Raw genomic sequence first — 115,343 nt, forward strand, 5'->3', positions numbered from 1 at the left:
GGTAATATTTCTAAAATAAGAGCAGAAGATGTTAAGGATATTCCGGTCAATAGTGTTGAACAATTATTACAAGGTACTGCTGCTGGTGTTCAAGTAAATGCAGGTACAGGAAAATTAGGACAGGCTATGCAAGTTAGAATTCGAGGTAATTCTTCTGTTTCTGCTTCAAACCAACCATTATATGTAGTTGATGGAATTCCCATTACCACAGCAAATTTATCGGATATAAGTGTCGGTGCGACGAACTCAATAGTAGATATAAATCCTGAAGATATTGAATCCATTGAAATATTAAAAGATGCTTCAGCTGCAGCAATTTATGGTTCGCGAGGCTCAAATGGTGTTATTTTAATAAGCACTAAAAGAGGAAAGGAAGGAAAAACTAATATAAATTTTGGAATTCAGTTTGGAAGCGGGAAAGCTGCAAAGAAAGTAGATTTTTTAAATTCTGCTCAATACATTGATTATTACACAAAAGCAGCTAATAATTCTGATCGCATTGATGGATTGGATCCTCAAAGTCCCGATTCTTATACTGGGTATATTTTATCTTTCTTTGATGCTATAAGTGTAGGCACCTATGGTACTGTAGACCAAGCAGATACACCTTGGGATGAACTTGCTTTTCAAACAGCACCTCAAAAACAAATTGACTTAAGTTTAGATGGTGGAAGTGAGAAAACTAAATTTTTTGTATCAGGTCAAGTGTTAGATCAGACGGGTATTTTGGTAGGCAATAAACTTAAAAGAATTTCAGGACGTATGAATCTAGATCACCAGGCTAATAAGTATTTAAATTTTGGATTTAGTATGGGTTTGGCAAGAACCTTAAATAATCGAATTAATAATGATAATAATTTTGATAATCCATTACAAATTATTGCAGCCACTCCGCTTTCTCCAAAAATTGATCCAACTACAGGACTTCTGATTGGTTCGCCTCCAGGAGATATTAATTTACCCCTTTATTATAATCCCTTGTTAAATCTAAATAATGGATCATTAAATACAACGATTCATCGGAATTTAACAACCGTGTATGGATCCTTAAATATTTTTACAGGTTTTACATTCAGATCAGAACTTGGTATTGATTTATTGAATCAACAAGAAGAAGCCTACTTTAACAGTATTACGCAACGCAACAATGGATTCCCATTAGGCTATGGTTTTAATCGATTTAACCGTGTAGAAAATTATAATACAAATAATTTTTTCAATTATGAAAAAGGATTTGGAAATCATGATTTTAATATTACAGCAGGATTTTCATATCAACAATCTCAAAATCAATTTAATTCAGTGACTGGAACAGATTTTCCATCTGATGCATATAAGAAAATTGCAAGTGCTGCAAAAATAAGTAGAGGGAGTTCTACAGAAAGTAATTTTCGGTTTGTATCTTATTTTGCAAGAGCCAATTATAAATTATTAAATCGATATTTGGCGAGTATAAGTGGAAGGATTGATGGATCTTCAAGATTTGGAAAAGATAGCCGTTACGGATTTTTTCCAGCTGTTTCATTTGGCTGGATATTAACGGATGAAGGATTTATGTCGGATAATAGTCAAATCAGTTTTTTAAAATTAAGAACTAGTTATGGTCGTACAGGAAATGCTGAAATTGGAGATTTACCTCAATTAGCTTTATATTCGGGAGATGCAGGTTATGGTGGTTTTCCAGGACAACGACCTTCTCAATTAGGCAATCCAGACCTGCAGTGGGAAAACACTAATCAATTTGATTTGGGGATAGATTTTGGATTTTTAAATGATCGCATTACAGGGGAACTGGATTTATATACAAAAAAAACCACAGGACTTTTATTAAATGTTAATGTTCCAGCAACTACCGGTTTTTCTACTCAAATTCAAAATGTTGGGAAACTTGAAAATAAAGGCATTGAATTGGTTTTGAATGGAAATGTATTGAATCGAAATAATTTGAAATGGTCAACAGGTATTACTCTTGGCATTAACCGAAATAAAATTATTGACATTCAAGGTCAAATTATTGAGAATGGTTTTGCGAATATGAGTCGAGCTATAGAAGGGCAATCAATTGGTGTATTTTTTACACCTGAATATGCAGGTGTCGATCCAAATACTGGTGACGCACTTTGGTATAAAAATATTGAAGGACCCAATGGTGAAATTGATAGAACAACGACTGCAGATTATTCAGAAGCAGAACGCGTAATAATTGGAGATGCTCAGCCGAAATGGATTGGTGGATTGACAAGTACCATTAAATATAAACGTTTTGAATTCTTTATGCTTTGGAATGTTGTTCAAGGAAATTTAATCAATTTTTATGGAATCGGACAGTTCGCTTCTGCAAATGGCCGCTATGAAGATAATCAAACGACAGATCAATTAAATTCCTGGACTTCTGAAAATCCGAATACAAATATTCCGGAAGCTCGTTTGTATTATGACAATGGTGCACAACCTTCAAGTCGTTATATTCGGGATGGATCCTTTGTGAGATTGCGAAGTGCAAGTTTATCTTATAACTTGCCTTTACAGTGTATTAAAAAAGCAGGAATGACCCAAGCTAGAATTTTTATTACCGGTTTAAATCTACTGACAATTACAAAATATCCATATTGGGACCCAGAAGTAAATACAGATGCTTTAGAAAATAATGTAGCACAAGGCTATGATTTTTATACGGCACCTGTCCCAAGAACCATAATGGGAGGTATAAATATTCGTTTTTAATTTAAATCATAAAAACAAAAAGAATCATATGAAACAAATTAATTTAATACTATTCATCTGTTTAATTCTTGTTGCTTGCGATCATAAATTAGATGTCAATCCAACACAAGAAATTGATGAAACCACAGCGCTTAAAACGGCACAAGATGTTAAAGTGACATTAATTGGGGCATACGATGGAATTTCAAGTGAAAATGTTTTTGGAGGGGGATTTCAATTTATACCTGAACTTCTGGGAGATGACAGAGAAGTGATATTTGGAGGCACATTTACAGAACTTAGTGAGGTTTGGCGTAAGACTATAACAACCGGAAATATCATAGTATGGAGAAGTTGGCAAGAATCATATACTGCTATAAACAGAGCAAATAATGTACTTTCAGCAATAGACAAACTTGATGAATCCGACAAAAATAAAGTAGAAGGAGAAGCCCGTTTTATTCGAGCGATCGTATATTTTGGACTTGTGAATCTGTTTGCAAAAACATGGGGAGATGGTGATAATAATATAAATCCTGGTGTTCCATTGGTTCTTACTCCAACGAAGGTAGTTACACAGAATGATTTTCGCCCCAGGGCCTCTGTGGCAGCCGTGTACACACAAATCATTGAAGATTTAAAAATTGCTGAACAAAAATTGCCTGAACAACAAGCTGTAGAGAATTCTGGATTTGCTTTGTCGACTGCCGCAACTGCATTTTTATCAAAAGTGTATTTAATTCAAGGAAATTATACAGCAGCTTTGGAATCATCAAATGCTGTAATTGCATCTGGCAAACATTCACTATCAACAAATTTTGAAGCACTGTTTGTAGATGAAAGTGTAGGGCAAATTAATGAAAGTATTTTTAAAATAATTGTAACGCAACAAGATGGTTTAAATGCAATGAATACTTATTATGCACCTGCTGATTTTCAAGGACGTGGGGATATAAGAATTCAAAATAAGCATTTAGAGCTCTATGAAACAGATGATCCACGGGGTACATTTTTTTCAGAAGCAAGTATGCGTCATTTTACAAATAAGTTTAATGAAGCAATAGGTGACGTAGTTGTTATCAGGTTAGCAGAAATGTATTTTATCCGAGCTGAGTGCAATTTTAGATTAGGTTTAACAACAGGTGCAAGTCCTTTGGAGGATTTAAACTTAATCCGGGATCGTGCAGGCGCAAAACCATTATTGGATACAGATATAAATCTTGATCGAATCTTGTTTGATCGTAAGCTTGAGTTGGCATTTGAAGGTAATTTATTACAGGATCTTAAACGTACACAGCGTAAAATTGGAGATTTGCCTTATAATGATCCAAGTTTGATATTGCCAATTCCACAGCGAGAAATGGATACAAATAAAGCATTGACTCAAAATGATGGATATTAATTAATGCCCAGGTCTATTATTATTCAAAAATTGAAATTAGCAAAAACGACATTATAATTATTCAGACAATTTTTTTAAGTATTTAATGGATACCATCAAAGTTAATTTTTTTGCTGAAAAGTGCTATTCTAAGGATCTAAAATGGAGCCCTTAATTTTGGTTTAAGCTTGCGTTCATTTTATTATTTTATAAGTTTGAACGTGGATCGTTTTATTTTAATTTATCAATGAATCTGTAGAAGAATTAGCATTGTAAATTATTAGCTAACCATTTTATTCTGTGCAAACAGTAAAGGAAAGTTGCCATTGATAGATGCATGAAGTAAATATTAAACTTAAATAATTTGGATTGAATCGAAAAGAGTGCTTGTTGAATAAATATCTTGGGGCATTTAATAAATACTAGACGAACGTAAGTTTAATTGCAATAACTTAGTAACCTATTTATATTGTACACTATAGACACAATGCAATTACTTCATAATTTTATTACTTTTAAAATGAACGGAGAACTATTAAGGTTTGTAAACTTTGAGTGGAATAAACTATTTAAAGGAGTTTGGAAAATTCAAAAAAAACCGCCTCGATTGCTGTCAACAGAGGCGGTTCATAATCCCTGTAAATAAATATCTCATGAAACGTTTGCCAAAAAAATGAAATTGGCCGAATATGAATATGAAAACGTTTTATAATTTAAAAACGATAAATGGTGAAACAATGTTACAGAAAACATCAACAATTTCAAAATATTATTAAAAAATCAGGGTTTACCCTGATACAGCACTCAGGGTAAACCCTGATTTTTTTAAACGTATTTGAAAATAATTCACAAATGGAATGAATTGAATTTATTTTGATACAAGGCAGATTCGATCCTAAGAAATTATATTTTAAAGATCGAACCATTAAATATATATTACTTTTGCATCTATATAACAAATTATCATATGTCTAAAGAAAGAGAAGAAAAACTAAAAGCCCTGCAACTCACGGTTGACAGGTTGGAGAAAACCTATGGAAAGGGAAGTATCATGAAATTAGGAGACAAGCCAGTACTAGATGAGGTAGATTCAATTTCCACCGGGTCACTCGGTTTGGATATTGCATTGGGAATTGGCGGTTTACCGAGAGGTCGTGTGGTCGAAATTTATGGTCCAGAAAGCTCTGGTAAAACAACGCTGGCTATCCATGCTATTGCAGAATGTCAAAAGAAAGGTGGTATTGCCGCATTTATTGATGCTGAACATGCATTTGATAGGGCTTATGCCGAAGCCTTAGGAGTTAATACAGAGGATTTATTAATTTCTCAACCAGATAATGGTGAACAAGCATTAGAAATTACTGAAAACTTGATTCGCTCTGGTGCAATTGATATTATAGTTATCGATTCCGTTGCGGCATTGGTTCCAAAAGCAGAAATTGAAGGTGAAATGGGAGAGTCTAAAATGGGTCTACAAGCTCGTTTAATGTCCCAGGCACTCCGGAAATTAACGGGTACTATTGGTAAAACTGGCTGTTGTTGTATTTTTATAAATCAGCTTCGTGAAAAAATTGGAGTTATGTTTGGCAATCCTGAGACTACAACAGGAGGAAATGCTTTAAAATTTTATGCCTCTATCCGATTAGATATTCGCAGAACTAGTAATGCTATTAAAGATAAAGATGGCAATATTATGGGTAACAGAGTGAAAGTTAAAGTGGTTAAGAATAAACTGTCTCCACCATTCAGAACTGCTGAGTTTGATGTAATGTATGGCCAGGGAATTTCTAAAGCAGGAGAAATAGTAGATCTTGGTGCAGATTTAAGTGTGATTCAAAAAAGTGGTTCCTGGTTTAGTTATGAAGGAACAAAAATTGCTCAAGGCAGGGATTCTGCAAAACAATTTATAGAAGACAATCCTGAATTAGCAAAAGAATTAGAGGAGAAAATTAAAGCCAAACTTGCAAGTGGCAAACTAGTTAAAGCAGTAGCTGGAGAAGAAGCAGAAGAAAGTTAATTTTTTCTTTACAAAAATTAGGATTCAAAAAGATAAATGTTATTTTTGTTGCATTATTACGGAATCCAAATAAGTAGCAATTTTTGCTTTTTTTCTAATTCCCATATATATATCCGAAATAGCGAGATGATAATGTAGTCTCGCTATTATTATTTAATAGCAAGGGGTTTACTATCAACCTTACACGAACACATCTTGGAACCGCCATTTAAACGGATTCATGCTTCTGTTAATCCAGATTTATTCTTATTAATGAATGCCCTTTGTATGTTTCTAAGGTTGAAAAAAAGAAAGAAAAAAACAAATTGGGAAATGGAAGGTTAATACAAAGAGATATACAATCTTTAATTTTAAATAAATTAGCCATTTCTAAACGTGTCTGAAATAATAATACCGCTACAAGGAATACAAAAGACTCAGGACGTTCAATTAATTGAATCCCTGTTATTAAAAACTAGAGGGATTCTATCTTATCGAGTAGAACAAAATAATCAGAGGATTTTTTTAGAACAAGGCAAGGAAGTAATTAATTTTTCTGCACTTTTAAGTTCGATTCAGAAGTTAGGCTATAAAATTATTTCTGTAACAAAAGAAATACCAGTCCTTCAAATGTCATGTGCATCTTGTGCACTTTCTATAGAATCCCTTTTGAGTTCGCAAGTAGGAATTTTAAATGCACATATTAATTATGCTACAGCCAAGCTGAGTGTTGAGTATATACCTGGAATTTTTGATACCCGTAAATTGAAAGCAGCGGTCCAATCTATTGGATATGATTTGTTTCTTGAAGAAGGTGTAAAGGCGCAAGAAAATCTTGAAGAAATACAAAGAAAGGATATACAAACATTAAAATTTAAAGCTATTTCAGCTATCGTGTTATCGATACCCATTGTAATTATTGGAATGTTCTTTATGGATTTAAGATTCTCCAATCTTTTCATGTGGATATTATCCACTCCAGTAATTTTATGGTTTGGCAGAGATTATTTTATCAATGCATTTAAGCAAGCAAAGCACTTTAGCGTTTCCATGGATACCCTTGTTGCCATGAGTTCTGGAGTTGCTTATTTGACAAGTGTGTTTTCTGTTTTATTTCCGAAAATTATTTCGGAAAGCGGGATCCATGCAACTGTTTATTTTGAAGCTGCTTCCGTAGTCATTGCTTTTTTATTATTAGGTAAGTGGCTAGAAGAAAAAGCAAAAAGCAAAACTAATTTAGCGATTAAAAAATTGATAGGTTTGCAAGTTCAAACGGTTTCTAAAGAGTCCACAAAAGGTGGTTTTGAGAAGATTTCAATAGAACAGGTTAAGGAAGGCGATATCTTAATTGCAAAACCGGGTGAAAATATTGCGGTGGATGGAGAAGTTGTATTTGGGGAATCCTATGTAGATGAAAGTTTGTTAAGTGGAGAGCCTGTTTCCGTTTTGAAAAAACCTGGAATCAAAGTGTATGCTGGAACCGTAAATCAGAAAGGGCATTTAAAATATATAGCCAAGCAAGTAGGACAGGAAACCTTACTTTCTCAAATAATTCATTTGGTACAACAAGCACAAGGAAGTAAAGCACCTGTACAGAAATTGGTTGATAAAATTGCGCGGGTGTTTGTGCCAATTGTTATAGGAATTGCATTCTTAGCACTTTTATTATGGATATTTTTAGATCCAATTCAAGGTATTCAAAAGGGATTATTGGCATTTGTTACAGTATTAATTATTGCTTGCCCTTGTGCATTAGGCCTTGCTACACCAACAGCAATTATGGTCGGAACTGGTAAAGCTGCGGAGCTAGGGATTCTTATTAAAAACGCAGAAAGTCTGGAGCTTGCTAATAAAATTCAGGTTTTGGTATTCGATAAAACGGGCACAATTACACAAGGTAAGCCTATAGTAACGGAAGTGCATTGGTTTAAAAAGAACCATTTTTGGAATCCATTTTAGCAAGTATTGTACAATTATCGGAGCATCCATTATCAAATTCTGTAGCTGTTTATTTAAAAGAAACCAAACACATTGCCTTAGATCATTTTGAAAACCTAAGTGGATTTGGTATAAAAGCAAGCAGTAAAGAAGAACAGTACTTTGTTGGAAGTGCAAGTTTAATTAGAAACAACAGCATCCATAATATTGAAAGTGCGAATCATATTGCGAATCGATTTACAAATGAATTAAAGAGTTTAGTATGGTTTTCAAATAGCACAGAAGTTCTTGCTTTATTTGCGATAGAGGATCAGATAAAGCCAAACTCAAAGGAAGCAATTGAGCAACTCAAAGTATTAGGAATTTCAACATGGATGTTGACAGGGGATCATGAAAAAATTGCGGAGCATGTTTCCCAAAAAGTTGGAATTCAAAATTTTAAATCAGGTTTAAGTCCGCAAGAAAAAATCGATTTTGTAAAATCCTTACAAGCACAATTTAAAATTGTAGGTATGGTTGGTGATGGTATCAATGATAGTGCAGCTTTAGCACAATCAGATGTAAGTATTGCAATGGGAAGCGGTTCAGACATTGCCAAGGAATCTTCAAATATGATAATTTTAGCTTCCGATTTATTAAAAGTGCCACAAGCTATCAGACTATCGAAAGAAACATTACGTACCATAAAACAAAATTTATTTTGGGCATTTATTTATAATGTGATTGGAATACCAATAGCAGCAGGGATCTTAGATCCTTTGATCGGGTATACCATGAATCCAATGTTGGCAGGTGCTGCAATGGCATTAAGTAGTGTTAGTGTAGTAAGTAATAGTTTGCGTTTAAAATTTCAACGAATCTAAAATGAGTCAAATTATACAAACTTTAATTTCTACTCTATATTGCCGACAGCGTAATTGAAAAATAGTTGAAACATTGGAAACCCTTTATTTATATTTAAGATTTGCAATTATTTGATTTCTATAAATTCCAACAAGCTTAATTCTGGTGGAGGGAATATCTTGGAGTGATACTTTATAAATTCTAATTTCATTTTAAGAATTGATCTATTTTCTTAGAATCCTATCATTTACACATTTTTTAATTTTCAATATATTTTAATGCAATTCAAGTTGTTAAATATTAACATAAGTTTTAAAAATTTATAGTATCTGGTTATCTAACTTTGTATAAATTGTTGATATATGAAGTATACCCTAAGTTTACTATTATTTTGTTGTTTGAATTCGGATATTATTTCTCAGGATTTTAATGACAGTATAAAAAATATTAATCTGAAAGTAATTGAGATCGGAGGAAATCGAAATAGTCCGGATATTAATCGATTGGATGCGATTCAGAATAATTTTATTTATTCAGGTAAGAAAAATGAAATTATTGAACTCACTAATAAGGATGTAGCATTATCCGAAAAATATGGCCGTCAAATATTTTCTAAAGTTCCAGGTGTATTTGTTTATGATATGGATGGCACCGGAAATCAAATGAATATTTCAACACGAGGATTAGATCCACATCGCGGCTGGGAATTTAATATTCGCAAAGATGGTGTAATAACGAATTCAGATATGTACGGGTATCCAGCGAGTCACTATAATATACCCATGGAAGCAGTAGAGCGAATTGAATTAGTTCGCGGTACGGGATCCTTACAATATGGTGCTCAGTTTGGTGGATTAATAAATTACGTGGACAAGAAACCAACAGATAAAAAGCTTGGATTTGAAACAATCAATACGATAGGTTCTTATGGCTTGCTAAGTACTTATAATGCACTTTCAGGAACCCTTGGTAAATTTCGCTACAATGCCTGGTTGGCAAAAAAATCGAATACAGGATATCGGCATTTTGGTGATTCTAAATATAATGCAGAAAATATTTCCTTATATTATGATATTTCAGATGCAGTTCATTTAAAATTTGAATGGACGCATTCAAATTATCTTATTCATTTGGCAGGTGCATTAACAGATGCCGAATTTGAAAAAGATCCAAGGGCAGCAACCCGTACCCGAAATTATTATAACCCAGATATTCATGTTCCATCCATTAAACTGAATTGGAAAATTGGGCAAAATACAAAACTCAGTTTAACAACATCAGCAGTTCACGGGTATCGAAATAGTGTTTTATTTGATAAACCAACAAATATTAAGGATACCATTGTAGCTGCAACATTACAATATAATAACCGACAAGTAGATATTGATGAATTTAATAGTTTTACCAGCGAATTAAAAATATTACAATCCTATAAACTTCTGAAGCAGACAAGTACCCTGGTTGCAGGAATGCAGTATATGAATAATGATTTAAATAGAATGCAGCTTGGAAAAGGAACTACTGGAACTGATTTTGATTTGTCGCTTGTTAGTCCAGGATTTGGCAGGGATTTACATTTTAAAACAAAAAACATAGCTGTTTTTGCTGAAAATCGATTGGTAGCTTTTGAAAAATTTTCATTGAATGTAGGTATGCGTGTTGAAATTGGTGAAAGTAATTTATCAGGTAAAATTAATTATTATCCGGATGATAAATTGCCAAATACGATTAAGCATTCTTTTCCTCTTTTTGGTGTGAATGCTGAATATGCATTCAATTCAAAAAATAATATTTATGGAGGATGGTCTCAAGCATATCGACCTGTAATCTTAAAAGACATTATACCGGGTTCTATTTTCGAAAAATCAAATTCAAATCTTCAAGATGCTGAAGGTTCAAATCTGGAATTAGGATTTCGAGGATCCTGGAAGTTTTTTAAATGGGATGTAACCGGATTTATGGTTGATTATAATAATCGTTTAGGCACCATTGCACAAAAAGACAGTGCAGGAAATTTAATTATTTATCGAACGAATATTGGAAATTCACAAACAAAAGGTGTGGAATGCTTTATGCAAGTAGATATTTCTCTTGGTAAAAAATCCAGTCTAAACTTTTTTACATCCACTTCATATATGGATGCTAAATACAAAGATGCAGTCATTCGATCTGGGAATGATAATATTAGTGTAGATGGAAATAAAGTGGAAAGTGTACCTGAATGGATCTCTAGAAATGGATTCACTTTTAAATATTCAAAGCTTAGTTTAACTGCTTTAAGTAGCTTTACTTCAGAGTCCTTTGCAGATGCATTAAATACGGTGCAGCCTACATTAAATGGTGCTTCCGGATTAGTGCCATCCTACCATATTTTGGATTTAAATCTTACTATGGTTTTTACAGAAAATCTTAAAGTACAACTTAATGGGAATAATATATTAGATGCCCATTATTTCACTAAAAGACCACAGTTTTATCCAGGTCCAGGAATCTGGCCTTCGGATGGCAGAACGTTTTCATTAACGGTTGGCTATTCTTTAAATGTACAAGCAAATAATGTAGCAGGGAAGCCAATAAGTAATTATTGATGAATGCTTTTAAGGGAACGAATGTGAGTAGCTATTAAATATTTACTCTTAATTTTTGTTGGTTTTTAATCTATTCATATAATGGAGCATTGCACAACGTAGGCTCCATGTGAATCAAAATCAATAAAAGCCGCTGCAAGTAATTATTAAATAAGAGTATCGTTAAGTTTGCAGTATTAAATATTTATATGAAAGGAATTCCTTAAATTCATATAAATTTGTTTTAAAGTTTAATTTTAAATCCAATTAATCATTTTACGATGCATTTATCAACCAGTTCTGCGATAGAACAATTAGAATTATCCAAGAAGTTGTTTCTAGAATTATTCCGACATGGTAGTCTCAATCTTGAAATATATAAACCCATAAAAATTGATTATCAGTCGCCACACGATAGGGATGAAGTATATATTATTATTTCTGGGTCAGGGGACTTTGTATTATCAAAGGAAAAAATGAAATTTCAGCCAGGAGATTTTTTATTTGTACCAGCGGGCACTGAACATCATTTTGAAAATTTTTCAGATGATTTTGCAACTTGGGTAATGTTTTATGGAAAGTTAGGAGGAGAACTAAATCCTGATGTTTAAAGAATATTAATATTTTTGTTTGGAAGACGGACTATTTTACTGAAACTATATTTAATACAATTTTAGTTTGGTTCAGATTCAAAAATTTCATTTGAAAAATGGGATTTAATTTACCTTATTGGAATTAAGTCAGGACAAGCCTATTATAGCGCAAACATAATAGCATTTATCTTTGCGTTATGCGTCATGCTTGCCAACAGTGCTAACATCAAATTATCTGGAACAAACAACAAAACTGGAAGTTAAAAACAATAATTATTAAACAAAGAATTAAATTATAGCAATATGAAATCTATAACAGAAAAATCAACTGGTGAAACAATTACCTTTGTAAAGACAGGGAAAGACACTCAAGGTGCTTTTACAGAGATTATCTGCACTATTCCAGCTAGAAAAGATGGTCCACCGTCACATATTCATCCATTGCAAGACGAAATTTTTGAAGTTATTGAAGGCAAACTTGAACTTTCAGCTAAAGGCAAGAAAATTGTTCTTGAAGAAGGACAAAGTTTTAATGTTACAGCAAACACGGCACACACCTTTTCAAATCCACTTGACAGAGAGACAAAGTTCAGAGCGACATATAAACCTGCACTTGACATTGAATATGTCTTGGTGCAGGGGTTTGAAATAATAAACAGTCAATCTAATCCCAATAAACCGAGTTTTCAGATGATAGTTGATTTTGACTATTTGCTCAAAGAAATTCAAGGACAATACAAGTTTGCTGGTGCACCAGCCATTATATTCAAGGTTTTTGCAGCTATCGGAAGATTATTTTTCAAACCTAAGGTAAAATCGCTTAAAGACCACAATGCTTCGTTCTAAATTAGTTAATCAATTATTCAAGCAACTTTATAAAGAACCGATTAAGTCGGACTTCATTGACAGAGTAGCACGAACTCATAACAGCACATTTGCAATAGGCGGGTTTAAGTGCTCGACAGACAATTTAGTGGTAGCTGAAAGTTTTGTGCTCCGTATAAAGTTCAGTGGTAAAAATCCCGCCCATCGCAAATCTGCAAAACATTTTAATCCATTTTAGAACTGGAAGCTAATTGAACATGAAGTCAAAATCTTATTAGGTTCTAACATCATTTATGGTGCTATTCATGATTCCGCTATTAGTTTCAGCATTTCCTCTATTTTTACTCAAATTTTAACACATTGCAATTATTTACAAGCCTTAACAATCTTCAAATTTTTCTTAATCAGGAGAAATCCTTAGGCAAAACGATTTCTTTTGTCCCAACCATGGGGGCACTTCATTCAGGTCATATTTCTCTTATTGAGTTAGCACAAAAACATGCAGATGTATCTGTTTGTAGCATTTTTGTGAATCCTACGCAGTTTAATAATCCTGAAGATCTAATCAAATATCCACGGATGTTAGAACGAGATGCTTATTTATTAGAAAAAGAAGACTGTGATGTACTATTTGTTCCTAGAATCGATGAAATTTACCCTCCAGACCTTGATACTTCTGTAAATATTGAATTGGGAGGCTTGGATCTTGTAATGGAAGGAGAATTTCGGCCAGGCCATTTTAAAGGTATGTTGCAGGTCGTAAACCGTTTATTGGATATTGTAAAAGCGGATTTTTTGGTCATGGGGCAAAAGGATTTTCAACAATTTACCCTGGTTCAACATATGATCCAGCAACTTTCATTACCCGTTAAATTAATAATTGGAGAAACCTTGAGGGAAACCGATGGGTTGGCTATGAGTTCCCGAAATCTTAGGTTAACGCCAGAAATGAGGGAAAAGGCTCCAATCATCTTTGAATGTCTTATGCAACTTAAAAGGGATATTGGGCAGAAACCAATTGCAGAAATGTGTAGCAAAGTATGGCAGCTTATAACTGAAAAAGGCTTGAAAATGGAGTATTTACAAGTTGTAGATGGCATTCGTTTAGAGCTGTTGGAAAATCCTGAAAACCACCCTTTTATTGTCGCTTGTATCGCTGTTTGGGCTGGAGATGTGAGATTAATCGATAATTTGATACTAAAAGGGAGTTTAAATTGAACTAAACGCAGCTAAAAACCCTTTAAAGATTAGTATTGGTATTTTGCTAATTTTGCGCCCATGTTTTTACAATTCTTTAAATCTAAAATCCACCGAGCTACCGTTACGGAAGCAAATCTCAACTACGTTGGAAGTATTACCATCGATGAAGAATTGATGAAAGCAGCTAATATCTTTGAGGGAGAAAAGGTTCAGATCGTTAATAATAATAACGGAGAACGATTTGAAACCTATGTAATCAAAGGAGAACCGAACTCTGGAATGATTTGTTTAAACGGCGCTGCAGCTCGAAAAGTTGAAGTTGGGGATATTATTATCGTGATATCCTATGCCTTTATGACTCCTGAGGAAGCACAACATTTTCACCCGGTTTCTATCCATGTGGATGCAAACAATCGGATTAAATAATATCCTTTGTCATCACTTCTGAAAAAACTTTTGCAGTTTATACTTTTCTTAAGTATTGGCTTAAGTATTATGTATTATTTATTTCATAAAAATCAGATTGCTTATTTAGATTATTGTCAATTGCAACAAATTCCTGTTGAAAATTGCAGCTTACTCAATAAGTTAAAACAGGATTTTAGTACGCTGCATTATTTTTGGATATTCATGATTTTTGTTGGATTTGCAATGACCAATTATTCACGTACTGTGCGGTGGCAAATTATTCTGAAAACGATGAATTATAATACTCGTTTTGCAAATGCTTATTGTGCAATTAATGTGGGATACCTCGCAAATCTAGGGTTTCCCAGGATCGGTGAATTTGTGAGAGCAATGATATTTTCAAAATATGAAAAACTTCCTTTCGATAAAGTATTTGGATCTGTAGTTTTAGATCGAATAGCAGATATGCTTTCTTTTTTATTATTAATTTTATTAGCTGTTGCGCTAGATTTTCCTTTGTTTCAAACTTTTTTTACAAAGTATGCACATATTCCAACGTTTAATTTAAATTATTATATTGTAGGATTATTGATTGTTGTGGCAGCCTTGTTATTTTTTTTTCGAGCTATAATTTTGGAATTATCACTTGTGAAGAAATTTGCAAGTTTAATTTCAGGAGTTTGGGAAGGCATCCGATCTATTCGAAATTTAAAAGAGCGAAATCAATTTATTATACACACGATACTTATTTGGGTTTGGTTCTTTCTCATGTTCGTTTTTGCTTGTAAATCCTTTGAACCAACAGCAAATCTTCCAATAGTTCCAATGCTGGTTGTTTATGTATTTGGAAGCTTTGGAGTATTTATACCATCACCAGGCGGTATGGGTACATATCATTTTATGGTAATTCTAGGTTTAGGTTTATACGGTTTACAACAGGCAGATGCCTTTTCTTTTGCTAATATAGCGTTTACATTCGGACAATTTTTCGCACTTATAATATTTGGAGTTGGTTCTTTAATTGCATTACCCTGGTTTAATAAATCCCGTTAATTAATTTTGTAAAAGAAATGAAGTATTCTTTGGAATCGAAAATTTATACACAGGAATCGTTACAAGAAAAATGTAAAGAATGGAAAAACGATCAGAATGTTTTAGTATTTACAAATGGTTGCTTTGATATTTTACATGAAGGGCATGTTCGTTATTTATCAGAAGCTAAAACACTGGGTAATAAATTAATTGTTGCTTTAAATGCAGATGCATCGGTTCGCAAATTAAAAGGAGCCGGTCGTCCAATAAATTTACAAAATAGCAGAGCGATTGTGTTGGCTGGTTTGGAAAGTGTGGATGCAATTGTTGTTTTTTATGAAGAAACACCTTTTGAATTGATATCAAAAATTTTACCAAATGTACTTGTCAAAGGAGGGGATTGGAAAGTCGAACAAATCATAGGATCTGATGTTGTATTAAACACTGGTGGCAAGGTCTATTCATTGACATTTCATGCAGGATATTCAACGAGTTTAGTGGAACAAAAGATTAAAAATAAATCTTGATGAAAGTTAACGATCTGGCAAACTATCTGGAATCCATAGCACCCTTAAATTTACAAGAACCCTATGATAATTCAGGATTAATTGTAGGTCATCCGGAAATGGAAATTAAAGGTGTTATGTGTTCCCTGGATTGCACATTAGCCATATTAGAGGAAGCTAAAATTTTAGGATGTAACGTGGTTGTAAGTCATCATCCAATTATTTTTAAGGGATTAAAAAAGATTCATGGGATTCATTATGTAGATCAGGCAGTAATGTTTGCAATTAAAAATGACATGGCGATTTATGCTATTCATACGAACCTGGATTCCGTGTTTCGCCATGGTGTAAATGAAAAGATTGCTAAGAAATTAGAGCTTAAAAATTTACAAATCCTGTCACCCAAAATGGGTAATCCAGAAATTGGTATAGGAATGTTTGGTAATTTGGAGCAGGAGATGCAAACGCAGGATTTCTTAAAGTTTGTAAAGGATAGAATGCAAACAAAACTAATTCGCCATACTTCATTTTTGAAACCAACAATTAAAAACGTAGCTGTTACGGGTGGTGCTGGTGCATTTTTAATACAGGAAGCCATTCAGTCAGGAGCGGATATATTTATCACAGGCGATGTTAAATATCATGAATTTTTTGAGGCAAATTCACAAATAGTTCTTCTTGACATTGGACATTTTGAAAGTGAACAATTTACAATTGAACTATTATTTGGCTTGATTTCTGAGAAATTTCGTAATTTTGCAACCCATTGCACGAAAATTAGTACTAACCCGGTTCAATATTTTTGATTATGTCAAAAGCAACAGTTAACACAGATCTTCCTATAGCTTTGAAGCTCAAGCAATTATATGAATTACAGATCATAGATTCTGAGATTGATCAGGTTCATATCGTAAAAGGTGAATTGCCTGTAGCTGTTAGCGACCTTGAAGATGAAATAGCAGGTTTAATTACCAGGATCACTAAATTAGAATCTTCCATAGTTGATATGGAGAAGGATCAATCGAATCATAAAGTGAATATTAAAACTTCTGAAGAGAATATTAAGAAGTATGAAAAGCAGTTAAACGGTGTTAAGAATAACCGGGAATATGATGCTTTAAATAAAGAAATCAATTTGCAGCGTTTGGAAATTCAGCTTTCAGAAAAGAAAATGAAGGAAATGTTGGAACAAATAAAATTGAAAAAAACGGCATTAGATGGCGTAAAGGAACGTCAGGATTTAAAGCAAAAGGAAGTTCAAGAAAAGAAAGAAGAGCTTAGTAAAATTATTGAAAAAACAGAAAAGGAAGAAGCAACGCTTACCAAAAAATCTGAAAAATATAGAAAAGTTATTGAATCCCGATTATTATTAGCTTACCATAATATACGTTTAAGATATCGCAATGGACTTGCGGTTGTAACGGTAAAAAGGAATGCCTGCGGTGGTTGTTTTAATCAAATACCGCCTCAAGTTCAATTAGAAATTGGATTGCGTAAAAAAATCATTGCTTGTGAACACTGCGGTCGTGTCTTGGTAGACGATCAGATAATGGAAGTGGAAGGATAATATTATATCCAAACTTCAAAATGTTTAGACTATCCAAAGTCATTTCATTTAGTATTTCTTTTCTTTGTTTTAGTGCTTCCTATTCGCAGCAGAGTTTTTGCAAATTCACTCCTGAAATAAAAGCAATATATAATACGATCCTGCAATTGGATTTGGAACAGGCTAAAGTTGAATTAGGAAACAAGCCAATTAAAGATCCAAACAAAGCCTATTTATTACTTGAAAACTCAATCGATTTTTATAAATACTTTATCCTAGAAGAAACACCTGATTTAGAAGCATCTAAGAAACAAAAAGAACTTCGTCTCCGCACCATTGAAATAGCGGCTTTACCAATTGAATGGAGTCGTTTTTTGAAAGCAGAGTTACTTCTTCAATGGGCAATGATTCATGTTAAACAAGGTGATTTTCTAATTGGTTTTCAAAATTTTCGGGAAGCTGTTAGTTTATTGGAAGCGAATGTTGAGCAGTATCCAGATTTTAAGTATAGTTATAAATCCTTGGGTATTTTACATGCTTTACTTGCTGGAATTCCGGAATCATTTAAATGGGCGGCACAACTTATTGGTTTAAAAGGACATTTGGTTACTGGAAAAGAGGAATTACAAGGTTTTATAATGTTTGCAGAAACCAATCAAGATTTGTTTTTAGAAGAGGCATATGGAGCCATGAGTTTTTTAATTTCATATCTTGAAAACAAACCTGAGCAAGGCTATAATTATTGGATTAAAAAATGGGATTAAAGGAACCCAATCCTTTATATGCATTTGTACAAAGCAGGTTAGCAATTCGAGCAAACTATAATGATGCGGCTATAAATATTTTGCAATCACTGCCTATCGAAGAGCGAAATAAATTACCTTATTTACATTTTCTATTGGGTCTTGTAAAATTACAAAAATTGGATGTTAATGCAGAACCAAGTTTTAAATTTTATTTGCAGCAATATAAAGGTCAATCACATCTTAAAGAATGTTACCAAAAATTAGCGTGGAGTTCTTTAATTCATGGGAATCGAGCTTTGTATCATTTATATATTTCAAAATGTTTGACTCAAGGAATTCAAGTAAGCGATGAAGATAAACAAGCCTATTTAGAAGCATCTCGAAAGCAAAAGCCGGATTCTATTTTATTGCGGGCGCGTTTATTATGTGATGGGGCATATGTTGGGAAAGCATGGGAAACACTTTTAAAAGTGAAAGATGATTATTATAAAAACCCTGTATTTCAACTGGAGTGCGCATATCGTTTAGGTAGAATTTTCCAGTTGAAAAAGGAATACGCGCAGGCATTGATTCATTTTGAAGATGCGGTTCATTTTGATCTTGAGGAACGGACTTATATGTCGTGCAATGCTTTATTACAAATGGGATTAATTAAAGAAGCCTTGAATCAAAAGAATGAAGCACGCACGTACTTTAAATCTGTATTAGACAGGAAACCGGACCAATATCAGCGATCGATGCAACAGAAAGCTAAATCTGGTCTTTCGAGGTTAAATTGAACGTCAAATTAAAATCTAAAAGCAATTCTTTAAATAAAGCCTACATTATTAAGAAAAATCCTATTTTTGCGACCCGAATTATTTAAAATTTACCACTTTTTGCACACACACTCACATATATTTAGGATTTGGCGTGGTAGCTCAGCTGGTTAGAGCGTGCGATTCATAATCGCAAGGTCGGGAGTTCAACCCTCCCTCACGCTACAAAAGAGAGATAAAAAGAAGGAGTCGATTAAGGAATTGGCTCCTTTTTTTATGTAAATGAAAGTGAAAAGCTGGTTACCTACCTGACCTTCGTCAAGTAGGCAGGGATCGTGCGATTCATAATCGCAAGGTCGGGAGTTCAATCCTCCCTCACGCTACAAAAGAGAGATAAAAAGAAGGAGTCGATTAAGGAATTGACTTCTTTTTAATCTAGGAAAGAAAAATATATCGCTAATAAATTTCCAATTAAATTCTATCAGCAATTATTATTCATTGAAAAGAATCGAAATTCTGGAATTATTGCAAGGAATAAAGCACATTTTAAGAAGCCAGCCCCAAATGCTTACAAATTAGATATTATTTCAATTTTACATAATGGGTTTAGTTTTGACGACCAAAGCATGATATTATGGAACGCGATCATTCAGCAAAAACGAATATCCTTTAGTATTTTTATGGGTCAGGTTAAAAAACTGGGAAGCAAGAAATATCTTTTCTTTTAATAATCGGGTATCCGTTCGAAATACAGCGCGTGGCGAGTATTTTTCGCCCTTGCTTTAAGGAATTTCTTTTATTCAATGAATCTGAGTTTCACTATCGTGTTGAGCAAAAAACTTTGGTAGAAAATTAGAAGCTGATGCCTGGTGAGTAAGCAAAAGCGCCTTATTTCGAACAAGCTTTTTGGTTCTTTTGAGCGATTGCAAAAGAACGAAAGATTTTTGATCACGCTACACTCTATAGATATAAGTAAATTATTTTGAAAATTCAGAATCGAATTCTATAAGATTTAATATTGAAGACATTTTATTTTAGTCCCCAAATTTAAATGTGTTCCATTTTTATTTACTGGATAGTTTGTGTTTGAATGGGATTCTTAAATAGGTAGGTTTTTAAAATGAACACTATTTTTTTAGTGGATAGGAATTCATCAGATTAGGGATAAAATGCAATTGAAAAAATTCTCTTTTGATGTATTGGTAGCATCCTATTTTAGTGAATTTAAACACGCGAATTATATGATATTATCGAGTGCTTAATTAGATTCATACATTGTAAAATAATTATTTGCTTTGATTCTTTTGTGCAATGAACTCGCGGACATTTATGAATCGGAAAACAAAAGCTAAAAACAGAACAATTAGGCCTGATAAAATTGCTTTAACCGACCAGTTTAATTCAAATAATTTAATGCCATAGACAAGTAGTGTTGATAAAATTATAAAACTAATTATTTTTAACCAAAACTTTGACTCAAGTCTAATATTGGTATTTCGTTCAATGTACCAAACTTGAGCTAAAAACAAACAAGAGTGCGTTACTATGGTAATAAATGCAGCACCCAGTACTCCCCAATGTGATATCATAAATAAATTAGCGCCAATACTTATCAGGAATGCAATAAAATAATAAAATAGTAATTTATTTTCTTTATGAATCGCCTGGAATAATGCACCGTAAATATAATTTAAACTGGCAGGAATAAATGCAAGCATGCAGAGCGAGAATGTAGTGGACCAATATAAATCTGATTGATGATATAATAAATTCATGATTTCACTTGAATAAAAACAACTTACAAGCACAATCGAAAGCGTTAGGCTAACTAATAAATTCATGGACATCTTAAACAAATCTGATAATTTGTTTTGATCATTATAGAGTACTGAAAACATGGCAAGTAATAAACTTCCAAATGCTAAAGAAATCATACTCGAGGCTTCAAATAATCGCATGGAGGCTGCATAAATTCCGGATTCATGCTCCCCTTTTTCCATTATTCTGCCTATAAGAAATACATCAATTTTATTATATAATGAACTAAATAAATAAATACCTGCAAAGGGAAGACAAGCAAGTAGAATTTTTTTTACTTCTGAATATTTTAACCATTTTATTGAAATATTCAGCTGTTTTTTTGCAACAAATAAAACAGCAGTTACTAAAGTTAATGAAAGGGAAATCGTTTGAATCCAAATAAAGGATTGAATTCCTATATAATTTGAGAACGCCGTATGCCAAAGCAAAAAGCTACCCAAGGCAATCAGTAAAATGCGATCTAAAATAGAGATAAAACTATCTGTTTTATAAAAACCTAATCCAGATATGCTGGATCTAAAAAAGAAAATGCCACTAACCAATACCTGATTAAATGCCAAATGCATCAGAATTGGAACTCTTTCAGCTTCTAATGGTAACACAAAAGCAAATAATAAAATGCAAAGACCATAAATTATGGAAAGTATAATTTTAACACCAGCAAAATCTTTATATTCAAGGTGTATTGTTTTCCGATTTTGGCTTACATATCGATTCGTATAATTTTGGATGCCAAAATCATTAATAAATTGAAAAAGTAAAGTAAAATTAAGTAATTGAAAATAGATTCCATAAGATTCTGTCCCCAATTTCAATTGCATTTGTCGGTCTATTCCTAATAAATAAAAGGCTTTTATCAATAGACCTAGTACCAATAGGATTAAAATATTAATTGCAAATTCTCTTTTCATTGTAATCGCACAAGATACAAACTGAAAAGACTTGAAAAAGAGCTAATCCTATATTTATATCTAAGGCGCATGTTTTTATAGACCTCAGATAAGCAGCCTCTTAAAAATGTTAGTTATAAATAGGTATTGATTCTTTATTATTTGATGATATTTTGATTTGATATGTTTAAATGAATTATTTTGGAGCTCTAATTCAAGTTCATGAGTCGTTCTGCTTTTCAAAATAGACAGATTTTATTATTTGTTTTTATATTATCTACTGCTTCTCAAAGTTTTGCACAAAGTATTCGCTTTCAAAAGACCTATGCGCCTGAAGCTTTCAAAGCAGGTGTCAAAAATAAAGATGCAAGTTTTTACGATGTTGAAACACTTTCAGATGATGGATTTGCTACCCTTGGCTTTTTAACAGATAGTTTAAATCGTTCTGAAGGATTTATAGCTCGATATGACTGTACTGGAAAGACCCTGTGGACAAAAGTATTAGGTGCTTCTGGGGCACCAACGAATACCAATGCCGGTATTGTAGAAACTGATCAAGGAGATCTTGTTTTCAGTTTTAATTTAGGTACTGGCTTTTTTAGAGCATCTATTTTGTGTGGTAAAATAGCGAAGGATGGACAGATAATCTGGATGAAGCGTATCGGAAATAATACTGAATTTGGCCGGGATATTGTAAAGACCCCAGATGGTGGTTTTGTGATTGTAGGGAGTACTGGATTTTATGGAACCGATTTTCAAGCAGACGATATTTATATGCTAAAATTAGATGCAAATGGTAACATCCTTTGGACTAAAACATTTGGAAATCCAGCAGGAACTTATGACGAAGCATTTGCTGTAAAATTAGACTCTAAAAATAATTTAATTGTAACTGGCAGATGTATTGCAGACACTACATTTCAAGCATTTATTTTAAAAACAGATCCTTCTGGAATTCCAATCCAATTTAAAACCTATGGTTACCATAATCAACGAACAAATGCCTTTGATATATTGGTAGACAAAGAAGATAATTATCTCATAACCGGATTTACAACAATCCTTGAAACAGATCATACTTCGGCTGAAAGTGATCCTTATTTGATTAAAGTGGATAGTGCTTTAAACCTCATATTTGCAAATGTATATGAAGTAAATGTTGGTAGAGATTTTAGTACTATTGGGGAAGGTCTTTGTTTATTGGATGATGGTGGTTATGCAATTGGTGTGAGTACTTCTTCATTCTCTAATCATGACATATCTGGTCCAAGTGCGCCAAATAAAAATGCCTTGTATATAATCCGTAAAGATGGTTCCATTCGGAAGGCATTCCTTTATAATATGCATGGTTCTCAGTACACCCGGGTGAGAAAAAGTAGTATGGGTTCTGTATTGTTAGGTGGATTTTCAAGAGCCTATACTGATAAAAATGTAAGCCAGGGATTAATTATTAAAACAGATAATTTCTTTTTTTCAGGATGTAATGACATTGATGTTACACCAGAATTAACACTTTATAAGCCAAGCTGGCAAATCGCTGATTTTAAATATCAAACGAAATCTGGAAACAAAGTACTAGACTACATTAATGTTAAAGATTCATTGATAAAAGATTTTGTTGTTTGCGAAGAAATACCATTACTAACACCAGATTTTGAAGGGCCTCAAAGTATTTGTCCGGGGCAAGCTCGTTTTATAGACCAATCCGGTGGACCTGGTATAAAATATTGGATCGTAGATCAGGATACAATACATAAGGATGGAAATTTAGATTATTTTTTTAACACACCAGGTATCCATACAGTTACACTCGTATTACAATTTAGTTGTGTAATAAAAACACTATCAAAAACAATTGAAGTATTGCCAGCGTTTCAAGATACAATTAAAGAAACAATATGTCCGGGCGTAACTTATAATTTTAAAGGTAATAATTACACTAGTGAAGGTATTTATACTGTAAGTTTACCAGGGACAAATGGACAATGTGATTCTATTTTTGTACTTGATTTAAAATTTTTGCAGCGATTACAATGGAGTGAGAATCATGAATTTTGTGGATCAGAATTTAAAATTTATGATAAAACATTTACCCAATCAAATTCAAATGCGAATGTGATTCTAAAAAATCAGCAAGGCTGTGATAGTTTAGAAATTAAATTAAACGTGACGAAAATATTTTTAGATTCAATAGTAGATTTGGATCCAAAGAATCCAATAGATACACTTTATTTTTGCGATACTATACGGATTGGAAGTAAATTATTTACTACAGCTGGAAGTTATACCAATGAAATCGTAGACACACTAAATGATTGTGTTCTTTTGAAAATTAATGTGACCTTAATTAATAATTGTTTTTGCCTTGAGTTTCCAAATTTATTTACACCTGAAAATGGGGACGATCTCAATGATGAATTCAAGCCCTATAATCATTGTGGTGAAATTATTGAAGCCTTTAAATTAAATGTATTTAATCGATGGGGTCAAAAAGTTTTTGAATCGAATGATTATAAACTAGGCTGGGATGGTCGCTTTAAGTCTGTACAAGCACCACCCGAAACCTATATGTATCATGCTGAATATAAAATTCGATTTACTGATCGTACACCGATTCAAAAAAGTCAAAAAGGTGCTGTCTCATTAATTCGGTAATTAAAGGTTTTTCAAAAGCAAGGATAGCGCATTGCAATACGATATTAACGGCAGGTATTCGCTTAAATTATATTGATATTCAAACTATTGTTAAGATATTTCGATTTAAATCCGAGTTTTAAATCTGTATTAAAACTTAATTACCAGCCAATGTAAGAATAGAATAAGGTTGATGATGATACCAATTCTTTGATTCTTCACTTCAGCATCAAAAAGAGAAGGATAGAATACCTGATAATAATTTAGTATTTATTCCTTTTTCCTATCCGGTTTTCTCTTCTTTCTTTCAATTTGCGAATTACTTCTTGGTTAAATTCCATTTCAGCAGGTTCTAATTTTGCAAGTTTTTTTGATGGTAAAATGGCTTTAAATTTTTCGTAATAATTCTTTTTAAGCGAAAGTTCTTTTTCCTGAATATTAAATTGATCTTCTAAAGCTTTTTTAGATTCTTCATCTGTCATTTCGTTTTTGCGTGCATCCCTTTTATGAAAGATCAGATCCTTACGCAATTCCATTCTCTTTTTTGAGAATTCATTATAGACTGGCCAAAAATGAGTTGATTCTTCTGTAGTCAGATCTAGTTTATTTGTTAAAAATGCAACCCGCATGGCTTCCATTTTTTCCATCATTCGTTGTTTACCTTCAGGACGCATCTCTGGATCGTCTTGAGCAGTTCCAATGATAAGCTTGCTTATCAGGAAAAGGGTGATAAAAAATATTCGTTTCATAGATTTCGATTTAAAATTTCTTAATTATTATTATTCAAATAGCTCAATGATAAAATCGGATGTTTCATCATCCATAGTCTCCATGATTTCAAGAGAATTGAGTTCATCTTCATTTAAAATACTTGCCAAACTTTGATGTTCAAATTCATTCGAGTAGGTAGAAACATACTCTAATAATTCTTCTTCCGAGCTCGCTGCCAAATAATCAACATGGGTGGATGTGTTATATAAATTCATAACAAACCAGGAAATGACTATAACGAAACTTGCAGCAGCACTAAAGACCCAAAGCTTTTTAAAAGAGCCTGGTATTATTTTTGAATTTTGTTTTAATTTTATTTTTGATAATACTTTATCTGAAAAATTTTCAAAATATCCATTGGGAACTTTAAAGACGTTTTGATTCAATTCTTGAGGGATCGCTTCTTTTTCAATGCGATCCATAATTCTATTTGTTAAATTCTCAAAATAGTTGACTGGTAATTGAAAAACATTAGAATTGTACTGTTCTATTTTGTTTTCTTTGTGAATCCGATCTAGAATATGATCTGGAAATTTTGTAAAATAGTCTGCAGGTAATTTAAATATAGTTGGATTGATTTTATTTAAAAATTCATCTTGTTTGGCACGAACTATAATACCATCTGTTAAATCTGTAAAATAAGCATTCGGCACTATAAACGGATTAGAATGTTTTAATATTTCCTCGTGTGGTAATTTGGGATCTTCATGTATATTTAAAGAATCGTTCATTTTTAAATTAGTTCTTTTATTTTAAAATAGTCTTCAATTTTTTTAATTGCATGATGATACGAAGCTTTCAAAGCACCTTCTGAAGTTTGTAATACTTCAGACATTTCTTTGTAAGACATTTCATCGTGATAGCGCAATAAAAATACCTGTTTTTGTTTCTCTGGCAGTCTTGTTAAAGCTTCTTGCAAATGAAGTTGAATTTGATCACCATCAAAATATGGATCCGCTTTTAATTGACTAATTGCAGGATGCTCCTCCTGGTTTTCTACAAAATCATATTGGAATTTTTTATTCCGTTCGATAAAAGTCAAACTTTCATTCGTAGCGATTCGGTATAGCCAGGTAAACAGACTGCTTTTTTGTTCGAATTGTTCGATGCTTCTATATACTTTTATAAAGGTATTTTGGAGGACATCATCGGCATCATCATGCGATAAAACCATTCTCCGAATATGCCAATACAGCTTTTGTTGAAATTTTTCAACTAAGGCCCTGAATCCTTTTTCTAAAGATTCCGGTTTACTGATCCATTCAAGGATAATTTGGTCTTCCAGTATTGTATTTCCTGCCATCTGTATGTAAGACTTTAATTATTAGATTTCGTTTAATTCAGTTGATTAAAATCATCCAATTTATCAAGGTAAAGAATGGTTTTGCCATCTATATATTCAAACATAGGCTGAAACTTGGCATTATATATAATACTTTCATAATGGTAAGACTGCATAGAATGAACCATTTGATTGTAGGTTTCGTCAAACCCTTTTATCATTACCAAAACCTCCATATGATATTTTGAAACTTCATTAAGTTGAAGTTCATAAAGAGGACTTTTTTCATCAATGGCATGATTCAAAGTCCAATTCAGCGGAAAAAGTGCAATTTTATTGATTTCCAAAGGTAAATTTCTTAAAATCCTGTTATTTGAATCTTCTGGTGTAAAGGATATAATTAAGTTGGCTTCCATATCAATTAAAGTATTCGTAAGTGCATTTGCAATTCTAAGTTGAAGGCCATATCCTTCTTTGAAAGGAGCAATCAATACATTTTTAGAATACAATATTTTGGCTTGTGGTTTACTAAATTTTGCATAAACAAGACCCGTTATAATCGCAAAAGTCAATAATCCGGCTAAGGCCTCCATTCCAGCAATACCTGAGATTAGAAAGCCTTTTGGGTGCAAGCCTCCATAGCCTACTGTGGTAAATGTTTGCACACTAAAAAAGAAACATTGATAAAATTCAGTCCATTTTGAACCCATCTCAACACCCATAATCTGTTCAGAACCAATAAGATAATAGATAGAGCCAAAAATCAGGTTGATGACAATATAATAGAGGACAATGAGGAGTAAAAATTGAATCCAGGACATTTCAATTAATTCATGAAACTGACTTCTACCAGGTACACCAATTCTAAGAATATTAAATTTGCCATCATCCGTAATCATACGATTTTGAGTTTGGTTATAGGATTTTCCAAAACCAAAGTCTTCTTTAGTAGGGTCTATTCTTTCTGCTGGATTTATTTGTTCTTTCATTAACTTTGAATTGTTTGTGAAATATATTGCCAATTGTAATATTGCAATGATAAAGAATAATCAATAAATCATGGGATGGTTTGCTAGGACGATATTGAAACTAATTGGGTGGAAGGCAACGGGGCATGAAAAATTGTTTAATCTTCCAAAATACATCATCGCAATAGGTCCACATACTTCAAATTGGGATTTTCCATTGGGAATTTTGATACGGGCTGCATATGGGCTTTACAAAGTACGATTTTTAGGTAAAGAAAGTCTTTTTAAGCCACCTTTTGGATTCATTTTCAGAGCATTAGGCGGGTATCCTGTAGTTAGAAGTAAGCATATAAACCAAGTGGATTCTTATATTCAAGTATTTAATGAGAACCCAGAGTTTGCAATTGTGGTTGCCCCAGAAGGTACTAGAAAAAAGGTCGACCGCTTAAAAACGGGTTTCTATTATATTGCGAAAGGTGCAAACATCCCAATTATACCAACGATTATGAATTATGAAACGAAGTCAGTAGACTTCAGCAATGCCTTTTATGCTGGCAACAGCGACCAAGAGGATATCCGCAGTTTAGAAGATTTTTTCAGAAACCGACCGGGTAAATACCCCGAATTAAGTTTTTAAATAAATAGTTTTTCAAGAATTTAACCTTTCTTTAAAATGCTAGTCCAATGACTAATAATATCTTTATACCAGAATTGACAAGATGAAAAAATACATTTACTTTCTTTTTTTAATGACCGCTATCTCTATCCTAACAATGTCAAATAGGAAAGGTCGAGCCACAACTGTAGGTTTAGGTAGCACGGGTGCACCCGGAGATGATAATACGGTATGTCAGTCTTGTCATAATGGTCCAACAGACATCGAAGTTAAAATTTTTGTTTTAGATCAGGCTGATACAATTACTAAATATGAAGCTAATAAGACCTATCAAATTCATGTTAGAGTAAATCATGCTGGAGGAAATGTCCCGAAAGCACATGGATTTCAAATGACCTTATTAAAAGCGATAAAAGGTCAGAATGGAGAAAATTTGAAAGATATCACTCCGATCAGTCAAAATGTAAAATTAGTAACCATTAGAAATGGTCGACTTTATGCAGAGCAAACCGATAGAAGTGCAACCAATTTATTTGAAGTACAATGGAAAGCACCACTTCCTGGTTCAGGACCTATAACGATTTATGCTGGGGGCACTGGAGTAAATTCCAATGATTCTGATAGTGGAGATGGGGGTTCTAGAACGTCCTTACAAGTGGACGAGGCATTGCCTTCTTCTGCAGATAATACTGGAATTAACAAAGTGTCTATTTTTCCAAATCCTTTTGTTGATAAATTTTATATCCAGGGAAATTTAGAGGATGTAAAAGAATTAGAAATTATGAATTTGTTTGGTTCTTCCGTTGGTTATTTTAAGTTATATGAATCCAATAGAACCATTGATTTAAGCAATTTAAATGATGGTATTTATTTTGCAAAATTTATAAATCATCAAAATAAGATTCTTAAAACGCAGAAATTAATTAAGAAAACACAACGTCCATAGTGACCTCTATTTATGGGTGATGAATTGCTACCGGAATATTCTGAACAATTTCTTGAAAATCAGGATTTGGAGAATCAATGGATTCAATCTATAAAACTTCGGGTAGAAGAATTATTAGAAAAAGATCCTGGATTATTATTTAGTCATTTGTATCGATTGGATGTTGATGAAGGAATCCTTAAAAACATTCTTAGTTCAGAAAGCTCTGTTAATTTATCAGAAGCCATTTCACGTGAAATCTGGAAAAGACAAAAATCCAGAATTATAAGTCGCAAAAACAATCCGCAAAATATTATGCTGGATCCTGATTATTTCTAGCAGAATTTTAATACGCTATAAAATTCAATAAATTTTTTAATATGGAGCTAATTTAGAGATTCCAATTATATTAATTTAAATAATTTATTGGAACATATGCACTGCAAGATTTTTTATTTTGCCAATCGAATGGTATTTTCTAAATATCCTGGTCGCCTGCTACTTGCTTCAAGTTGAATTCTTTTAGTAGCGATAAGGCGTTCTTTCGGACTGAATAGAAAAATTTGTGGTTGTTGAATATATAAAATTTCTTGAAACTGTAAATAAGCAAGATTGCGTTCTTCTTCATTCTTGGTTGTACGAATAATTTGAATTAATGAATCTGTTTCAGAAGTCGCAAAACCACATCGATTAGAACCACCTGGTTTAGCATTGCTACTATGCCAACTTTGATAAGGATCAAATAAGGAAGGGGATTGTTTGCCGGTTAATACGGCAATTTCAAAATTTCGTTCATTTAAATCTTTTAGAATTAATGCAAACTCCTTCGTTTCAGGTTTTATTTCTATTCCAACTTTTTTAGCTTCCTCTTGAAGCAAAAGGGCTAATTTTTTTCCGGTTTCACTTGAAACTAAGAGTTTGAATGATAGTGTGATTAGCTTATTATTTATTTTTTTATCAAGTATACCATCTTTATTACTATCTGACCAACCGGCATTTTGTAAAATCGCTTTAGCGGAATCAGAATTTAATGAAATTGGTTTAAGACGCTGATTATAATAAATCCGGGATGGATGTATGGGTCCAACAATAGGATCTGCAAGACCATGCATTATGTTTTTTATAAATCCAGGAATGTCAATTAATCGTGCAAGTGCATTTCGAATGGCAGGTTCCGAAAGGGAAGTTTTTGATGTATTCAGTTCAAGATAAGTATATTGAAAAACGCCGGGAGTAAAAAATTGTAATTTATTTTGATTTGTATTATCAGATTGAAGTGCATTAAATTGTTTTGGTGATATTTCAGTAGCTAAATCTATACTACCCTCTTTTAATGCAAGAATAGTAGCTGTTTCATCGGGCATGATTAAATATTCAATTCGGTCAGGGTAAGATTGTAACATTGAAATGCTTTCTGCAATTTTTGTTCCCCACCAGTTTGATTTTTTTTGCAACACAATTTTTGAGCTTGCATCCCAGCTTTCCAATCGATAGGGTCCTGAACCGGCAATTTTGCTTTTACACATTTCTGCAGTTTGAAAAGCATCAGCAAATTTTTGTAATTCCAGAAGTTCTTGTGGTGACCAGGAACTGCTATCTTTTGTAATGAGATCGGCTACTTGATATTTGTTCATAATTTTTTCAGGATCATAAACAGCTTCAGGATAAAGATTTATATTGCCAGCTATTTCTGCACCTAAAATATAATTTTTTTTGATTTGGATGATTAAGTGTTTTGGTTGTGATGGATTTAATTTTATAGCTACTATATTTTTTAGAAAACCTTTCCATGTAGGATTTTTAATAAATGGATTCAAAGCGGCTTTCACAGTGAATGCATAATCGCTCGCAGTAATTGGGCTTCCATCATCCCAAACTGCTTCCGGACGAATATCACTTTCGAATGTAGTCATGGTGTCATTCGTTTCAGTAACTCTTGGAATATCTAATACTAATAATGGAGTTAATTCGATTTTATCCATGCTATATTCAATCATGGGTAACATGATCAAGGGTTCAATTTGAGTTGCAGAACTCGATTGAGATACTATTGGATGTAAACAATCCACATCTTCCTTTAAGCGAATTCTCAATGTAAATCCTGAATCTTTTTTATCAGGATTGCACGAGGAATAAAATAAACTAAAAATTAAACTAAATACAATAAGAATAAAATTGAATTTCGAAAACCAATATCTTAGGCAATCTGTTAGCTTATTCATATAACGGTATTTAATCGTGTACTTAAACTAATATTAAAGTCGGTAAAGATACAAAATTGCAATGAAAAAAATACTCATAGCAGGTGGATCCGGTTTGGTTGGTCAAAGTTTATCAAAGGCCTTTTTGCAACAAGGAGATGATGTAAACTGGCTAAGTCGCAATCAGCAAGAGACCCGATATAAAAGTTATTATTGGAATCCTGAAACCAATGAAATCGATAAGAATTCTTTTCATTCACAAGATGTGCTTATCCAATTGGCTGGGTGTTCAATTGGTGACAAACCATGGTCGAATCAAAGAAAAAAGGAAATTGTAAATTCTAGAATTCAAGCTATTCAAACCATATACAATCATTTAAAAACTGAGCATATTAGAATTCCTCAAATTATACAAGTCTCTGCAATTGGATATTATGGAGATCGCGAGGATGAAAATTTAAGCGAAAACGCCTCCCCCGGAAAGCATGGATTTTTAGCAGAAGTCTGCAAAGAATGGGAGCAAGAAGCAATGCGCCTTCAAGAATTTACAGATCATTTTTGCATTATAAGAATAGGGCTTTATTTGAGTACTAAAGGCGGCATTTGGCCTAAAATGATTCAGACTACACCTTTTCATTTATTAAATTATTTTGGTTCTGGTAAGCAATATTATTCCTGGATACATTTTGAAGATTTTAATCGCGCGGTTTCCTTTTTAATAGATAAACAGCTTGATGGAATATTTAACATGACCGCACCCAATCCAATTGCGAACAAAGCGTTTATGAATCAAATTAAAAATCAATTTACAAAATGGATGCTGCTCATAGGAATTCCGCAATTTGTATTGAAGTTAATTTTGGGAGAACAAATCGAATTGCTAATGACATCGGCTTATGTTTTACCAACTGGATTGCAGGCTCAGGGATTTCAATTTAAATTCGAATCTAGTGAAAAGGCTATCAAGAATTTATTAAAAGAAGGTTAGTGCAGCCAAAAAATTTACAATTCTAATTTTAGGGGATATCATTTTTTAATTTGATTCATATGCTGAATGATATCTTTAAATAGCAATTCAACTATCCATACAATTCAAAACGGATTTGTTCTCTGGAATAATTTAATTCAGAAAACAAAGTCACCACAGCCTGATCGATCATAGCAGACCAACCACAAATCATAAATTGCATAGATTCGGTAGGATATGATTTTTCTTTTAGAATTTGTTTGTAAACTTCATGCACATAACCGGAGTGAAAATTTAATTTATCGTGTTTGATTTTAGTGGGATCCAATTCCCGGGAAAGACAAATATGACAATAGAATTCAGGAATATTTTCCAACCAATTTATTAAATCATCCGTATAAATTAGGTCTTTAATATTGCGGGTGCCATAAATAATATGGACAGAGCGAAAATAATTTTTTGCAAATTCAATTTCTTGCAACATAGATCGGAAGGGTGCTAAGCCCGTCCCGGTACAAATTAAAAAGAGATTCAAATCCTTATTTTCCGGTAGTATAAAATTCCCTTCCGGACCTTTTACTTTAAAAGTATCAGCAATTTTAATTTTATTAAAAAAATAATCAGATGCTAGACCACCTTCTTTATAGGAGATGCAAAATTCAATTTCATTTTGATGGGTATTGCGATTTGCTATACTATAGCTTCTCCAGCGTTGTGCTCTTTTTTCACCAATCGGCAAATCACAGGTTAGGAATTGGCCAGCCTGAAAATCAAATATATCTGGAGTTTCAATTTTAAATAAAAAGCGTTTTGTATTTGCGCTTTCATCTATTATTTGATGAAGTTGTATTGGATACCAAATTGCCGGAGGCATAAATATTAGGAATAAGAATTAAGATAAGAACAAGAAGGAAGTTAAAAAGATCAAAGAATCAGCTCAGCGTAGGGTATAATTTTATCAAATCCTTTAGATTTGAAATAATTTTCTGTTTCAGCAAGCCCTTTTGGAGCAGTTACCAGCACCAAATCTCCACCCCAGGCACCTAAAGATTTAATTTCACCAAAATAATCTGAAAAGAGTTGATCTTTTATGCGTTGTTTCCCAGTATAATTTTGAATTAGCTTTTCATGATCTTTAATCCAGGATTCAAAACTATCTAATGAATTAATACCTAATAATTTTTCAGTTAAATGGTTTGCTTCTTCAATTAATTTTTTATCAGGTTTCTGATTTTTTAATTTTTGAACTTCATCTTTACTGCTTACCTTTTGTTTGAGTGGAACAAAATAAAGTTTGTCTTTGAAAGAAGGTTTAAATTCAATTTCTTCAAGATCAATAGAGCCATCTCCAAGCGTATATAAGATAGGACCTTCAGCACCGGCACAAGCAACATCATACCCGGAACCTTCTGCCACATCAAAATAAAGGTGATATGGATTTACATCCGCCCAGCCTGCCATGTTATGGATCAAGGTAGAACTCGAACCAAGTCCCCATTCCAAAGGAAATTCAAGGTAGTGATCTACTTTATATTTTTTCCAATGGGAGAGGAATTCAGAATTATTTTGACAACAAGCTTTTAATAATTTTCTAAGGAATTTGGAAATGGATTCATCGGTACTTTCAGTAACATCGAAGCCCATGAGGTCGATTTCTGCAGAAAACCACTTTTTTCCATCCGGACCAAAGGAATTCCAAAGAATTTCAGACCCATTGAGCTCCTGAACTTTCATTTTTTGACCTAATTTACAAGGAAGTGCCAGTGCAGTTGCACCAAACATGACGAGATACTCTGAGCTCATCAAAACTTTGCCCCTTGCGTAAAATTCAGCTTTGATAAAAAAATGGTTTAACGAAATCCGTGCGAAGATACTAAAAGAGTTTATATATGTGTATTTTTAATATGATTTTACTAATTATAGCGCTTTGGAATGCCATTCAAGATAAAGCCTCCACCAGGATCCTTTTTCGAATAGGCAGGGTATGAATAAGATTTTAAATTAATTTTGGTTTGAAATGAAATTCAGGAAAACCGTTTTGTACATTTCCTTCTGAACCGGAACCAATATTATCCAGGTTCAAGTTTTCTAATTTAATGAAACGGTCATAATGAAATATTAAAGGGGAGTAGTTTGACTTGCTTAATGATGCGTTTGTAAAAAATGCTAATTATTTAGTTTAAAAACTTTGAAATACTTTTAATTTTATTGGAAGAAACCAGGGAGTTGTTTTTTAGCAATTCAAATTTTGATTTAGCCTCATTCAATTTATGATTCATGAGATCTAACATGCATAAGTAATACAATGCTTCTGTTTTATAAGGATCCTGAGAATCAACATAAAGTATATTCAATAAGCTATCGGCTAATCCATAATTTCCGATTTGTAAATGTATATGCGCGATGTAACGTTTGGCAATTAAGTTTGATGAATCCTTTTCTAAAATTAGGGAAAATTGTTTTTGACTGATTTGTAAATTGCCTTGATCAAATGCATATATGGCAGAATCTAAGGCCGTATTTAATGCTGATTCTGATCGTTGAGATTGTGTAGCTGGTTTCTCATAAAGCGTAGCATAGACTTGATTAGAATCAATCGATTTAGACAACAATTCAGGGTAAAGAAAATAAATACTAAGCACACCAATTATAAGGGTAGCTGCAACAGAAAATATCCATTTTAAGTTGGAATTGTTATTTTTTAAAGAGTTTAGTTGTTGTCTGGTTTCAAATTCAATAAAGGTTTTTGCCAGTTTTTTGGCATTTGAAAAATTGGTAACTGCAGCACGAAGTTCCAAATCCGATTCTAAAGAAGATTCAAAAGCAATTTTCTCCTCTGAGGATAGTTTGTCATTTAAATAATCTTCTATTTGATCGTAGAACTTGCTCATTGCGTTAATGCGAGTTTAATATCCGGGTTATGTTGTACTAATTGTATAAGTTCTTTTAGGCAAATACTTTTCTTTTTACGCACCATTCCTTCTGATTTATAATCGAGTTTAGAAGCGATTTCATCCATTGAAAATCCGTTAGCCCAATACATCAGAACTTCCTTACAGTTTTTTCCAATTTTGTCTAAAACACTTTGTAAAATAGTTCTTTTTTCTGAACCTAGAATTTCGTCCAAACTATTTTCATCCGGATTGATAAAATCAAGATTATCAATAGCAACCATGTGTTTTAACTTCATCCGTTTTTTAGATTCAGCAAACCATAAATGTTTTGCAATTCCCATGAGGTAAGCAGAAAGATCGCCTTCGATTTTAAATTCCCGATTCGAAAATACAGATTTAATAAATTGCACAATCATGTCATCAAATAAAATGTCGGCATCTTCCGCATTGCCAAAATGATTCAAAACGTACTGCTTAATGGATTGTTTCAAACGGGAATCCTTATATATCTGGTGTACGACAGCCGCACGGTTTTTTTCGGTTCCACGGATTCCTTGAATTATTTCCTGAATGCCCAAGCGGATACTTAATTGGATTGTGAGCTCAAAGTTAAAATAAGTTACCGCTCGTTGGAAATATTTTAAGAATAAATTTAATTATAGGAAAATATGCAATTACATAAAAAGAGCTATATTTGTTTAAGTACTAACCAACGTATGTTCCAATTTTCAAGATTTCTGCTTATTCTTGGCATTTATTTTTTTTGTTTTAACGATGGCTTTACCCAAATAACACAATCGGATCGAGATTCTCTTGAATTGTTAGCAGGCCAAAAAAACTGGGAGGAGTTTAATAAAAAACTTCGTCGAGTTGGATTCAGTATTCCAAAAGAAAAATTTGCTGGTAAAGAGAAGGCAGAGTTGCTTTCATGGATAGCGTATCTACATAAGCAAAAACCTGAACGAAAGTATTTTCGAGATGCATATATGCATTTTGCTGGAATTATAACTAAAATGGAAGGCCATGAATCCGCAAATCAATATTTATTATTGGCGAATTCGTATGTAGAAGATCCATTTTGTTTGGATAAAAAAGCCAGGTTTATTGAAAACAAGTTAGCAAGTAATTATAATCGGTTGGATGACCTTGAAAAATCAGAATATTTTCATGGTTTGGTCGAAAATGCATTAGTTTATTGGGGGGACTCTTCCAATCTTTCAAGAACTTATACTAATTTAGGTATTCTCAAATTTACAAGCAATAGATTTAAAGATGCCGAGCAAGATTTTATAGCCGGTTTACGAATTGCAAGCCATGTTAATTTTGCCCAAGGGATGTTTGCGAACGCGACAGGACTTGGGAGTTTATACCTTGAATTGGATTCTTTTAAACTTGCAAAGCGATTTCAAAATTTGGCTTTTGAATATTTATATAATACTCCGAAGCAAAATTTTGAACTGAATAAGTTAAACTGGAATTGGACACAAGCTAAATTATTAGCAAAGTTAGGGAATGAGAATGATGCCAGGTGTTATTTTAACACTGCTCTTGAATATTATAAAAGCAATCCTTACGACAGAGAGTATGCTAAAATTTGTAAGGATATTGCAAGCATGTATTTAGATAGAGAAGACTTAAAGCAAAGTAATGAATTTTTAGTAAAAGGGATTCGATGCTTTCTCCCAAATTTTAATATTTTGGATAGCATTCCTACACGAAACCAATTGTTTCAAGAAAATACATTTGCAGAATTATTTTTAGTGGCTTCAGAATGGTATGATCTTCGATACCGATTTGAACAAGAATTTGGTCTTCTAAAGAAATCGGTTGCGTATCTTGAACTAGGATTATTTGGATATGAAATAATTCAAGGCTCAATTTTATTGGATCCTTCAAAGCTTAAGATCATAGGATCGAATAGAGCACTAGTGGATCGGGGTATAGAACGACTTTTTCAGCTATGCAGAACGGAAGGAAATAGTCCAGATTTAATTTTAAAAGTGCGCCAATTTTTTAGTTACTCAAAAGCCTTGTTACTAGAAACTAAGAATGAAGAAATTTTGGCAATCCGTAAATTTTCCAAAAAAGATAAAGAAATCTTTAAGGATTTGGAAAAGCAAGAATACAAATTAATTCACTTAAAGCCTTCTGATCGTTTTGAGAAAAATTTCGTTTTAGGTGAGCGTTTAAAAATTCGGCAAAAGAAAAGTGACTTAATTCAAAAATATCCAATCAAGGCACAAATACTTCAATATCCTGATAATTATATAGAATACCAGATCATTCAGGATACGGTTTATATTTTGGCTATGCTAAATGGCGAAAGCTATTTTGAGCAAATTGGTACGAATGAAGAATTGCAAAAAATTATAAAAGGGATCAATGCAAATTTTAATAATCGGGAATTGGTCCTGGATGAAAATCTTTTAAAGCAAGCTTACAATTTCTTTTTTGGTTTTGTGAAAAAGCCATTGCCAAATCGATTTTGTGTTATTCCGGATGGACAAATTCAATTTGTTCCTTTTGATGCTTTAATTCATCCTGATGGTCAATTTATGTTAAATCATTGCAGTGTTTATTTTGCGCAACGTTACGGCGAACCAGAATTTGAGCCTGATTTTTCGGAGAAGCCGAAATTTATTTTGGCGATTCGTCCGGAGTATCCTGAAACTGGCCAACAAAATTTAATTGCCAGTCGGGGTAACGTTTCTGCCTTATTGTATACACAAGAAGAAGTAGAAGGTATTCATAAACTTTTTGGTAGTCGGGTTGACATTCAAAAGAAAATTACAGTTGATGAATTACCGGAATATATGCAGTCTGCAGAAATCGTTCATTTTGCAGGGCATGCTAAAGCGGAAAAAGATGTTGCTTATTTAATTTTTCCAGGAGAACGGTCGCATTTTGGACTATCTCAATTAGCAAGTTTGCACAGTCCGTGGCGCATGGTGGTTTTGAGTGCTTGTGAAACTGGACTCGGAGAATGGGAATATGGAGAAGGCATTCGAAGTCTGGGAAAAAGTTTTCAGGAAGCAGGCGCGCAATCCGTGATTATGTCACTTTGGTCGGTCAATGATGAATTCAGTGCAAAGATTATGATCGGATTTTACAAGGAACTCAAAGAAGGTAAATCAAAAGACCAGGCCCTTCGGAATGCTAAGTTAGAATATTTAAATCAGGCAGGATTTGAAAAAAAACATCCGTATTATTGGGCTGGATTTGTGGGGTATGGGGATATGGAGGGGATTGTAAAAAGTTCAAGTGTTCTGAAATATTTATTAGTAGGATTCTTAATTTGTATTTTATTTTATTTTTTTAAAAAATATCGATATGTATTTTAAATCATTTCTTGTTTTTACTGCAATCATTTTTTGGGATAATTTACTTAATTCGCAAATAACAAAAGTGGATCAGCAATGGTATGTATTGAATAAAAATGGAAGATCAATGGGTTCGGTAAGTTTGACAGGAGAATATCCATTTGGCAATTCATTGAATAATAATCCTTTTACAATACATTCTATAAGTGTTCCTTCAACAATTAATCCTGATGGAAGTGTCAGAAATCCAATTCCAAGAAATGACCTATTTATTATTTTTGACAACGGATCGTATTTCAATTCAAGAAACCCATATCCACCCATACCATTTAATACTATTGGCTCAACAAGTTTTGAAACGCCATTAATAATGGGTCAGCATTGCGTTCCACAATATATTTACTTTAGCAATATTTATGAAGATGATGATCCTCCGCAATCTATTTCAGTTAATAATATCCCCATTTCACCAATTTACCAATTACCAACTACAAATAGTATTAGTCTTAGTACAAACCATGATATTGTTAGAGGAAAAGATTTAACATTGATTATTCCTGATCATGTCTATCCAAATACTTGTACTGCAATAAACTTGCATATAAGCAATGCTCTAAATGATGATGACTCTCCCGTTTTGATTAGTGGAAGCCAAGTACCCATCTTAAAATTAAATAAAGTTTTTGACAACAATTGGTCATATCATCTTAATGCAGGCACTCCGATAAATAATTTAAACAATTATGTAAGTGAAATTAATAATATTCCACCTCCGCCAACAGGGAAAAAATTTCATTTTTTTAATTTTAATGCCGATTTCGAAAATGATCCAAATTTAATTGGAAAAAAAGTTAAGTTTCAAGCATATTGTAGTAATAATTCCTCAATAGTAATCCCAGCATTAACTCAAGAAATTTCTGATATACATGACCCGAATTATATCGAAGTTAGATGTATCTATAAAAAGAAAAAACCCTGGTATTGTCCCTTTAGTCAAGATCGGTATTTCGTTAAATATTTTGTGCAGTTTATGAATGATGGGGATATGCCAGTGAATTCAGTAATTGTTAATTTTAATTTGCCGGATATTGCAATCCCATCTACTTTTAGAGTGGGAAACTGGAAATATGGCTCTGAACAAAAATGTGGTTTAATAACTAATTCATGTTTTTATCCAACTCCTACAGATCCCAATGTCTCAATACAATTTAGCAATTCCAGTCTTTCTTACTTAGCGGCTCAGGATCCGACTAATTTGGGATTAACTATTCCTACACAATTTGGTTCATTTGAATTTTGTGTTGAGATAAATCGGGATCCTACATTATTTAATTACGAAAGTCTGCAACCAGAAAGTCCAACTACAAACTTTGACGGAGTTGTTTATCCTATTCAGAATTTTAAAGATCCTTATTACACGGATAAGGTCTTGGTCGAAGGAGTCAATGTAACTTTAAAGAAACGAAAAATTACCACCGATTGTAAAATTTGCAATTGCAAATGCCCTCCACAATCATAATTAATATTACCGAGTGATATTTTTAGGATCTTTCGAGATGTCTTAAAAATTGTGAGTTCTTTAGTATTAATTAATTTATTATCTTATTTCTATTAAGTCAGCTTAAGCACATATTCTATTATATGAAAATTATTGATGCACATATCAGGCAATTAGCCGATAACAATAATCAGATCCTCATCCTTCCAAATAAAGATGGCTTTGACCTAATTAGAAGTTATGACATCAGCTATATAGAAGCTGCCAGAGCATATTGTACTTTACATTTTTATAACGGCAATTCATTGTTGGTAAGTAAGCCACTTAAAGAAATTGAAAGCCAGCTACTTAAAAAGCGTTTTTTCAGAGTTCATAATTCCTATCTGGTCAATATTTGCTCAATTCACAAAGTCATTAAAAATGATGGTGAAATGCTTGAACTTTATGATGGAAAACATATACCCTTAGCACAAAGAAGACGAGAAGCATTTTTTCGCTTTGTTGCAACACGCAAATGACTAAATATGTCGTGTCTTGTATTCTGAAGGGATTTATTCATCCTATCTAATTTCTAGTTTCATCAGACACTATTAGATTTAATTCATAAATCTCTTCTATAAATGGAATGTACTTCTATTAAAAAAGGGGTAAGTCATATTTTATAAGAACATTTCTAATTTATTTTTTGAAGTTAAGGGTAACAATCTAGCTATAGATACTCACAATCCAATTGAAAATGTATGATTCGTTATTCTTAAATAGGATTTTAAAATGAGCTATTTTATTCAAAATTTCACTTTATATGAATGTTTATACATATATCTCAGTGAAAGAATGCATTGGGAAAGCGGTATAACACTTCCGGAAACTCAGGTGCGTTTTCTGAATTCAAACAAAATACTTTCACCTTACAAAACCAATCTCTTATGAAAACCTTTGTCCTTCTTTTTTCCATATTATTTGGAAATATTAATTCATTGTTTACTTCCTCGCCAATGGATTATAATTTGAATTGCTCAAAATCTAAGCATTCCGTTTTAGGCAATAATCCTACGGCAGCAAGTTTTCAATTACTTGCTGGAAATACTCAATTAAATATTTTTAAGAAAGTCTTGTTCCACCAAAATTATTACTATGTGATTGGAAGCAATGGGATCAAAGCAACTTTACATAAATTTGATGATCTCGGAACCATGATCTGGACGGCTGAAGTAAATGACACTTCCTCCTGGAATGATTTTGTTATTAATACTTCTGGCAATTTACTCGTGGTCGGTTCTAAAGATATCAATGGCGGACTACCAAAAGATGTTCTTGTTGGTGTTTTTGATCAAAATGGAAATGCTTTACGTTTGTTTTCATATAATTATGGAATTAATGAATCGTTTAATAGCATTGTTGAGAATCCAATAAAGATAAATGCAGCCGTTCGTTATGTAGTTTTAGGGTCCATTAATCCTACAAACAATAGAAATGACGATGATGTTATCCTTACTGCAATGGACGAATGGGGTGCATACAGTTGGAGACGAAAATATGGAGCCCTAAATTTTGATGATGAATTTCATTCAAAGTTATCTGTATATAATCCAATTGCCGGGCAGCTTGCGCTTTCTGGTCATTCGTCAAATTCTGGTTGTTATGTGGTAGTCAACTTAAATACAAATGGTGCGGTTACTAATTTAGGACGGGTATTTAGTGCCAACTCAAGAGTGCATGATTTGCAAAGAACAGCAAATGGTGAATTTTTAATTGCCAGTAGTATAGTCGCTCCAACAGCACAAGCACAAATCATAAAAGTATCTTCAACAAATGCAAATAATTTTATTTATAGAAATAGCTCCTATGCTGGAATACATCAAATTATTCCTTTTAGTGCAAACAATTTTTATGTATTAGGTGAATCCGTCTTAAGTGGAGTTTTGCGTCCAATGATTTTTAATTTTATTGATAATGGAAGTACACTTGATTTAAATTTAATTCGGTATTTTAATAATGGGGAAACGGATTTTTATCGAGGATCCATGACACTCACCAGTCCTACTGATTTAAGCTATGTCGATGGAAGATCAAAACCATCGGATGGCTTTGGATCTTTAGATGGCTATTTAGCAGTTCACAAAGGAAGTTTGGATGAATGTGGCTTAAGGGAGTTAGATAATTCATTTACAAAGTTGAGTTTTACCCCAATCGTTGTACAACCCAATTCTATTTTAGAGACATTTAAAGAACCAACGTCAGTTACAAGTGGTCGTATAATTTATGCTACTAAAAAATTATGTGCAAGCAATTGTTTTGTTGAGTATAGTTATTCTCAATTAGATAGTTGTGGTAATATAAAATTTAATGCCTCTACAAATTTAACTGGAACTGTAAATTATTGTTGGGATTTTGGAGATGCTCCTCCTTGTGGAAGTACGCAGCAAAATCCCATACACCAATATTCTAGTACGGGACTTTATACTGTATGCCTTACCGTTTCAAATGGCATTGCAACTTGTCAAAACTGTAGGACAGTCAATGTTCCCTTTGCAGATAAAATTCCACCAAATATTAAATGCCCAAGTAATATCACAGTGGATTGTAGTCAAATGACAACGCCTCCTATTACAGGGAGTCCTATCGTAACAGATAATCAGGATCCAAACCCAGTCATCAGTTATAATGATTTTCCAATTCAGATATCACATTGTTATAAAGAAATCATACGCGATTGGTTTGCAACGGATGATTGCGGAAATACCATCCATTGTCAACAACGAATTGTGCAACAAGATCTCTTTAGACCTGAAATTATTTGTCCACCAAATCTAACCATTGCATGCAATGTTTCTACTGATCCGGAACAAACTGGGTATCCAAGTATTAATGATAATTGTCAGGAAACATTTTATCCAACTTATAAAGATAGTATTTTACAAGATTCATGTCCATTCGTAATTCTTAGGGAATGGAATGTTAAAGATTCCTGTGGGAATTCAAGTAATTGTTTCCAAATTATTGAAAGAAATGACAATATTGCGCCGACAATTTCTGGTTGCAATCGAAAATTTATTGTTCAAGGAATAAGACAATCAAATGGCACTTGTTCGACTTTTGTAGAAATTGTTTCACCGGTTATAATTGATGCATGTGATCCGAATCCTGTCATCATAAACGATTACAATAATAGTTCAGATGCAAGTGATACGTATCCTGAAGGAACCACCATAATTAATTGGTTTGCTACTGATAATTGTGGGAATCAATCTCAATGTATAGATTCTATTTGTGTTTTGCCTTGTGGTTGTCCGGATACTTGTGTGACGAATACACTTTATATCAGCACCGGTTACGATCCAATAAATGATGTGTTCTTGCCTCCGGGATCTGCAACAAGTCAATGGACTTTAGTGGAATCGCCCTTGTGGGGAGGTTCAGGATCTGCTCCAGCTTATGTAATTTCACCCATCTCAGGTTGGGCTTCAACAACGGGTTCATCAAACTGGATATCTGCCCATCCTTTTGCAGATTGGATACAAAATAATCCGGCACCTGGGATTCCATATACTTTCCAAAACTGTTTTTGTGTTTGCGAAGATTCATCTCTAGTGGGAATTAAGATGCAAGCATATGCAGATGATGCTGTTGAGATCTGTTTGACAGACGCTTCTGGTAATTTAATTAGTACTTTATTAAGTATTACTTCTTCAGGGAATACAGATCATACACCTTTTGATGGTTCAGTAGATCATGTCAGTTCCAATTTTTTCATTTTGGATGCAGGAGAATATTGTATTCGTGCAAAACTGAGAAACTTGCATGGTGTTGCTATGGGATTAAATATTCAAGGGCTAGTCTATGGTGCAGGTTTATTAGAATCCGTTTGTTGTAATCAAAATAATTTTGTCACGGGTTATAAATTTTTAGATAAAAAATGCGATGGAGAAAGAAGCCTTGGCGACCTACCTGGTGCAGGTTGGGAAATTCTACTAAAAGACGCTGCAGGAAATACAATTGATAATACGTTTACTCTTGGAGATGGTTTTTATTCTTTTCAAAATGTTCCTATTGGTCATTACACAGTTTGTGAGGTTCAGCAATCCGGATATATTCAAAGTTATCCTTCAACTGGTAGTTATGAAATTGATGTATTGGATGCACATTCTGTAATTTCAGGATTGAATTTTGGGAATTGTCCTTTGGATAGTTGTTGTATTAATGAAGAAGCTTTTCTTGCTGTTGCCACAACACCTGTTGATGTAATCAGAGACTCTTGTATGATTTGCATTTACCATCCATGTATAGGTTGGTGTCAGCGGATGACAATTGATTGGGGAGATGGTACGACCAGTGGAAATTTTGAAGGCATTGGACCTGTTGACGCATCACATACGTATCTACAGTCTGGAGAATACACGATTTGTTTGAAATATGAAGAAACAGGAAATGACGGTGCTGTTTGTTTTCAGAAAGACAGTTGTTTTACGGTATGCGTGCAGTGTGGAATTTGTGATAAGACGGAAATTGCTCTTAATTGTTTTAACATGTTTGGTGAATCTAAAGTTCCGATTGGTTTAGATGGCTTACCAAATCATTCAGATTTTTATATAGATTCAGACCAAAATGGAAATTATTATTGTACTGGACATTACAATGATGGTCCGGTTTCAGGTCATTTGAATTTCGCAGCTGTAAACAATGATTGTTTTGTTTCTAAATATGATGAAAACTGCGGACTGTGTTGGAATTTTTCAATAAGTGGCGAAGCAGATGACCAGGGACTTGTAATAAAACATTTCAGTGGTGGATTCTATGTAGCCGGTGTTTCAAATAGTAAAACAATCACCATTCCAGGGGGTGGTGGTACAAGTAATGTTCATACAAATAATTACAATGGTCAAGTTATATTTTTAGCAAAATACAGTGTAACGAATACTTGTGACCCCTACTACATTCCAGCATTACAATGGTCTCTTATCTATGGTAATGGTGAATACAGAACGCTGTTATCTGATATGGACCTGGATCCAAGTGGCAATCCAATACTTGTTGGAATTTTTACCGGTTCAATAGTATTTAATGATAATGAACTTCCGAATGTGTCATCTCCAACAACACCAATCGTAAGCGGTGGCAATCAGGATTTTTATATGGTAAAATTTAATAATGTTGGTGGTAGTCATGTTTGGTCCACATCATTAGTGCAATCAGCTTCAAACACGGGTGGAGCATATCCTCTAGGAGTAAGTGTAGGATCCTCCGGCGAAATATATGTTGCTGGTCATTATTCTAAACTTGTTGATTTTGATAATAACAATTCATCCGACTTACCATTAGGACCCACTACATCGGCAATTTCTAGTCATTTTGCCCCTTTCGTTGCAAAATATACTGATCCAGCAGGAGTGCTAACATTTAATTGGGCATTTGCTATTTTAGGACCACCAGCTTTAGGGCCATATGCTACGCATGGCACAGCAACCGACATTGAAGCAATAAATGGTGGATTTGTAATCAGCTTTGATAAATATGCGCCTAATTTAAATTTTTATGAATTGAACCCAAGAGGTGTCTCAGTTCCGGTTACTGGCCCAAATGAAACTAGCTTTATTGTAGAATATGATAGTGACGGCTATCACCAATGCCATAAAGAGATACCCAACCATAACTATATCAACGAACTTTCAGTAGATAATGCTGATAATGTTTATTTTATTGGAGGTAACAATTTTTTTGCATCTGGTTATACTTTTATAAATACTTATTTTGGTGTTTTTGACAATGATTGCAATATCAAAGATTTTAATATTAATGGATCCAGAAATGATGATGGATGGTCTATAGCTCCTGACAATAACGGAAGTTTTGTGATAATCGGAAGAACGAATTCAGTTGATTTTAATCCAGATCCATTAACCAGTGGTAGTCCATATTATTCGGCAGGTGGCAGTGATCCCGATATCTTCATTGGTAAATATTCCTGTGAATGTATTTTATCGCAGGACACTTTAAGTTGTTGTGATAATATTTTTGTTACTGCTGAAAAGTATTCTGATTCAATTACCAATTGTACAGATAGTACTTGTTGTTATTCTGTTGATTTAAATAATAACGCAGGTTTCAGCATTAAAAAAGCGGAAGTAAATATTTTAACTCCGGGTTGGACTTTTACATCTGCTAGTGCAGCTTCCGGTTTATATGTTTCCGGATCTTCATCTTCTCAAAGCATTGTATATCCAGGAGGAAATTTACCGGGCGGACTCACAACTGATTTTTTCACATTTTGTCTAAGCGGTCAGATCGGTGCGAGTAATACACAAGAACTAGAATTTGTATGGTATGAAAAAACAAAAGCAGGTGGTTGTGTTGCAGTGTGTAGAGATACCATCCGAACAAATTGTATCGCTCCAAGTTGTGGTGGAAATTGTGTAACACCTATAGACATGACTATTGTGTGCGATAGTACCAATTCAAATCAATACTGTTTGTTTTTTAGTGTACAAAATCTGTCACCATTTCCTGCAACAGATGTAAACATTGATGTGACCAGTCCAAATTTTGGATTGCATCCGTGTGGAGGCAGCGGATATCAGGATCCATTAACTATTGATCTGGGAGCTATCCTTCTACCAGGAGCTATTTCAGGTAACTTATGTGTTAAAGTGGTAAGCAGCATTCCAATTACAAGCCCTCAAGACTTTTGTTTAAGTTTTGGATTGGTTTTCGTTGACAGCTCAACTTGTTTTCAAGATACAAGTTATTGTATGCAGATAACACCTTGTTGCAATCCATGTGAAGAAATTCAAATTGTTGCACGTGAAATTCAAGTCGATAGTTCTTCCTGTTGTTATGCATTGGATTTAATCAATAATTGCGAAATAGATTATTTTGGAAAAATAGAAATTGAATCTCTTACACCAGGCGTGTCTTTTGGTTCTTTAATTAAGGATCCATCCTGGATTTACTGTACGCCTCCAACCCCAGAATTAGTTTGTTTGGATTATCCAGGAACGTATTTGCCTACTGGGATTACGACAAACCTATTGCAATTTTGTATTGATAGTTCAGGGATTGAAGAAAATCTTGGATGTTGGAGAATGCTTGCTGTTGGAGGTCAACACACTTTAGCTATAAAGAATGATGGAACCTTGTGGGCATGGGGCGATAATTTTAGTGGACAGTTAGGCGATGGAACAACTATAGCAAGAAATATTCCTACTCAAGTTAGTGGAGACACAAATTGGAAATATATATCTGCTGGTGGACATTTTTCAATAGCACTGAAAAACAATGGAACCTTATGGGCTTGGGGCGGAAATTATCAGGGACAATTAGGTCAAGGAAATTTTATTAATTCTAGTACGCCACTTCAAGTAGGAATAGATTCAGATTGGGACAAAATTGATGCTGGAGGATATATGGTTCTTGCAACAAAAATTACTGGAACCTTGTGGGCATGGGGTGAAAATCAATATGGACAACTTGGAGATGGTACTTTTATAAATAAGACAACACCAGTTATAGTATCATCTGGAAATTGGAAAACAATTGATGCTTCAATTGGTCATCATTGTTTTGCAATTGATATTGCAGGTAATCTTTGGGGCTGGGGTAGAAATAACTATTATCAATTAGGTGATGGTTCAAATATAGATAAGAATTCTATAACCTTAATTAGCTCATCTGGCGATTGGAAGTTAGTAAAAGGAGGTTGGGAACACACTACAGCTATAAAAAATAATGGATCACTTTTGACCTGGGGGCGAAATCAATTCGGTCAACTTGGCAATAACTATGCAGCAGCTTTAATACCTACGATGGTTGGTACAGACATGCTATGGGATCAATTATCTACAGGTGCTAATTTTTCAATTGCAACAAAGCAAGATGGTAGCTTATGGTTGTGGGGAAATAACAATCATGGTCAATTAGGAAATGGAACGACAATAAGCAGTGCTGTGCCATTTCAATTAATTGGTGCAAACAATTGGCATACTATTTTGGCAGGCTATGAACACGCCTTAACATATGATCAAAGTGATCAACTATCTATCTGGGGTTTAAATTATTGGGGTGAAGTTGGCGATGGAACAAATATTGACAAATTGAATCCAACTTTTATTCCCTGTCCAAACCAAGGAACCCTTACATCAAGATCTCAATCAACATCATTTTTTGCATCAGCACTCAGTTCCATGTTCAAGGTTCGTTTTTACGAATCAGACGACCAAACAGTTGCTTGTGACACGATGTTGCAATTTGAATGTACACCCGATACCATCAACAGATGTTTATTGGTTACGAATGCTTTTGCAGAATGTTTGAAAGACAGTGGGGGCTATAAAATTACATTTACCATAGATAATATTTCATCGCCAGGTTTTGATGCTACAGACTTAGTCATCAGTTCGCCGGATGCGAATGTAGTTAGCATTTCTCCAAATTCAATTTCACTATATCCTGCATTAGGTCCCGGAGATCCACCGAGAATGGTCATGACTTTTGTTGTTACAAGTCCGTTTCCGGACCCGGATGGAATCATTCATTTGCAAATGCATTTGTCGGATGCAACAGGAGATTATTATTGCAATCAAGTTTCAGAAATCAGTATTTCTTTACCAGAATGTCCTTCAGATTGTGTTTGTGAAAAATTGTCTGAAGTGACTGTTTACAATAGCGAATTTACCCAAAATATAAATTGCAGCGCTCTTCCAAAATCATACATTATCAAATGCCCCAAGGATGCAAATGAATTTTTCATAGATGGAAATTTAAATTGCTCAGATAGTTGCTATGGTGTTTTAAACTGGGAAATATTGGATGAAACTGGATCACTTGTTTATTCAGGAAATGAGTTGACTACTCCTGCTAATCCATTATGGTCAATTCAATTACTCTACAGTCAGTTTCAAAAAGAAAAACCTTACAAAGTAAATCTTAGAGGAGTATGTGGTCAGGATACTTGTATTTGTAGTTTTAATTTATATTTCCAAGCTTGTGACACGTGTTGTCTTCCTAAGGATGAATTTATAAACTTGGTTCAAAATGCAATCCATATAAATGTAGATCAGAATTATTGCAAGGCAACACTCACATTTGATGATCTTCCTTGTGATATTCGCATTGAATCGATCAATTGGAAAGATGGAACGATTAGCACAGGTCCGTTTTATCCGGGAAGTATGGTTATGCATTCTTATACACCAACTCAAATGAGTTTTCTTATTGCAGTAACACTCGTTGAGTATGATGAAAACGGAAAAAAATGTAATAGCATAAGTTTATTATTACCTGTAAATTTGAATTGTAAGAATTGTTGCAAAAAAGGAATTAGCGCTTATTTTCAATGGCAAAACCTAATTGCGCAAGGAATTCCAATTAAAGTCTCAGGATGTTCTGTTAAAGCAGCTACTCCGCAATTTGGAGATTGTTATTTTTATGAAACCAGCCCAGATTGGGGTGATGGTAGCACTATTGTGCCGGGTCCATTTCCAGCATCTAATAGCTGGACTCATAATTATGCAAGTTCAGGTACTTATACTATTTGTGTGACGATAGCAGAGTATCCATTTGGCGACCCAACATTGATACCATGCAGAATACATAAATTCTGTGAAACAGTAACAGTTGATTGTGATGGTCCATGTATCTGCGAAGGATTTTCGGATCTGAGTTTCTATTATGATAAAAACTCCAAAGTAAAAACCAAATGTGGTGACACCCTTATAATGGAGTGCCCACCGGATGATTGCGTTTGGACATTTAGCGGAAATCTTTTGTGTAAAAATGATTGTCCGGAAAGTCTCGTATACTGGCAATTGGTAAATTCGAATACCAGTGATGTGGTTGCCTCAGGAACTAGTGTAGCTTTTCCTGGCTTTGGGATCTATATTCCTCCGGCAATTGTTACTGCCGGTGGAGAATATGATTTGATCTTGAATGGGCTTTGTGATGTAAACGCAGAATGTCCATGTAGGATCCACTTGATCTTTCCGGGTTGTGATGAAATCTGTCCTTGTGTTCCTGATGATTTAGTTGAAGATGTGGAAGCAGGAATTAGCACATACACTATTTTAAATGGTTGTACAGCATGTTTCAAGCCACTAGAATTGCAGGATTGTGATGTTGTAACCTGGTATTTGCTTCCAAATTTAAATACACCTATCGCAAGCAGTTTGGCAAATCAGTTAATATGTTATGATTTCAAAATGCCGGGATTATATCGTATTAAAATGGAAGTCACACGCAAAAATGAAGATGGCAGTGTTTGTGCAAGCTATGAAAAAATAGTTTCGATTAATATTAATTGTTTTACCATTCCAACATTTGGCGAGACCGGCAAATTGTGTATAATCAACGCATCAAATTCTGGAGTATTAAATAACCCATATCCAGTTTCAAACTGGGAATCAATAAATGGAAATCCGTATTGGAATTTTTCAGAAGATGTCAATCAAATCTCTTTTATATCGTTAAAAGGAAATCTAAAAAATTCGGATGCTATTTTAAGTAGAGAATCTATTTGTTTAAAGAACGAAAACCATGAATTGCTTTTGCGATTTAGTATTCCATCAAAAGAAAATAACAAACATGGCAGCAGATTGATTGTGTGCTTGAAATCTATACAATCACCAAGTATTCGTTCAGCGAATGGAGATTGGAAAAAGGGACTGATAAAATTGGCTCAACTTGAATTAAATGAATTGCCAATTGGGGTATTGGATTATCGGATGTCATTCAATCCTAAAAAATGGATGTCTGAAAATGATTGTAATGATGGTGCAGGGAATGAAGTACAGATCATGGTTTACCTAGAGAATGGTCTTGACGATGATGTAATGAATGCAAATTCCGAGGTGTATTTGCAAAGTCTATGTATTCTTCAAAGTGAACTTTCTAAAAGTAAGCAGGATCAAACGAATCCAAATTTTGAGTTGTATCCAAATCCAACAAATCAATCGTTTCATTTAAATATTTTGGATGTAACTAAAGGAGTTGCATTGGTAGAGGTTTTTGATCAATTTGGAAAGGCTATCGAAAAATTTAATTTGGATGAACAACATAGGAAAATAAATTTTGGAAATTTGTATCCATCTGCACTTTACTTTCTGCGTATAAGTATTCAAAATCAAACAGAATGTATTAAATTAATTAAAGTATCAAAATAAATTTCAAAACATGGATTGCATGATTCTATTTTATCATGCAATCCATTATTATAATCCTTAAAAATTAATTATTATGAAAAAATTATTTATCCTTTTTATAGTTTTCATTTCGTTTTTGGAAATTGGTTTTGCTTTGCCTTGCTTAGGAGGAATTACCTTGACAACACAGGCCGAAATTGATGCGTTTCCAATTAATTATCCAGGTTGTACAGAAATAGAGACCTACCTTAATATTGGTCCGTCAAACGATATTACAAACCTCGATGGTTTGAGTCAAATCAGATTCATTGGTCAAAGTTTAAATATTTTTTCATGTAATACATTGCGTTACATTGATGGATTAAATAATTTAGAGTATGTTGGCCCTGGTTCCATTGTTATTAATAATAATCAATTATTAGAAGAAATAAGTGGCTTTAATGGAGCCCTCAACTCACAGACAAATATTATCGTTTATGATAACCCATTGTTACTTACTATGTCAGGATTTAACAATTTTCCATATGCTGGTTTAATTTCTTTTTCAAGGAATTATGAACTAGTGGAAATTTCAGGATTTTCTAGTTTAACGAATGCTGCTGACATACAATTTGATACAAATCCTAAATTGCAATTTTTTAATGGTTTTAGCAATTTGAAGGAGTCCATTGGATTCTATTTTATCAATACCGGAATCAAAGATTTTACATCCTTTAATTCGGTCACGAATTTGGGTTATTTGTTCATCTATTTTTGCGATTCTTTAGTAAATTTTAATGGACTTGAACAGCTACAATTTATTAAAAAGGATCTAGATATAGCTTATAATAGCAATTTGTCATCAGTGTCTGGGTTTTCAAGTTTAGCCCAAATTGGAGGGTATTTTAATATAGGACTATGTCCTCTTATTTCAAATTTTTTGGGCATGGAATCCTTATCAAGTATCGGCGGTGATTTTGCAATAGGTTCTATGGATGGTCTAAATACTTTGAATGGTCTTGAGTCACTAACCAATGTTGGAAAATATTTGATTATATCCTATTGCCCGATTTTGACTTCTATAAATTCCTTAAGTAGTTTAATGAATACTGGTGGCTTACAAATAAATTATTGTCATTCCTTGTTGAGTTTTTCCGGACTAGAAAATCTTGAGACAATTAATGGGAATGTATATTTTGATCAAAATGATTTGATAGTTAATTTTCTGGGATTTCAAAGTCTAAATGCAATCAGTGGAGATTTTAGCTTGTACAATCACCCAAATTTGATAGATTTTAATGGATTGCAAAACCTGGAATCACTGGAAGGTAATATTTATATTTTGTGGAATAATGCATTGCAAAGTTTAAATGGCTTGGACAATATTGAGCCTAATTCAATTGATTATATCGGTATACATTACAATCCTAGCTTATCTTTTTGTTCGGTGAAAAGTGTTTGTAACTATTTAGGAAAAGGTAAATTTTCAACTATAGATGGGAATACAACGGGCTGCAATTCCATAGTTGAAGTTATTGATTTATGTGGAGAGGATAACGACCATGATGGTTATTTTGCGCAATTTGGTGATTGTGATGACAATAATGCTAATAAAAATCCGGGAGAAGCGGAAGTATGCAATGAATTAGATGATGATTGTGACGGACTTGTAGATTTGTTGGATCCAAATTTTGTTTATTATGGTAACAATGATCCAAAATTTTATGATGTAATCAATCCTGTTATTAATTGTCCACCTGCAATAACATATACAAGTCCTTCAGGCAATTGTGGTCCCTTTCCAAAAGGGACTATACTTTTAGAAAAAGCAATAGCGACTGACAATTGTGGTATTTTAGAATCCGTCAAGAATGACGCTCCAAGTAACTTAGCAATGGGTGTTACAAATGTCAAATGGACGGCAACCGATCTTAAAGGAAATTCTTCGTCTTGTGTGCAAACTGTAACCATTTATGCATTCGCCTGTAAGTATCCAAGTCAGGTTTATCATCGGGATACCACCTTAAATTCAGCAAAAATAAAATGGAAGGCACAAGCTTCTACCTGTGCAAATAGTGCTGGATATGAATTGCGAATTCAATACGAACTTTCACCTGGAGTTTGGTCTGGATGGTCTGCTTGGAAGAATAAATCTGGTTCTGGTTTGGAACACATATTTAAAGGATTATCGCCAGGAACCTTTTATCATTATCAAATTAGAACGATTTGTAGTAGTCTTCAGAAATCTACCGAAATTAATGGATGGTTTCACACCTTATCTGGTGGATTGTTACGACAATTTGAATATGAAATTGGTGAAAAGAAATTGCCATTTGAAACATGGCAAGCTGATGGTTCTATAGCAGATGTAAAAGACCTTCGGATTTTAGCAAATCCAAATCCTGCCGGAAATACTACGCAAATAGAAATTGAAGGATTTGAGAATTCTGATAAAGAAGTTTTAATGGCCGATCTCCATGGAAGAATGGTTTTTAAAGTTTTGTTGAATGCAGATCAAAATCTGCTTGAATTAGATTTTGGAAATTTGTCATTGCACAATGGAAATTATTTGATCCGTGTTAGCAATTCAGAATACCAAAAATCATTGCAATTAATTATTGAAAAATGAGATGAATGTACTTTTTTCTAGCTATAATATTTATGAGTTATAGCTGTAAAAAAATTGAGAATATTAAGTTTAAGCTTACTATAAAGAGCTTTTAAGGACTCTATTATTTTTAATTAGTAAATTTTGGTTCGACAGGGAAACATTTAAAATTCTAAATTTTATAGATCTCTAGAATTATAAGCATTTATTGTATGCACCCTGATTGATTAGCTTATTTTTACTGGAAATTGAGCTAAAATAGTAGTTTTTTAAAATATTAACATTTGTTTATATATTCGATACTCCTTTGGTCCAATTCTCTTTATAAATTTGCTTCATAAATTGCCTTGGTGCTATTCATAATATGGAATACTTCTAAGTATATTTTGAATCGCCTGCGGATCTCTTTGCTTAGTTATTGAATGATGCAATTATTTTTATTTATGAAATGGTCTCTATTTGTTATTTTAAGTTTCTTTTATTTTTCAGGCAAAGCTCAAACAGATAGTTGTGAAATAAAAGTTACGATAGAAGGTTTTACTGGTGGAAAAATTAAGCTCATCAGTGTATTTGGTGATCAGAATTTTATTGCCGATTCTACCCTCATGGATGCAAAGGGTAATTTTGAATTCAAAAAAAGAAGTCCTTTTAAATCGGGTTATTACTATATTATTTTACCGGACTATACAAGTATCCATATGATTTTGGATGATGACCAGCATTTTCAAATGCTTTCAAATAAAGCTGATTTAATCGGTATGATGAAAATTAATTCTTCTATTGATAATCATCTCCTGTATGAATCTTTTCGTTTTCAGCTTCGGCAAGAGAAAAAAATTGACTCCTTAAATACGCTTAAGAAGTCCAATCCAGCAGATACTGCCATTGTTTCTATGGTAGATAGACAGCTCAAACAAATCCAAAGAGAAAACAAAAGCAAGTTAGAAATTTGGCAAAAAGAGTATCCAAAGTCTTTTTTCACTAAATTCAAAACTGCAGGACAAAATCCGGAAATTGTAGATGTAAGAAATGAAAAGGGGGAAATTGATTTAGCAAAACAACTTCAGCTTTTCAGACTTGCTTTTTGGGATCAAGTAGATCTTAGCGATATCCGTTTATTGTATACTCCGGTAATTGTAAATAAATTGAAACGATTTATTAAGGAACTTACTCCGCAACAACCAGATTCCATAATTCGACAAGCTGACTTTATCATTAAAAAGTCATTAGTGAATAAGGAAATGTTTCAATTTATTAGTAATTGGATTGCTTTAAAATATCAACCTACACAGACAAATGTAATGGATGGTGAAGCTGTTTTTGTACATATTTTAGATACCTATTTCACAAAAGAAAATGCGTATTGGATGGATGACAAGGAATTGACAGCTATTCAAAAAAAGGTATTTGAAATGAAAGCTAGTTTGTTGAATTGTCAGGGCCCGGATGTGATTTCAACCGATTTAGATGGTAAAACGCGATCCATATATGAGCTCAAAGAAGATTTTGTAGTGGTCTTTATGTATGATCCGGATTGCGATCATTGTCAGAAAGAAACTCCCTTATTAAAGGAATTTTATGGAAAATGGAAAGCTAAAGGTGTTGAAGTTTTTGCGATTATTTTGAATTCTACAGATCAACAATGGCGGGATTTTGTAAAAAAATATCAAACAGAATCCTGGATTAATGTCCATGATCCAACGAACAGAAGTATTTATGCAAAATATTTTGTTGACATAACACCAGAGATGTATGTTTTAAACAAAAACAGAAAAATAATAGGTAAAAATTTAAAAGCAGAACAATTACCATTTATAATCGAACAGGAATTAAAGAAAAATTCAACGGAATCGCGGTAATTTATTTTGATCAAATTTGTTTTACAATGTAGAATGTTTATTCTTTTAATTCACCTTTATATTCCCAGGTAGCATTTTTCTTTGCTTCAAAAAACAAATCATATAATTTGCTGATCCCTAAAGAGGCACCTTGTTCATAATCATACCAGGTTTTAGCAGTCCCATCGCTATAACTTATGATCATTGTAATTGTTTTATCAGCACTTTCTTCTCCAAAATGTTGATTTGATTTTTGCAGCTTTAAATAGTTAGAAAGTGAATATACTTTTTTAAACACAGACTCTTCACAGAGAGCAGCATACATACCAACTTCTTCATCTGTATTTTTAATATTAGAGAGAATCATTTGTCCCAAACTGTCAATTTTCATTTTAAAATCTGGGCAGCCACCAAACTGACAAAATGAATGCATTTGAATAAATTGAATATCTTTTATTGTTGGTTTTAAATTATACTCAATGATTCCTCCAAAATTATAGACTAAAGTATCTTTTTTTATCAAACCCATTTTATAATAATCAATGTATGTTCGCGGAAGGCGAGTCTCTTGTCCGTCTTTCACTTGAATTGTAGTTTCTGTTTTGAATTGCTTAAATAAAATTAAGAGCCCTTTACGGCTTTCTTCAATAAATGGAATTACAAGATTTCCTCTATTTTTTGGTGGACAAACTGGAATTAATGTAAAACCGGATTCTTCATCTAATTCATCTTTACCTAAAATTAAATAATGTGCCTGATCTTTTTTTTCCTGACCCGTTATAAATAAGTCTGGTATTTTATCATCATTAAAATCGCCTACAAACCAAGGAGAATATTCCAATGAATCTAAATACCATTGATTTTCTTCTTCCGGACATTTAATTCCTAAACTGAAGTTTTTTAAATCATTAAATTCGTCTTTGACAAATATCATAACTTCTTTATCTACTGTAAATTCGTCAAATGCTTGTGCCATAGATGCTGTGAAATAAACCAGCTGAAACAAAAGGCAAAATTTCAGTTTCATGTTCTCAAATTTAGTTCAGCTTATAATTTAATCCTAATTCTTCTAATTTAATTAATAGTTCACTGCTAATCGTAACTTTTTTTGTAGATGCTAAGGCAAGTTGTTGTTCTTGTTTTAAATCAATTACCTGAATTTTTAATTGCATATTTCCTTTATTATTTTTCAAAATACTATCTATTTTTTCGATGAGTTGATCTGAAATAGTATCCAAACGCACAAATACCGTAAGGCTTTTTTTAACAACATGTGAAAGTGCGGAAGATAATAAAATAATGTTAGATACTTTGAAAACCCATTCTTCATCATTTTGTTTCCAGTTAGATTTATCATAAGTTCCATCAATCATAACGGCAACACCATTATTTAACATTCCTTTATATTGTAAATATTGTTCTTTAAATAATCGGATTGGAATACTTCCAAAATAATCTTGTAATTTAAAAATTCCAAAGCCTTCCCCTTTTTGATTCGTTCGATGCTGTACTTCTGTTATGATACCGCATAATCGATGGCGATAACCTTGACGATTTTCTTCTTTAAAAATTTCTAATTTATCAATGCTTACCGTGGAGCTATGTTTTATTTCAAGTCGATAATCATCTAAAGGATGTGAACTCAAATAAATCCCTGCAACTTCAACTTCATGTTCTAATTTTTCAAGTGTATTCCAGGGTGCACAAATTGGAGGTGAAGGAATTTGAATATCTTCCTGGTAAGATTCACCAAATAAAGATGCCTGTTGATTTTCTATAGAACTTTGATATTGATTTCCCCAGCGAAGCATACATTCAATATAACTTGGATATTTATCTATCGCAGCGAAATATTGTGCGCGATGCATATTGGTGAAACAATCAAAAGCACCACCATACACGCAACTTTCAATTACTTTTTTATTAAAAATTCGTGAATTTAAACGCTTTATCATATCGGCAAAATCAAGAAACATACTATGTTGATCCCGTTCCTGAAGGATATCAGTTACAGGTCCTTCACCAACGCCTTTCAAAGCAGATAATCCAAAACGTATATGCCCTTTTTCATTCACGGTAAACTCTATTTCAGATTCATTAATATCCGGTCCGAGCACCGTTAATTTCATTTGTTGGCATTCATGCAGGTAGGTACTTAAGTCTGCAACATTATTTTTATTTGCAGTTAATACAGCGGCCATAAATTCTGCTGGATAATGCGCTTTAAGATAGGCAGTTTGAAAAGCTAATATAGAGTAAGCAGCTGCATGTGACCGATTAAATCCATAGGCTGCAAATTTTGCCATGACATCAAAAATTTCTTGCGCTTTTTTATCATCAATTCCTTTTTTACTAGCCCGCTCTACAAACAAACTACTTTGTTTGTCCATCTCTTCTTTTTTCTTTTTACCCATTGCGCGTCTCAATACATCTGCTTCGCCTAATGAATAATCAGCCATAATCTGAGCCGCCTGCATAATTTGTTCTTGATAAACCATAATTCCATAGGTAGGTTTCAGAATTTCTTCCAACCATGGATGCGGATATTCAACGGGTAATTTTTTGTTTTTTCTGGAAATAAATTCGTCTATAAATGCCATAGGTCCAGGACGGAAAAGTGCATTCATAGCAATGATATCTTCAATGTCTGAAGGCTTTAGATTTTTTAAATTGGATCGCATACCTTCACTTTCAAACTGAAACAAACCGATCGTTTGACCTTTTTGAAAAAGTTCTAAAGTTTGAATATCATCTAAAGGAATATCTTCTAGTTTTATTCTCTTTTCTTCACCATGTCGTTTTACAATATTGAAAATGGTATCATCAATAATGGATAGTGTATTTAAACCTAAAAAGTCCATTTTTAATAGACCTGTATATTCGATAACGTTTCCTTCGATTTGTGTTACATATAAGTCTGTATCTTTCGCAGTACATACAGGTATAAATCGCATAATTTCATCAGGTGCAATGATGATACCCGCAGCATGAACGCCGGTATTACGAACTGAACCCTCAAGTTTCATTGCCATATTCAGGACATCAGATTCCAATCCGGGAGTTTTTAGAATATTGCGCAGATCTTGGATTTTTTTCTTTTCATCGGAAGTAAATTCATCTGAAATTGCATTTTTTTCTTCCAAAATAGCTTTCAGGTTTACACCAGGCCTGGTAGGTACCATCTTCGCAAGACGATCGGATGAAGAGAGGTCTAATTGTTTTACTCTAGCAACGTCACGAATAGATGATTTTGCAGCCATAGTTCCAAAAGTTACAATTTGAGCAACCTGGTTCCGACCATATTTTTGTACCACATAATCTATGACTTTTTGACGTCCGCGATCATCAAAGTCAATATCAATATCCGGCCATGAAATCCTTTCAGGATTTAAAAAACGTTCAAAAAGAAGATTGTATTTAATCGGATCAATATCGGTAATAGTAAGACAGTATGCAACCGCTGAACCTGCCGCACTGCCTCTTCCCGGTCCAACACTTACCCCTAATTCACGAGCTGCTTTAATGAAGTCCTGGACAATCAGAAAGTAGCCTGCAAATTTCATTTTTTCTATAACAGAAATTTCAAAGCGAAGACGATCTTCAATAATTTTAGTAATACTGCCATATCGTCTTTTGGCTCCTTCAAAGACTAAATGTTCCAGATATTCATTTTGATCTTTGAAATTAGGAGGTATAGGAAAATTTGGCAACAAAACATCTCTTTCTAAATTTGGAATAAAACAGCGTTCTGCTATTTCAAAAGTTTGTTCAATAGCATGAGGAAGATCTCCAAACTGCTTTTGCATTTGTGCTGTTGTTTTGAAATAGAAATCGGAACTCGGAAATTGAAACCGATCTGTTTCCTCAACATTTGAATTTGTATTTATACATAATAATACATCATGGGAGATATAATCTTCCTCTTCCAGGTAATGAACATCATTGGTTACAATGGTTTTAACCTTATATTTCTCCGCTAATTTTAGTAAAACTTGATTGATTTGTTCCTGACTTACGCCAGATTCATCAATATTTTCACATCCTCTGTGTCGTTGAATTTCGATATAAAAATCTTCACCAAGCAGTTCAAGCCACCATTTTAATTTTTGTTCAGCACCTGCCAGGTCTCCTTTTACAATTGCTTGTGGTATTTCAGCGCCTACGCAACAACTTGTTGCGATAATGCCTTCATGATATTTTAATAATAGTTCCTTGTCAATTCTGGGAAATTTTCCATAAAGGCCTTCGATAAAACCTAAGGAACAAAGTTTTGAAAGATTTTCATATCCGGTTTGATTTTTTGCTAATAAAAGTTGATGAAACCGTTCATCTTTTTCGCCACCACTTTTTAAAAAACTATGTTTATGACGATCTGCGACCATATAAAATTCACAGCCCAGGATAGGTTTTAGGCCATTTGCTTTGGCTTCTTTAACAAAACTAAAACAACCAAACATATTCCCATGATCTGTCATTGCAACCGCTTTCTGACCGTCAGCAGCAGCTTTTTTCATCATAGATGCAATATCAGTAGCTCCATCTAATAGTGAAAATTGGGTATGGCAATGCAGATGTACAAATTGAGTCATGGTCTTGAGTGTGCTTAAAAGGTAAAGGTAGGGAAAATTGTGGGTACTATTGGCTTGTGCAGTATGTATGAATTTAGTTCTCTGCCATGTCACTTTGACAAATTCTTCAAATAGCCATAAATCAGCATTTCAGCTAAGCTATTTAACTGCAATTAAAATTAATGTGTTGATGATTAAGCGATGCTTTTTAAGCTTACGATAAAAGTACTTCCTGTTCCATATTCGCTGTCTATTGTGATATTGCCACCCTGGGCTTCAATAAATTCTTTACTAATTGCAAGGCCAAGTCCCGTACCTTCTTTATTTGAACCAGGAACTCTAAAATAGCGATCAAATATTTTGTCCTTATAATGAGGGGCAATTCCAGGTCCGGTATCTTTAATTGCAAATTTTATGCTTCCATCTTCATACTTTATACGAGCATAAATAGTTGAGTTTTCATATGAATATCGGATTGCATTTGAGAGAAGATTCGTAAGAACCCAAGTCGTTTTTTCTGTATCAGCCTGTACATTTGGCAAATTATTCTGGATATTAATTTCAAACTTAATTTGCTTTTGATCTGCAGGAATTTTTGTAGCATGAATTGCATCCAGAAGGATTTCTTTAGCACTTGTAGGAAAAATTGACAATTGAATATTGCCACTTTCAACCTGTGTCATATCTAGCATTTCTCCAGTAATTTTTAATAGTCGATGAGCATCCTCTTTTATACTTTCTAATAAATTTTTCTGTTCTGGATTTAATATTCCAATTTGTTCATTTTCTAATAATTGTAAACTCATTTTAATAGCTGCTATAGGAGTTTTAAATTCATGCGAAACCGTAGCCATAAAGTGGGTTTTTGCAGAGTCTAACTCTTTAAAAGGTGTAATATTTTTTAACAGAATAACATGTCCAATATGTTTTGATACCAATTCTCCAGTAGGTATAATCGAAATTTCAATGATTTCTTTATCAAAATAGCTTTCCTTATTATCTGCAAATATTTTGAGTGATTTTTCTATGACCTTAATTTGCGGCAGTTCTGTTGAAATGAGTTCCTTCATGAGAGATCGAATTAAGTCATTTACAAGAGCAAGGTCTTTAGCATTTTTTCCAATAATTTGATCTGGTTTTAATCCTATTATTTTAATTGCTTCATCATTCGCAAATAAAATTACTTTATTTTCATCTAATCCAATTACTGGATCATGCATTTTGTTTATTAATGTTTCAATTCGTTTCTTTTCAAATAGTATTTTCGAAAGTTTACTATTTTCATATTCCTGTAATTTTTGAGTCATTACATTAAAAGCATTTGCAAGCTCACCAAATTCATTATGCCCTTCAAAACCAACCCGTTTTGTATAGTTTTTTGCAGCAACTTGTTTAATACTTTCTGTCAATTCCTGAATAGGATTTGCTATATTTCCAGGTAGGTTAACTAATAATATAAATGCAATCAGAAAACATAAAGTCCCGATTAAAGGAATCCACCAGGCAGCTAGTTTTGCAGTTTCCTTTGCAACATTACTTTTTCGTTCAATAGCCTGCATATTTAGAAGCATAATATCTGTCAAATCTTTGCGGATGGAACGGTATAATACTGGATCCTGAGGATTTTTAACCAGGCGATTAAAATCCATGGATAGTTTATTAGTCAATTCTTCCTCACCAATTTCAGTAATATTATTTTGTTGTAATGCAAGATGTTTGGTAAATGTTTTAATCACTATGGAGTCCTTAAGATCTTCATCAAGTGAAAGGAGCATGCTCCGGGTATACTCCAGGGTATTATAATTTGCAACTAAAATATTTTGGGTATCCTTATTCAAAACAGTTATCGACAAGGTACCAAGAGCTGCAAGTAATATGATAAGTATGAATAGCAATCCTACGCCCAGGGTTAATTTAGCTTTTATTTTCATGACAATATGATAATATCAACATCCAATGACTTTAATTTTTTCAAGAGTTCATTAAAAGTATTTGTAGCTAATATGAATGCAAATAAGTTTAAATGAGGTTTGCCAATACAAATTGTTGTAATTTCCAGTGTTTCAGCAATTTCAGCTATTTCTTTAGCTACACTTTTCCCTTCTTTTTTAATAATTTCACCACCTAATTCTGTAGCAAGTTTAAAGTTATTGATAAGATATCTTTGCTTGTCTAATGGTATATTATTCGGACTTTCCTTAGGCGTTTGTACAAAAAGAAGATACCATTTACAGTTATAATAATTTGCGAGTCTTGCTGTTTTACGGATAATTTCTTTTGCTGTTTTTTCATTGCTGCTAATACAAGCTAGAAATCGTTCATGCCTTAAAGCAACATTTCTTGGAATTTCTTTTTCTACTTTTCTTTCTACTTGGGTAGCAACCTCTTTTAATGCGAGTTCCCGGAGTTGTAATATGTGTTCAGACTTAAAGAAATTATTAAGAGCCATTTCAATTTTTTCCGCCTGATAAATTTTTCCTTCTTTTAAGCGAGAGATCAATTCATCTGCGGTTAAATCAATGTTCACTACTTCATCTGCCTGAGCAATGATATTGTCGGGTACTCTTTCTTTAACCTCAACACCCGTTATTTTTTTAACTTCTTCATTCAAACTTTCAATATGCTGAATGTTGATTGCTGAAATTACATTGATACCTGCTGAAAGAATTTCAAGTACATCCTTCCACCGTTTTTCATTTTTACTCCCTTCAATATTTGTATGTGCTAATTCATCCACAATTACAACTTCCGGCCTTAGATTAATTACAGCTTGTACATCTAACTCTTCCAATTCCTTTCCTTTGTAAAAAAGTTTTCTACGTGGAATAACCGGAAGTCCCTCTAGTAAATCATGAGTTTCTTTGCGATTGTGTGTTTCTATGTAACCAATTTTTACATCAATCCCATTTTTTAAAAGGGATTGTGCTTCTTGTAACATCCGATATGTTTTTCCAACACCGGCACTCATGCCAATATAGATTTTAAATTTTCCCCGCCTTGATTTTTTAATCAAGTCGAGAAAATGTTGAACAGAAGTTTCTTTTTCAGTCATCAAAATGAAATCGCAAGAGATGAAGTCACAAAGATATTCGATTGTGTTGCTTCACCTTCTTTATTGAATATTTTATCTTTGCTATTTAGAGCTCTTCCTTCAATTCTCCAGTTTGCATTCTCTCTTAATTTGTAATCTAAATTAAGTGAATAAGCGGTAGTTTGAAAACCATTTTCGGTTCCACTGGCAATAATTACTCCATTTTCATCTTTGTAATATTCTCCTCTGGCAGAAATACTCCATTGCTCATTTAAATTAAGTTTAACGATAAGCACTGGACTGATCCAATTGTTGAATTCATTTTTGTTCTCTGTTTTCTCTTCCATCCCATAATCAAAACCTGCGGTAACGTGAAAATTGTCTGTGAGGTGAAATATACCATAGAAATTATGAAAATAACGAATTTGTTTTGCAGTATCTGCTTTTTCATTTCCGAAAAATGTACTGTAGTTTAAAGTGACTTTTGAATTAGGAGTGAAACTTATTTGGGTTCCGAAGGCAGGGCTATTATTCCCATCAGGTCGTTGAATATGTTGCCAACCATTGAGAATTAATCCACTAAAAAACCATTTGCTATTATCGGTTGTGTACGAAATTTTAGCCCCACTTTCATAATAGGGTGTATTGTCTGCGAGTAGACTTCTTGTCAAACTCCAACAATCTTTTGAAACGGCACTTTCAAAGCCAATATGCGAAGCAAATATTCCTGCATCAAGCCATATATTTTTCTTGTTGCAAAGCTTAATTCCTGCATTGGCTTCGTAAATATTTTTTAGTACTCCGGGTTCTGCCGTATAATTGGAGTTTATGTAGGTGCCAGCTGCAAGTGCAAGATTCGCACGGGTTCTATCTGAATTATATGCAGCTTTAATATACCCAAGATTAAGGTTAAATTCATTGTGGCGGTTATGACTGTAAAAGAATGCAGGACGATTGTGGTCAGCTGGTTTATTAAAGTCATAAGAATAATAAACTTCTGCATATCCGCTAAAGCTTAAATTTGATTTTGAACTGTCTATTTGTGCAAATCCAATATTTGCAATGAGGAACATTAATGGTAAAATAGTATTTTTCATTTTTTTGTTTATTTAAGATTGTCTAATGAAATATTTAATTTAAGAACGTTTATTTTTTCTGTACCGAATAAATTTAGAAATGGTTTTTCCGTTTTTTGTTGAATTAATAATAGTAAATCTTTTTCTGCAAGATTTCTGATTTTGGCAATCCGTGGCACCTGAATAAGTGCGGCTTGAACAGAAATGTTGGGATCTAGTCCGGCACCACTTGCTGTGACTAAATCGGACGGAATCTGTGATTTGCTGATAGTTGGGTTATGTGCAAGGAAGCTATCAATTCTTCCTTGTACTTCTGCCAGATAATCAGGGTTGGAAGGTCCTTTGTTACTACCTCCTGAGCCAGCGGCATTGTAGCCAACAGCAGAAGGTCGGGAAGAAAAATATGCATTGTCAGAAAAATTTTGAGCAATGTTACTGTAAAATGTTTTTCCATTGTGTTTTATGATTTCACCCTTCCCATTGTTTGGAGCGAATTGTGCGATACCATAAATTACAGTTGTATAAATTCCACTGAAAAAAATTAGAAACAGGAGCGTCAATTTTATTGCTGGAAGTATATTTGATTTCATTTTTTTGATTTTAGTTTGTGATTATTTTATGATGCATGGTTAAATTTAAACAAATAGAGCAACCAATAAATCAATAATTTTTATTCCGATGAAAGGAATGATTACACCACCCAAACCATAAATGAATAAATTTCTTCGAAGCAATGCTGAAGCTCCGATGGGTTTGTACGAAACACCTTTCAGGGCAAGTGGAATTAATATTGGAATAATTATAGCATTAAAAATAATGGCAGATAGAATAGCACTTTCCGGACTGTGTAGTTTCATAATATTTAATCCTCCAAGCGCAGGAATGGAGGCAATAAACAAAGCTGGTACGATTGCAAAATATTTAGCCACATCATTTGCAATGGAGAAGGTAGTAAGTGTACCGCGAGTCATTAAAAGTTGTTTGCCAATTTCAACGATCTCTATCAACTTTGTCGGGTCATTATCTAAATCAACCATATTTCCAGCTTCTTTTGCTGCTTGCGTTCCACTATTCATTGCAACGCCTACATCTGCCTGTGCCAGAGCTGGGGCATCATTGGTTCCATCACCCATCATCACTACTAATCGGCCTTCATTTTGTTCTTTGCGGATGTAATTCATTTTATCTTCAGGTTTGGCTTCTGCAATATAATCATCAACACCTGCTTTCTCTGCGATGAATTTGGCTGTGAGTGGGTTGTCACCTGTCACCATCACGGTTTTGATTCCCATTTTGCGAAGACGTTCAAAACGTTCATGAATTCCCGTTTTGATTATATCCTGTAGTTCTATTACGCCGATAACTTTTTCATTTTCACAAACTACAAGCGGAGTGCCACCATTACTAGAAATTGTTTTTACTTGTTCTGCAGTATCCATCGGAAAGCTATTACCATTTTTTTCTGAAAGTGTTCTTATAGCATCAGATGCGCCTTTTCGGATCCGGGTGTTTTCAAAATCAATACCACTGCTTCTTGTTTCGGCAGTGAATTTTATGAAAGTTGGATTTTCAATATTGAAATTGTGAGGATTTATACCTGCTAATTCAATAATTGATTTTCCTTCAGGTGTATCATCGCTCATGGAACTCAAAACAGTACATTTGATAAAATGCTTTTCGTCTATTCCTTTAGCTGGATAAAAATGTGTCGCCTTTCGGTTTCCGATAGTTATCGTACCAGTTTTGTCTAATAATAATACATCAATGTCACCCGCGGTTTCAACTGCTTTTCCACTTTTAGTTATTACATTGGCTCGCAATGCTCTGTCCATCCCGGCAATTCCTATTGCGGAAAGAAGGCCTCCAATAGTTGTTGGGATTAAACAAACAAAAAGTGAAATAAATGCTGCAATTGTAATCGGTGTGTTTGCATAATCAGCAAATGGCTTTAAAGTAATGCATACAATAATGAATACTAATGTAAAACCTGCTAATAAAATGGTGAGTGCTATTTCGTTTGGAGTTTTTTGACGTGATGCACCTTCAACCAAAGCAATCATTTTGTCCAAAAAACTTTCTCCAGGTTCTGTTGTAACACGGACAGTGATTTTATCACTCAAAACTTTTGTGCCACCTGTTACGGAACTTTTATCACCTCCCGCTTCTCGAATGACTGGTGCACTTTCACCAGTGATAGCACTTTCATCAATGGTAGCAAGACCTTCAATAATTTCTCCATCTGTAGGAATTATATCTCCAGTTTCACAAAAAAACAAGTCGCCCTTTTTCAATAAAGAAGATGGAACAATTTGAACTTCATTTGATTGAAATTTTCCTACAGCACTCATTTTTTTTGCGGGTGTCTCTTCCCTGGTTTTTCGCAAACTGTCTGCTTGGGCCTTTCCCCTTGCTTCTGCAATTGCTTCAGCAAAATTTGCAAAGAGTAAAGTAAGTAACAAAACAAGGAATACCGTAAAGTTGTAAAGTAAGCTTCCTTGAGCTGCTTCACCAGTTAGGATCCAGATACAAACAATAAACATAACAGCGGTTCCAATTTCGACTGTAAACATCACAGGATTCCGGAACATTATTTTAGGATTGAGTTTCACAAAAGACTGTTTTAATGCTTCATTCACTAAGTCTTTTTGAAATATGGATGTATTTTTAATCATTTTATTTAATTATTTAATCATTGAGAAATATTCTGCGATAGGCCCTAGAGTAAGTACTGGGAAAAAAGCTAAACCCGCCACTAATGCAATTACTGCAAACACCATTAAACCAAAAGTTGCAGTATCGGTTTTTAATGTTCCATTACTTTCGGGTATGTATTTTTTACTTGCTAAAATACCAGCTATGGCTACAGGTCCAATAATTGGAATATAGCGGGCTAACAACATAACCAAACCACAAGCAATATTCCAAAATGGTGTATTGTCGCCTAAGCCTTCAAAACCACTACCATTGTTGGCGCTTGATGAAGTAAATTCGTATAACATTTCACTAAAGCCGTGATAACCAGGATTTGCTAACCAGGCTGCATATTCAGTTGGATTACCAGCATACAAGAAACTTGAAATAGCAGTTCCAGTAAGGATTAAAAATGGATGGAGTAAAGCAATCATCATGGCAATTTTCATTTCTTTTGCTTCTATCTTTTTGCCAAGAAATTCTGGAGTTCTACCAACCATTAAACCACTAATAAATACAGCCAGTATAATGAAGATGTAAAAATTTAAAAAGCCAACACCCACACCACCATAAAAACAATTTATCATCATGCCGAGTAATGCAAACATGCCTGTGAGGGGTGTCATACTATCATGCATTGCGTTCACAGAACCATTGCTTGTACAGGTGGTTGTTATTGCCCAATATGCAGAAGCTGCAGAACCAAAACGTAATTCTTTACCCTCCATACTTCCATGCAGTTGATTTATTCCCATATTAGTAATAGCCGGGTTACCATTCATTTCATTTCTAATAGAGGGAATGACTAATAGCATAAACCCTAAGGTCATTACACCAAAAATTGTCCATGTCAATTTTCTTCTTTTCAATACATAACCCATAGCAAAAAGCATAGCAATTGGAATTAGGAATATGGAAATGGTTTCAATGATGTTGGTTAAATAATTTGGGTTTTCTAATGGATGTGATGAGTTGGGTCCGTAAAAACCACCCCCATTTGTACCCAATTGTTTGATCGCTACAAAACCGGCAACAGGTCCTCTGCTTACTTGTACTGTGTCGCCTTGCAGAGTCGTGATGGTGTCTTTGCCTTCAAAGGTCATTGGAGTGCCATTAAACAATAGTATAACAGCTACTATAAATGAAATTGGTAATAAAATTCTAGTACAACTTCTTACAAAGAAAGCATAAAAATTACCTAAAGTTTCTGTTGTGCGTTCCTTCATTGCTATAAATACTACAGCGCAAATAGCGATACCTGTACCGGCACTTATAAATTGCCAAAGCATTAGAATTAATTGCCCTAAATAGGATAGTCCACTTTCACCGGAATAGTGTTGCAGATTGGTATTCGTTACAAAACTCACAGCAGTATTAAAAGCTAAATCACCACCCATGGAAGGATTGCCATCAGGATTTAGTGGAAGCCAATTCATATTGGTAAGCACAAACATGCAGAGTAAAAACCAAAACAAATTAATGGTAAGTAATGTCACCAAATGTTGCTTCCAATTCATTTCTTTTAATGGGTCTATGTTGCTTAGTTTAAAAAACAAATTGTCCAGAGGATTGAAAATTTTATCAGGCCATGTTTTTTCATTGCTGAAAATTTTTCCGATGTATTTACCTAAAGGTATTGCCAACAGCAGTACTATTGTAAACATGAGGATTACTCCGAGAATTTCTGAATTCATTTTCCGAATTTGATATTTAGTGGTTAAACAATACTTTGGCCTCCTAATAAACGATATAGTGCACTGAACAAATAAAAATCATGGTTGGTGTCCATACAATGATATGTTTTATTTTTGGCCACTTGATTTTAAAATTTTTCGGGTTTTAGCAAAACATAACACATGTATGCGAATACTCCGATTGCGACAATAAATAATGCTAACATATTTTTTAAATTTTTTCAAAGAAGTTAATGGTTTTATAAAATAGTACAAAGCATAACACTCCGACAACTGTGAGGATTCCTGTGATCATGGTTAATAATTTTGATAAGTTTATTTTTTGTTTTATAAATTATAATGGATTGTCGACATTTAGGAATATGATTGTTGTCATATTCCAGATGCATGGATCTGTTTTTGATATTCTGAATGCAATGATTCGGGAAAGAGATTTGTAAACATACAATGATGAATTTCCATGAAGCTTGAAACAGAAAACACATAAATATTTGATATTGCGTTTTTAACTTCGGAAGTACCTTTGTTGAAAATATCTTCAGTTATTTGCAGATAACGCCTTGCTTTTTTAATATTCCCTTTCTGAATTAACCAGTTTGTTACATCCGCTAATCGTTGTACTTGTTTATAAATGTTAGGTATTGCTTTTGCTTTCATTTTGAAATTTTTATTGAGTATGCCAATATTATTTCAAATTGCAATCCACAATTAAATTAATACTATTAACTTAAAGAAAATCAAGTAGTTAAATGGATTCGTGGGAATTTGAATAGGAATAAACCCTTTCATTTTGACAGGGTTGGCACTATCATTTTGCTATGGTATTATCCCAATTTGTATTCGTCTAATTTGCGATAGAGAGTCGTTAAAGCAATCCCGAGTAGTTCAGCTGCTTTTGTTTTGTTTCCATTTGTATAGTTTAGTACTTTTTGGATATGAAGTTTTTCAGCGCTAGCCAATTCAAAAGCAGATAGCTGTTTTTTACCAGCTTTATTATTTAGATTGAATGATTCTTGAAATTCAGGTGGCAAATTCTCTATTTTGAGTTGTTCATTGTCAAGGAGAATAAGACTTCGTTCAATAACATTTTTTAATTCGCGTATATTCCCAGGCCAGAAATGAAGTTTAAGAGCTTCTCTAAATTCAGAAGAAATATTACTAATTTTTTTGGAAGTTTTGGAAGCATATCGTGCGATAAAAAAATTTGTTAAAACTTCTATATCAATAATGCGCTCTCTTAAAGGGGGTAATTTTATTTGAAACGCTGAGATTCGATAAAATAAGTCTTCTCTAAAATTACCGCCTTCCATTTCTTTCAAAAGATCGCGGTTGGTCGCAGCAATAATTCGAATATTTACCTTCGTAGTTTTACTTTCCCCAACCTTAATGAATTCACCAGATTCGAGAACTCTCAATAGCTTCGCTTGAAGTATGAGTGGCATTTCTCCTATTTCATCAAGAAAAATACTCCCATTATTTGCTTCTTCAAAAAGTCCTTTATGATCTTTTATAGCACCTGTGAATGCACCTGCTTTATGTCCAAACATTTCGCTTTCTAATAATTCTTTACTAAATGCCGAACAGTTAATAGCGACAAAATTATGATGTCTTCGAAGACTGGCTTGATGAATTGCTTGTGCAAAAATTTCTTTACCTGTGCCAGTTTCACCCGTTAATAAAACAGTTGCATCTGTTTGAGCCACTTTTTTGGCGAGTTCTATAGCATTTAAAATGGATTTAGATTTGCCAAGAATACTTTCAAAAGATTGTTTGGCTCCCAATTGTTTTTCTAATTGTTGAACACGTTGTGTTAGCTCTACTTTTTCAAATGCACGATAAAGTAAAGGGATAATTTTATTATTATCATCACCTTTGGTAATATAATCAAATGCACCATTTTTTATTGCTTGTACACCATCTGATATGTTACCATTTGCAGTCAAAAGAATAATTTCAGAAGTTGGATATTTAGATTTAATTGATTTAGATAATTCAACACCATTTCCATCGGGCAACTTAACATCACAAAGAATAGTATTAATTTCATATTGTTCTAATTTTTTCAATGCCGTTTTGCAGTCTCCAGCCTCTATCACTTCAAACCCTTCTAAACTAATAATTCTTGAAAGTAAGTTTCTTAATTTTACTTCATCATCTATAATCAATACAGTTTTCAAGCTTTTTCTATATATTATTTTGCAAATTTAGCAAATATTGGCTTTCTAATTTTAATTTAAAATAATTTAATCTGTAGTAACCTTCTATTCAATTCCAGTGCACAAAGTATTTGTTCAGAATATTCTAATTATAGATTAGGTTTTATTCATGAAACCTTGGAATGGGTATTATTTTAAGGCTATGGATATTTTAAAAAAATTGAGTATGAATAAATGAATTTTAAACAATGCACTTCATAACTATTCTTATTTCAAAATCAATTAAGCTAGCTCAATATTTTTTTAAAACTTTAAATGAGCAAGTGGATTGAAGTTATAAAATGCATTTTTTTGACCATTTCATTAATCACTGATTGCGATTTTTCCATTCGAAATGGTTTTATTATTTTGCATCAATTGAAAATAATAAATCCCAAATGGTATATTGTGAAGATTACACTTAATTTCATACCCAAAAATTGAATTATATTGTTTTACTTTATTGCCTATTGAATTATAGATTAATAATTTTGCTTCATGCAATGGTATGTCAAACTTTAAACTAATATGGGATTTTGTAGGATTTGGATAGAGGATATACTTTATTCGATTGTTATTATTCTGAGTGGTATTAAGCGGGAGTATTTGACATATAGAACTTGAATGAACTGAAGTATGCGAATTTGAATTTGAAAAAACGCTATTTCCCAATTGTCCATAATTATTTCTACCACTAGCCCAAATTTGTCCCGTTTCTGTTAGATACAAAGAATGTTCTCGGGTAGCTTCAGCTCTTATTATTTTGTCAGCGCCCCAAGAAGAAATGACCTGCACAGGAGTAGCTTTGTCAATGTTAGTTCCATCACCCAGCTGACCATCATTATTACCTCCGCTATTCAATCCACAAGACCAAACGGATCCATCATTTTTTATAAAAACAGAATGAATACCGCCAGCTTCTGCTTGAATTATTTCTGTTAAGCTACTTATTAGTGTTGCTGATTTTTTATCAAGAGTACTTCCATCACCCAACTGACCATAATTATTTCGTCCACTAGAATACACCTCCCCTCGTTCTGTTACAAAAAGCGAATGCCACTCACCAGCAGATATTTGTTTAATTCCAGAAAGCCCAGGAATTTGTATTGGGATATTTTTTGAGCTTATGGTTCCATTTCCAAATTGACCAAAACCATTATGTCCGCAAGCCCAAACGGTGCCATCTTTTTTCAAGAAAAGGGAGAATTCAGCACCTGCGGCAACTTGTACAATATCTGAAAGCGTGGCAAGCTTAACGGCAATTGTTTTATTGATATTGGTGCCATCCCCTAATTGACCGGAGGAATTCAAACCACTGGCCCAAACGCTACCATCATTTTTTAAAAAAAGGGAATGTTCACCCCCACCAGCTGCTTGAATAATATTCGTTAAGCCAACTACTTGAACAGGCGTCGTTTTATTTTCAATAGTACCATCACCAAGTGGACCTAAAGGGTTTCGGCCACAGGCCCAAACGGTGCCATCCTGTTTAACAAAGAGTGAGTGAAATAATCCTCCAGCGACTTGAATGATCCCGGATAATCCAGTTACTTTAACCCCTTTATTTTCCTCTAAAATACGCCCATTTCCTAATTGACCATATCCATTGTAACCCCAGGAATGAACCGTACTATCTGAACAAATTGCAAGAGAATGCCTTCCTCCTGCAGCTACTAATTGTGCATAAGAAACGTGCGGTTGACAGAAAATAAATACAAGGAAAAGACTAATTTGGATATTAATTCTCATTTTTTATTTTATTTGAATGTTGGTATTTATGATGTTCCAATTGCTGGTACCATTTTTTAATATTTTATCATAAGAATAAATTGCTTTTTTACCAATATGTATCATTTAATGGAATGCTAAGTTAGATAAAATTCTTTGCAATTTATGCATAATTTCAGGTACCCGTTGCATCCTTTTTTTTTTGTATTTGGAATATGACCAATTCTTATATTCTGGAGGTCATGAACTGTATTTATGAAATTATGAATGAGTATATTAACTCCTAATATATGCCGATCCTTGAACTTTGAAACGCCTCTACAGACTTTGTAAGTTTGATTTTAAAACAGTTCAGTTTGGGCTTTATAATTTGTGAAATATTTTCTGAAAATGGTTTATTTTATTATTTGTTACAATAATATTTGTTTTTCTTACATATTTTACTCCATATTTTGAATTAAATTTAGAATTTTAACTTTAATTGAACCTTAGACTATTATTACTTGTTAGGAAAGGAATTATCTCATTTTGAGTTTATTCATTTTACATTATTTAAATAAAACAAAAATTATGAAAATTTTACTAAATCTAGTGTGGATCACTTTTATGTTGTCAGCTACCGTCGATGCTCAACATGTTAATCTTGGTATTAAAGCAGGGCTAAACTTATACAATGTAAGTAGTGATGACAATTCAGAATATGATTCTAAGGCTGGGATTCATGTGGGATTGATAGGACATGTACATTTGAAGGATCATTTTGCATTGCAACCAGAAATTATATATTCAGTTCAAGGCGCAAAATCAAGTGAAGCAAATTCTGATGACAAAATTAATCTAGGGTACATAAATATTCCAGTATTATTTCAATATATGTTTGACAATGGATTTAGAATTCAAGCAGGACCTCAACTTGGTATACTTGTAAATGCCAAAGCGGAGTCAAACAATATTAGTATAGATATTAAAGATGATCTCAAAGCGATCGAATTTGCAATTGCTGCTGGTTTAAGTTATGTGCATCCTCCTACAGGATTTGGGGTAGATGTGCGTTATAACATAGGCTTAACTAATATTAATGATACTGACATTGTTACAGTAAAAAATAACGGACTTCAAATTGGTGTATTTTACCTCTTCAAGCATAGAAATTAATATTTCTACTTGAAAGTTATTTTGCAATCATAATTTATGCGTTTCCTCGATTTTCAATTGCAGGCATTAGAAAATCGAGGAAGTTGCATACTTTCTTTTATCTAGGTTGGGTACTATTGTTCTATTAAAAAATAGTATTAGTAGCGTTCACTAGTTTACTTAACTTAGAATTTAATAATCCGAACCTAGTAATTTTTTTTAGAGCGATTATTTGTTTTGCCTTTGTGATAAAAGTTTAAAAAGGAATTTAATCTAGGTCCAGAAAATTTGATCCTTTAACGATCCCTTATTTTAAGTTCTTTATAAAGTGGATAGAAAATCCTTGATTTCTTGAAGTGTTTTTACTTCAAGATTTATGGAAACAACATCATCCTTAAGTATTGTTTTTTCTACGTAACCTAAATAATAGTTTTGTTTTCCTTTCCCAATGATGATGTAGTATACTGCTTCATTGATGGGCAGAGGTCCAAAGCAAATCTTATCTTTATCTGTTGTGCAACATGGATTTAACATTACATTCAAATTTTTGAATACACAAACTGCAGTTAGATTAATGGAGTCTCCATTTGGAGGAGTCGTAGCAATTAGACAGGGATTTGTTTTTTCTTGCGTATTATCTTTTGTAAAATAATCGCAATTTACCCAACCTAACTTTTTCGGAAAACATTCCATACCAATCGTAAAGCGGCTGTTTGAATCTCGTACCCATTCACTTTGGTTCACATTATTTTGTGTGTTCGGATCGTTATCAGATTCAATCCAGTTGATACCCTTTTCCGTTTCTTCACCATAGAACATTTCCATTTCATCTGGAATTTGATTTTTGGTTGCAATTCTCAAACTATATTCACTCGTAGGTGCCAATTCTAAGGGCATCCCATTGCAATGTGCAAGGACATTGACCATGCCACCGGAAACTAGTATTTGATTCCCAGAATTGGTTCCTACTAAATTTTCAACCATTTCTTTTTTGTTTAAAATAAAATCAATTTCTATCGTGATCAATTTGTTTCCGATAGGATTTCCATTTAATGTGAAACTATTAGGGTAAAACTCAATCTGAGAATCATCTGGAAAATTGTGAATGTGCCCGTATCCTGCATAAAAACTAAAAACAGTATGGGTACTTTTCAAATCTTTAAAATCCGATATCGCCTGGTTTCGATCAAATTGAAATGTTGTTTCATCGTTGTAAGGGGTAAACGTATCAACATCCGAGCAAGCCTGAAATAAAAGCATGAAATGTAGAATGAATACACTTGTAATTTTTAATAATGAATTTGTTTTCATGTGATTTAATTTTAATGGTTAATAATAACACTTCAATGACTTGTGGAATGCGTCATTTGTTGCCTGCTGTTATTATAATTTTAAAGTAATCCCTATTTTTAAATTTGCAGAAATATATTTTTGTTCTAAAGGGTACGATGATTCAGTAAAGGAATTTAAATAATAAATAAAACCGGGTTCAACAAAGCATTGTAATTTTTTATTTAGAGGAGCGGCAACTTGTAAATTTAAAAAAGCAAATGTTCCAATACGCTTTTTATAGATTTCGAAACCACTTAATGAGCCTGTTGTAAATAGAGCAGGCTGATTGTTAGTATCCAGAATACTTCCTTTATGTTTTGCCAGGATATTAATTCCAAATCCTGGTTCTAAAGAGATCGTCATTTTATTCCACTTATATTTATATGCAATTGAAAATGGAATATTTAGTAAGCTGTGATAATTATGTATTTTTAATATCCGTTCCCCTGGAATGGTATCAATGGAAACTAAATGTGTATCCTTATAAACATACACTATTTTGGTTTCATTCGGATTCCGATAATTGAATTGTTCATAAATACGATGATATTCAAGTCCAGTTTTTACAGCGAAATTGGCTCTATGGTATCCTAGCCTGATACCTGCCATAACTGATATCATGGAGTTTTCTGATGCTTTTCTTTTATTGATATAAAGGGAAAGATCTGAATGCGTATTAGTTAATTTATAAGGACTATAAGCAGGTCCTACGTAGGTTTCAAAGGATACGAATTGTTTATTATCTTTATTAAAATTGTAACAGTCCGTTTTACTTTTCAGGCTTGGCAAATGCTCAAAGGCAATATTAGGATGTGGATGTTCATTTATTAAAATTCCCGGGAGTGTAGAAATTGAATTTTGTATTGGAAAGCTTTGCAGTGTTTGAATTTGTTCATGGTTAATAAAAGTGGATGGTACTTCTGAGGTGTTAGTATTTAAAGGATCGTTAGAAAAATTACCGCGTGTTTTAGAATTCAAAGATTTTAAAGATTCATTCTGGAATATTGATTTATTGGTTTTTCTGCTATGCAGTAGAGTGTTATTTTGAATTCTGTTTTCATTTTTTAGTTTCAAATTTTGCTCTGGGTCTAAAGATTTTGGTTTATTATTTAAAGGGATAGTTGAACTTAATTTTTCATTGGATACGATATTTTTATCGGAATTTAATATCGGTGTATATTTCCTTTGATAAGCAAAAATTGAAATAGCAGCCATTATAAGTAACAAGAGAAATAGGATGAACATTCTATTTCTAGGCTCCTTTTTAGGTAAATGAAGTTTTACATTGTCCCAAATTTGATCAGGTACTTGTGTGCTATGTTCATTTGCTATCTTTCTAATATATTCAGTCCAATTTGGCTTCATACTTTAATTTTAATTCTGGATAATGATTTGTAATCTTTTGGGCAAGGTAATTTTTTGCCTTTAGTAATTGGGATCTGCAACTTGATTCCTGAATATGTAACATACTGGATATTTCTTTATAGCTATAACCTTCTATAACTACAAGATTGAAGACGGTGCGATAGCCAATTGGCATTGCTTTTAATAATTCTAATAAATTTTCGTAATTTAACTGACTAATAACAGAAGGATCTATTTGTAATTCAGGAATTCCCTCCCCAGAAAATTGGGTAAGTAATTGGTAGGAAGAATTTAATTTTGTGATACAGGTATTTATTATAATTTTACGAATCCAGGCTGCAATCGGTCCGGTTCCATTCCAATTTTTTAAATTTTGAAACACTTTAATAAAGCCGTCTTGCAATGCATCTTCGGCTTCGGCCGAATTTTTTAAATAGCGATGACATAGACTTAGCATCCCGGGTGCAAAGCGTTTAAATAGTTCATTGCACGCCTTCTGATCACCATTTAGACAGCTTAAGACGAGTTGATTATCTTCCATTCATAAGACTTGACTGTTTAAGAATGCGTTTTGTTGCTTGAGAGCCGGAATATTTTTCAAATATAGCTTCTTGCGTCAACCCTTTTTTATTAAATAGTAAAAGTTTTCAATGAGGTGATCTTGAATGGGTCTATATTTTTAGTAATATCTGCAAGCATTATGCAAATTTTTCATTCCTGATTTCTTTATACCTTTGTCGACTATATCATGATTCTAGATTATTTATTTTTCCTTCTGAATCACATGATTGTGCAATTTATTCCTTTTAATTAATATAGTTTAGTATGAAGCTTTTTTCAGAATCAGAAATTAGTAAACTTAGCAACCAGGAATTTACGGAACCCATAGCTAAAGAGATAGTCAAAGAACTAACAGCTCATGAGGATACTCGAATGGATCATTATTATTGGTTAAACGAGCGTGAGAATCCGGAGGTAATTTCCTATTTAAAAGAAGAAAATGATTATCTTGAAAAAGTACTGACTCCGGTTAAGGACTTGCGTGAAAAATTGTATTCTGAAATGGTTTCGCGAATTCAGCAAGATGACAATTCCGTTCCTTATAATTTTAATGGATATGCCTATTATACCCGGCATGAAAGTGGTAAAGAGTATGAAATCTATTGTAGAAAGAAAATTAAATTTTCAGATTCGAATGAGGAAATTATTTTGGATGTAAATGAATTGGCAAAAGACACGAAATATTGTAATGTGATTCCTCCAAGAATAAGTCCCGACAATAAGATGGCAGTTTTTGCAATGGATACAACAGGTAGAAACTTGCACTATGCGTTTGTTAAAAATCTTGAAACAAATGAAATATTTGAACAGCAATCGCCGGTGGTGGCTGGAAGTTTTATTTGGTCACCCGATAGCAAGGGCTTTTTTTATGACACCAAGGATCAGCACACCTTGAGAACGGATAAAATTTGGTTGCATTTATTAGGAAATAAATTTAACCAAGATGCTTTGGTATATGAAGAGTTTGATGAAACAAGTTATGCACATCTTTCTGCATCTAAGGATTTAAAATATTTATTTATTCATTCTGGTTATACAGAAAATGTAGAATGCCATTTTATTTTGCTGGATCAATATTTAAGTAAGCCTATATTATTTAGAAAAAGAGAACTTGATTTTTATTATACTGTAGATTATTATAATGGTAACTTTTTTATTCTCACAAATGATAATGCAGCTAATTTTAAACTCATGGTAGCCAAAACTGAAACGTTTGCGTATTCACATTGGCAAGAACTCATACCGCATAATGAAGACGTTTTGTTGGAAGATCTCGAACTTTTTAAAAATTACTTAGTACTTTATGAGCGAAAAGATGGATTGAATCAACTTCATGTAATTCCTTGGCATGATATGAATGCCGGCCATTATATTCAATTTCGAGATGCAAGTTATAATTGTTGGTTAGGTGCAAATAAAGAATTTGAGACAGACATTTTAAGATTGCATTATACTTCCTTAACTACGCCGAAATCCACCTATGATTATTGGATGCCTCAAAGGGAATTGAAGTTATTAAAAGAGAATCTAGTTTTAGGTAATTTTGATAAAGAAAATTATAGTTCTGAATATTTGCAAATTAAATCTTGGGATGGTGTTTTAATTCCAGTTTCAATGGTTTACAAAAAGGGCTTTAAAAAAGATGGAAAATCTCCAGCCTTATTATATGCATATGGAAGTTATGGCATTCCGGTGGATGCAAGTTTTAGTAGTAATTTACTTTCACTTTTGGATCGGGGTTTTCTATTTGCCATAGCGCATGTTAGAGGAGGAAAAGAAAAAGGATGGAAATGGTATGAGGAGGGAAAGATGTTTAAAAAAATGAATAGCTTTCATGATTTTATTGATTGTGCTGAATTTTTAATTCGTGATAAATACACAACTTCAGATCGATTGTTTGGAAGGGGTGGATCCGCTGGAGGATTACTAATGGGCGTAGTTTTTAATTTACGTTCAGATTTATTTAAAGGATTGTTAGCCCATGTTCCTTTTGTAGATGTAGTAACCACCATGTCTGATCCTACAATACCTTTAACAACTGGGGAGTACACAGAATGGGGCAATCCTAATATGAAAGCAGAATATGAATGTATGAAAAGCTATTCGCCCATTGATAATATTACAGCTAAGAGATATACAAATTTATTGGTAACCACTGGATTTTCTGACAGTCAGGTTCAATATTGGGAGCCTGCAAAATGGGTTGCAAAAATTCGTAAACTGAGAACTCATAAAGAGGATCTTATTTTGTTTTATACAAATCTCGATGCTGGCCATGGTGGAGCATCGGGTCGTTTTGAGCGATTGCGGGAAATTGCATTAGAGTATTCATTTATGCTTGGATTATTGGCGGATTATGAGAATTAAATTTTTATTTTTATTTTATAATTTCAATTTAAAATTCAGCTTTGAATCTATTTTCATTAGTCAATAAATTAAAAGCATATTGGAAATTTTCTTTATTTTATTGCAGAAGCAAAGGGTATTGATTATTAATTTGAGAATCTAATTTTGAATTTCATCAAATAATTTTCTGCTTATCTGGATTCCATATTTTGTGATTCCTAATTCCTGGAAATATTTTTGTGGTTAGAAATGCAGGCTGATAGATATTAATGAATTAACAATATTTTCAGCTAATTAAGCTTTTGTTTGCATTTATTATACCGGATGCTTTATTTAAGAGTTTTCAAAATTGACTATTATTCAAGGATTTAATTATCTTTGCCCTCCATTTTATAATAGGACTTCATTTCAATATTCGGCTTTATTTAATGAAACATTTTGTTTTTCGTTATTTTCAAGAATTATTTCAAAATTGGAAACTAGCTTTTCACACCAGAAAGTTTACGTATACAATCCTGGCGACAATTTTATTTTTTCTTCCATTTGTTTTTTTTCTTGAATCCTTTTTTATTTTCATTGAGAAACGAAATGGATGTGTTTTGAATGATTTTATTTTGAATTTCCTACCAGCGATAAATTTATCTAGTATTATTTTTATTATTATTTATAGTTCTATTATTTCAGTTCTATTTTATGCAATTCGTTTTCCTTGGTTATTTATTCGGGGATGTCAATTATTTTTATTAGTTCATTATCTACGGAATGTTTGTTTATTTTTAACTCCATTAGATCCACCAAACGATATTATTGTTTTGCAAGATCCTTTTTTGCAGCTTTTTATTTATAATGAAGTACATCCAAATACAAAAGATTTATTTTTTAGCGGTCATACAGCTACTGTTTTTATTTTTATGTTGTTATTGTGGAATAGATTACAATTTAAATTAATATTTGGTTGCCTAACGATTCTTATGGCAGCCTTACTTTTATTCCAACATTGTCATTATTCAATTGATATAATTGGTGCCCTTGCTTGTACCTATTTGGCATATCGCACTATTTTATATATTTGGCTAAAACTAAAACTGCCAATCGATTAGAGAAAGAATAAAATTGTTTGTATTATTGCGGTGGTTCCGTCCCGTACAAACATATATTTTAATTATATATAATTAGTATTTATATTTTAATGAATTATGGAAGTAAAAGTTGAAATGAACTCTTTGAAGCAGAAAATTAATAATCTGTCTTCTCAGGTTGACTATTTAAAGGGGAATGACATTTATCTTTTTTATAGAGAGTTAAATTCAGCACAAGATGTAGAGATGGTTGAACATGGTCGTAAAATTCTAATGTTTGGCTCAAATAGCTATTTAGGATTGACCAATCATCCTCGGGTAAAGGCAGCAGCAATAAAAGCCATTGAAAAGTATGGTACAGGTGTTTCCGGGTCAAGGTTGTTAAATGGCAATTTGGATATTCATCGGGAGCTTGAAGAACGTCTGGCGGTTTACCTTGGAAAAGAAGATGTTGCAGTATTTAGTACTGGGTTTCAAGCAAACTTAGGAGCTATACCACCTATCATGGATCGTTCTGGATGTTTACTTATGGATAAATTAAGCCATGCATCCATCATTGAAAGTGCTGTATTATCACATGCAAAAAAGTTGAAATTCGAACATAATAATGTTCAGTCTTTGGATAGATTATTAAAAAATTGTCCGGCTGAATCCCTCAAATTGGTAGTTACAGAGGGAATTTTCAGTATGGATGGGGATATTTCAAATTTGCCTGATATCGTTAAAACAGCCGAAAACTATAATGCGATGGTCATGGTAGACGATGCCCATGCCATAGGAGTTTTAGGTAAAAATGGATCTGGAACCTCATCTCATTTTGGTTTGACAGATCGGGTTCATATCATTACAGGTACTTTTAGTAAGTCTTTGGCTGCTTTAGGCGGTTTTATAGCTGCTGATAAAGATATTATCAACCTCATTAAGCATACATCTCGGGCTTTGATGTTCAGTGCAGGTCTTCAGCCAGCCTCTGTAGCTGCTGTAATGACTGCTTTGGATATTATTGAAGAAGAACCAGAATTAATTGAAAAACTTTGGGAAAACACGCATTATTCAATCCAACAAATGAAACAAATGGGTTTTGATATTGGAAATGCAGAAACGCCAATTATTCCAATTTATATAAGAGATGACTATAAAACGTATTGTATAGCCAAGAAGTTATATGATGATGGAGTCTTTATTAATCCTGTAGTATCTCCAGCTACGAGTGCAGATTCAGCCTTAATTCGTTTTTCAGTAATGTCCAGTCATACAAAAGCACAAATTGATTTTGCATTGAGCAGAATTTATGAAAATGCGAAAGCATTACAGATAATTTAAATCTATTTAAATTTTTATGATCTCTGTAAAACCAATACATTCCGATAAAGAATTTGATCAGTTTGTAAATTTTGTTTATGATTTGTATGAAGGTGATTCAAATTTTGTTCCTGAATTATTTATTGCTCAACGAGATCATATTAACCCTAAGAAAAATCCATTTTTTGAAAACGCCAAAGCACAATTGTTTTTAGCAGAAGAGAATGGAAAAATCGTTGGAAGAATTGCTGCTGTTAAAGATGATCAGTTAATTAAATTTACAGGTGAAGCTATTGGTGTTTTTGGTTTTTTTGATGTTATCAATGAATATCCTGTAGCAGAAGCCTTATTGAATGCAGCAACAGATTGGTTAAAAAAGGAAAATTTGAAATTTCTTGAAGGACCTTATAATTTTTCTACAAATCATGCAGCAGGTTTATTAGTAGATGGATTTCAATATCCTCCTACCGTGATGATGACATATAATAAACCGTATTATCAAAAATTTCTTGAACAGTATGGCCTTCTTAAAAAAACAGATGTATTAGCATATCATATTGAAACTGCAGGGTTTCCTGATCGATTTTCAAAATCAGTGGATTTATTGGGTCAACGGCTTGCTTCAAAAGGAATAACATTTCGAAAAATAAATCTTAAAAATTTTGAAGCGGATGTTAAAAGTACTGTAAAAGTTTATAATCAAGCATGGAGTAAAAATCTAGGTTTTGCACCTATGACTGACAAAGAATTTTTACATGCAGCAAAAGACATGAAAATGATTATGGATCCGGAGTTGGTAATCCTGGCGGAAAAAGATAATGAGGTAATCGGTTTTTCACTTTCATTACCAGATATAAATGAAATTCTAATTACTATTAAACGAGGTAGGCTCTTTCCTTTTGGAATTTTCAAGTTGCTTTTAAATAAGAAAAAAATAAAACGCATCCGGATTATTGCTTTAGGCATAATGGAAGAATACCGAAAACTTGGAATCGATGCATATTTTTATGGTCGTGCATTTCAATATCTACAAAAACATCCAAGAATAAAGTCCGGTGAAGCCTCCTGGATTCTTGAAAATAATCCAGAAATGAATCAGGCAATTATTAAAATGGGTGGCGTTGTTCAAAAGCGGTACCGATTTTATAGAAAAGAACTATAATCGTTTATTTAGATTCGTTTTACAATATATTCTATTGAAATGAGCCAATCTCAAATTCGTTCTAATCAAGCATTTACTTTAATCACTGGCGCCAGTAAAGGTATCGGAAAATCAATAGCAATAGAATGTGCCAAAAGAAAAATGAATTTAATTTTAATAGCTAGAAATGAATCTTTGTTATTTTCATTGAAAGAATCTTTAATTGAAAATTATCATATTGAAGTGGAATGTTTGACATTAGATTTATTATTAAAAAATTCAACGGATATAATTTTTGAGTTTATTAATAAAAGAGCAATAACTTTAAATGTATTAATCAATAATGTAGGGATTGGTTGTTATGGTAATTTTAGCACAAGCTCACTGGATCATAATTTAGATGTTATTAAATTAAATATTGAAGCCAACTTAAAACTAACCCATTTGTATTTGGGTCAGATTGATACCGCCAACAAATCGTATTTGTTGAATGTACTGAGTATGGCTGCTTTTCAGCCTATTCCAAATTTTTCAATTTATGCCGCTTCAAAAGCTTTTATGTTGTCCTTTACAAAGTCCTTGCAATACGAACAAAGATATAGCAATTTAAGTGTGTCTGCACTTTGTCCTGGGGGCACAGATAGTGAATTTTTTGTAGATGCGAAAATGGATCATATTTTCGAAAAGAATAAAAGATGGTTGATGGCACCTTCGGAAGTAGCATCCATTGCAATACACAAAATGTTTGCAGGAAAAAAAATAATAATCCCTGGCTTTTATAACAAGCTCCATTTTATCTTATTGAAAATTATTCCGGAAACCTGGATATTATATTTCACTTCCAGAATTTATAAATAGAAAATTTAGCTAGATTAAAAATTTTCCGTGCTGATAAATGAGTTTATCATCTGCAATAATTTCGCCACTATCTTTCATATCGGTTATTAAATCCCAATGAATGGAGGAATGGTTTTTCCCACCTGTTTGTAAATACGATTGGCCAACAGCCATATGGACGGTCCCACCAATCTTTTCATCAAACAAAATATTCTTTGTGGCTTGTTGAATATTTTGATTGGTTGCAATAGCAACTTCTCCAAACCAGCGACTCCCTGGAATTTGAAATACCCGATCTAAAATATGTTGACCTATTTCAGCCGACCACGTTTTGATTTCACCTCTCTCTACATAAAGACGAACTCCACAAACCTCTTCGCCCATCATGATACTTGGATAATTAAAGTATATTTCGCCATTTACGGACTCCTCAATGGGGCTTGTAAATACTTCACCAGAAGGCATATTTGCTTTTCCATCTGAATTTATCCAAATTCTGTTTTTTACAGAAAATGAAATTTCAAATTGTGAATTTCTATATATTATTTTATCACAAGTATTTAAATATGCTACAATGGACGCTTGCATTTTGGATAGTGATTTCCATTTCTCCGCTGGGTCATCACTATTTAAAAAACAGGCGTTTTGTATAAATTCTGTATAAGTTTCCAAGGTCATTCCTGCAAGTAATGCTGCATATTCTGTGGGAAATTGACATAAAGATCTTTTTAGGCTTGCGTCACCCAGTCGTTTGAAATAAAGAGCGTCATATATAGAGGTAATTGCTAATCTTTTGCTTCGTTGTGCATCCGGGATGATAAATGACTCTTTGGAGTTGTATGGAGCCCGAATCACAAGGTATGCATCAAAATTTTGAATGGCATCTTTATAAGAAGCAGACAGATAATTTAGTTGAGTCTCATTTCCAGAACTCAATAAAATGGTTTCTTGATCTTCAAATGAAAATTCAACTTCTACGATAGCTCCTTTTTGAATAGCTTCTTTATAAAAACATTTAACCAAGGGTTCTGCAAGACAGGTAGTTCTAATGAATACCGTTTCACCTTCTTTCAGGTATAAAGAATAATTTACTAATAAATGTGCATATTTTTCGATCCAGTTCATGCCTGCAATTACCAGGTTTTAGAGCGGTATGGATATCTTATTAAATATTGCCTGGATATTGCCTCTTTCATTAAAAGCTTCAAGGTATTTAAATTCTCCTGTGATTTTGCAGAAATAAATAGAACGGATCCAGCAAATGATTTTTCAAGTTTTTGATGTAATTCTTCTTCTAATTCTTTTTTAGTTTCATCATCCAGGAGTGCATCAAAATGAATATTCCGATATGCATCCATTTTATTACATACCAAAATCATTTGTTTGTCTCCTGCACCCAGATCTTTGAGCGTTTTATTTACGGTTTCAATTTGATCTGTATATTGTGGATGAGAAATATCGACTACATGTAATAAAATATCAGATTCCCGAACTTCATCCAGCGTAGATTTAAAACTTTCAATTAAATGATGCGGTAATTTTCTAATAAATCCAACAGTATCGGAGAGTAAAAAAGGCATGGCGTCCCAAACAACTTTTCGCACCGTGGTATCTAATGTTGCAAATAACTTATTTTCAGCAAAAAGATCCGATTTACTTAATACATTCATCAAAGTTGATTTCCCAACATTGGTATATCCGACTAATGAAACGCGAATCATTTCATCCCGATTCTTTCGTTGTGTTATATTTTGTAAATCAATTTTCTCTAATTTTTTCTTTAGCAAGGAAATTTTTTCTTTAACAATCCTTCTATCCGTTTCAATTTCCTGTTCACCGGGTCCACGCATTCCAATTCCACCTCGTTGACGTTCAAGATGGGACCACATTCCACGAAGCTTTGGATAGATATATTGAAGTTGTGCAAGTTCTACTTGAGTTTTAGCTTGTGCAGTTTGTGCACGACTGGCAAATATATCGAGGATAAGAAAACTGCGATCTACAATTTTTACCTCAAGTTTTTCTTCTAAGAAATTTTGTTGTTTTCCACTAAGATCATCATCAAAAATTACCATGTCTGCTGGAAAATGTTCCATGTATTTTTTAATCTCTTCAATTTTTCCAGATCCAATAAATGAATGACTATTAATTCCGGGAAGTCTTTGTGTAAATCGCTTGAGTACTTCAGCACCGGCAGTTTGTGCTAAAAACTCCAGTTCATCAAGATGTTCATGAACCTCACGTTCGTTTTGATCTGGCAAAATTACCCCAACTAAAATTGCTTTTTCAGGCTCTTGAGATAAGATTTTATGATTTTGAGAAAGATTGAAAGAGTTTTTTTGCATTAATAAATATTCAGTTTATTTTAGATTTTTTACAGCATCATATCCACCTAAATTGATTACTTTTTTATAACCATTTTTTTTCAGATGTTCCGTAGCCTGCGAACTTCTGCCACCAGCAGCACAATAAAGGTAGTATGTTTTGGAGGTATCCCAGCTTTTTGATTGTTTTACAAAATCACCATTTTCCCAATCTGCATGAATTGCTCTCGGATGATGACCACTATTCCATTCATCGAGAGTTCTTACATCTACCATAATTCCAGGATCTTTTTCGATTTGTTTTTTAATATCATTTGGTCCGGTTTGTCCGATAGATTCATTTTTACAAGAAATCATAAAAAAAACCAGAATTCCAAATAGTATAGAATTTAATTTCATGTTAAATATTTTTTATGTACTTTAAATAATGTTGTAAATAAACGAAAATTTAGTTAAATTGGTTCAATATAATTAAAAGATGAGTTCTTTTATAAGAATATAACTAGCAACAATTAATAGAAAATATCCAAATACTGGTTTTAATTTAGAGGAGGAAATGGAACCGGAGACGGCAGCACCAATAAAACTTGATAGAATTGCAATTCCTGTAAAAATGAATATAAAATTCCAATCTAAATGTTGAAGCAATTTAAAATCGCTCAATAAGCCAACGCCCGTATTAATTGCGATTATAAGTAGAGATGTACCAGCTGCAGTTTTAAAATCCAAATTTAGAATCAAAACCAATGCAGGTACAATCAAAAAGCCACCACCAGCTCCCAGAAGACCGGTAATAACACCTAATAATAGTCCATTTAGTATAAAAGGAGCGATGGATTTTTTTTGATTATTTGGTAATATTGCAGAAGAGGAGGCCTGGATCATTTTAAAAGCGGATGTAAAAATTAACAAGGCAAATAATACCAGTAAGAAGGTCGATTTTTCTATAAGAATAGTATCTGTTTTCAGTACTGGATCTGGAATTAATGGTAATAAATATCTTCGGGTACACCAGATCGTAATTACCGAAGGAATTCCAAAAAGGAAGATAGCACGGGCATTTATTTTTTTTATCCGAATATAGTTTAATCCAGCAGATAAACTTGTGAGGCAAACTACAAATAAGGAACTGGTAATGGCATCCATGGGGTTCATCCCTACAAGATATACTAGAATTGGAATCGTTAATATAGCACCTCCTGCGCCTAAAAGGCCCAATATAAATCCCATCAATATGGCTAATATATATGCAATAATTAGAGTCATATAGTATTTTGTAAATCTAATAAATAAATAGTAAAATATTCAAATATTTTTTTATTTAAGACTACAATTTTTAGAATACTTTCAATGTAATATCACAGAAAGCTCCGGATGCAACTAATTCATTAATTGTTTTAAGAGTGTTTTTGCGTTTTTACCAGAAAGATCGGATATACTTAATTCATGAAAGATAGATTGCAATTCATTTTTCACTGGTGTTATGAAGGCATGCATTGGGCAGGGTCTTTTTGAGTTGCATTGTTTCCATTGCAGAATACATTTATCAAATGGATCTTTTGCATCTGTAATCTTAAGAATTTCTATCAGTTTAATGGAATTGTTTTCTTTAGGAAAGCTAAACCCTCCATTGGGCCCTCTTACCGATTTAATAATTTTTTTATGTGCTAATTTTTTAAGTATTTTACTCATAAAGTGTTTGGGTACACTTAAACTTAATGCAATTTCGTCTGCTTGAATATTGCCTCCTTGGCTATTTGTAGAAGCCAAATATAAAATGCCTCTGACAGCATAGCCAAATGATTTAGAAAAAATCATAGTGTAAATTTTACGAACAAAGTTATTTCCAACTAAAACTAGTTTGGATGACAAATATCATCTTTTTTGATAACTAATATCATGTATTCAAAATGAACCCGGAGATAATTTTGAATCTGAATTAAAGACATATATGTCCTTTATTAACAAAATTAAAATTCTGGAAAATGAAAAGTAAGGTATTAAATGCAATAGCATTACTTATGGTTTTTGGCATTTTAGCCATTAGCTGTAGTGGAGGTGTACAAAAAGATCAAAAACCAATTGACGTACAGGAACTTACAAAAAATCAGCCTGAAGTTCACGGTACCGAAGTGAAAGATGGAGAAATTACATTCGCAAGTCCTTTAAATGCTGAATGGGTAAAAAGTGGTCAGAATACCTATGATTTGAAATGTTTAGCATGTCATAAACTAACAGAAGAAAAATTAGTAGGACCCGGATGGGCAGGTGTAACTAAAAAGCGAAATCCAACCTGGATTCTTAATATGATAACTAATGTGGATATGATGTTGGATACCGATCCCGAAGCTCAAAAATTATTAGAACAATGTTTAGTTAGAATGCCAAATCAAAATATCAGTAAAGAAGAAGCAAGACAGGTTATTGAGTTTATGAGAAAGAATGATGGTGAGATGTAAGATTCATTAAAACGATACAATTTTTATTCACGATTAATTATTCAATCATGTTTTTAAATATTTTGAAATTAAGTAAGTTCATCGCATTTGTGCTGGGTATTACATTTATAATTTACGGATGTAAGCCAAAAGGAATCCAATCGTCCGTAGGTGGAGACGCTGTAAAAGCATATGTTCCGCCAGGAAAATATGACGAATTTTATAATTTCGTCTCCGGTGGATTTAGTGGTCAAATGTCAGTCTATGGTTTACCATCCGGAAGACTTTTTAGAGTAATCCCTGTTTTTTCAGTGGATCCTGAAAAAGGTTATGGCTATTCAGAAGAAACCAAACCGATGTTAAATACTTCTCATGGTTCTGTACCCTGGGATGATTTACACCATATAGCCTTGTCGCAAACAGATGGAGTTCATGATGGTCGATGGGCATTTGGTAATGCAAATAATACACCGCGTATTGCAAGAATTGATTTAAAAACATTTCGCACTATAGAAATTATTGAAATTCCTAATAGTGCAGGAAATCACTCTTCTCCGTTTATCACTGAAAACTCAGAATATGTGGTAGCCGGAACCCGATTTAGTGTTCCAATTGGTGATAAATTAGATGTGCCTATCAGTAGCTATAAAGAAAATTTTAAAGGAACCTTAAGTTTTATTGGCTTGGATAAGCAAACTGGCAAAATGAATATTTCATTTCAGATTTTATTACCCGGTGTAAACTTTGATTTGGCACGTGCAGGCAAAGGCAAATCACATGGATGGTTTTTCTTCAGTTGTTATAATTCAGAACGAGCCAATACGCTTCTTGAAGTAAATGCTTCGCAAAAAGATAAGGATTTTATACTATGCGTAAATTGGAAAAAGGCCGAAGAATATTTGAAAGCTGGAAAGGGAAATAAAAAGTCCGTTAAATATGCCCATAATTCTTACGACGAACAAAAGCATATGGCAAATAGTGTGATAGAAAACGAAGTCATCGTATTGGACCCAAAAGATTGTCCGGATATGGTTTATTTTATGCCTTGTCCAAAATCACCACATGGATGTGATACAGATCCAACAGGAGAGTATATAGTGGGCAGTGGAAAATTAGCAGCAATGATTCCAGTCTTTTCGTTTACAAAAATTCAAGCTGCTATTGCAAGTAAAAATTATGAAGGTGATTATGAAGGAATTCCGGTGTTAAAATACGATGCTGTGTTGCACGGCGAAGTAAAGAAGCCAGGCCTTGGACCATTACATACAGAATTTGATGGAAATGGAAACGCATATACATCATTTTTTGTCTCTTCGGAAATTGTTAAATGGCGTATTAGTGATTTGCAAGTTTTGGATCGGGTACCGACCTATTATTCAATTGGACATTTATGTATTCCAGGTGGACCCACTAAAAAACCTTGGGGTAAATATGTGATAGCTTATAATAAAATAACGAAAGATCGGTATTTGCCAACAGGTCCGGAATTAACACAAAGTGCGCAGTTATATTCAATCGATGGAGAAAAAATGAAATTATTATTAGATTTCCCAACAATTGGAGAGCCTCATTATGCAGAAGCTATACCGGCTGAACTCATTTCAAAGAACAGTGTAAAAATTTATAAGCTAGAAGAAAATAAAAATCCATACGCGAGTTTAGGTGAAAAAACAGCTAAAGTTGAAAGAAAAGGGAACGAAGTACATGTGTATATGACATCCATTCGTTCACATTTTGTTCCGGATAATATTGAAGGTGTTAAGTTAGGCGATGTAGTTTATTTCCATGTTACAAATCTTGAGCAGGATTGGGACGTACCCCATGGATTTGCTGTAAAAGGTGCTAATAATGCAGAACTTTTAATTATGCCGGGAGAAACACAAACACTGTTATGGAAACCAGAACGAATTGGCGTCTTCCCTATGTATTGTACTGACTTTTGTTCTGCATTACATCAGGAAATGCAAGGCTATATCCGGGTAAGTTCTGCAGGATCTAATCTGCCGATTAGTTTCAGTACAGGTAAAAAAGATCCAGAGCCAACGAAATCACTTTAATCTTAATCTAGTTAAATTACGAATATGAAAAATCTAAATCAATGCTTTTTATTGCTTTGTTTAATAGGATTAATCGCTTGTAACAATGCTGGCAAAGGAACTCCCGATGTTCCTGCAAAAGCTTCAGAAACCAATGAATCAGAAGACATGGGACAAGCTGGGGTGATTGATGATGATTCACAAAAGGACATTGTAAAAATTGCCATTAGTTCTGCAGACCATAGTACTTTGGTTGCTGCATTAAAACAAGCAGAATATGTAAATGATTTGGCAAATGCTGGTCCGTTTACTGTTTTTGCACCTACCAATGCAGCATTTGGTAAACTTCCACCAGGTACTGTTGATGGTTTGATGAAACCAGACCAAAAATCTGCATTACAGAATATTTTAGAATATCATGTTGCGGTTGGTACTTATAAACAGGATTTTTTAAATGATGGACAAACTATAGGAATGGCCAACGGTGATAATGTTTCGATTCAAATAAAAGATAATAAAATGATGGTGAACGGCAAAGCAAATGTCATTGCTACCGTTCAAGCATCCAATGGCATTATACATATTATTGATGAAGTGTTATTACCTTCTGCAAAATAATTAGGAAATCCAGAAGCATTTAATTTGAGTTATGGGTCGATGTAAATTTATTCTACTCGACCCATTTTTAATATTTATGTATGATAAAAATTAGCAGTACCTCTAGAATTATCATTGCAATATCATCTCTTTCTTTGATTGTAACTTATTTTGTTCCAATCTGGAGAATAGATTTATTTGCGCCTCAATATCCTGAAGGTTTAACTATGAAAATTTGGTTATATACCTTAAAAGGAGATGTTGAAATTATTAATGGGTTGAATCATTATATCGGTATGCGGCACATTAAGGTTGAAATGTTTCCAGAATTTTCATTTTTAATTTACATTGTCGCATTTTATATTTTATTAGGACTTATGGTTGCCTATTTTGGAAGACTTGCAATTCTATTCTGGTATTTAGTATTTACAGCCTTTGGTGGTGTATTTAGTATGTTCGATTTTTATCGTTGGGGTTATGATTATGGTCATAATTTAGATGATACTGCCGCAATTAAGGTTCCTGGTTTATCGTATCAGCCACCTTTAATAGGTCACAAACGACTCTTAAATTTTGATGCTTATTCATTACCAGATATAGGTGGTTGGATCGTATTTATTGCTGCTACCATAATGCTGATAATATGGATCTATGAATATTACAGACATCATAAATTTCATATGAATAAGCCAATCCTTGGTTTGCTTTTTATAAGTTTATTTTCTATTTCATGCAATGTGAAACCAGAACCATTCAAATATGGAGTAGATATTTGCTATACCTGTAAGATGGGAATCATTGAACCCAGATTTGGAGCAGAGTGCGTAACGAAGAAAGGTAAAATATATAAATTTGATGATATAGGCTGTATGGTTCGATTGTTAAAATCAGGAATGTTAGAAGAATCGGAGTTAAAATATATCGTAGTTGCAAACTACGAAAAGGAAAATGAATTATTGGATGTTAATACAAGTACATTTGTTGTTGGAACTGAAATTAAAAGTCCAATGAATTTCAATACTGCAGCATTTTCAGATACCATACAAGCAAAATTATTTATTTTACAAAAACAACTTAAAATATTGGATTGGCATGCCGTTTATCAAAATATCGAATAAAAGTGGGAAGCTTTATTTGGGAGTTATTCTGATATTTTTGTTTTCAGCATCTACTCTTTTGGCCAGAACATTATTTGTGGGCCCCAATCATAATGTAAAAAATTTAAAGAATACTATTCAAATTGCCAGGGATGGTGATACTATATTATTAGATGGGGGTTATTACAATGAAGGTAATTTGATTATCGATAAAAATATTTGTCTTATCGGGAAGAATTTGCCGGTGCTAGATGGAGCCTTTAAATATGAAATATTGACGATAAGTGGAGATCATATTGCGATTTCAGGTATTAAATTTATTAACTGCGGCGCCTCTGCGATGAATGATTTTGCATCTATTAAATGTATTGATGCTACGAATATCTTGCTTTCAAATAATGTTATCATAGATTCCTATTTTGGAATTCACGTTTCGAATTCGTCGAATATTAAAATCGTTGATAATATCATTGTAGGATCCCCAAAGACAGAGCAGAATTGTGGCAATGGCATTCATTTGTGGAAATGTAATCATATCATTATTAATGACAATCAAGTGCGTGGTCATCGGGACGGAATCTATTTGGAGTTTGTAACAGAATCTATGATTCAAAACAATTTTAGTTCGAAAAATATCCGTTATGGATTGCATTTTATGTTTTCTCATAAAAATGCTTATATCTGTAATACCTTTAAGGACAACGGAGCGGGTGTAGCAGTTATGTATTCACATGAAGTTCAAATGGAACAAAATACATTTGAAAATAACTGGGGAGCGTCTGCTTATGGAATATTACTAAAAGACATTTCTGATAGTAAAATATATGGCAATTTCTTTATTAAAAACACTGTTGGGATTTATATGGAAGGGAGCAGCCGAATTATCGTTATGAAAAATTTATTTAAGGAGAATGGTTGGGCTCTAAAAGTGCAAGCCAGTTGTGATGGAAACTCATTTTTAAATAATAATTTCTTTGGAAATAGTTTTGATGTTTCCACAAATGGCACGATGACTTTAAATACATTTTCAGAAAATTATTGGGATAAGTACGAAGGTTATGATCTTGCGAAAGATGGATTTGGTGATATTCCGTATCATCCGGTAAATTTGTTTTCGATGATTGTAGAACAAAATCCAAGCACCTTAATATTATTGAGAAGTATTTTAATTTCCTTTTTAGATAAGGCAGAAAAAGCCATCCCTAGTTTGACGCCCGAAAACCTATTTGATAAAAAGCCTTTACTTTTTCCAAATATATTATGATAGAAGTAATTGGTTTGAATAAAAAATTTAAGAAAGTTTGCGCTTTAGAGAACCTACAGGTGCAGTTTGAGAAAGGGCAGGTAGTTTCATTAATAGGCCCAAATGGCTCCGGAAAAACAACATTCATAAAATGTATTCTTGGGTTGGTGAAACCAGATTCTGGAGATATTCTAATCAATGGAAAATCGATATTAAACTCTTATTTGTATCGATCTAATATTGGATATATGCCACAAATTGGAAGATTTCCTGACCATATGAAAGTTTACCAAATTTTTGATTTACTGAAAAATGTTCGGCACAATTGTAATAGCGATATCGACGAAGAATTAATACATTCCTATAAATTGGAAGACCTGTTTCACAAACCAATGCGAACCTTATCAGGAGGAACACGGCAAAAAGTCAGTGCTGCTATATCCTTTTTGTTTAATCCTGAAATTTATATCCTGGATGAGCCGACTGCCGGATTGGATCCGCTTTCTTCCGAAATACTTAAAGAAAAAATTTATAACGAAAAGCAAAAAAATAAATTAGTATTAATAACATCACATATATTAAGTGATTTGGATGATCTAACGACAGATGTATTGTATTTGCAAGAAGGAAGAATCCAATTCAGTAGTAGCTTGATTGAATTGAGAAAACAGACAGGAGAACAAAAATTTGAGAAGGCAATTGCAAAATTAATGAAACTAAAATTATCGAATTCCGGATGCTAAGATTATCTCAATATATTTTTTATGATATCGTAAGAAACAAAGTAATTCTGGGATATACGGCATTTTTGTTTCTAGTCAGTGTATTATTATTTAATTTAGAAGAGAATTCCAGTAAAGCAATTTTAAGTTTATTAAATATTCAGTTGATCGTCATTCCTTTAATAAGTATGATTTTTTCAACGATTCATTATTATAATTCTTATGAATTTATTGAATTATTATTGACGCAACCAATAAGTAGAACACGCGTTTTATTAAGCGAATATTTGAGTACCGCTTTTTCTTTAGGAGCAGCTCTTTTAATTGGTGTTGGAATACCGGTTTTGATCTATGTACCAGATATACATGGTATCTCCTTAGTTTTGACGGGAATCGGATTAACATTTGTATGCACTTCCATTGCCTTTTATGCTTCTGTTATTTCTAGAGATAAAGCGCGAGGCATAGGAATTGTCTTATTGCTTTGGTTTTATTTTGCTTTAATTTACGATGGAATTATACTTATGATTTTATTTAGTTTTAGTGACTATCCATTGGAAACATTAAGTTTAATTTTAACAGCCTTTAATCCAATTGATCTAGCCAGAGTATCTATCATGCTTAGGATGGATGTTAGTGCATTAATGGGATATACTGGAGCCCTTTATAAGGATTTCTTTGGCAGTATTTTAGGCATGTTTTTTACTTTTGGAATCCTTTTTCTTTGGATGTTTATTCCATTGGTTTTTGCGGTACATGCTTTCTGTAAAAAGGATTTATGAAATCAGATCGTTAAAATTTATATTTTTAAATTAAGAATATTTTTAATGTATCTCCCAAATCCGAACTTTTCTATGGTTTTAATGTTCTTTTACAATTTCGATTTTAAGTCAATTCAAGAGTCAACAGATCTATACAGACAACTAAAATTTAGCTAAAGAGTTGACTTTGAAATCTCTAGGCAAAAATAACAACCAATGTAAAATAAGGATGTTGTTTAATAATGCAAAGTCTGTGAAATTAATTTTCAAAAGCTTCTTTTCCGTTCTATTTTTGCAGTCTGAATGAATAGACTAAATCAATTTAAATATGACTTCTTTTCCACGTTACGACCGATTTGAATCCCGCCATATTGGAACCTTAGGGGAGGATCTTGCTGCGATGTTAAAAACTACAGGTGCATCAAGTCTGGACGATCTTATTCGTCAAACAGTTCCAGATAAAATTAGATTGTCGAAAGACCTCGATACCCCAGCCGCTTTATCAGAATTTGATTATTTATATATGTTGAAGGGTTTGGCGTCTAAAAATAAGGTTTACAGAAGCTTTATTGGACAAGGATATTATGGGACTATTACGCCATCAGCAATTCTCAGGAATGTATTTCAAAATCCGGGATGGTATACCCAATATACCCCATATCAGGCCGAAATTGCTCAGGGAAGGCTTGAAGCATTATTAAATTATCAGACCTTGGTTTCTGATTTAACCGGGCTGCCAATTGCAAATGCATCTTTATTAGACGAAGGAACGGCTGCTGCTGAAGCGATGCTTTTGTTTTACCATCATAAAGCGACGAAGCATAAGGAAGAATCTCCGAATGTCTTTTTTGTAGATCAAAACGTTTATGATCAAACACTTGCTGTATTAAAATCGAGAGCTTGGCCTCAAGAAATTGAAATTGTAGTCGGGGATTGGTCAAAAGACTCTATTCCATCAAAATGTTTTGGTGTTTTAATTCAATATCCCGACAAAACAGGTAGTATTAATGATTATGAAAGCTTTATAAAAAAAGCAAAAGAGGCCAATTGTATGGTAGCAATGGCCACTGATTTAATGGCTTTATGTATATTAAAAAGTCCCGGCGAATTAGACGTTGATGTAGCTTTTGGAAATAGTCAACGATTTGGAGTGCCTATGGGATTTGGAGGGCCACATGCTGCTTTTTTTGCAACAAAAGAAGATTTTAAGCGGATTATCCCTGGAAGAATAATTGGAGTTTCTGTTGATGAGAAAGGAAATCCAGCCTTAAGAATGGCTTTGCAAACAAGAGAGCAACATATTCGCAGAGAAAAAGCAACCTCAAATATTTGTACTGCTCAGGCTTTACTTGCTATTATGTCTTCGATGTATGCTGTATATCATGGCCCGGAAGGTCTAAAAGCAATTGCACGACGGATTCATGATATGACTGGAGCCCTGGCAAATGCATTAAAAAATGCTGGATTTGAATTAACTCAAAATTCTTTTTTTGATACGATTTCAATAAAAGCAGATGGCAACTTACAATCAGAAATCAAAGCCAAATCAAATAACCATAATTTTAATTTCTGGTACACAAAAGAAACCATTCAAATAAGTTTGGATGAAACCATTACAGATGAAGAGTTACAAAGCATTTTACAAGTTCTTTGTGCTTCCGCTGGGAAGACAATTGCTGTAATCAGTTTGCCTGCTTCCCTACATATTCCTTCAAATTTGGTTCGTTATTCTGAATTTTTAACACACCCGGTTTTTAATAAATACCATACTGAATCTTCTTTGATGCGGTATATTAAAAGACTAGAAAATAAAGATCTTTCTTTGGTGCATTCTATGATTTCATTAGGCTCTTGTACCATGAAGTTAAATGCAGCTACAGAATTGTTTCCGGTGAGCTGGCCAGAATTTGCTGATATGCATCCTTTTGCTCCAAAAAACCAAGCAGAAGGATATTTGCAAATGGCCCATGAATTGGAAAGTTATTTGTCTGAAATTACTGGATTTACAGCCTGTTCTTTGCAACCCAATTCTGGGGCACAAGGCGAATATGCGGGTTTATTAACCATCCGGGCATATCATGAATCCAGAGGTGATGGACATCGTAAAATTGCTTTAATTCCTTCTTCTGCTCATGGTACAAATCCTGCAAGTGCAGTTATTGCAGGTTATGAAGTGGTAGTTACACCCTGTGATGATCATGGAAACATTATTGTCGCAGAGCTAAAAGCTAAAGCCGACCAATATAAAGATCAGTTAGCCTGTTTAATGGTTACCTATCCTTCCACACATGGTGTTTTTGAAACATCAATCCAGGAGATTTGTAAAATAATCCATGAAAATGGTGGTATGGTATATATGGATGGAGCAAATATGAATGCGCAAGTTGGATTGACCAGTCCGGCTAGAATTGGTGCGGATGTTTGTCATTTAAATTTACATAAAACATTTGCTATTCCACATGGTGGAGGTGGACCTGGTATGGGGCCGATTTGTGTAAATGATAAATTAAAACCATTTCTTCCATCACATCCATATTTGGAAGTAAATGCAGATTCACATGCAGTACCTTCAGTTTCTGCAGCACCCTATGGCAGTGCAAGTATATTATTGATTTCATATGCATATATCAGGATGTTGGGACCCGATGGAATGAAAAAATCTACGGAGCATGCAATTCTAAATGCAAACTATATGGCTACGTGTTTATCTGAAAAATTCAACGTGCTGTATACAGGTGAAAACGGTCGGGTTGCTCATGAATTAATATTAGATTTACGTCCATTTAAAGCAATTGGGGTGAGTGCAGAAGATGTTGCAAAGCGATTAATGGATTATGGATTTCATGCACCTACTTTATCATTTCCAGTTGCTGGAACCATTATGATCGAACCAACGGAATCTGAGAATAAAGAAGAATTGGATCGTTTTTGTACTGCACTTCTACAAATTCATGAAGAAATTCAGGAAGTTGCTGAAGGAAAATATCCTGCAGATAATAATGTGCTCAGTAATGCACCTCATACTGCCGCGGTGATCACATCAGATGCATGGGATTTACCTTATACTCGAGAAAAAGCAGCTTTCCCATTGAGTTATTTAAAACATGGAGCTAAATTCTGGCCTAGTGTAAGCAGAGTAAATAATGCATTTGGAGATCGCAATTTAGTATGTACTTGTCCTCCTATGGAAGCGTATATGTAATTTTATAAATGATAGTTGTTACTGGAGCCGGAGGATTTATAGGATCTTGTTTGATTTCATATTTAAATCAAAAAGGTCATTTGGATATTATTGCTGTAGATTGTGAAAGCAAAAAAGCGAATGCTAATTTGTTGAATAAAAAATATTCATTATTTATTGATCGAAGCATTTTTCTGGATTGGTTTGCAGAAAATGCTGCTGAAGTTAATTTTGTATTTCATATAGGTGCGCGCACAGACACTACCGAATGGGATGAAAATATTTTTGAAAAACTAAATGTATTTTATTCCAAAGCAATCTGGAAAATTTGTACTGAAAAAAATATTCCGATGCTTTATGCTTCCAGTGCGGCAACCTATGGCAATGGTGCTTTTGGATATTCCGATGAGCATTCCGGAATTTCAAAATTGAAACCATTAAATCCTTATGGCTGGTCTAAACAAAAAATGGATGTATGGGTTTTGGAACAGCAAACACAGCCGGATAGATGGGCTGGATTTAAATTTTTCAATGTCTTTGGTCCTAATGAATATCATAAAGAAAGAATGGCTTCTGTCATTTTACATGCATACAAACAAATTATTGAAACTGGAAAAGTAAAATTATTTAAATCTAATGATCCATCAATTCGGGATGGTGAACAAAAGCGTGATTTTGTTTATGTGATAGATTTACTGGATGTCTTATATTATTTTTTTGAAGCAAAAAGACCCAATGGAATCTATAATTTAGGATCCGGTATGGCGAATACTTTTTTAGATTTGGTTCAGAATGTATTTTCCGCTATTTATAAAACGCCACAAATTGAATTTATTGAAATGCCTGCTGATTTAAATTTGTCATATCAAAATTATACTTGTGCAGATATGAATAAGTTAAAAAGCATTGGTTATAATAAGCCAGTTTCAAATTTTAAAAATGCAATTCAGGAATATGTTTCTGGATATTTATCAAATTCTAAGATATATTGATTGTCCTTAATTCTGAGAAGCTCCGCTTTGTGTTTTATTTTGTTTAATTTTAGTAAGGGGAGTTGTCTGCTTATTCTGGTATTTTAAAATATGTAGTTTGTGATTGTTCTGTAATAAACCGCATACTATCGCCTTCCATCATTTGAATTTTATATGCCGAAGTATAATTTTCAAATTTAAAATAAATGGAATCCCCTAGAATAGAATACGGAAGTTTTTGTCCTGGTTCTTCTTCCAAGAAATGTATTTGTGTTTCATCTATTTTAAATGTTGGACTTCCTGTTGGTGTTTGAGACCAGGTACCCTGGAGATCTTGTTTCTGTATTGATTTATAGATGATATACTTAGTTTTCGGTTCTTTACAAGATAAAAAAATTAAAATTGTAATTAAATAATAGGAATGCCTCATTTTAATTGAATTATTGATTCATAACAAAGATAATTAGATAAATTTGAGCCAAGAAGACATTTTGTTTAGAGCAATTTATTAGATTTATGTCGGATACGTATGATTATATAATTGTTGGAGCTGGGTCTGCCGGCTGTGTAATTGCAAACAAATTGAGTGAAAACCCTGCCACAAAGGTATTGTTAATAGAAGCTGGAGGTACAGATAAAAATATATTGGTACAAGCACCCGCTGCTTTTTCTCAAATGTTTAAAACGAAAAGAGATTGGTGTTTTGAAACAGATCTTCAAGCCCACTTGAATCAACAAAAAATGTATTTTCCAAGAGGTAAAATGATCGGTGGCTGCAGCAGTATCAATGCTATGATTTTTACAAGACCTCACAAGTCAGATATTGAATCCTGGACTGCTTTTGGCATTCATAATTGGTCCTGGGAAGCATGTTTAAAATCCATGATTCGGGTAGAGGAACAAATGGGTTTTTTTCACAACAACCAGGATGCATATAATTCGGAGCATTATCATATACATCCATTGACACAAAGATTTTTAAGTGCATGTTCGTTATATGGTTTGGAAACGAGAAAAACAAATTCTTCCATTGAACCTGGTGCAAAGGTTTTTTTACGCAATATTAAAAATGGAAAGCGATTTAGTGCTGCCGATGCATATTTACATTTGATTGCATCTCGTAAAAATTTAGTAGTTAGCAAGAATAGTCAGGTTCTTAAAGTTGATATCGAAAACAAAACTGCAATTGGAGTTGAAATCCTTAGAAATAACAAAAAGGAATATATTCAATGTAAAAAGGAAGTAATACTTAGCGCGGGAGCAATTCAAAGTCCGCAATTATTAATGCTATCAGGAATTGGCAATGTTGAAGAATTAGATGCGCAGGGTATAAAAATTCAATGTAATCTTTCAAATGTTGGTAAGCATTTAAAAGATCACCTAATTTGTGGAATGGCGTATCGATTAAAAAAGGGAATTACTTCTTTGGATTCATTAAATACATTGGTTCCAGGAATTCAGGCAGCATTTCAATTTTTAATAAACGCAAAAGGTCCGTTAACGAGTAATATCGCAGAAGCAGGCGCATTTTTAAATTTCAAGAATACCGAAATTCGTCCGGATTTGCAATTTCATTTCGGGCCTGTATTTTTTATTCAGCATGGATTTATTAAACCTAAACCGCATGGTATTAGTTTTGGTCCAACATTGCTTCATCCTCAGAGTACAGGTTCTGTTTCTTTAAAAAGTTCAAACCCTTTAGAAGCACCAAAGATTCAACCGAATTATTATTCTTCCACAGATGATTTAAATTTAATGGTGGAAGGATTAAAAATAACCGAAAAAATCAGTTCCCAATCACCACTTTCAGAAGTAATTGAAACCTTGGAATTTCCGGCTGAAAAGCCAAAAACAAATTCAGATTACATAAACCACTTACGAGCGTATAGTCAAACATTATATCACCCAACCGGGACCTGTAGAATGAGTGCAAATAAAGATGGTGTTGTGGATGGTCAATTAAAAGTTAAAGGAATTCATGGTTTACGTGTTTGCGATGCATCGATCATTCCAGGTACGATTAGCAGCAACATACAAGGGACGGTGATGATGATCGCTGATCATTTTGCAACCAATATATTGTAGATTTAGATGGGAACCAATTGTTAATTGAGCTGTTATTATTTTCTAATCTATAAACTATGAGTGAAACTGTTTTTGATTTTAAAAGAGATGTTGTTGATATTAGTTTTGAAAAGCCAGTATTGATTGACTTTTGGGCATCTTGGTGCGGTCCATGTAAAATTTTAGGACCCATATTGGAAGCCTTAGAAGTGGAAAGCAATGAAAGCTGGAATCTGGTTAAAATTAATACAGAAGAAGAGCAGGAAATTGCCGCTTATTTTAGAATTCAAAGTATTCCAAGTTGTAAATTAATTTATGAAGGAAAGATCGCTGGAGAGTTTACAGGAGTTCAATCAAAAGAGTTTGTCAGAAAATGGCTGGATGATCTCTTTATACAATTGGAAATTCCTCAAGTTGTAGAGGCTCAGGTGGATGATTTTGATGAATTATTAGCTGGAAGCTTAGTATTTCCTGATCCTAAATTAGTGGAACAATTACAATTATTTTGTTCGGGTAACCCGGATCATATGGAAGCTATTTTGACTTTGGCTAAGCACGAAGTATTTTTTAATTCGGAAATAGCGATTGCAAGATTAATACCGTTCAAAGAACAAAAATTAGTGGGCGAGCAACTGGAGGATATGCAGGTTATTGCGGAATGGTTAAGTCAAGATTTTACAGAAAAAGAAACGGCTGCAAAACAATTGGAAGTAGCAAAAAAACATATCTTGAATTCAGAAATTGAAAAATGCATTATTTGTCTAATCGATGCAGTACATGCGAATGTTAAATTTAAAAATGAACTAGCTCGAAAAGTAGGTATTGCACTTTTTCATTTCTTAGGAAATCAGCATACGGTTACAAAGGATTACCGAAAACTTTTTGATATGGCCATTTATTGAAAATTTGTTAAAATATTTTGAAGAATACTTTTAAGGTAATAGGATTAATGTCAGGTACTTCTTTGGATGGACTGGATATGGCCTATGTTTCTTTTTCTCGAAATGAATCTATTCATTTCGAATTGTTAAATGCAGAATGTATACCCTATAGTAAATTGTGGAAAGATAAATTGTCGAATGCATTTTATTTAGATGAAAGTAGTTTGAAAGAACTGGATACTGAATATGGAAATTGGCTTGGTAACACCGTTTTAAATTTTATCAAAACGAATAATCTTGAGCCAGATCTTATTGCTTCTCATGGTCATACTATTTTTCACAGACCACAAAATGGATATACACTACAAATTGGTGCTGGAAAAAGGATCCATGAAATTACACAAACTACGCTGATCAATAATTTCAGAGTTCAAGATGTAGAACTTGGTGGACAAGGAGCACCTCTGGTTCCAATGGGTGATGAAATTTTATTTTCTGAGTATGATTTTTGTTTAAACCTTGGAGGTTTTTCAAATATTTCCTGGAAGCAGAATGGAATCCGATATGCTTGTGATATCGGACCTTGTAATATTTTACTAAATAGTATTTGTAAACGATTGCAAATAGAATATGACAAGGATGGATTTTTAGCTAAGAAAGGGAAATCCATTGAAAGCTTATTAGAGAAATGGAACCAAATCGCATTTTATTTTTTAAGTCCTCCAAAAAGTTTAGGTCGTGAATGGTTTGAACAACAGTTTAAGGATGATATTTTTAATAAAGAATATATTGAAATTGATTTATTGGCAACAGCTATCCAGCATATTGCGTTTCAATTGAATCAGTTTATCAATTTTTGTATAAGCCAGTTTAATACAAGGAAACTTAAATACAGGGTTTTAATTACAGGGGGTGGTGCTAATCATGTATTTTTGGTACAGAAGCTTCGGGAACTTTCAAATCGAAATCTTCAATTTGAAATTCCGGATGCCAGCTTGGTAAATTATAAAGAGGCAATTGTATTTGCCTTATTAGGGTATTTAAGATGGCAAGGTGAAAATAATGTATTATCTTCTGTTACGGGGTCGATCAGGGATCATTGTAGTGGAGATATTTTTAATGGATAAATGTAAAATGATATCAGGAATATCGAAATGGTTTTTCAAATTTAAATGTTGCTTGCTTTTCTTTAGTTGGAATATTATTATTTTTACCAAAACTTAAATTATGTGTAAGGTTCCCGGAAAAATTGCCTTGGTTACAGGAGGTAGCCGAGGTATAGGTGCTGCGATTGCCGAAAAATTAGCAAAAAATGGCGCCCATATTGCAATTACCTATGTTTCTTCACCAGATAAAGCGCAGGAAGTTGTAGAAAAATGTAAAGCATATGGAGTAAATGCAAAAGCTTATCAATCAAATGCTGCAGTTCATGCAGAAGCAGAGCAGTTAGTACAGCAAGTTATCGTTGATTTTGGAGGTTTGGATATTTTAGTAAATAATGCAGGTATAACCAAGGACAATTTAATTCTTCGAATGACGGAAGAACAATGGGACCAGGTAATCACAACAAATTTAAAATCCTGTTTCAATTTAACGAAATATACCGCAAAACAAATGATGAAAGCACGTTCTGGTTCTATTATTAATATCTCTTCTGTGGTGGGTGTTTTTGGGAATGCAGGACAGTCGAATTATGCAGCTTCAAAAGCTGGAATGATAGGATTTACAAAATCTATGGCAAAAGAACTAGCATCGCGGAATATCCGTTGCAATGCGGTTGCTCCTGGATTTATTGAAACTGAAATGACCCATGTTTTAGATGACAAAACGAAAGAATTATTTTTAAAAAATATTCCTTTGGGAAGATTGGCAAGAGCAGCAGAAGTCGCTGATGTTGTTACCTTTTTAGCATCTGACCAATCAAGTTATGTAACTGGACAGGTGATCAGTGTTTGTGGTGGATTAAATATATAGGAAGCCAAAATATTTTGTCCTATTTCGAATGCCTTTAATTTGAGATTTTAGAAATATATAGTTTATTTAGAATATTGGAATAAAACTTAATACGCTTTAATTTCAAGCATCATTTTTAACCTGCTCAAAACTATTTGCTTCCGGTTTAGCATCGAATAAAATTTTTGTTTTTGCCCAGGTAGTCTTAAATAAATTCGATTTTCGATATGCTTCTAAATCTTCTATTGAATTCCAATGACTTAAAGTACTTAAAATAGTAGGATTTAATTTATCTTGTAATAATTTCACATCTAAACAACCTGGAAACGATTTAATCAAGGGCGAAGATTCAAAATAAATAGTTTTAAAGGTATTTATTTCGGCTGGTTTAAAATACATCTTTACAAATCGGATAATCATGTGGTTTTTATATTATGAATTTGTTATTTATTCAACAATATTAGTTTAAAATTCGTAATAATTTCAAGTCTATTTGTGAATTTCAATCAAAAAACATAGATTTGTATATTAATTTTTAATAACCTCTAAAATTTACACTATTTGTCACAAAGTGAAATCATTCTTACCGTTGAAAATGTGGATCCGGTAGCATTGTTTGGAGAAAACAACATCAAGTTAAATTTAATTCGAAAATCGTTTCCAGATATTACGATTACATCGAGAGGTTCTTTAATTAAAATTTTAGGTAAAAAGAAGGAAACGCAAACAGTTAAAGAAAAAATTGAATTGATGGTAAAAGTTCTTCGGGAACGCAAAGAGTTAACTGTTAAAACAGTGGAAGATCTTTTATTAGGGGAAAATCCTTATCATACCCAAGCTACACCAAATGAAAGTAAAACAGTTTTAGTACATGGTAGAGACGGGAAAGTTATATTTGCTAAAACGAAGAATCAGCAGCTTCTTGTGGATGCAAGTAATACGAATGATGTAGTTTTCGCAATTGGTCCTGCAGGTACTGGGAAAACTTATACAGCGGTTGCCATCGCAGTAAGAGCACTTAAGAATAAAGAAGTTCGCAAAATTATACTGACCCGCCCGGCGGTAGAAGCTGGCGAAAGTCTTGGCTTTTTGCCGGGCGATTTAAAAGAAAAAATTGATCCCTATTTAAGGCCATTGTATGATGCATTGGATGACATGATACCAGCTGAACGGCTGGCGCATTTTATGGAAACCCGAGTCATTGAAATAGCGCCTTTAGCATTTATGAGAGGTCGTACACTAGATCATGCCTTTATTATTCTTGACGAGGCACAGAATTGTACTCCTTTACAATTAAAAATGTTTTTAACTCGAATGGGCCCCTCTGCAAAATCTATTATTACAGGAGATTTATCACAAATTGATTTGCCCTATAATCAAGCTTCCGGTTTACGCCATGCAACGAAGTTGCTCCAAAATATTTATGGAATTACTTCGATCTACTTGAATCGGGATGATGTAGTTCGACATCGTTTGGTAAAAGATATCCTTAAGGCATATGAAACCTTGGATAAAGACCGAAGAAAAAGAGCGGGCGAAGAAGAATAATTTTTAGCCTGTTCTATTTTTTATTTCTGACCTCAAAATATTCAGATATCTGTTTTCCGTGAAAGAATGTTTGAGTTTTAAATTGAATCCTAATAAAATTTTGATATTGAATCAAATGCTAAATTAACATTTAGTCATATGAATTGTTAACGTTCTTAAAATATTAGCGTATTCGCTTTTTAAAATAGAACTTAGTGTTTAATTCTTTAAATCTAATCTTATGAATTGGAATTTCTTGTTTGTTTTTATGTTTACGAGTCTGGCTATTTTTCAAGGTAAGGCACAAACTATATTAAATGTTGGTCCAGGAAGAACTTATAGCAATCCTGCTCAAGCAGCAGCTGTTGCAAAACCTGGTGATACGATTCTTATCCATCCCGCTTCTTATACAGGAACTTTCTTTATAGAAAATTTAAAAGGAAGCCCTGCTAAATGGATTTACATCAGGGGCACTAATAAAGATCAGGTTATTTTTCAAGGTGGTACAGAATCTATGCATTTTTCGGATCCGAATTATTTACATATTTCGAATATTACAATCGCTGGCCAAACAGGAAATGGAATGAATATCGATGATGGTGGCAGCTATGATTCACCTGCAAAAAAACTTGTAATAGATCAGTGTATCTTTAAAAATATTGCTGCAACAGGTAACAATGATATGCTCAAACTTTCAGGATTAGATTCTTTTGTTATATCAAATTGTATTTTTGAAAATGGAGCTGCCGGAGGAAGTGGAATTGATATGGTCGGTTGTCATGTTGGTACGTTTATTAAAAATAAGTTTACAAATATGGGTAGCAATTCTATACAAGCGAAAGGTGGTACCAGCAATTTGCATATTGAACGCAATTATTTTGTAAACGGTGGACAACGTTCCTTAAATTTGGGAGGGAGTACCGGTGCAGCATTTTTTAGACCTATCGGTGCAAATTATGAAGCAAAAGATTTATTAGTAACAGCAAATATTTTTGAAGGTTCCTGGTGCCCAATTGCTTATGTTGGTTCTCGAAATGTGGTGGTTTCGAATAATACCATAATTCAACCTCAAAACTGGATTATCCGAATCCTACAGGAAAGCAGTGACACTTCATATTATCAATCTTGCGCTAACAATAGCTTTAATAATAATATTGTTGTTGTAACCAACTCACTTTCTACAGATGTAAATATTGGACCCAATACCTTGCCAGCTACCTTTAAATTTTCTAATAATCTGTGGTATCATTTGCAAAATACAAGCTGGAGAGGTCCACAATTACCAACTCCTGAAACAAATGCAATCATCCAAAAAAACCCATTGTTTACAGATTTTGCAAACAAAAATTATAACCTTACTGCAAATTCACCTGCAATAGGAAAAGGGAAGCCATACAATGGAATATTGTTTGATTATGCCGATAAACAATTTAAAAATCCACCTTCCATTGGAGCATTTGAAGGAAATTTGACCATTGCAAACAAAGAAAACAATACCATAAATAGTATAGAATTATTTCCAAATCCTGCAACAGATTATATAATTCTTGATAAACTATCCATGCTTGTAAAAATTCAATTAACTAATTTAAATGGTCAACTCATAGAGGAACTGAATTGTAATGCTTCAAAAATTCAAATCAATATAAAGAATTATCCTGTAGGCTTATATGTTTTAAATGTCTTGGATTTAAAAACAAATGCAAAAAAATTATTTATTATCCAGAAAATTTAAAGGAGTAATATGCATGGCCATATTATAAATATGGATTTATATTTAAATAATGGATTTTATTTTTTAGGTTTGAGTTCATAGTTGTAAATATAAAAACAGTATATGGATAATACAATAAGTGAAAAAAGATGTTTGATCCAAAAATTCAGATCAAGGTACAAATATATTTTTGGAAGAAACCATGCTATAAGAATACTGGTTATCAAATAAATACTCATTTTTAAAATAGCATAAGGAATTGGAAAATATTTTTGACCTTGTGTATAAGCCATATAACAAATAAAAAAATAGCAAATCACATTTGCAAAAGCTGCTGAAGAATTTCCAAAATAAGGTATTAAAAAGATATTCAATCCGATCATCATAAACATACCACTAAGACTAATGATGGCCATCATATAATTGCGGTCTGCTAATTTGTACCAGCTAGAAAAATTAGCATAAATTCCAGCGAAAATATTTGCAAGTAAAAGAATATTCACTAAAAACAACTCGCTGCGAAAATTTTTATCCAATAAATTAGCTAATAAGTCCAGGTACAAACAAGTTCCTAAATAAATTACACTACAGGTAATTACAAAATATAATGAAACTTTGGCAAATACGGCTTTTGAATTTTCTACACTCATATTTCTAAAGAAAAATGGTTCTGCAGCATAATTAAAAGCAGTAACAAATAAGTTCATAATTACAGCTAAGCGCACGGCAGCATTATATTGACTGCTTGTATCTAAATTTTCTATTATAGAACCGGGAAGAAAATATTTTAAAATGCTAGTAGAGCCATATTGTATAAAAATAAATGAAAGCGTAACCAGTATTAATGGAAAGGCGTAATTCAAAATCTTTTTGGATAGAGACCAATCGGCTTTTGCAATGGACTCTTTAAATTCAGGGAGTAGAAATATAAAAACGACAATACTCGAAATTAAATTTGCCAGAATGACAAATTCTAATTTCTTAGCAGGTGTTCCATCTATAAAGTTAATAAAAGCAAGAACTAAAATAATATTAAGCAAGAGCCCGGTTAATTTTATCCATGCATAACGGAAAGCTCGCTTTTGATATCTCAATTTAGAAAAGGGTAACGAACTGATGACATCCAATAATGCAATCCAACCAGCCATATAGATTACCATTCTCAAATTAGGATATTGTAAAAAATCTTCTATAGGTTTAATAAACACATACAATAACACAATGAAAATTAGGGATATAAAAAAAACCATCTGACTAGCAAGAGGATAAATGCTGGATTTATATTTTTCATCGGAAACAAAACGGAAAAATGTGGTCTCCATTCTCAAGCTTAGCAAACCTAAAAACAGCGCAATTAAAAAGTATACTTCTGCATAAATTGAGAAAAATGCACGATCTGATGCGAAAACACGAGTAAGATAGACGGTGACTAATAAAAAGTTGAGTAATCGGCCTAGTGAATAACTCAGACCGTAAATCATTGTTTCTTTTGCGAGAGATTTTAAGCTAGCCACTCAGCAAAGGTCATAAAAATCAACTGAATACATAGTATGAAAAGCCATATTTATTGTTTTGATCCAGAACCTTTAAATTAGCGCCTTCGGAAAACAATATGGTGGATATTGAATTATTGAAAAAAATATGCTTGACACCGGGTGCTCCCGGATTTGAACAGCCCATTCGTGCTTTATTAATGCAGGAGATGGAAGGCTATGCTGATGATGTTCAAATAGACCCAATGGGTAATCTTATTGTCTTTATTAAAGGGATTTCTTCTTCAAAATTGATGTTGACAGCACATATGGATGAGATTTCTTTTATTGTGCAACATATTGACGATGACGGATTTATTAGGTTTTTACCCCTGGGTGGATTTGATGCCAAAACCTTAACAGCGCAACGCGTTAAAATCCATGGAAAAAAGGAGGTTATTGGAGTTATGGGATCAAAACCAATTCATCTGATGAATCCAGATGAACGCAATAAGGCAGCTCAAATTAAAGATTATTTTATAGATACCGGACTTCCAAAAGCGGAACTTGAAAAGTACATTTCAATTGGTAATCCTATTACCAGAGAGCGAGAATTAATTCAAATGGGAAAATGTATCAATTCAAAATCCTTGGATAATCGCATTTCTGTATATGTATTATTAGAAATCATAAAAGCTTTTGGAAAAGCAAAACCAGAACTTGACCTCTATGCAGTTTTTACAGTTCAGGAAGAAGTTGGATTGCGTGGAGCAAAATCGGCTGCACATCGAATAGCACCAGATTATGCAATTAATATTGACACTACCATTGCTTTTGATGTACCAGGAGCACAAGCACATGAGATGATCACAAAATTAGGAAATGGAGTGGCTATAAAATTTTATGATAGCAGTGTGATTCCAGATTACCGTATGGTGAATTTTTTAAAGGAATGCGCAGATATGGAAAAAATAAAATGGCAAGCTGAATTACTTTCTGGCGGAGGCACAGATACCGGAGCTGTTCAGACTTCGGGAAATGGAAGTATTGCAGGTGCTATTTCTATTCCAACAAGACATATACATCAAGTAATAGAAATGGTACATGAAGAAGATGTGCTATCGGCTATCCAATTATTAAATATATCAATCAAGCAAATAACTAAATTCAATTTTGAATTTAAATAATTGAAAATCAAATTAAAACGAAAATCATGTGGCAAGAAATTAACAATAAGATGGAAGCTTCCTTTGAATTCCGGGATTTTGGAGAAGCTTTTGCATTTATGACAGAAGTTGCTTTTCAAGCAGAAAAATTAAATCATCATCCAGATTGGTCAAATTCATGGAATCTTGTAAATATTAGTTTGACTACCCATGATGAAGGAGATACGATTACTGAAAAAGATCACCGTTTAGCGGGTGAAATTGATCGTTTGTATAAAAAATACGCTAAATAATTTCAAAAATTTAGAGCATACAATTTATCTATGGCACTGGCAATAAAAAGTAAGTTACCAGCATCAGGTCTTTCGATTTTTGCCAGGATGACTGCAGCAGCTATTGAATTTGATGCTATTAATCTGGCTCAGGGATTTCCAAATTTTAGTCCGCCGACTGCATTGTTTGATTATTTATTGGAAGCATGTCAAAATGGTTTTAATCAATATGCACCAATGCCTGGCCATCCAGCATTGCGAAAACAAATTGCAAAACGATTAGAATCAGATTATTTTTTCAAGGCAAATTCGGATTCCGAAATAACCATTACAGCGGGGGCAACACAAGCGATCTATACGCTTATTTCAGCGTTTATAAAACCAGGAGACAAAGCAATAATTTTCGAACCCGCCTATGATTCTTATGGACCTGCGATATTAGTAAATGGAGGAATTCCAATTTATTTAAAGCTTGAATTACCAAATTTTAAGATACCCTGGGATGCATTGGAGAAGGTTTTGAAAAACGAAAAAATAAAACTGCTACTTATTAATAATCCACATAATCCGGCAGGCAGAATATTAACTGCGGAAGATTTAGAACGTTTGTATCAATTGACAAAAGATTTGGATATTTTGTTGATTTGGGATGAAGTATATGACTTGTTAGTTTTTGATTCAAATAAACATCAAAGCGCTTTACAACACCCTGGATTAATGGAGTATTCAGGTGTGGTTTTTTCAATGGGTAAAACCTTACACAATACGGGTTGGAAAATTGGATACACGATTGCAAAATCAAATATCACACAAGAAATCAGAAAGCTTCATCAATTCACTGTATTTTCTGTTAATACGCCAGCGCAATATGCAATTGCTCGTTTTATGGAAGAGCAAGCAATTTTTTTTAAAACGCTTCCAAAGTTTTATGAGCATAAGCGGGATTTCTTTTTCGAACAAATGAAGCATACAACTTTTGAGTTTTTACCATGTGAAGGTTCCTATTTTGCTTTGGCGAATATTGAAAAGCTTACTGACAAATCAGATTTGGAGTATGCTATGGAATTAGTTGAAAAAAGCAGGGTAGCTGTAATTCCAATTTCCGCATTTTATCACGATGGATTTGACCCACGAATGCTTCGATTTTGTTTTGCTAAGACAGAAGACACAATTCTGGAGGCGGCCAAAAGATTGGCCATGTGACAATAGATTGAAGGAAGTTACCTAATTTTTACTAATTTATCGAATGGCATTTATTGAATTGGTCTGTACAATTTTTGTACAGATAATTCTTAACTTAGTAAGCGTCAAGATCTATGGACTGCTAGACTATAAGGCCAAATTTATGAAAAGCAAATCGCCAAGCTTTTATTTCAACTTAAACTGTACCGGCAATACCAATTTAACGGAAACAGGAACACCATTATGTTTTCCATGTTTCCATCTAGGCATATTTTGAATTACCCGGATTATTTCTTCATCACAACCACCCCCAATTCCTCTAAGAATATTTATGGAATGTGGCATTCCATATTTATCTATAATAAATTCCAAAATAACTTTTCCTTCTATATGATTGTCTCTTGCTATTTGAGGATACCGAATATTTTTAGACAGATAACTATATAAATCTTTTTCATTGGATCCAAACATTGGCATCACTTCTGCAAATCGAATTGCTTCTGCGCTAGCCCCATTGGATTCAATGAAATCAGGACCAGAACCAGTATTGTTACCGGAGATTGTGCCATCCGGATTTTCTACATTGTCAGAACCAGTAGGAATACCTATAGTAGAATTCATTTCAGGTTTTAGAATTGGATCTTCTTTCGTTAACAAAGAGTCATCTTTAACCACATGAAATAAATTTGCGTTGTTGGATTTTGGCAATTTAGTTAAAATTGCTTTTTTTATGATTCTAGCTTTCTCAATCTTTGGATCTACCAGGATATCATGCCATTTAGAATCATCAGAAATGTTTACAACAGCTATTGGATCTTTTAATTTATCAATAATATTAGGAGAATAGATTCCGATTACAAATAATGACATTGCAACGATCATAGCTTTTAGCATATTTTGAGAATTCGTTTTTCTCAATAAGTAAGCACCATAAGCTTTGTTCCGGTTTTCAAAAACCAGATCTGTTAAATCCATGGAAGAATAGAATGAAGTTTTCATCTTTATAGATTTTAAATGTACTATAAAAGGAAAACGTATACGAAATGGAAAACGTTACTGAAAGATCCAAGTATTTTCAATTTGGAAATTCAAGGTAGTTTGATTTCCATAATTTTGGATATAGAATTCCATCCAATAGGTATACCGATAATTTAAGATTTTAGGAATCGGGATCGCTTTTAAACCGTCATTATTTCTTTATCTTTTAGTTCCACAATTTTATCAATTTTGGAACTATATTATCGAATCATAAATTTTCCAGTTCCAATTATTTTTTGTTTCTCACTTTTAATAATGTAAAAATAGGTACCATTGCTCAAATCGACTTTTATAGTTTCTTGGTTAGAATATAGAACTTGTTCAAAAAGTATACGCCCAAAAACATCAACAATTTCAAGAACATGTTTTTCTGAGATTGAATCATAAATTTTAATTACAGCAGAATTTGTAAATGGATTGGGATAGATTTTACACACTATTAAACTGTCAGATTTTATTGTCTTTACATTCGTAATTGATGGGTCGGATAGTTTCAAAATCACACCCCATTCGCCAACTACATAACCGTTTTTTTGGCTATTAAAATGTAATCCTTTTAAGCCATAACCACTCCCGCCATTTCCAATAAATTTTTGGGTAGTCCAAGTTTGACCTCCATTTTGAGTTTTACTTATAGTTGAACTGGTGCTAACAGCCCAACCATTTAGACTGTCAATAAAATAAAAATCATTTCCTATACCAGAATAGGGTGCATTTTGTTGATTCCAAGACATGCCGCCGTCTGTAGTATGTAAAAATTTAGTGTGACTTAAATCGAAGGCCCATCCATTAAGTTCGTCAGAAAAGAACACATCGTATAAGTATGCATTTGTTGACGCAATTTGTATAGTCCACGTTTGCCCACCGTTTGTAGTATGTAGTAATTTTCCAGAACGTCCATCAGCTACCCAGCCAATTTGGCTATTAGGGAAATAAATACTGTTTAGATCATATCCTGAGCCGATAGACTCTGTTAACCATGTTTTGCCACCGTCTTTTGTTCTCAAAAACAACCCCGAACTTCCACCTGCTATCCACCCATTGAGACTATCTGTAAAAAATACATCCATAAGATCCCATCCTGTTCCGGATACTTGTTTGGTCCATTTCTGTCCACCATCTACGGTATGTAAGACCGATCCGCTTTTACCAACAGCCCACCCTTTTTGTAAATTAATAAAATGCACTGCCAACAAATTTGATGATTCATTATTTGCTTGTCTGATCCAATTTTTTCCACCATCAGCAGTATGTAAAATAGTAGAATTTTCTCCAACAGCCCAACCATTTAGGATGTCAACAAAAGTAATATCTTCTAAATCCATTTCCCCTGCAGATGTCTGAGCCGTCCATTTTTTACCACCATCAATTGTGGTAAGAATAGTGCCTCCATTACCTACCACCCAACCTTTTAGATTGTCGACAAATTGCACATCATGCAATCCCATACTGGTGTTTGAAATTTGTGTATCCCAGGTCTTTCCACCATTCATTGTATGGATTATTTTTCCTGAATTTCCAACAGCCCAACCATTTTGATTGTCTCTAAAAAAAACATGTCTCAAGTTTCCTTGAGCTGAAACTTTAAGCCAATTTTGACCTCCATCTAAAGTATAAAAAACAAGACCATTTTCTTCAACGATCCACCCGTGTTTGGCGTCCGTAAAATTTACACTCCACAAGTACGTTGTTGTTCCTATTGCTTGCAATGTCCAATTTTGACCTCCATTTGAAGTATGAAGGAGTGTTCCGTTTCCTCCAACAGCCCAACCATTTTGATTATCAAGGAAATCCAGGTCGGTTATGCCCCAATTGGATTGTGACCATTGTAATAACCAGGTTTTACCACCATCAATCGTATTGAAGATTTGGCCCAAATTATCCCATTTATTGTAGCCAACAATCCAGCCCTTCTTACCGTCTGTAAATTGGACATCCCTAATTTCTAAATTAGAAATTTTAGACTGAAATTTCCATTCGTTCCCACTGTCTTCAGTATTAATAATATCTCCATATTGACCTACAGCCCATCCAATCTGGTTATTAATAAAATGTACCCCTCTAAGATCATAACCAGTCGCAGAATTTTGTACTATCCAAGATCCGCCTCCATTTGTTGTATGAATTATGGAACCTCCATAACCAACCGCCCAACCATTTTGACCATCTGTGAAATGTACATCCCAAAAGTATCCACCTGCTTGCCACTCCCAGTCTTGACTATGTAATTTAATGGGTTGGAAAAAAGCTAATAGTAATAAAAAGAAAGTTAGTCCTAATGAGCTGATTAAGCGAACAAGATTAATGGCTTTGAAACTTTTCATGTTCAAAATTACCAATTTAAGTTTAATAATGATAAATCTCAATGTGCAATGTAACAAGTTTCCATTATTTAATAATAATTACCTTTATATAAACAAGCTTGAATTTATTCTAGTTTACCTTTTACCTCACATTGCGATATATGACTAATACATTAAAGAAGTGTACTGAAGAAAACATCATTCAATGGCTTGAAGACAAAAGTCCGAATATGGAACAACAGTCAATGACTTGTTTGTATACCCTTTTTTATGAGAGAGTCAAAAGTTGGGTTTTGCAAAATAAGGGTTCAGAAATTGATGCACAGGATTCACTGACGGAAGCCTTGTTCAGTTTTGTTCGATGTTTTAGAGAAGGAAAATATAGTCATGAAGGTAAATTAGAACCATTTTTTATGCGTATTGCAAAAAATAAATTCTTTGATATTTGCCGGAAACGGAAATCAGACATTCCTTCCGGTGGAATAATTTCTATAGATGAAAATTTCCCTGGAGGTATTCCTTCTGACATCGAATGGACAGATCCTTTAATAGCAGAGGCAGAAAGTCAGGAAGAAATAAAACAAAATCAAAAAGTAGAGAAATGTCTTAATAAACTCTCTGAAAGTTGTAAGGATCGATTGGTTCGCTTTTATTATATGCAACAAAGCCATAAGGATATAGCAAGGGATCTTGGTGACTCCAGTGAAGCCGTATCAAAAGTAATGAAAAACAAGTGTGAAAAAAAATTAAAAGAGTATGTTTTTAATATTTGACAATTAAAATAAGCATGAAAGAAAATATTGATATTCAAGAAATCGAATCTTATTTGCATGACAAAATGACTTTAGAAGAAAGGCGAGATTTCGAAGCCAGAATGGAGTTAAATGAAACCCTTCGAAAAGAAGTAGAGAAAACTATTGTCATTTCGAAAGGCATCA

86 protein-coding genes, 1 tRNA gene and 1 pseudogene (2 of these 88 only partly in view) are annotated in these 115,343 nt (G+C 33.3%); 53 read left to right on the plus strand and 35 right to left on the minus strand.

The genetic code is table 11. From position 1 onward, the window contains the following. From IPO86_03180 to IPO86_03255, 16 genes and pseudogenes are all read left to right on the plus strand, one after another. Positions 1–2,724, plus strand: the 3' portion of a protein-coding gene (locus IPO86_03180; protein ID MBK9727102.1) for a TonB-dependent receptor. 351 nt of this gene lie to the left of the window's left edge; 2,724 of the gene's 3,075 nt are visible here — the last part of the coding sequence; its start codon lies beyond the left edge, outside the window; the stop codon is at positions 2,722–2,724. Positions 2,725–2,752: 28 nt separating this feature from the next. Beyond that, positions 2,753–4,105, plus strand: coding sequence for a RagB/SusD family nutrient uptake outer membrane protein (locus IPO86_03185; GenBank protein ID MBK9727103.1), 1,353 nt, complete (start codon positions 2,753–2,755; stop codon positions 4,103–4,105). A 946-nt stretch (positions 4,106–5,051) separates the two neighbouring features. Then, positions 5,052–6,101, plus strand: a complete 1,050-nt coding sequence (recA, locus tag IPO86_03190; protein ID MBK9727104.1) for a recombinase RecA — start codon at positions 5,052–5,054, stop codon at positions 6,099–6,101. 375 nt (positions 6,102–6,476) lie between these two features. Next, positions 6,477–8,881, plus strand: a pseudogene (locus tag IPO86_03195) (copper-translocating P-type ATPase). A 342-nt stretch (positions 8,882–9,223) separates the two neighbouring features. Further along, on the plus strand, positions 9,224–11,449 hold the full coding sequence (locus tag IPO86_03200; protein MBK9727105.1) for a TonB-dependent receptor: 2,226 nt from the start codon (positions 9,224–9,226) through the stop codon (positions 11,447–11,449). A gap of 260 nt (positions 11,450–11,709) precedes the next feature. Continuing rightward, the gene (locus IPO86_03205) at positions 11,710–12,039 is read left to right on the plus strand and encodes a cupin domain-containing protein (GenBank protein MBK9727106.1); all 330 of its coding nucleotides are present in this window, start codon (positions 11,710–11,712) and stop codon (positions 12,037–12,039) included. A 285-nt stretch (positions 12,040–12,324) separates the two neighbouring features. Further along, positions 12,325–12,867: a cupin domain-containing protein gene (locus IPO86_03210; protein ID MBK9727107.1), complete on the plus strand. Its 543-nt coding sequence runs from the start codon at positions 12,325–12,327 to the stop codon at positions 12,865–12,867. A gap of 339 nt (positions 12,868–13,206) precedes the next feature. Further along, positions 13,207–14,064 carry a pantoate--beta-alanine ligase gene (locus IPO86_03215; protein MBK9727108.1) on the plus strand — a complete coding sequence of 286 codons (858 nt, stop codon included), beginning with the start codon at positions 13,207–13,209 and terminating at the stop codon, positions 14,062–14,064. 60 nt (positions 14,065–14,124) lie between these two features. Next, complete coding sequence (locus tag IPO86_03220; protein ID MBK9727109.1) at positions 14,125–14,472, plus strand: aspartate 1-decarboxylase; 348 nt, start codon at positions 14,125–14,127, stop codon at positions 14,470–14,472. Between the two features lie 6 nt (positions 14,473–14,478). Further along, positions 14,479–15,507 (plus strand): flippase-like domain-containing protein, encoded by a 1,029-nt coding sequence (locus IPO86_03225; protein MBK9727110.1) that lies wholly within the window; start codon positions 14,479–14,481, stop codon positions 15,505–15,507. Positions 15,508–15,524: 17 nt separating this feature from the next. Then, positions 15,525–16,013 (plus strand): D-glycero-beta-D-manno-heptose 1-phosphate adenylyltransferase, encoded by a 489-nt coding sequence (gene rfaE2, locus IPO86_03230; GenBank protein ID MBK9727111.1) that lies wholly within the window; start codon positions 15,525–15,527, stop codon positions 16,011–16,013. After that, positions 16,013–16,798 carry a Nif3-like dinuclear metal center hexameric protein gene (locus tag IPO86_03235; GenBank protein MBK9727112.1) on the plus strand — a complete coding sequence of 262 codons (786 nt, stop codon included), beginning with the start codon at positions 16,013–16,015 and terminating at the stop codon, positions 16,796–16,798. The genes rfaE2 and IPO86_03235 overlap by 1 nt, the downstream gene beginning before the upstream one ends. 2 nt (positions 16,799–16,800) lie before the next feature. After that, positions 16,801–17,559, plus strand: a complete 759-nt coding sequence (locus tag IPO86_03240; GenBank protein MBK9727113.1) for a hypothetical protein — start codon at positions 16,801–16,803, stop codon at positions 17,557–17,559. 20 nt (positions 17,560–17,579) lie between these two features. Next, positions 17,580–18,302 carry a hypothetical protein gene (locus IPO86_03245; protein MBK9727114.1) on the plus strand — a complete coding sequence of 241 codons (723 nt, stop codon included), beginning with the start codon at positions 17,580–17,582 and terminating at the stop codon, positions 18,300–18,302. After that, positions 18,293–19,063, plus strand: a complete 771-nt coding sequence (locus IPO86_03250; GenBank protein MBK9727115.1) for a tetratricopeptide repeat protein — start codon at positions 18,293–18,295, stop codon at positions 19,061–19,063. The genes IPO86_03245 and IPO86_03250 overlap by 10 nt, the downstream gene beginning before the upstream one ends. A gap of 130 nt (positions 19,064–19,193) precedes the next feature. Beyond that, a tRNA-Met gene (locus IPO86_03255) sits at positions 19,194–19,267 on the plus strand. Positions 19,268–20,328: 1,061 nt separating this feature from the next. On the opposite strand, the gene IPO86_03260 is transcribed toward IPO86_03255, so the two are convergent. Beyond that, positions 20,329–21,774, minus strand: a complete 1,446-nt coding sequence (locus IPO86_03260; protein MBK9727116.1) for a polysaccharide biosynthesis C-terminal domain-containing protein — start codon at positions 21,772–21,774, stop codon at positions 20,329–20,331. Positions 21,775–21,975: 201 nt separating this feature from the next. Between IPO86_03260 and IPO86_03265 the strand changes: the two genes are divergently transcribed. Next, positions 21,976–24,408, plus strand: a complete 2,433-nt coding sequence (locus tag IPO86_03265) for a gliding motility-associated C-terminal domain-containing protein (protein ID MBK9727117.1) — start codon at positions 21,976–21,978, stop codon at positions 24,406–24,408. A 242-nt stretch (positions 24,409–24,650) separates the two neighbouring features. Here IPO86_03265 and IPO86_03270 read toward each other — a convergent pair whose 3' ends face one another. From IPO86_03270 to IPO86_03285, 4 genes are read right to left on the minus strand one after another with little or no spacing between them, the layout of a single operon-like run. Further along, positions 24,651–25,136: a hypothetical protein gene (locus IPO86_03270; protein ID MBK9727118.1), complete on the minus strand. Its 486-nt coding sequence runs from the start codon at positions 25,134–25,136 to the stop codon at positions 24,651–24,653. Positions 25,137–25,166: 30 nt separating this feature from the next. Then, positions 25,167–25,889 carry a hypothetical protein gene (locus IPO86_03275; protein ID MBK9727119.1) on the minus strand — a complete coding sequence of 241 codons (723 nt, stop codon included), beginning with the start codon at positions 25,887–25,889 and terminating at the stop codon, positions 25,167–25,169. A 2-nt stretch (positions 25,890–25,891) separates the two neighbouring features. Further along, positions 25,892–26,461 carry an RNA polymerase sigma factor gene (locus IPO86_03280; protein ID MBK9727120.1) on the minus strand — a complete coding sequence of 190 codons (570 nt, stop codon included), beginning with the start codon at positions 26,459–26,461 and terminating at the stop codon, positions 25,892–25,894. 32 nt (positions 26,462–26,493) lie between these two features. Further along, entirely contained in the window at positions 26,494–27,429 is a 936-nt protein-coding gene (locus IPO86_03285; GenBank protein ID MBK9727121.1) for a transporter, read from the minus strand. 70 nt (positions 27,430–27,499) lie between these two features. Between IPO86_03285 and IPO86_03290 the strand changes: the two genes are divergently transcribed. From IPO86_03290 to IPO86_03300, 3 genes are all read left to right on the plus strand, one after another. Next, a complete protein-coding gene (locus IPO86_03290; GenBank protein ID MBK9727122.1) occupies positions 27,500–28,045 on the plus strand; it encodes a 1-acyl-sn-glycerol-3-phosphate acyltransferase in 546 nt (181 codons plus the stop codon). A 136-nt stretch (positions 28,046–28,181) separates the two neighbouring features. After that, positions 28,182–28,970, plus strand: coding sequence for a T9SS type A sorting domain-containing protein (locus IPO86_03295; GenBank protein MBK9727123.1), 789 nt, complete (start codon positions 28,182–28,184; stop codon positions 28,968–28,970). Between the two features lie 12 nt (positions 28,971–28,982). After that, entirely contained in the window at positions 28,983–29,288 is a 306-nt protein-coding gene (locus IPO86_03300; GenBank protein MBK9727124.1) for a hypothetical protein, read from the plus strand. A gap of 113 nt (positions 29,289–29,401) precedes the next feature. Here the strand turns inward: IPO86_03300 and IPO86_03305 are convergent, their stop codons facing one another. Further along, the gene (locus IPO86_03305) at positions 29,402–31,171 is read right to left on the minus strand and encodes a hypothetical protein (protein MBK9727125.1); all 1,770 of its coding nucleotides are present in this window, start codon (positions 31,169–31,171) and stop codon (positions 29,402–29,404) included. Between the two features lie 61 nt (positions 31,172–31,232). Here IPO86_03305 and IPO86_03310 point away from each other — a divergent pair, with 61 nt between their 5' ends. After that, the gene (locus tag IPO86_03310; protein MBK9727126.1) at positions 31,233–32,138 is read left to right on the plus strand and encodes a TIGR01777 family protein; all 906 of its coding nucleotides are present in this window, start codon (positions 31,233–31,235) and stop codon (positions 32,136–32,138) included. A gap of 91 nt (positions 32,139–32,229) precedes the next feature. Here IPO86_03310 and IPO86_03315 read toward each other — a convergent pair whose 3' ends face one another. The 4 genes from IPO86_03315 to IPO86_03330 all read right to left on the minus strand — a co-directional run bounded on the left by IPO86_03315 (position 32,230) and on the right by IPO86_03330 (position 35,589). After that, entirely contained in the window at positions 32,230–32,991 is a 762-nt protein-coding gene (locus tag IPO86_03315) for an FAD-dependent oxidoreductase (GenBank protein MBK9727127.1), read from the minus strand. Positions 32,992–33,041: 50 nt separating this feature from the next. Beyond that, complete coding sequence (locus IPO86_03320; protein MBK9727128.1) at positions 33,042–33,899, minus strand: GHMP kinase; 858 nt, start codon at positions 33,897–33,899, stop codon at positions 33,042–33,044. A 392-nt stretch (positions 33,900–34,291) separates the two neighbouring features. Continuing rightward, on the minus strand, positions 34,292–35,008 hold the full coding sequence (locus IPO86_03325; protein ID MBK9727129.1) for a hypothetical protein: 717 nt from the start codon (positions 35,006–35,008) through the stop codon (positions 34,292–34,294). Then, on the minus strand, positions 35,005–35,589 hold the full coding sequence (locus IPO86_03330; protein MBK9727130.1) for a sigma-70 family RNA polymerase sigma factor: 585 nt from the start codon (positions 35,587–35,589) through the stop codon (positions 35,005–35,007). Before IPO86_03330 ends, IPO86_03325 begins: the two co-directional genes overlap by 4 nt. A gap of 90 nt (positions 35,590–35,679) precedes the next feature. Between IPO86_03330 and IPO86_03335 the strand changes: the two genes are divergently transcribed. The 6 genes from IPO86_03335 (at position 35,680) to IPO86_03360 (ending at position 55,404) form a co-directional block, all read left to right on the plus strand. Next, on the plus strand, positions 35,680–38,352 hold the full coding sequence (locus tag IPO86_03335) for a CHAT domain-containing protein (GenBank protein MBK9727131.1): 2,673 nt from the start codon (positions 35,680–35,682) through the stop codon (positions 38,350–38,352). Then, positions 38,342–39,850, plus strand: coding sequence for a hypothetical protein (locus tag IPO86_03340; GenBank protein ID MBK9727132.1), 1,509 nt, complete (start codon positions 38,342–38,344; stop codon positions 39,848–39,850). Before IPO86_03335 ends, IPO86_03340 begins: the two co-directional genes overlap by 11 nt. Positions 39,851–39,972: 122 nt before the next feature. Continuing rightward, positions 39,973–40,347, plus strand: coding sequence for a LytTR family transcriptional regulator (locus IPO86_03345; GenBank protein ID MBK9727133.1), 375 nt, complete (start codon positions 39,973–39,975; stop codon positions 40,345–40,347). A 408-nt stretch (positions 40,348–40,755) separates the two neighbouring features. Next, a complete protein-coding gene (locus IPO86_03350; GenBank protein ID MBK9727134.1) occupies positions 40,756–50,979 on the plus strand; it encodes a PKD domain-containing protein in 10,224 nt (3,407 codons plus the stop codon). Positions 50,980–51,052: 73 nt separating this feature from the next. Beyond that, the gene (locus IPO86_03355) at positions 51,053–53,566 is read left to right on the plus strand and encodes a T9SS type A sorting domain-containing protein (protein MBK9727135.1); all 2,514 of its coding nucleotides are present in this window, start codon (positions 51,053–51,055) and stop codon (positions 53,564–53,566) included. A gap of 422 nt (positions 53,567–53,988) precedes the next feature. Next, entirely contained in the window at positions 53,989–55,404 is a 1,416-nt protein-coding gene (locus tag IPO86_03360) for a redoxin domain-containing protein (GenBank protein MBK9727136.1), read from the plus strand. A gap of 37 nt (positions 55,405–55,441) precedes the next feature. On the opposite strand, the gene IPO86_03365 is transcribed toward IPO86_03360, so the two are convergent. From IPO86_03365 to IPO86_03420, 12 genes are all read right to left on the minus strand, one after another. Continuing rightward, the gene (locus tag IPO86_03365; GenBank protein MBK9727137.1) at positions 55,442–56,410 is read right to left on the minus strand and encodes a hypothetical protein; all 969 of its coding nucleotides are present in this window, start codon (positions 56,408–56,410) and stop codon (positions 55,442–55,444) included. A gap of 10 nt (positions 56,411–56,420) precedes the next feature. Further along, positions 56,421–59,972, minus strand: coding sequence for a DNA polymerase III subunit alpha (gene dnaE / locus IPO86_03370; GenBank protein MBK9727138.1), 3,552 nt, complete (start codon positions 59,970–59,972; stop codon positions 56,421–56,423). Positions 59,973–60,145: 173 nt separating this feature from the next. After that, the gene (locus IPO86_03375; GenBank protein ID MBK9727139.1) at positions 60,146–61,882 is read right to left on the minus strand and encodes a HAMP domain-containing protein; all 1,737 of its coding nucleotides are present in this window, start codon (positions 61,880–61,882) and stop codon (positions 60,146–60,148) included. Further along, positions 61,879–63,003, minus strand: coding sequence for a sensor protein KdpD (locus tag IPO86_03380; GenBank protein MBK9727140.1), 1,125 nt, complete (start codon positions 63,001–63,003; stop codon positions 61,879–61,881). The genes IPO86_03375 and IPO86_03380 overlap by 4 nt, the downstream gene beginning before the upstream one ends. Beyond that, positions 63,003–64,079 (minus strand): porin, encoded by a 1,077-nt coding sequence (locus IPO86_03385; protein ID MBK9727141.1) that lies wholly within the window; start codon positions 64,077–64,079, stop codon positions 63,003–63,005. Before IPO86_03385 ends, IPO86_03380 begins: the two co-directional genes overlap by 1 nt. An 8-nt stretch (positions 64,080–64,087) precedes the next feature. After that, positions 64,088–64,648, minus strand: coding sequence for a K(+)-transporting ATPase subunit C (locus IPO86_03390; GenBank protein ID MBK9727142.1), 561 nt, complete (start codon positions 64,646–64,648; stop codon positions 64,088–64,090). Positions 64,649–64,693: 45 nt separating this feature from the next. Further along, positions 64,694–66,730, minus strand: coding sequence for a potassium-transporting ATPase subunit KdpB (gene kdpB, locus IPO86_03395; GenBank protein ID MBK9727143.1), 2,037 nt, complete (start codon positions 66,728–66,730; stop codon positions 64,694–64,696). A 9-nt stretch (positions 66,731–66,739) separates the two neighbouring features. Continuing rightward, positions 66,740–68,443 (minus strand): potassium-transporting ATPase subunit KdpA, encoded by a 1,704-nt coding sequence (gene kdpA, locus IPO86_03400; GenBank protein ID MBK9727144.1) that lies wholly within the window; start codon positions 68,441–68,443, stop codon positions 66,740–66,742. Positions 68,444–68,571: 128 nt separating this feature from the next. After that, complete coding sequence (gene kdpF / locus IPO86_03405) at positions 68,572–68,649, minus strand: K(+)-transporting ATPase subunit F (GenBank protein MBK9727145.1); 78 nt, start codon at positions 68,647–68,649, stop codon at positions 68,572–68,574. A gap of 166 nt (positions 68,650–68,815) precedes the next feature. Continuing rightward, complete coding sequence (locus tag IPO86_03410) at positions 68,816–69,100, minus strand: hypothetical protein (GenBank protein MBK9727146.1); 285 nt, start codon at positions 69,098–69,100, stop codon at positions 68,816–68,818. Between the two features lie 167 nt (positions 69,101–69,267). Continuing rightward, entirely contained in the window at positions 69,268–70,620 is a 1,353-nt protein-coding gene (locus tag IPO86_03415) for a sigma-54-dependent Fis family transcriptional regulator (GenBank protein MBK9727147.1), read from the minus strand. A gap of 342 nt (positions 70,621–70,962) precedes the next feature. Next, positions 70,963–72,387, minus strand: a complete 1,425-nt coding sequence (locus IPO86_03420; GenBank protein MBK9727148.1) for a T9SS type A sorting domain-containing protein — start codon at positions 72,385–72,387, stop codon at positions 70,963–70,965. A 549-nt stretch (positions 72,388–72,936) separates the two neighbouring features. On the opposite strand from IPO86_03420, the gene IPO86_03425 reads away from it, so the two are divergent. After that, the gene (locus IPO86_03425; GenBank protein ID MBK9727149.1) at positions 72,937–73,521 is read left to right on the plus strand and encodes a PorT family protein; all 585 of its coding nucleotides are present in this window, start codon (positions 72,937–72,939) and stop codon (positions 73,519–73,521) included. Positions 73,522–73,821: 300 nt separating this feature from the next. Here the strand turns inward: IPO86_03425 and IPO86_03430 are convergent, their stop codons facing one another. From IPO86_03430 to IPO86_03440, 3 genes are all read right to left on the minus strand, one after another. Continuing rightward, the gene (locus IPO86_03430; protein MBK9727150.1) at positions 73,822–74,811 is read right to left on the minus strand and encodes a hypothetical protein; all 990 of its coding nucleotides are present in this window, start codon (positions 74,809–74,811) and stop codon (positions 73,822–73,824) included. Positions 74,812–74,883: 72 nt separating this feature from the next. Next, the gene (locus IPO86_03435; protein ID MBK9727151.1) at positions 74,884–76,197 is read right to left on the minus strand and encodes a hypothetical protein; all 1,314 of its coding nucleotides are present in this window, start codon (positions 76,195–76,197) and stop codon (positions 74,884–74,886) included. After that, complete coding sequence (locus tag IPO86_03440; GenBank protein ID MBK9727152.1) at positions 76,178–76,738, minus strand: RNA polymerase sigma factor; 561 nt, start codon at positions 76,736–76,738, stop codon at positions 76,178–76,180. The genes IPO86_03435 and IPO86_03440 overlap by 20 nt, the downstream gene beginning before the upstream one ends. A 284-nt stretch (positions 76,739–77,022) precedes the next feature. Between IPO86_03440 and IPO86_03445 the strand changes: the two genes are divergently transcribed. The 5 genes from IPO86_03445 to IPO86_03465 all read left to right on the plus strand — a co-directional run bounded on the left by IPO86_03445 (position 77,023) and on the right by IPO86_03465 (position 83,484). Then, positions 77,023–79,125, plus strand: a complete 2,103-nt coding sequence (locus IPO86_03445; protein MBK9727153.1) for a S9 family peptidase — start codon at positions 77,023–77,025, stop codon at positions 79,123–79,125. 407 nt (positions 79,126–79,532) lie between these two features. Continuing rightward, entirely contained in the window at positions 79,533–80,204 is a 672-nt protein-coding gene (locus IPO86_03450; protein MBK9727154.1) for a hypothetical protein, read from the plus strand. Positions 80,205–80,318: 114 nt separating this feature from the next. Further along, positions 80,319–81,506, plus strand: a complete 1,188-nt coding sequence (locus tag IPO86_03455) for a pyridoxal phosphate-dependent aminotransferase family protein (protein ID MBK9727155.1) — start codon at positions 80,319–80,321, stop codon at positions 81,504–81,506. A 16-nt stretch (positions 81,507–81,522) separates the two neighbouring features. Continuing rightward, entirely contained in the window at positions 81,523–82,647 is a 1,125-nt protein-coding gene (locus IPO86_03460) for a hypothetical protein (protein MBK9727156.1), read from the plus strand. Positions 82,648–82,686: 39 nt separating this feature from the next. Further along, on the plus strand, positions 82,687–83,484 hold the full coding sequence (locus tag IPO86_03465) for an SDR family NAD(P)-dependent oxidoreductase (protein MBK9727157.1): 798 nt from the start codon (positions 82,687–82,689) through the stop codon (positions 83,482–83,484). A 9-nt stretch (positions 83,485–83,493) separates the two neighbouring features. On the opposite strand, the gene IPO86_03470 is transcribed toward IPO86_03465, so the two are convergent. The 5 genes from IPO86_03470 to IPO86_03490 form a co-directional block, all read right to left on the minus strand. Next, positions 83,494–84,588: an aminopeptidase gene (locus IPO86_03470; GenBank protein ID MBK9727158.1), complete on the minus strand. Its 1,095-nt coding sequence runs from the start codon at positions 84,586–84,588 to the stop codon at positions 83,494–83,496. An 8-nt stretch (positions 84,589–84,596) separates the two neighbouring features. Continuing rightward, positions 84,597–85,808 carry a GTPase HflX gene (gene hflX, locus IPO86_03475; protein MBK9727159.1) on the minus strand — a complete coding sequence of 404 codons (1,212 nt, stop codon included), beginning with the start codon at positions 85,806–85,808 and terminating at the stop codon, positions 84,597–84,599. Positions 85,809–85,823: 15 nt separating this feature from the next. Next, the gene (locus IPO86_03480) at positions 85,824–86,186 is read right to left on the minus strand and encodes a rhodanese-like domain-containing protein (GenBank protein MBK9727160.1); all 363 of its coding nucleotides are present in this window, start codon (positions 86,184–86,186) and stop codon (positions 85,824–85,826) included. 72 nt (positions 86,187–86,258) lie between these two features. Beyond that, complete coding sequence (locus IPO86_03485) at positions 86,259–87,053, minus strand: sulfite exporter TauE/SafE family protein (GenBank protein ID MBK9727161.1); 795 nt, start codon at positions 87,051–87,053, stop codon at positions 86,259–86,261. Positions 87,054–87,167: 114 nt separating this feature from the next. Beyond that, on the minus strand, positions 87,168–87,605 hold the full coding sequence (locus tag IPO86_03490; protein MBK9727162.1) for an Rrf2 family transcriptional regulator: 438 nt from the start codon (positions 87,603–87,605) through the stop codon (positions 87,168–87,170). Positions 87,606–87,772: 167 nt separating this feature from the next. Here IPO86_03490 and IPO86_03495 point away from each other — a divergent pair, with 167 nt between their 5' ends. From IPO86_03495 to rfaD, 9 genes are all read left to right on the plus strand, one after another. Then, a complete protein-coding gene (locus IPO86_03495) occupies positions 87,773–88,246 on the plus strand; it encodes a cytochrome c (protein MBK9727163.1) in 474 nt (157 codons plus the stop codon). Between the two features lie 47 nt (positions 88,247–88,293). Then, on the plus strand, positions 88,294–90,282 hold the full coding sequence (nosZ, locus tag IPO86_03500) for a Sec-dependent nitrous-oxide reductase (GenBank protein ID MBK9727164.1): 1,989 nt from the start codon (positions 88,294–88,296) through the stop codon (positions 90,280–90,282). Positions 90,283–90,306: 24 nt separating this feature from the next. Beyond that, entirely contained in the window at positions 90,307–90,879 is a 573-nt protein-coding gene (locus IPO86_03505; protein MBK9727165.1) for a fasciclin domain-containing protein, read from the plus strand. An 80-nt stretch (positions 90,880–90,959) separates the two neighbouring features. Then, entirely contained in the window at positions 90,960–91,976 is a 1,017-nt protein-coding gene (locus IPO86_03510) for a nitrous oxide reductase accessory protein NosL (protein MBK9727166.1), read from the plus strand. Beyond that, positions 91,951–93,219, plus strand: a complete 1,269-nt coding sequence (gene nosD / locus IPO86_03515) for a nitrous oxide reductase family maturation protein NosD (GenBank protein ID MBK9727167.1) — start codon at positions 91,951–91,953, stop codon at positions 93,217–93,219. Before IPO86_03510 ends, nosD begins: the two co-directional genes overlap by 26 nt. Next, positions 93,216–93,941, plus strand: a complete 726-nt coding sequence (locus tag IPO86_03520) for an ABC transporter ATP-binding protein (GenBank protein MBK9727168.1) — start codon at positions 93,216–93,218, stop codon at positions 93,939–93,941. The genes nosD and IPO86_03520 overlap by 4 nt, the downstream gene beginning before the upstream one ends. Further along, positions 93,935–94,702: an ABC transporter permease subunit gene (locus IPO86_03525; protein MBK9727169.1), complete on the plus strand. Its 768-nt coding sequence runs from the start codon at positions 93,935–93,937 to the stop codon at positions 94,700–94,702. Before IPO86_03520 ends, IPO86_03525 begins: the two co-directional genes overlap by 7 nt. 307 nt (positions 94,703–95,009) lie before the next feature. Beyond that, positions 95,010–97,883 carry an aminomethyl-transferring glycine dehydrogenase gene (gene gcvP, locus IPO86_03530; protein MBK9727170.1) on the plus strand — a complete coding sequence of 958 codons (2,874 nt, stop codon included), beginning with the start codon at positions 95,010–95,012 and terminating at the stop codon, positions 97,881–97,883. A gap of 8 nt (positions 97,884–97,891) precedes the next feature. Continuing rightward, on the plus strand, positions 97,892–98,854 hold the full coding sequence (gene rfaD / locus IPO86_03535; GenBank protein ID MBK9727171.1) for an ADP-glyceromanno-heptose 6-epimerase: 963 nt from the start codon (positions 97,892–97,894) through the stop codon (positions 98,852–98,854). A gap of 70 nt (positions 98,855–98,924) precedes the next feature. Here the strand turns inward: rfaD and IPO86_03540 are convergent, their stop codons facing one another. After that, positions 98,925–99,263 carry a hypothetical protein gene (locus IPO86_03540; GenBank protein MBK9727172.1) on the minus strand — a complete coding sequence of 113 codons (339 nt, stop codon included), beginning with the start codon at positions 99,261–99,263 and terminating at the stop codon, positions 98,925–98,927. An 86-nt stretch (positions 99,264–99,349) separates the two neighbouring features. Here IPO86_03540 and IPO86_03545 point away from each other — a divergent pair, with 86 nt between their 5' ends. The 4 genes from IPO86_03545 to fabG all read left to right on the plus strand — a co-directional run bounded on the left by IPO86_03545 (position 99,350) and on the right by fabG (position 103,752). Next, positions 99,350–100,918, plus strand: coding sequence for a GMC family oxidoreductase N-terminal domain-containing protein (locus IPO86_03545; protein MBK9727173.1), 1,569 nt, complete (start codon positions 99,350–99,352; stop codon positions 100,916–100,918). Positions 100,919–100,974: 56 nt separating this feature from the next. Then, positions 100,975–101,799 carry a tetratricopeptide repeat protein gene (locus tag IPO86_03550; protein ID MBK9727174.1) on the plus strand — a complete coding sequence of 275 codons (825 nt, stop codon included), beginning with the start codon at positions 100,975–100,977 and terminating at the stop codon, positions 101,797–101,799. A 47-nt stretch (positions 101,800–101,846) separates the two neighbouring features. After that, complete coding sequence (locus tag IPO86_03555) at positions 101,847–102,905, plus strand: anhydro-N-acetylmuramic acid kinase (protein MBK9727175.1); 1,059 nt, start codon at positions 101,847–101,849, stop codon at positions 102,903–102,905. Positions 102,906–103,005: 100 nt separating this feature from the next. Then, positions 103,006–103,752, plus strand: coding sequence for a 3-oxoacyl-[acyl-carrier-protein] reductase (gene fabG / locus IPO86_03560; GenBank protein MBK9727176.1), 747 nt, complete (start codon positions 103,006–103,008; stop codon positions 103,750–103,752). 102 nt (positions 103,753–103,854) lie between these two features. Here fabG and IPO86_03565 read toward each other — a convergent pair whose 3' ends face one another. Next, a complete protein-coding gene (locus tag IPO86_03565) occupies positions 103,855–104,151 on the minus strand; it encodes an antibiotic biosynthesis monooxygenase (GenBank protein ID MBK9727177.1) in 297 nt (98 codons plus the stop codon). Positions 104,152–104,292: 141 nt separating this feature from the next. Between IPO86_03565 and IPO86_03570 the strand changes: the two genes are divergently transcribed. Next, a complete protein-coding gene (locus tag IPO86_03570) occupies positions 104,293–105,279 on the plus strand; it encodes a PhoH family protein (protein ID MBK9727178.1) in 987 nt (328 codons plus the stop codon). Positions 105,280–105,499: 220 nt separating this feature from the next. Then, the gene (locus IPO86_03575; GenBank protein ID MBK9727179.1) at positions 105,500–106,993 is read left to right on the plus strand and encodes a right-handed parallel beta-helix repeat-containing protein; all 1,494 of its coding nucleotides are present in this window, start codon (positions 105,500–105,502) and stop codon (positions 106,991–106,993) included. Between the two features lie 56 nt (positions 106,994–107,049). Here IPO86_03575 and IPO86_03580 read toward each other — a convergent pair whose 3' ends face one another. Then, positions 107,050–108,453, minus strand: coding sequence for a polysaccharide biosynthesis C-terminal domain-containing protein (locus IPO86_03580; protein MBK9727180.1), 1,404 nt, complete (start codon positions 108,451–108,453; stop codon positions 107,050–107,052). Between the two features lie 131 nt (positions 108,454–108,584). On the opposite strand from IPO86_03580, the gene IPO86_03585 reads away from it, so the two are divergent. Genes IPO86_03585 through IPO86_03595 form a run of 3 tightly spaced genes read left to right on the plus strand, consistent with a single transcriptional unit; the run spans position 108,585 to position 111,085 of the window. Continuing rightward, positions 108,585–109,631: a M42 family metallopeptidase gene (locus IPO86_03585; protein ID MBK9727181.1), complete on the plus strand. Its 1,047-nt coding sequence runs from the start codon at positions 108,585–108,587 to the stop codon at positions 109,629–109,631. A 26-nt stretch (positions 109,632–109,657) separates the two neighbouring features. After that, on the plus strand, positions 109,658–109,903 hold the full coding sequence (locus tag IPO86_03590) for a 4a-hydroxytetrahydrobiopterin dehydratase (GenBank protein MBK9727182.1): 246 nt from the start codon (positions 109,658–109,660) through the stop codon (positions 109,901–109,903). A 30-nt stretch (positions 109,904–109,933) separates the two neighbouring features. Continuing rightward, positions 109,934–111,085, plus strand: coding sequence for an aminotransferase class I/II-fold pyridoxal phosphate-dependent enzyme (locus IPO86_03595; protein ID MBK9727183.1), 1,152 nt, complete (start codon positions 109,934–109,936; stop codon positions 111,083–111,085). 165 nt (positions 111,086–111,250) lie between these two features. Here the strand turns inward: IPO86_03595 and IPO86_03600 are convergent, their stop codons facing one another. Further along, positions 111,251–112,063, minus strand: a complete 813-nt coding sequence (locus IPO86_03600) for an energy transducer TonB (GenBank protein ID MBK9727184.1) — start codon at positions 112,061–112,063, stop codon at positions 111,251–111,253. A gap of 239 nt (positions 112,064–112,302) precedes the next feature. Next, entirely contained in the window at positions 112,303–114,426 is a 2,124-nt protein-coding gene (locus IPO86_03605) for a T9SS type A sorting domain-containing protein (GenBank protein MBK9727185.1), read from the minus strand. A gap of 140 nt (positions 114,427–114,566) precedes the next feature. On the opposite strand from IPO86_03605, the gene IPO86_03610 reads away from it, so the two are divergent. Then, complete coding sequence (locus IPO86_03610; GenBank protein MBK9727186.1) at positions 114,567–115,178, plus strand: sigma-70 family RNA polymerase sigma factor; 612 nt, start codon at positions 114,567–114,569, stop codon at positions 115,176–115,178. Positions 115,179–115,192: 14 nt separating this feature from the next. After that, a protein-coding gene (locus tag IPO86_03615; GenBank protein MBK9727187.1) for a hypothetical protein crosses the window boundary here: on the plus strand, positions 115,193–115,343 show its start. The gene runs 539 nt beyond the window's last position; only the first 151 of its 690 coding nucleotides appear in the window; the start codon lies at positions 115,193–115,195; its stop codon lies off the right edge, out of view.

The sequence above is a fragment of the Saprospiraceae bacterium genome, from assembly GCA_016717265.1.
In the GTDB taxonomy this organism is placed as follows: Bacteria; Bacteroidota; Bacteroidia; order Chitinophagales; family Saprospiraceae; genus Vicinibacter.

Coding starts and splice junctions, on each gene's coding strand:
- IPO86_03185 (MBK9727103.1), top strand. CDS start 2,753: ATGAAACAAATTAATTTAATACTATTCATCTGTTTAATTCTTGTTGCT.
- recA (MBK9727104.1), top strand. CDS start 5,052: ATGTCTAAAGAAAGAGAAGAAAAACTAAAAGCCCTGCAACTCACGGTT.
- IPO86_03200 (MBK9727105.1), top strand. CDS start 9,224: ATGAAGTATACCCTAAGTTTACTATTATTTTGTTGTTTGAATTCGGAT.
- IPO86_03205 (MBK9727106.1), top strand. CDS start 11,710: ATGCATTTATCAACCAGTTCTGCGATAGAACAATTAGAATTATCCAAG.
- IPO86_03210 (MBK9727107.1), top strand. CDS start 12,325: ATGAAATCTATAACAGAAAAATCAACTGGTGAAACAATTACCTTTGTA.
- IPO86_03220 (MBK9727109.1), top strand. CDS start 14,125: ATGTTTTTACAATTCTTTAAATCTAAAATCCACCGAGCTACCGTTACG.
- rfaE2 (MBK9727111.1), top strand. CDS start 15,525: ATGAAGTATTCTTTGGAATCGAAAATTTATACACAGGAATCGTTACAA.
- IPO86_03235 (MBK9727112.1), top strand. CDS start 16,013: ATGAAAGTTAACGATCTGGCAAACTATCTGGAATCCATAGCACCCTTA.
- IPO86_03240 (MBK9727113.1), top strand. CDS start 16,801: ATGTCAAAAGCAACAGTTAACACAGATCTTCCTATAGCTTTGAAGCTC.
- IPO86_03245 (MBK9727114.1), top strand. CDS start 17,580: ATGTTTAGACTATCCAAAGTCATTTCATTTAGTATTTCTTTTCTTTGT.
- IPO86_03250 (MBK9727115.1), top strand. CDS start 18,293: ATGGGATTAAAGGAACCCAATCCTTTATATGCATTTGTACAAAGCAGG.
- IPO86_03260 (MBK9727116.1), bottom strand. CDS start 21,774: ATGAAAAGAGAATTTGCAATTAATATTTTAATCCTATTGGTACTAGGT.
- IPO86_03265 (MBK9727117.1), top strand. CDS start 21,976: ATGAGTCGTTCTGCTTTTCAAAATAGACAGATTTTATTATTTGTTTTT.
- IPO86_03270 (MBK9727118.1), bottom strand. CDS start 25,136: ATGAAACGAATATTTTTTATCACCCTTTTCCTGATAAGCAAGCTTATC.
- IPO86_03275 (MBK9727119.1), bottom strand. CDS start 25,889: ATGAACGATTCTTTAAATATACATGAAGATCCCAAATTACCACACGAG.
- IPO86_03280 (MBK9727120.1), bottom strand. CDS start 26,461: ATGGCAGGAAATACAATACTGGAAGACCAAATTATCCTTGAATGGATC.
- IPO86_03285 (MBK9727121.1), bottom strand. CDS start 27,429: ATGAAAGAACAAATAAATCCAGCAGAAAGAATAGACCCTACTAAAGAA.
- IPO86_03290 (MBK9727122.1), top strand. CDS start 27,500: ATGGGATGGTTTGCTAGGACGATATTGAAACTAATTGGGTGGAAGGCA.
- IPO86_03295 (MBK9727123.1), top strand. CDS start 28,182: ATGTCAAATAGGAAAGGTCGAGCCACAACTGTAGGTTTAGGTAGCACG.
- IPO86_03300 (MBK9727124.1), top strand. CDS start 28,983: ATGGGTGATGAATTGCTACCGGAATATTCTGAACAATTTCTTGAAAAT.
- IPO86_03305 (MBK9727125.1), bottom strand. CDS start 31,171: ATGAATAAGCTAACAGATTGCCTAAGATATTGGTTTTCGAAATTCAAT.
- IPO86_03310 (MBK9727126.1), top strand. CDS start 31,233: ATGAAAAAAATACTCATAGCAGGTGGATCCGGTTTGGTTGGTCAAAGT.
- IPO86_03315 (MBK9727127.1), bottom strand. CDS start 32,991: ATGCCTCCGGCAATTTGGTATCCAATACAACTTCATCAAATAATAGAT.
- IPO86_03320 (MBK9727128.1), bottom strand. CDS start 33,899: ATGTTTGGTGCAACTGCACTGGCACTTCCTTGTAAATTAGGTCAAAAA.
- IPO86_03325 (MBK9727129.1), bottom strand. CDS start 35,008: ATGAGCAAGTTCTACGATCAAATAGAAGATTATTTAAATGACAAACTA.
- IPO86_03335 (MBK9727131.1), top strand. CDS start 35,680: ATGCAATTACATAAAAAGAGCTATATTTGTTTAAGTACTAACCAACGT.
- IPO86_03340 (MBK9727132.1), top strand. CDS start 38,342: ATGTATTTTAAATCATTTCTTGTTTTTACTGCAATCATTTTTTGGGAT.
- IPO86_03345 (MBK9727133.1), top strand. CDS start 39,973: ATGAAAATTATTGATGCACATATCAGGCAATTAGCCGATAACAATAAT.
- IPO86_03350 (MBK9727134.1), top strand. CDS start 40,756: ATGAAAACCTTTGTCCTTCTTTTTTCCATATTATTTGGAAATATTAAT.
- IPO86_03355 (MBK9727135.1), top strand. CDS start 51,053: ATGAAAAAATTATTTATCCTTTTTATAGTTTTCATTTCGTTTTTGGAA.
- IPO86_03360 (MBK9727136.1), top strand. CDS start 53,989: ATGAAATGGTCTCTATTTGTTATTTTAAGTTTCTTTTATTTTTCAGGC.
- IPO86_03365 (MBK9727137.1), bottom strand. CDS start 56,410: ATGAAACTGAAATTTTGCCTTTTGTTTCAGCTGGTTTATTTCACAGCA.
- dnaE (MBK9727138.1), bottom strand. CDS start 59,972: ATGACTCAATTTGTACATCTGCATTGCCATACCCAATTTTCACTATTA.
- IPO86_03375 (MBK9727139.1), bottom strand. CDS start 61,882: ATGAAAATAAAAGCTAAATTAACCCTGGGCGTAGGATTGCTATTCATA.
- IPO86_03380 (MBK9727140.1), bottom strand. CDS start 63,003: ATGACTGAAAAAGAAACTTCTGTTCAACATTTTCTCGACTTGATTAAA.
- IPO86_03385 (MBK9727141.1), bottom strand. CDS start 64,079: ATGAAAAATACTATTTTACCATTAATGTTCCTCATTGCAAATATTGGA.
- IPO86_03390 (MBK9727142.1), bottom strand. CDS start 64,648: ATGAAATCAAATATACTTCCAGCAATAAAATTGACGCTCCTGTTTCTA.
- kdpB (MBK9727143.1), bottom strand. CDS start 66,730: ATGATTAAAAATACATCCATATTTCAAAAAGACTTAGTGAATGAAGCA.
- kdpA (MBK9727144.1), bottom strand. CDS start 68,443: ATGAATTCAGAAATTCTCGGAGTAATCCTCATGTTTACAATAGTACTG.
- kdpF (MBK9727145.1), bottom strand. CDS start 68,649: ATGTTAGCATTATTTATTGTCGCAATCGGAGTATTCGCATACATGTGT.
- IPO86_03410 (MBK9727146.1), bottom strand. CDS start 69,100: ATGAAAGCAAAAGCAATACCTAACATTTATAAACAAGTACAACGATTA.
- IPO86_03420 (MBK9727148.1), bottom strand. CDS start 72,387: ATGAGAATTAATATCCAAATTAGTCTTTTCCTTGTATTTATTTTCTGT.
- IPO86_03425 (MBK9727149.1), top strand. CDS start 72,937: ATGAAAATTTTACTAAATCTAGTGTGGATCACTTTTATGTTGTCAGCT.
- IPO86_03430 (MBK9727150.1), bottom strand. CDS start 74,811: ATGAAAACAAATTCATTATTAAAAATTACAAGTGTATTCATTCTACAT.
- IPO86_03435 (MBK9727151.1), bottom strand. CDS start 76,197: ATGAAGCCAAATTGGACTGAATATATTAGAAAGATAGCAAATGAACAT.
- IPO86_03440 (MBK9727152.1), bottom strand. CDS start 76,738: ATGGAAGATAATCAACTCGTCTTAAGCTGTCTAAATGGTGATCAGAAG.
- IPO86_03445 (MBK9727153.1), top strand. CDS start 77,023: ATGAAGCTTTTTTCAGAATCAGAAATTAGTAAACTTAGCAACCAGGAA.
- IPO86_03450 (MBK9727154.1), top strand. CDS start 79,533: ATGAAACATTTTGTTTTTCGTTATTTTCAAGAATTATTTCAAAATTGG.
- IPO86_03455 (MBK9727155.1), top strand. CDS start 80,319: ATGAACTCTTTGAAGCAGAAAATTAATAATCTGTCTTCTCAGGTTGAC.
- IPO86_03460 (MBK9727156.1), top strand. CDS start 81,523: ATGATCTCTGTAAAACCAATACATTCCGATAAAGAATTTGATCAGTTT.
- IPO86_03465 (MBK9727157.1), top strand. CDS start 82,687: ATGAGCCAATCTCAAATTCGTTCTAATCAAGCATTTACTTTAATCACT.
- IPO86_03470 (MBK9727158.1), bottom strand. CDS start 84,588: ATGAACTGGATCGAAAAATATGCACATTTATTAGTAAATTATTCTTTA.
- hflX (MBK9727159.1), bottom strand. CDS start 85,808: ATGCAAAAAAACTCTTTCAATCTTTCTCAAAATCATAAAATCTTATCT.
- IPO86_03480 (MBK9727160.1), bottom strand. CDS start 86,186: ATGAAATTAAATTCTATACTATTTGGAATTCTGGTTTTTTTTATGATT.
- IPO86_03485 (MBK9727161.1), bottom strand. CDS start 87,053: ATGACTCTAATTATTGCATATATATTAGCCATATTGATGGGATTTATA.
- IPO86_03490 (MBK9727162.1), bottom strand. CDS start 87,605: ATGATTTTTTCTAAATCATTTGGCTATGCTGTCAGAGGCATTTTATAT.
- IPO86_03495 (MBK9727163.1), top strand. CDS start 87,773: ATGAAAAGTAAGGTATTAAATGCAATAGCATTACTTATGGTTTTTGGC.
- nosZ (MBK9727164.1), top strand. CDS start 88,294: ATGTTTTTAAATATTTTGAAATTAAGTAAGTTCATCGCATTTGTGCTG.
- IPO86_03505 (MBK9727165.1), top strand. CDS start 90,307: ATGAAAAATCTAAATCAATGCTTTTTATTGCTTTGTTTAATAGGATTA.
- IPO86_03510 (MBK9727166.1), top strand. CDS start 90,960: ATGATAAAAATTAGCAGTACCTCTAGAATTATCATTGCAATATCATCT.
- nosD (MBK9727167.1), top strand. CDS start 91,951: ATGCCGTTTATCAAAATATCGAATAAAAGTGGGAAGCTTTATTTGGGA.
- IPO86_03520 (MBK9727168.1), top strand. CDS start 93,216: ATGATAGAAGTAATTGGTTTGAATAAAAAATTTAAGAAAGTTTGCGCT.
- IPO86_03525 (MBK9727169.1), top strand. CDS start 93,935: ATGCTAAGATTATCTCAATATATTTTTTATGATATCGTAAGAAACAAA.
- gcvP (MBK9727170.1), top strand. CDS start 95,010: ATGACTTCTTTTCCACGTTACGACCGATTTGAATCCCGCCATATTGGA.
- rfaD (MBK9727171.1), top strand. CDS start 97,892: ATGATAGTTGTTACTGGAGCCGGAGGATTTATAGGATCTTGTTTGATT.
- IPO86_03540 (MBK9727172.1), bottom strand. CDS start 99,263: ATGAGGCATTCCTATTATTTAATTACAATTTTAATTTTTTTATCTTGT.
- IPO86_03545 (MBK9727173.1), top strand. CDS start 99,350: ATGTCGGATACGTATGATTATATAATTGTTGGAGCTGGGTCTGCCGGC.
- IPO86_03550 (MBK9727174.1), top strand. CDS start 100,975: ATGAGTGAAACTGTTTTTGATTTTAAAAGAGATGTTGTTGATATTAGT.
- IPO86_03555 (MBK9727175.1), top strand. CDS start 101,847: ATGTCAGGTACTTCTTTGGATGGACTGGATATGGCCTATGTTTCTTTT.
- fabG (MBK9727176.1), top strand. CDS start 103,006: ATGTGTAAGGTTCCCGGAAAAATTGCCTTGGTTACAGGAGGTAGCCGA.
- IPO86_03565 (MBK9727177.1), bottom strand. CDS start 104,151: ATGATTATCCGATTTGTAAAGATGTATTTTAAACCAGCCGAAATAAAT.
- IPO86_03575 (MBK9727179.1), top strand. CDS start 105,500: ATGAATTGGAATTTCTTGTTTGTTTTTATGTTTACGAGTCTGGCTATT.
- IPO86_03580 (MBK9727180.1), bottom strand. CDS start 108,453: ATGATTTACGGTCTGAGTTATTCACTAGGCCGATTACTCAACTTTTTA.
- IPO86_03585 (MBK9727181.1), top strand. CDS start 108,585: ATGGTGGATATTGAATTATTGAAAAAAATATGCTTGACACCGGGTGCT.
- IPO86_03590 (MBK9727182.1), top strand. CDS start 109,658: ATGTGGCAAGAAATTAACAATAAGATGGAAGCTTCCTTTGAATTCCGG.
- IPO86_03595 (MBK9727183.1), top strand. CDS start 109,934: ATGGCACTGGCAATAAAAAGTAAGTTACCAGCATCAGGTCTTTCGATT.
- IPO86_03600 (MBK9727184.1), bottom strand. CDS start 112,063: ATGAAAACTTCATTCTATTCTTCCATGGATTTAACAGATCTGGTTTTT.
- IPO86_03605 (MBK9727185.1), bottom strand. CDS start 114,426: ATGAAAAGTTTCAAAGCCATTAATCTTGTTCGCTTAATCAGCTCATTA.
- IPO86_03610 (MBK9727186.1), top strand. CDS start 114,567: ATGACTAATACATTAAAGAAGTGTACTGAAGAAAACATCATTCAATGG.